100 protein-coding genes and 1 riboswitch (2 of these 101 running past the window's edge) are annotated in these 115343 nt (G+C 65.7%); of the genes, 36 read left to right on the top strand and 64 right to left on the bottom strand.

Features of this window, described 5'->3' with window-relative positions; all coding sequences use genetic code 11:
* From dnaG to dusB, 4 genes are all read right to left on the bottom strand, one after another.
* On the bottom strand, positions 1–899 hold the start of the coding sequence (dnaG, locus tag CXQ89_RS14875) for a DNA primase (protein ID WP_104161803.1). 1111 nt of this gene lie to the left of the window's left edge; the window shows 899 of its 2010 coding nt (coding positions 1–899); the start codon lies at positions 897–899; its stop codon lies beyond the left edge, outside the window.
* A 143-nt stretch (positions 900–1042) separates the two neighbouring features.
* A complete protein-coding gene (locus tag CXQ89_RS14870; protein WP_104161802.1) occupies positions 1043–6301 on the bottom strand; it encodes a thioester domain-containing protein in 5259 nt (1752 codons plus the stop codon).
* Between the two features lie 156 nt (positions 6302–6457).
* Positions 6458–7741, bottom strand: a complete 1284-nt coding sequence (locus CXQ89_RS14865) for a deoxyguanosinetriphosphate triphosphohydrolase (RefSeq protein ID WP_104161801.1) — start codon at positions 7739–7741, stop codon at positions 6458–6460.
* 6 nt (positions 7742–7747) lie between these two features.
* Positions 7748–8920, bottom strand: coding sequence for a tRNA dihydrouridine synthase DusB (gene dusB, locus CXQ89_RS14860; protein WP_104161800.1), 1173 nt, complete (start codon positions 8918–8920; stop codon positions 7748–7750).
* A gap of 231 nt (positions 8921–9151) precedes the next feature.
* Here dusB and CXQ89_RS14855 point away from each other — a divergent pair, with 231 nt between their 5' ends.
* Entirely contained in the window at positions 9152–10606 is a 1455-nt protein-coding gene (locus CXQ89_RS14855; protein ID WP_104161799.1) for a short-chain fatty acid transporter, read from the top strand.
* A 15-nt stretch (positions 10607–10621) separates the two neighbouring features.
* Here the strand turns inward: CXQ89_RS14855 and CXQ89_RS14850 are convergent, their stop codons facing one another.
* Positions 10622–11986 (bottom strand): YibE/F family protein, encoded by a 1365-nt coding sequence (locus tag CXQ89_RS14850; RefSeq protein WP_104161798.1) that lies wholly within the window; start codon positions 11984–11986, stop codon positions 10622–10624.
* 218 nt (positions 11987–12204) lie between these two features.
* On the opposite strand from CXQ89_RS14850, the gene CXQ89_RS14845 reads away from it, so the two are divergent.
* Positions 12205–12777 carry a TetR/AcrR family transcriptional regulator gene (locus CXQ89_RS14845; protein WP_104055328.1) on the top strand — a complete coding sequence of 191 codons (573 nt, stop codon included), beginning with the start codon at positions 12205–12207 and terminating at the stop codon, positions 12775–12777.
* A 233-nt stretch (positions 12778–13010) separates the two neighbouring features.
* On the opposite strand, the gene CXQ89_RS14840 is transcribed toward CXQ89_RS14845, so the two are convergent.
* Entirely contained in the window at positions 13011–13919 is a 909-nt protein-coding gene (locus tag CXQ89_RS14840) for a GNAT family N-acetyltransferase (RefSeq protein ID WP_104055327.1), read from the bottom strand.
* Complete coding sequence (locus CXQ89_RS14835) at positions 13919–15307, bottom strand: glycine--tRNA ligase (protein WP_104055326.1); 1389 nt, start codon at positions 15305–15307, stop codon at positions 13919–13921. The genes CXQ89_RS14840 and CXQ89_RS14835 overlap by 1 nt, the downstream gene beginning before the upstream one ends.
* 440 nt (positions 15308–15747) lie before the next feature.
* Between CXQ89_RS14835 and CXQ89_RS14830 the strand changes: the two genes are divergently transcribed.
* Together CXQ89_RS14830 and CXQ89_RS14825 are read left to right on the top strand one after the other, a co-directional pair.
* The gene (locus CXQ89_RS14830; RefSeq protein ID WP_104161797.1) at positions 15748–17130 is read left to right on the top strand and encodes a hypothetical protein; all 1383 of its coding nucleotides are present in this window, start codon (positions 15748–15750) and stop codon (positions 17128–17130) included.
* A 22-nt stretch (positions 17131–17152) separates the two neighbouring features.
* Positions 17153–19120 carry an LPXTG cell wall anchor domain-containing protein gene (locus CXQ89_RS14825; protein WP_104161796.1) on the top strand — a complete coding sequence of 656 codons (1968 nt, stop codon included), beginning with the start codon at positions 17153–17155 and terminating at the stop codon, positions 19118–19120.
* Between the two features lie 150 nt (positions 19121–19270).
* Here CXQ89_RS14825 and efeB read toward each other — a convergent pair whose 3' ends face one another.
* From efeB to CXQ89_RS14805, 4 genes are all read right to left on the bottom strand, one after another.
* A complete protein-coding gene (gene efeB, locus CXQ89_RS14820) occupies positions 19271–20542 on the bottom strand; it encodes an iron uptake transporter deferrochelatase/peroxidase subunit (RefSeq protein WP_104161795.1) in 1272 nt (423 codons plus the stop codon).
* Between the two features lie 12 nt (positions 20543–20554).
* Entirely contained in the window at positions 20555–21709 is a 1155-nt protein-coding gene (gene efeO, locus CXQ89_RS14815; RefSeq protein ID WP_104161794.1) for an iron uptake system protein EfeO, read from the bottom strand.
* Between the two features lie 32 nt (positions 21710–21741).
* Positions 21742–22590, bottom strand: coding sequence for an iron uptake transporter permease EfeU (gene efeU, locus CXQ89_RS14810; protein ID WP_104055321.1), 849 nt, complete (start codon positions 22588–22590; stop codon positions 21742–21744).
* A 162-nt stretch (positions 22591–22752) separates the two neighbouring features.
* Positions 22753–23724, bottom strand: a complete 972-nt coding sequence (locus CXQ89_RS14805) for a DMT family transporter (protein WP_104055320.1) — start codon at positions 23722–23724, stop codon at positions 22753–22755.
* Between the two features lie 70 nt (positions 23725–23794).
* On the opposite strand from CXQ89_RS14805, the gene CXQ89_RS14800 reads away from it, so the two are divergent.
* Positions 23795–24025 (top strand): RNA-binding S4 domain-containing protein, encoded by a 231-nt coding sequence (locus CXQ89_RS14800; RefSeq protein WP_104055319.1) that lies wholly within the window; start codon positions 23795–23797, stop codon positions 24023–24025.
* Between the two features lie 39 nt (positions 24026–24064).
* Here the strand turns inward: CXQ89_RS14800 and CXQ89_RS14795 are convergent, their stop codons facing one another.
* Positions 24065–24715 (bottom strand): alpha/beta hydrolase, encoded by a 651-nt coding sequence (locus CXQ89_RS14795; RefSeq protein ID WP_104161793.1) that lies wholly within the window; start codon positions 24713–24715, stop codon positions 24065–24067.
* A gap of 74 nt (positions 24716–24789) precedes the next feature.
* Here CXQ89_RS14795 and CXQ89_RS14790 point away from each other — a divergent pair, with 74 nt between their 5' ends.
* Positions 24790–25680: an SGNH/GDSL hydrolase family protein gene (locus CXQ89_RS14790; protein WP_374952989.1), complete on the top strand. Its 891-nt coding sequence runs from the start codon at positions 24790–24792 to the stop codon at positions 25678–25680.
* A 43-nt stretch (positions 25681–25723) separates the two neighbouring features.
* Here CXQ89_RS14790 and CXQ89_RS14785 read toward each other — a convergent pair whose 3' ends face one another.
* The 3 genes from CXQ89_RS14785 to CXQ89_RS14775 are packed head-to-tail and all read right to left on the bottom strand — an operon-like array spanning position 25724 to position 28697.
* Positions 25724–26158, bottom strand: a complete 435-nt coding sequence (locus CXQ89_RS14785) for an SRPBCC domain-containing protein (protein WP_104161792.1) — start codon at positions 26156–26158, stop codon at positions 25724–25726.
* A gap of 59 nt (positions 26159–26217) precedes the next feature.
* Positions 26218–27372 carry a homoserine O-acetyltransferase gene (locus CXQ89_RS14780; RefSeq protein WP_104161791.1) on the bottom strand — a complete coding sequence of 385 codons (1155 nt, stop codon included), beginning with the start codon at positions 27370–27372 and terminating at the stop codon, positions 26218–26220.
* A gap of 8 nt (positions 27373–27380) precedes the next feature.
* Positions 27381–28697 carry a bifunctional o-acetylhomoserine/o-acetylserine sulfhydrylase gene (locus CXQ89_RS14775; protein WP_104161790.1) on the bottom strand — a complete coding sequence of 439 codons (1317 nt, stop codon included), beginning with the start codon at positions 28695–28697 and terminating at the stop codon, positions 27381–27383.
* Positions 28698–28769: 72 nt separating this feature from the next.
* Positions 28770–28885: riboswitch (SAM riboswitch) on the bottom strand.
* 179 nt (positions 28886–29064) lie between these two features.
* On the opposite strand from CXQ89_RS14775, the gene CXQ89_RS14770 reads away from it, so the two are divergent.
* Together CXQ89_RS14770 and CXQ89_RS14765 are read left to right on the top strand one after the other, a co-directional pair.
* Complete coding sequence (locus CXQ89_RS14770; protein ID WP_104161932.1) at positions 29065–29715, top strand: VOC family protein; 651 nt, start codon at positions 29065–29067, stop codon at positions 29713–29715.
* 470 nt (positions 29716–30185) lie between these two features.
* Positions 30186–31160: a hypothetical protein gene (locus CXQ89_RS14765; RefSeq protein ID WP_104161789.1), complete on the top strand. Its 975-nt coding sequence runs from the start codon at positions 30186–30188 to the stop codon at positions 31158–31160.
* Positions 31161–31165: 5 nt separating this feature from the next.
* Here CXQ89_RS14765 and CXQ89_RS14760 read toward each other — a convergent pair whose 3' ends face one another.
* From CXQ89_RS14760 to CXQ89_RS14755, 3 genes are all read right to left on the bottom strand, one after another.
* A complete protein-coding gene (locus CXQ89_RS14760; RefSeq protein ID WP_104161788.1) occupies positions 31166–32959 on the bottom strand; it encodes a glycoside hydrolase family 2 protein in 1794 nt (597 codons plus the stop codon).
* Between the two features lie 73 nt (positions 32960–33032).
* The gene (locus CXQ89_RS18435) at positions 33033–33206 is read right to left on the bottom strand and encodes a hypothetical protein (RefSeq protein ID WP_181032378.1); all 174 of its coding nucleotides are present in this window, start codon (positions 33204–33206) and stop codon (positions 33033–33035) included.
* A 65-nt stretch (positions 33207–33271) separates the two neighbouring features.
* Entirely contained in the window at positions 33272–33631 is a 360-nt protein-coding gene (locus CXQ89_RS14755; protein ID WP_104161787.1) for a primase-like DNA-binding domain-containing protein, read from the bottom strand.
* A gap of 185 nt (positions 33632–33816) precedes the next feature.
* Between CXQ89_RS14755 and CXQ89_RS14750 the strand changes: the two genes are divergently transcribed.
* On the top strand, positions 33817–34524 hold the full coding sequence (locus CXQ89_RS14750; RefSeq protein WP_104161786.1) for a TetR/AcrR family transcriptional regulator C-terminal domain-containing protein: 708 nt from the start codon (positions 33817–33819) through the stop codon (positions 34522–34524).
* Positions 34525–34572: 48 nt separating this feature from the next.
* On the opposite strand, the gene CXQ89_RS14745 is transcribed toward CXQ89_RS14750, so the two are convergent.
* From CXQ89_RS14745 to CXQ89_RS14720, 6 genes are all read right to left on the bottom strand, one after another.
* Positions 34573–35361: a CPBP family intramembrane glutamic endopeptidase gene (locus tag CXQ89_RS14745; RefSeq protein ID WP_104161785.1), complete on the bottom strand. Its 789-nt coding sequence runs from the start codon at positions 35359–35361 to the stop codon at positions 34573–34575.
* Between the two features lie 55 nt (positions 35362–35416).
* Positions 35417–36691 (bottom strand): amidohydrolase family protein, encoded by a 1275-nt coding sequence (locus CXQ89_RS14740; protein WP_104161784.1) that lies wholly within the window; start codon positions 36689–36691, stop codon positions 35417–35419.
* On the bottom strand, positions 36688–38115 hold the full coding sequence (locus tag CXQ89_RS14735) for a formimidoylglutamate deiminase (RefSeq protein WP_258060117.1): 1428 nt from the start codon (positions 38113–38115) through the stop codon (positions 36688–36690). Before CXQ89_RS14735 ends, CXQ89_RS14740 begins: the two co-directional genes overlap by 4 nt.
* Complete coding sequence (locus CXQ89_RS14730; protein ID WP_258060116.1) at positions 38112–39431, bottom strand: allantoate amidohydrolase; 1320 nt, start codon at positions 39429–39431, stop codon at positions 38112–38114. The genes CXQ89_RS14735 and CXQ89_RS14730 overlap by 4 nt, the downstream gene beginning before the upstream one ends.
* Positions 39432–39435: 4 nt before the next feature.
* Positions 39436–41121 (bottom strand): urocanate hydratase, encoded by a 1686-nt coding sequence (hutU, locus tag CXQ89_RS14725; RefSeq protein ID WP_104161782.1) that lies wholly within the window; start codon positions 41119–41121, stop codon positions 39436–39438.
* Between the two features lie 76 nt (positions 41122–41197).
* On the bottom strand, positions 41198–42028 hold the full coding sequence (locus CXQ89_RS14720) for an IclR family transcriptional regulator (protein ID WP_104161781.1): 831 nt from the start codon (positions 42026–42028) through the stop codon (positions 41198–41200).
* 88 nt (positions 42029–42116) lie between these two features.
* Between CXQ89_RS14720 and hutH the strand changes: the two genes are divergently transcribed.
* Both hutH and CXQ89_RS14710 read left to right on the top strand, forming a co-directional pair.
* Positions 42117–43691, top strand: a complete 1575-nt coding sequence (gene hutH, locus CXQ89_RS14715) for a histidine ammonia-lyase (protein WP_104161780.1) — start codon at positions 42117–42119, stop codon at positions 43689–43691.
* Between the two features lie 4 nt (positions 43692–43695).
* Positions 43696–43992: an acylphosphatase gene (locus CXQ89_RS14710; protein ID WP_104055303.1), complete on the top strand. Its 297-nt coding sequence runs from the start codon at positions 43696–43698 to the stop codon at positions 43990–43992.
* Positions 43993–44218: 226 nt separating this feature from the next.
* Here the strand turns inward: CXQ89_RS14710 and CXQ89_RS18225 are convergent, their stop codons facing one another.
* From CXQ89_RS18225 to CXQ89_RS14645, 13 genes are all read right to left on the bottom strand, one after another.
* A complete protein-coding gene (locus tag CXQ89_RS18225; RefSeq protein WP_146067275.1) occupies positions 44219–45124 on the bottom strand; it encodes a hypothetical protein in 906 nt (301 codons plus the stop codon).
* Positions 45125–45346: 222 nt separating this feature from the next.
* Positions 45347–46456: an FAD-binding oxidoreductase gene (locus CXQ89_RS14700; protein WP_104161779.1), complete on the bottom strand. Its 1110-nt coding sequence runs from the start codon at positions 46454–46456 to the stop codon at positions 45347–45349.
* A gap of 17 nt (positions 46457–46473) precedes the next feature.
* Positions 46474–47376 (bottom strand): aminoglycoside phosphotransferase family protein, encoded by a 903-nt coding sequence (locus tag CXQ89_RS14695; protein ID WP_104161778.1) that lies wholly within the window; start codon positions 47374–47376, stop codon positions 46474–46476.
* Between the two features lie 194 nt (positions 47377–47570).
* Positions 47571–49088, bottom strand: coding sequence for an Asp-tRNA(Asn)/Glu-tRNA(Gln) amidotransferase subunit GatB (gene gatB, locus CXQ89_RS14690; RefSeq protein WP_104161777.1), 1518 nt, complete (start codon positions 49086–49088; stop codon positions 47571–47573).
* Positions 49088–50590, bottom strand: a complete 1503-nt coding sequence (gene gatA, locus CXQ89_RS14685; protein ID WP_104055299.1) for an Asp-tRNA(Asn)/Glu-tRNA(Gln) amidotransferase subunit GatA — start codon at positions 50588–50590, stop codon at positions 49088–49090. The genes gatB and gatA overlap by 1 nt, the downstream gene beginning before the upstream one ends.
* 8 nt (positions 50591–50598) lie before the next feature.
* Positions 50599–50895 (bottom strand): Asp-tRNA(Asn)/Glu-tRNA(Gln) amidotransferase subunit GatC, encoded by a 297-nt coding sequence (gatC, locus tag CXQ89_RS14680; RefSeq protein ID WP_104055298.1) that lies wholly within the window; start codon positions 50893–50895, stop codon positions 50599–50601.
* Between the two features lie 258 nt (positions 50896–51153).
* The gene (locus tag CXQ89_RS14675) at positions 51154–51648 is read right to left on the bottom strand and encodes a GNAT family N-acetyltransferase (RefSeq protein ID WP_104161776.1); all 495 of its coding nucleotides are present in this window, start codon (positions 51646–51648) and stop codon (positions 51154–51156) included.
* A 112-nt stretch (positions 51649–51760) separates the two neighbouring features.
* Complete coding sequence (locus CXQ89_RS14670) at positions 51761–52207, bottom strand: TraR/DksA C4-type zinc finger protein (RefSeq protein WP_104055296.1); 447 nt, start codon at positions 52205–52207, stop codon at positions 51761–51763.
* A gap of 143 nt (positions 52208–52350) precedes the next feature.
* A complete protein-coding gene (locus CXQ89_RS14665; protein WP_104161775.1) occupies positions 52351–52992 on the bottom strand; it encodes an ABC transporter ATP-binding protein in 642 nt (213 codons plus the stop codon).
* Positions 52982–53890 carry an ABC transporter ATP-binding protein gene (locus CXQ89_RS14660; RefSeq protein ID WP_104161774.1) on the bottom strand — a complete coding sequence of 303 codons (909 nt, stop codon included), beginning with the start codon at positions 53888–53890 and terminating at the stop codon, positions 52982–52984. The genes CXQ89_RS14665 and CXQ89_RS14660 overlap by 11 nt, the downstream gene beginning before the upstream one ends.
* Positions 53887–54768 (bottom strand): ABC transporter permease, encoded by an 882-nt coding sequence (locus CXQ89_RS14655; protein ID WP_104161773.1) that lies wholly within the window; start codon positions 54766–54768, stop codon positions 53887–53889. The genes CXQ89_RS14660 and CXQ89_RS14655 overlap by 4 nt, the downstream gene beginning before the upstream one ends.
* A complete protein-coding gene (locus CXQ89_RS14650) occupies positions 54761–55786 on the bottom strand; it encodes an ABC transporter permease (protein WP_258060115.1) in 1026 nt (341 codons plus the stop codon). The genes CXQ89_RS14655 and CXQ89_RS14650 overlap by 8 nt, the downstream gene beginning before the upstream one ends.
* 3 nt (positions 55787–55789) lie before the next feature.
* A complete protein-coding gene (locus tag CXQ89_RS14645) occupies positions 55790–57403 on the bottom strand; it encodes an ABC transporter substrate-binding protein (protein WP_104161772.1) in 1614 nt (537 codons plus the stop codon).
* Positions 57404–57599: 196 nt separating this feature from the next.
* On the opposite strand from CXQ89_RS14645, the gene CXQ89_RS14640 reads away from it, so the two are divergent.
* Entirely contained in the window at positions 57600–57932 is a 333-nt protein-coding gene (locus CXQ89_RS14640; RefSeq protein ID WP_104055291.1) for a helix-turn-helix transcriptional regulator, read from the top strand.
* A gap of 32 nt (positions 57933–57964) precedes the next feature.
* Positions 57965–58780, top strand: coding sequence for a bifunctional 2-polyprenyl-6-hydroxyphenol methylase/3-demethylubiquinol 3-O-methyltransferase UbiG (locus CXQ89_RS14635; protein ID WP_104161771.1), 816 nt, complete (start codon positions 57965–57967; stop codon positions 58778–58780).
* Positions 58781–58832: 52 nt separating this feature from the next.
* Here the strand turns inward: CXQ89_RS14635 and CXQ89_RS14630 are convergent, their stop codons facing one another.
* The 5 genes from CXQ89_RS14630 to CXQ89_RS18430 all read right to left on the bottom strand — a co-directional run bounded on the left by CXQ89_RS14630 (position 58833) and on the right by CXQ89_RS18430 (position 62799).
* Positions 58833–59645, bottom strand: coding sequence for an inositol monophosphatase family protein (locus tag CXQ89_RS14630; RefSeq protein ID WP_104161770.1), 813 nt, complete (start codon positions 59643–59645; stop codon positions 58833–58835).
* Complete coding sequence (gene ligA, locus CXQ89_RS14625) at positions 59642–61849, bottom strand: NAD-dependent DNA ligase LigA (RefSeq protein ID WP_104161769.1); 2208 nt, start codon at positions 61847–61849, stop codon at positions 59642–59644. The genes CXQ89_RS14630 and ligA overlap by 4 nt, the downstream gene beginning before the upstream one ends.
* A gap of 121 nt (positions 61850–61970) precedes the next feature.
* Positions 61971–62276, bottom strand: coding sequence for a pore-forming ESAT-6 family protein (locus CXQ89_RS14620; RefSeq protein WP_104161768.1), 306 nt, complete (start codon positions 62274–62276; stop codon positions 61971–61973).
* Between the two features lie 50 nt (positions 62277–62326).
* Positions 62327–62662, bottom strand: a complete 336-nt coding sequence (locus tag CXQ89_RS14615) for a hypothetical protein (protein ID WP_104055287.1) — start codon at positions 62660–62662, stop codon at positions 62327–62329.
* The gene (locus CXQ89_RS18430; protein ID WP_181032377.1) at positions 62662–62799 is read right to left on the bottom strand and encodes a hypothetical protein; all 138 of its coding nucleotides are present in this window, start codon (positions 62797–62799) and stop codon (positions 62662–62664) included. Before CXQ89_RS18430 ends, CXQ89_RS14615 begins: the two co-directional genes overlap by 1 nt.
* Before the next feature lie 220 nt (positions 62800–63019).
* On the opposite strand from CXQ89_RS18430, the gene CXQ89_RS14610 reads away from it, so the two are divergent.
* A complete protein-coding gene (locus CXQ89_RS14610) occupies positions 63020–65362 on the top strand; it encodes an FdhF/YdeP family oxidoreductase (protein ID WP_104161929.1) in 2343 nt (780 codons plus the stop codon).
* 110 nt (positions 65363–65472) lie between these two features.
* On the opposite strand, the gene CXQ89_RS14605 is transcribed toward CXQ89_RS14610, so the two are convergent.
* Positions 65473–65790, bottom strand: a complete 318-nt coding sequence (locus tag CXQ89_RS14605) for a DUF6457 domain-containing protein (RefSeq protein WP_104055286.1) — start codon at positions 65788–65790, stop codon at positions 65473–65475.
* Between the two features lie 176 nt (positions 65791–65966).
* On the opposite strand from CXQ89_RS14605, the gene CXQ89_RS14600 reads away from it, so the two are divergent.
* The 4 genes from CXQ89_RS14600 to eccCa are packed head-to-tail and all read left to right on the top strand — an operon-like array spanning position 65967 to position 72755.
* A complete protein-coding gene (locus tag CXQ89_RS14600; RefSeq protein ID WP_104055285.1) occupies positions 65967–66257 on the top strand; it encodes a hypothetical protein in 291 nt (96 codons plus the stop codon).
* 5 nt (positions 66258–66262) lie between these two features.
* Complete coding sequence (locus CXQ89_RS14595; protein ID WP_104161767.1) at positions 66263–67603, top strand: EsaB/YukD family protein; 1341 nt, start codon at positions 66263–66265, stop codon at positions 67601–67603.
* Complete coding sequence (locus tag CXQ89_RS18650; RefSeq protein ID WP_219815619.1) at positions 67600–68760, top strand: hypothetical protein; 1161 nt, start codon at positions 67600–67602, stop codon at positions 68758–68760. Before CXQ89_RS14595 ends, CXQ89_RS18650 begins: the two co-directional genes overlap by 4 nt.
* The gene (gene eccCa / locus CXQ89_RS14585) at positions 68757–72755 is read left to right on the top strand and encodes a type VII secretion protein EccCa (RefSeq protein WP_104161766.1); all 3999 of its coding nucleotides are present in this window, start codon (positions 68757–68759) and stop codon (positions 72753–72755) included. Before CXQ89_RS18650 ends, eccCa begins: the two co-directional genes overlap by 4 nt.
* 12 nt (positions 72756–72767) lie before the next feature.
* Here eccCa and CXQ89_RS14580 read toward each other — a convergent pair whose 3' ends face one another.
* The 8 genes from CXQ89_RS14580 to CXQ89_RS18420 form a co-directional block, all read right to left on the bottom strand.
* Positions 72768–73601 (bottom strand): PP2C family serine/threonine-protein phosphatase, encoded by an 834-nt coding sequence (locus CXQ89_RS14580; RefSeq protein WP_104161765.1) that lies wholly within the window; start codon positions 73599–73601, stop codon positions 72768–72770.
* 184 nt (positions 73602–73785) lie between these two features.
* A complete protein-coding gene (locus CXQ89_RS14575) occupies positions 73786–74967 on the bottom strand; it encodes an adenylate/guanylate cyclase domain-containing protein (protein WP_258060114.1) in 1182 nt (393 codons plus the stop codon).
* Positions 74960–75535 (bottom strand): PH domain-containing protein, encoded by a 576-nt coding sequence (locus CXQ89_RS14570; protein WP_104161764.1) that lies wholly within the window; start codon positions 75533–75535, stop codon positions 74960–74962. Before CXQ89_RS14570 ends, CXQ89_RS14575 begins: the two co-directional genes overlap by 8 nt.
* The gene (locus CXQ89_RS14565) at positions 75532–76416 is read right to left on the bottom strand and encodes a biotin--[acetyl-CoA-carboxylase] ligase (protein ID WP_104161928.1); all 885 of its coding nucleotides are present in this window, start codon (positions 76414–76416) and stop codon (positions 75532–75534) included. The genes CXQ89_RS14570 and CXQ89_RS14565 overlap by 4 nt, the downstream gene beginning before the upstream one ends.
* Before the next feature lie 77 nt (positions 76417–76493).
* The gene (locus CXQ89_RS14560) at positions 76494–77342 is read right to left on the bottom strand and encodes an NAD(P)-dependent oxidoreductase (protein WP_104055280.1); all 849 of its coding nucleotides are present in this window, start codon (positions 77340–77342) and stop codon (positions 76494–76496) included.
* A gap of 349 nt (positions 77343–77691) precedes the next feature.
* Positions 77692–78318, bottom strand: coding sequence for a hypothetical protein (locus tag CXQ89_RS18220; RefSeq protein WP_219815618.1), 627 nt, complete (start codon positions 78316–78318; stop codon positions 77692–77694).
* 527 nt (positions 78319–78845) lie between these two features.
* Positions 78846–79160, bottom strand: a complete 315-nt coding sequence (locus CXQ89_RS18425) for a hypothetical protein (RefSeq protein WP_181032376.1) — start codon at positions 79158–79160, stop codon at positions 78846–78848.
* Positions 79161–79410: 250 nt separating this feature from the next.
* Positions 79411–79554, bottom strand: coding sequence for a hypothetical protein (locus CXQ89_RS18420; protein WP_181032375.1), 144 nt, complete (start codon positions 79552–79554; stop codon positions 79411–79413).
* An 878-nt stretch (positions 79555–80432) separates the two neighbouring features.
* Here CXQ89_RS18420 and CXQ89_RS14545 point away from each other — a divergent pair.
* The 5 genes from CXQ89_RS14545 to CXQ89_RS14525 all read left to right on the top strand — a co-directional run bounded on the left by CXQ89_RS14545 (position 80433) and on the right by CXQ89_RS14525 (position 86434).
* Positions 80433–82028 (top strand): acyl-CoA carboxylase subunit beta, encoded by a 1596-nt coding sequence (locus CXQ89_RS14545; RefSeq protein WP_104161762.1) that lies wholly within the window; start codon positions 80433–80435, stop codon positions 82026–82028.
* Positions 82025–82285 carry an acyl-CoA carboxylase subunit epsilon gene (locus CXQ89_RS14540; RefSeq protein WP_258060113.1) on the top strand — a complete coding sequence of 87 codons (261 nt, stop codon included), beginning with the start codon at positions 82025–82027 and terminating at the stop codon, positions 82283–82285. Before CXQ89_RS14545 ends, CXQ89_RS14540 begins: the two co-directional genes overlap by 4 nt.
* 84 nt (positions 82286–82369) lie before the next feature.
* Entirely contained in the window at positions 82370–84094 is a 1725-nt protein-coding gene (locus tag CXQ89_RS14535; RefSeq protein WP_374952988.1) for a DUF885 domain-containing protein, read from the top strand.
* Between the two features lie 239 nt (positions 84095–84333).
* Positions 84334–85704, top strand: a complete 1371-nt coding sequence (locus CXQ89_RS14530) for a dicarboxylate/amino acid:cation symporter (RefSeq protein WP_104161761.1) — start codon at positions 84334–84336, stop codon at positions 85702–85704.
* Between the two features lie 94 nt (positions 85705–85798).
* Positions 85799–86434, top strand: a complete 636-nt coding sequence (locus tag CXQ89_RS14525) for a nucleoside triphosphate pyrophosphatase (protein ID WP_104161760.1) — start codon at positions 85799–85801, stop codon at positions 86432–86434.
* A 405-nt stretch (positions 86435–86839) separates the two neighbouring features.
* Here the strand turns inward: CXQ89_RS14525 and CXQ89_RS18945 are convergent, their stop codons facing one another.
* Positions 86840–87778: an endonuclease domain-containing protein gene (locus CXQ89_RS18945; RefSeq protein ID WP_258060111.1), complete on the bottom strand. Its 939-nt coding sequence runs from the start codon at positions 87776–87778 to the stop codon at positions 86840–86842.
* Between the two features lie 258 nt (positions 87779–88036).
* On the opposite strand from CXQ89_RS18945, the gene CXQ89_RS14515 reads away from it, so the two are divergent.
* On the top strand, positions 88037–89926 hold the full coding sequence (locus CXQ89_RS14515; RefSeq protein ID WP_104161759.1) for an acetyl/propionyl/methylcrotonyl-CoA carboxylase subunit alpha: 1890 nt from the start codon (positions 88037–88039) through the stop codon (positions 89924–89926).
* A 72-nt stretch (positions 89927–89998) separates the two neighbouring features.
* Here CXQ89_RS14515 and CXQ89_RS14510 read toward each other — a convergent pair whose 3' ends face one another.
* Entirely contained in the window at positions 89999–91411 is a 1413-nt protein-coding gene (locus CXQ89_RS14510; RefSeq protein ID WP_104055274.1) for an MFS transporter, read from the bottom strand.
* A gap of 695 nt (positions 91412–92106) precedes the next feature.
* Complete coding sequence (locus CXQ89_RS14505; protein WP_104161758.1) at positions 92107–93510, bottom strand: NAD(P)H-quinone dehydrogenase; 1404 nt, start codon at positions 93508–93510, stop codon at positions 92107–92109.
* Between the two features lie 105 nt (positions 93511–93615).
* Between CXQ89_RS14505 and CXQ89_RS14500 the strand changes: the two genes are divergently transcribed.
* Both CXQ89_RS14500 and CXQ89_RS14495 read left to right on the top strand, forming a co-directional pair.
* Positions 93616–94416: a purine-nucleoside phosphorylase gene (locus CXQ89_RS14500; protein WP_104161757.1), complete on the top strand. Its 801-nt coding sequence runs from the start codon at positions 93616–93618 to the stop codon at positions 94414–94416.
* A 43-nt stretch (positions 94417–94459) separates the two neighbouring features.
* The gene (locus CXQ89_RS14495) at positions 94460–96220 is read left to right on the top strand and encodes a phospho-sugar mutase (protein ID WP_104104493.1); all 1761 of its coding nucleotides are present in this window, start codon (positions 94460–94462) and stop codon (positions 96218–96220) included.
* 12 nt (positions 96221–96232) lie between these two features.
* On the opposite strand, the gene CXQ89_RS14490 is transcribed toward CXQ89_RS14495, so the two are convergent.
* From CXQ89_RS14490 to CXQ89_RS14480, 3 genes are all read right to left on the bottom strand, one after another.
* Positions 96233–97855 (bottom strand): EAL domain-containing protein, encoded by a 1623-nt coding sequence (locus CXQ89_RS14490; protein WP_308471689.1) that lies wholly within the window; start codon positions 97853–97855, stop codon positions 96233–96235.
* Entirely contained in the window at positions 97848–98198 is a 351-nt protein-coding gene (locus CXQ89_RS14485; RefSeq protein WP_146067273.1) for an STAS/SEC14 domain-containing protein, read from the bottom strand. Before CXQ89_RS14485 ends, CXQ89_RS14490 begins: the two co-directional genes overlap by 8 nt.
* A 247-nt stretch (positions 98199–98445) precedes the next feature.
* The gene (locus tag CXQ89_RS14480) at positions 98446–99477 is read right to left on the bottom strand and encodes a hypothetical protein (protein ID WP_181032374.1); all 1032 of its coding nucleotides are present in this window, start codon (positions 99475–99477) and stop codon (positions 98446–98448) included.
* Positions 99478–99929: 452 nt separating this feature from the next.
* Between CXQ89_RS14480 and deoC the strand changes: the two genes are divergently transcribed.
* The 3 genes from deoC (at position 99930) to CXQ89_RS18415 (ending at position 101227) form a co-directional block, all read left to right on the top strand.
* On the top strand, positions 99930–100604 hold the full coding sequence (gene deoC / locus CXQ89_RS14475; protein ID WP_258060110.1) for a deoxyribose-phosphate aldolase: 675 nt from the start codon (positions 99930–99932) through the stop codon (positions 100602–100604).
* 39 nt (positions 100605–100643) lie between these two features.
* A complete protein-coding gene (locus CXQ89_RS14470; protein WP_104161754.1) occupies positions 100644–100895 on the top strand; it encodes a hypothetical protein in 252 nt (83 codons plus the stop codon).
* 188 nt (positions 100896–101083) lie between these two features.
* Positions 101084–101227, top strand: a complete 144-nt coding sequence (locus tag CXQ89_RS18415) for a hypothetical protein (protein WP_181032373.1) — start codon at positions 101084–101086, stop codon at positions 101225–101227.
* A 45-nt stretch (positions 101228–101272) separates the two neighbouring features.
* Here the strand turns inward: CXQ89_RS18415 and mfd are convergent, their stop codons facing one another.
* A complete protein-coding gene (gene mfd / locus CXQ89_RS14465) occupies positions 101273–104890 on the bottom strand; it encodes a transcription-repair coupling factor (protein ID WP_104055266.1) in 3618 nt (1205 codons plus the stop codon).
* A gap of 211 nt (positions 104891–105101) precedes the next feature.
* Entirely contained in the window at positions 105102–106781 is a 1680-nt protein-coding gene (locus CXQ89_RS14460; protein ID WP_181032372.1) for a M20/M25/M40 family metallo-hydrolase, read from the bottom strand.
* A 367-nt stretch (positions 106782–107148) separates the two neighbouring features.
* On the opposite strand from CXQ89_RS14460, the gene CXQ89_RS14455 reads away from it, so the two are divergent.
* From CXQ89_RS14455 to nhaA, 4 genes are all read left to right on the top strand, one after another.
* Complete coding sequence (locus CXQ89_RS14455; protein ID WP_104161752.1) at positions 107149–107856, top strand: hypothetical protein; 708 nt, start codon at positions 107149–107151, stop codon at positions 107854–107856.
* Positions 107857–107977: 121 nt separating this feature from the next.
* Positions 107978–108475 (top strand): DUF2505 domain-containing protein, encoded by a 498-nt coding sequence (locus CXQ89_RS14450; protein WP_104161751.1) that lies wholly within the window; start codon positions 107978–107980, stop codon positions 108473–108475.
* 12 nt (positions 108476–108487) lie between these two features.
* Positions 108488–108721 carry an SCO4848 family membrane protein gene (locus CXQ89_RS14445; protein WP_307859344.1) on the top strand — a complete coding sequence of 78 codons (234 nt, stop codon included), beginning with the start codon at positions 108488–108490 and terminating at the stop codon, positions 108719–108721.
* An 85-nt stretch (positions 108722–108806) separates the two neighbouring features.
* Positions 108807–110192 carry a Na+/H+ antiporter NhaA gene (gene nhaA / locus CXQ89_RS14440; protein WP_104161750.1) on the top strand — a complete coding sequence of 462 codons (1386 nt, stop codon included), beginning with the start codon at positions 108807–108809 and terminating at the stop codon, positions 110190–110192.
* Here nhaA and CXQ89_RS14435 read toward each other — a convergent pair.
* From CXQ89_RS14435 to CXQ89_RS14415, 5 genes are all read right to left on the bottom strand, one after another.
* Entirely contained in the window at positions 110189–110419 is a 231-nt protein-coding gene (locus CXQ89_RS14435; RefSeq protein ID WP_104161749.1) for a hypothetical protein, read from the bottom strand. The two genes, nhaA and CXQ89_RS14435, sit on opposite strands and share 4 nt — an antisense overlap.
* A 370-nt stretch (positions 110420–110789) precedes the next feature.
* Entirely contained in the window at positions 110790–111707 is a 918-nt protein-coding gene (locus tag CXQ89_RS14430; RefSeq protein ID WP_104161748.1) for a hypothetical protein, read from the bottom strand.
* Entirely contained in the window at positions 111707–112456 is a 750-nt protein-coding gene (locus tag CXQ89_RS14425; protein WP_104161747.1) for a signal peptidase I, read from the bottom strand. Before CXQ89_RS14425 ends, CXQ89_RS14430 begins: the two co-directional genes overlap by 1 nt.
* A gap of 17 nt (positions 112457–112473) precedes the next feature.
* A complete protein-coding gene (locus tag CXQ89_RS14420) occupies positions 112474–113028 on the bottom strand; it encodes a hypothetical protein (protein ID WP_104161746.1) in 555 nt (184 codons plus the stop codon).
* Between the two features lie 88 nt (positions 113029–113116).
* The gene (locus tag CXQ89_RS14415) at positions 113117–113671 is read right to left on the bottom strand and encodes an alternate-type signal peptide domain-containing protein (protein ID WP_181032371.1); all 555 of its coding nucleotides are present in this window, start codon (positions 113669–113671) and stop codon (positions 113117–113119) included.
* Positions 113672–113955: 284 nt separating this feature from the next.
* Here CXQ89_RS14415 and CXQ89_RS14410 point away from each other — a divergent pair, with 284 nt between their 5' ends.
* From CXQ89_RS14410 to CXQ89_RS18410, 3 genes are all read left to right on the top strand, one after another.
* On the top strand, positions 113956–114531 hold the full coding sequence (locus tag CXQ89_RS14410) for a low molecular weight phosphatase family protein (protein WP_104161744.1): 576 nt from the start codon (positions 113956–113958) through the stop codon (positions 114529–114531).
* 128 nt (positions 114532–114659) lie between these two features.
* On the top strand, positions 114660–115058 hold the full coding sequence (locus CXQ89_RS14405; protein WP_181032370.1) for a VanZ family protein: 399 nt from the start codon (positions 114660–114662) through the stop codon (positions 115056–115058).
* 241 nt (positions 115059–115299) lie between these two features.
* On the top strand, positions 115300–115343 hold the beginning of the coding sequence (locus tag CXQ89_RS18410) for a hypothetical protein (protein WP_181032369.1). It continues 319 nt past the right edge of the window; 44 of the gene's 363 nt are visible here — the first part of the coding sequence; the start codon lies at positions 115300–115302; its stop codon lies off the right edge, out of view.

Raw genomic sequence — 115343 nt, 5'->3', positions numbered from 1 at the left:
TTGACGTGGTCCTCGCCAAAGGCGGTGCCGCAGGTGGCGACGGCGGTGGTGATCCCCGCGAGGTGGCAGGCCATAACGTCCGTATAGCCTTCGACGACGACGATCTGCCGGTCCTTGGCGATGGACCGCTTGGCCAGGTCAATGCCGTACAGGACCTGCGATTTCTTGTAGAGCGCGGTCTCGGGGGTGTTCAGGTATTTGGGTCCCTGGTCATCCTCGTAAAGCTTGCGGGCGCCGAACCCGATCACGGCTCCGGTCAGGTCGCGGATGGGCCAGATCAACCGGCCGCGGAACCGGTCGTAGAAGCGGGAGGCGTCGGACCCGGTGGAGAACATGCCGGTGCCGGCCAGTTCCTCTCGGGTGAAGCCCTTGTCCGTGAGGTGTTTGAGCAGGGTGTCCCAGCCCTGCTGTGCATAGCCCACGCCGAAGTGGGCTGCGGCTGCCGGGTCAAAGCCGCGTTCCTGCAGGAAGTCGCGGGCCGCCTGGGCTCCGGGGGTGCGCAGCTGCGCGGCGAAGAACTCTGCCGCGATCTTGTGGGCGTCCAGCAGCCGCTGGCGCTTGCCGACGTCTTCGCGGCGCGGTCCGGTTCCGCCGTCTTCATAGTGCAGCTCGTAGCCGAGCCGGGCGGCGAGCTTTTCCACTGTCTCCGAAAAGGTGCCGTGGTCCATCTTCTGGACAAAGGAAATGACGTCGCCGCTCTCGCCGCAGCCAAAGCAATGGTAGGTGCCTACCTGCGGCCGGACGTGGAAGGACGGGGAACGTTCGTCGTGGAAGGGGCACAGACCTTTGTAGGAACCGATGCCTGCGGACTTCAGTGTGACATAGCCGTCAATCACGGCCTTGATGTCGGTGCGGGAGCGTACTTCGTCAATGTCTTCGCGTTTAATCAGGCCGGCCATGATCCCAGTCTATTCTTCCTGTCCTAACCGCCGTGGCTGGTCACGCGCGGCACGCCCAGGGGTCCGGTGCAGAAAGGCTCCGCACAAAGAGGATCCCGCACAGCCAATGGCCGCGCGGGATCCTCTCTGACTGCTACTGCGGATTACTGCTGATGGCTGCTGTCATCCTCCGCACTGTTTGCCCTGCGGCGGCTGGCCGCCATTGCGATGCCACCGGCCAGGAGCAGTCCGGCTCCGGCGGCGAGGAAGCCGACGGTTCCGTTGGCGCCGGTGGAGGGCAGATCCGGACGGGCCGGCTTGACCGGGGCCGGGGTGGGTTTCGGCGTCGGAGCGACCACCGAACTGTAGGTGTTGGTCACGGTAGCTTCAGCCCCGCCGCCGGCAGGGATCATTACCGGATCCGGCAGATCCGCCGCCACGTTCACGGTACTGGTTGCTCCGCTAACAGGTTCGGTAACGGTGCACTCGGTGCCGGTGGGGAGGTCCTGGAACCCTGTGCTGACAGCACCCGTGGTTCCGGCCGGAATGGTCACCGTTTCATCCAGGACCGTGCCATCCGGTCCGCACATAACCCGCAGGACGACTTCACCCTGCGCGCCCGACGCATCACCGGTGATGACCTTGGTAACCGTCAACGTCCCCGGCGCCAGGGTGTAGGTGTTGGTAACCGTGGCCGCGACAGTCTGAGCACCGACCACTGTTACCGGCTCCGGCAGGACCGTCGAGACCAGGACGGTCTCACTGGCTCCGCTGGTCGGTTCCGTGACCGTGCACTCAGTGCCGGCGGGAAGGTCCTCAAACGTCGCGGGAACATCCCCGGTCGTTCCCGCCGGAATTGTCACCGTCTCGCTCAGCACGGATCCGTCCGGACCGCACAGAACCTGCAGGACAACCTCACCCTGCTGCCCGGCGGCATCCCCGGCTATGGACTTGGTAACCGTCAACGTGCCCGGTGCGAAGGTGTAGGTGTTGGTCACCGCGGCTTCGGATCCTCCCCCAGCCGGAATGGTCACCGGGTCCGGCAGTTCCGTCGAGACCAGGACCGTCTCGGTGGCACCGCTGGTGGGCTCCGTGACCGTGCATTCGGTGCCGGTCGGAAGGTCCTCAAACGTGGTGCTGTCCGGATCCGTTGAACCGGCCGGGATCGTCACTGTCGTATCCAGTACCGACCCGTCCGGGCCACACCGGACCTGAAGGACAATTTCTCCCTGCTGGCCTGCTGCTTCACCGGTGATGGTCTTGGAGACCGTCAACGTGCCCGGAGCGAAGGTGTAGGTGTTGGTCACCGTAGCTTCGGTTCCGTCGCCTGCCGGAATAGTCACCGGGTCCGGCAGTTCCGTCGAGACCAGGACGGTCTCGCTGGCTCCGCTGGTCGGTTCCGTGACCGTGCACTCGGTTCCCGCGGGAAGGTCCTCAAACGTGGTGGGAACATCCCCCGTGGACCCCTCAGGGATTGTCACCGTCTCGCTCAGCACGGATCCGTCCGGACCACACAGAACCTGCAGGACAACCTCGCCCTGCTCACCGGCAGCTTCACCGGCTATGGACTTGGTAACCGTCAACGTGCCCGGAGCGAAGGTGTACGTGTTGGTCACCGTAGCTTCAGCTCCGTCCGCTGCCGGAATGGTCACCGGGTCCGGCAGTTCCGTCGAGACCAGGACGGTCTCAGTGGCACCACTGGTCGGTTCCGTGACCGTGCACTCGGTTCCCGCGGGAAGGTCCTCAAACGTCGTGGGAACATCCCCCGTGGACCCCGCCGGAATCGTCACCGTCTCGCTCAGCACCGACCCGTCCGGACCGCACAGAACCTGCAGGACAACCTCACCCTGCTCACCGGCAGCTTCACCGGTGATGGACTTGGTAACCGTCAACGTGCCCGGAGCGAAGGTGTAAGTGTTGGTCACCGTAGCTTCGGCTCCGTCCGCTGCCGGAATAGTCACCGGGTCCGGCAGTTCCGTCGAGACCAGGACGGTCTCAGTGGCTCCGCTGGTCGGTTCCGTGACCGTGCACTCGGTGCCGGCGGGAAGGTCCTCAAACGTCGTGGGAACATCCCCCGTGGACCCGGCCGGAATAGTCACTGTCGTATCCAGCACCGACCCGTCCGGACCACACAGAACCTGCAGGATAACCTCGCCCTGCTCACCGGCAGCTTCACCGGTGATGGATTTGGTGACCGTCAACGTGCCCGGAGCGAAGGTGTACGTGTTGGTCACCGTAGCTTCGGCTCCGTCGCCTGCCGGAATGGTCACCGGGTCCGGCAGTTCCGTCGAGACCAGGACCGTCTCGGTGGCTCCGCTGGTCGGTTCCGTGACCGTGCACTCGGTTCCCGCGGGAAGGTCCTCAAACGTCGTGGGAACATCCCCCGTGGACCCCGCCGGAATCGTCACCGTCTCGCTCAGCACCGACCCGTCCGGACCGCACAGAACCTGCAGGACAACCTCACCCTGCTCACCGGCAGCTTCACCGGTGATGGACTTGGTAACCGTCAACGTGCCCGGAGCGAAGGTGTAGGTGTTGGTCACCGTAGCTTCGGAGCCCCCGGCGGCGGGAATGGTCACCGGGTCCGGCAGTTCCGTCGAGACCAGGACGGTCTCAGTGGCGCCGCTGGTCGGTTCCGTGACCGTGCACTCGGTTCCCGCGGGAAGGTCCTCAAACGTCGTGGGAACATCCCCCGTGGACCCCGCCGGAATCGTCACCGTCTCATCCAGCACCGACCCGTCCGGGCCGCACTGGACTTGCAGGACAACCTCACCCTGCTCACTGGCAGCTTCACCGGTGATGGACTTGGTAACCGTCAACGTGCCCGGAGCGAAGGTGTACGTGTTCGTGACCGTCGCGCTCTCCGTGCCACCGGGGGTGATGGTCACCGGTGTTGGGATCTCGCTGCTGACCTGGACAACTTCGGTAGCTCCGGTAACCGGTTCAGTAATGGCACAGGATGCGCCCGACGGAATGTTCAGGAACTGCGCCCCTACCTCCCCTGTTTCTCCGGCGGGGATCTGGGAGGTCTCCTCGAACACGGTTTCACCGCCCAGGGTGCACAGGACATCAATTTCCACGGCGTCCTGGTTTCCGGCAGCCTCCCCGGTAATCACCTTGGTGACGATCAGGATGCCGGGGTTTTCGGAATACGTGTCTGTCACTGTAGCCGTGGCAGTGGCGCCTGCGGTGATGGTTACGGAATCGGGCAGATCCACCACCACGCCTATTTCAGTAGTCTCGCCCGTGACGGGTTCGGTGACGGCACAGCTGGCACCTTCCGGAATCCCCGTCAGGGTGCCCGCCGGAACGGTTCCGGTGGTGCCGGCAGTGACAGTGAAGGTCTCCTCTGCGACAACTGCGCTCTCCAAAGTGCAGGTGACCTGCAGGGTGACATCGCCCTGCTGGCCCGCAGCCACCCCCGCGATGGCCTTGTTCACGACCAGGGCTCCGGGGTTGACCGTGTACGTGTCCGTAAAGGTCACCTCAACGCCGTCGCCGGCCGGGACGGTTACTGCTCCGCCTGCCGGGTCAACCACCGTGGTGACGCTGACCTCCGTGGTCGCGCCGTCCGCCGTCTCTGTGACCGTGCAGGTGGTCCCGGCGGGAAGGCCCGGGAATTCCTCAGTGGTGGTTTCGATGGTTCCGGCCGGGATCGTGATGGTTTGGTTCAGGCCGGAGGAGCAGGTCACCTGCAAAGTGACGGTGCCCTGCCGCCCCGCACCGGTGCCGGCGATGTCCTTGCGGACCGCCAGGGTTCCGGGAGTGAAGGTGTAGGTGTTCGTCAGTGCTGCTGTGACACTTCCTGCGGCCGGAATCGTCACGGTCCCTTCCCCGGCCACCTCGACTGACACGGAAGTGGTCTCCCCCGTGGCGGTTTCCGTCACGGTGCAGCTGGTGCCGGCGGCGAGGTTGGGGAATTCGGCTGCCTCCGGAGTGAGGGTTCCCGCCGGAATGGTGACAGTGGTGTCCAGTACGGTGGCACCGTCCAGGGTGCAGACCACGGAAATTATCACCTCGCCCTGGGCGCCGTCTGCCTCGCCGGTGTTGGTTTTGGTGACCACCAGCGTTCCCGGAGTGAAGGTGTAGGTGTCAGTGACGGTTGCCGTTGCCGTTGACCCCGAGGGGATGGTGACGGCGGTCGGCACAATGGTAGTGCTGACCTGCACGCTTTCATTGGTGCCGTTGGTGGGCTCGGTGATGGTGCAGGCGGTTCCCGCCGGAATGTCGGTGAAGGTCTCCGACGGCGTTCCGGTGGTTCCGGCGTCGATGTTGAAGGTGAACTGGTATCCCGGTCCGCAGTCGATACTGATGACCACCGCGTCCTGGCTGCCGGCGGCCGGACCCTCTATCGACTTGGTAACCGTCAAGGCTCCGACCTCGAAGAAGGTGGCCGTGGCACTGGCTGCGGAGCTCAGTTCCCGGGTGTCCGCGAGGATCAGCTTCTGGGCAGTGTCCACCCCGGAGGTGGCGCCGTCATAGAGGTACACACTGCCGGTGGGAACGGTCACCACCGCACGGGCACTAATGGCGGCCGGCCCGGTGCCTCCGTCCTCGCTCCGCACCCACACCTGCGTACCGCTGGCAACGGGGTTGGTGAGCGGCACGGTGCCTGCGGCATCTGCGAAGAGACCGAACCCGTCGTCGACCGTCACGGTGATTTGATCTGCTTCAGAGGTCACGGTGTAGGGTCCGGCGACACCGGTCACTGCGGCTTCGGCAGTGGCGGGAGTGATCGAAATATCCGGGGCGTCCGGTTCCTCCAGCGGCCCGGCCGCGATGGTGGCGTTCACGATCGAGGCAACGGTTGAATACAGATTGTTACCACCGCGGTCGACAACGTAGCCGTCCGTGAAGAACCAGATGGCTGCCTGCACGGCCGCGGCCTTGTCATTGTTGTTGACACCGGTAGGGAGATTCGTACTCGGATAATAGGTATTCAGGATCCGGTTCACATATCCGATATTGGGAACGTTGGACTCGTCCCAGGTGCCGTTTTCGTACCCGATGCCCACCCGTGTGGAGGTGCGCAGATCGATGCAGTACATCTGGGCCGTCGTGGTCCCGCCCACTTCCTGGGTATTAATGACCCCCGCGAAACCCACGGTCTCTGGCTCGTAGCCCGCCGGACGGGTGGTGGGATAGGCGTCAATGGGCCAGGTGTCCCCGAGTGGCGGCAGCGCCCCGGAGATGTTCCGTCGTCCTTCACCCAGGGACGTGATCACAATGTCGGTGCCGGCGTCCGAGGTGGGAGCTTCCCCGCGCGGCGGTTCCGGATCGACGGCGGCGTTGGCCGGAGCACTCAGCGGGGCTCCCACCAGCAGCAGCGCCAGGAGTATCCCCGCCCAGATCCGCATACGGGAAGGCTGCGGGGGCGACCCGCGGCGGCGGCGACGGACGTTGACGTGTGGCTGGTCGCTCATGAAGAGTCCCCCGTGAGAGTTGTCCGGTAGAGGTGCTCCTGCGGCCAGTGGTAACCGAAGGGGTGGATGTTACACCTCAGAGCCGAAACACTAACGAGACACACCGGGGTCCACCAGAGTTAACGGGCCTTTTTCATCCGGGACAACCAGATATTTTTACCAGAGCGCCGGAACCGGGCCCACCAGCCGCTCGTGCAGTGCCAACGCGGACCCGTCAGTGAGTGAAGCGACCTGGTCCACGACCACGCGAAGCCGGGCGCCGTCGTCGGCCGCTTCCCGCCAATCGGCAGCGAACATGGGCTCCAGGTGCCGATCCCCCGTGGCGGCCAGCTGGGCTACCAGGGCGGTGAGGATCTCGCGCTGGCGTTCATACAGCGGCTGGCGCTGGTCGGTGGTCATCACGAAGGTGGTGGCCAGTCCCTTCATGACGGCGATCTCCAGCTTGGTCTCTTCCGGAACCACCATCTCGGCGTTGTAGCGGGTCAGAGGATCGGTGCCGTAGATGAGGCGGGTGGCTTCCAGCGCGCTGTTGCAGAACCGGCCGATCAGCTGGCTGGTCATGTCCTTGAGCGCGGCCATGGACCTGCGGCTGCCGTCGGACTCGCGGACCCACACCGGATCAGTTTCGAGCCTCTTGAGAGCCTCCTCAATCGCCGCGCCCTCGGTACCGGGCAGGTACCACTGCTGGGTGTAACCGATGACCCGGGCGCGCTGGTCCGGATTGTCCAGCCACTTGAGCTGCACGTGGCCGGCCACTATGGCGTCCTCAACGTCATGCACGGAGTAGGAAATGTCATCAGCCAGGTCCATGACCTGTGCCTCGAGGCAGGAACGGCCGGCGGGGGCGCCGTCGCGCAGCCAGCTGAAGACAGGCATGTCATCTTCATAGACACCGAACTTGGTGGTCCGGTGGCCGTTCACCAGCGGCGCATCGGCGATGGACCACGGGTATTTGCAGGCCGCATCCAGGGAGGCCCGTGTCAGGTTAAGGCCGGCCGGGCTGCCGTCCGGTGCGATGATCTTGGGTTCCAGCCGGGTCAGCAGGCGCAGGGTCTGCGCATTGCCCTCGAACCCGCCGATGGCATGGGCAATGTCATTCAACGCCGTCTCGCCGTTGTGCCCGAACGGCGGATGGCCCAGGTCATGCGAGAGGCAGGCGGCGTCGACGACGTCGGGATCGCAGCCCAGCGCATTCCCGAGTTCGCGCCCCACCTGGGCCACCTCGAGGGAATGCGTCAGCCGGGTCCGGACAAAGTCATCAGTGTCCGGAGCCACCACCTGGGTTTTGGCGCCGAGCCGGCGCAGCGCCGAGGAGTGCAGCACCCGGGCACGGTCCCGGCCAAACTGGGTGCGGTTGGTGTTCTTGGCAGGCTCGGTGACCCAGCGTGCAAGGTCAACATCGGTATAGCCTGCGGTTTGGAAAGCCTGCGGAAAGGTCATGGGTGTTTAGCCGCCTGAGATGTTGAGTTCCGCTGCGGAGATGATGGACTTTTGCGCGGCGTTAAGCTCCCGCGATTCCAGCCAGTTCTCCGGCAGCGCTGTCTTTTTGGGTGAGCCGGCCCGGCCACGCGGACCCTCGGCGTCAACTCCGGGATACGGAGCCTCGGGATCCAGCTGGTCCAGCAGCTCGCGCAGCACGGCGAGGGTGGGCACGGTGGCGAGCTGGGCGCGGAGGTCTCCGCCCACCACGTAGCCCTTGAAGTACCAGGCCATGTGCTTGCGGATGTCCCGCAGCGCCATCATTTCCCCGCCGAAGGTCTCCACCAGCAGTTCGGCGTGCCGGTACACACTGTCGGAGACTTCCTTCAAGCCCGGGCGGTGCCGGGTGTCGCTGCCCTCGAACGCCGCCTGCAGGTCGCCGAAGAGCCACGGCCGGCCCTGGCAGCCGCGGCCGATGACGACGCCGTCGACGCCGGTCTGGCGCACCATGGCGATGGCGTCTTCCGCGGACCAGATGTCGCCGTTGCCCAACACCGGAACGTCCGGCAGGGCTTCGCGCAACTCCGCGATGGCGTTCCAGTCGGCTTTGCCGGAGTAGAACTGGGATGCGGTGCGGCCGTGGAGGGCGACGGCGGCAACCCCTGAGTCGCGGGCGATGCGGCCGGCTTCCAGGAACGTGAGGTGGTCCTCGTCGATGCCCTTGCGCATCTTGATGGTCAGCGGGATGTTGCCGCGGGAGGCTTCCTTCACCGCGGTCTGCACGATGGCGGTGAACAGGTCCAGCTTCCAGGGCAGGGCCGAGCCGCCGCCCTTGCGGGTGACCTTGGGCACCGGGCAACCGAAGTTCAGGTCAATGTGGTCGGCGCGGTCTTCCTCCACCAGGATCCGGACAGCTGCGCCGACGGTCACCGGGTCCACGCCGTACAGCTGGACGGAGCGGACCAATTCGTCGTCGTCGTGCTCAATGATGCGCAGGGACTCCGGCGAGCGCTCCACGAGGGCACGCGAGGTGACCATTTCGGAGACGTACAGGCCGCCGCCGTATTCGCGGCAGAGCCGCCGGAAGGCCTTGTTGGTAATGCCGGCCATGGGAGCCAGGATCACCGGCGTGTCCACGGTAATGGGGCCCAGCTGCAGCGGCGGCAGCTCGAGCTTGAGTTCTGGAGATGAAACAGTCACACCCCCATTCTCGCAAGCCGGTGCAAATCCTGCTGCGGGTTGTGGGGAACCTCCGGCAGCGTGTCGTGCGGACACCGCTGCAGACCGGCCCCCGACGCCGATTGACAGGCCCGGGGAGCACCCCCTAGCGTGCAGGTGGCCTGCATCACAATGATGGTTTTTCAGTACTGGGCAGGCCATCCATCCGTACCCCTTCGGTTTCACTGCCGCAACCAGAATGAGGTCTCTGTCATGTCTACCGCCACCACCCGCTCGGCCGGCTCCGAGAAAGGCCTGGCCAGAGTTGCCCAGGCCCTGGCCCGCTGGACCGAGAAGTGGTTTCCCGATGCGTACATCTTCGCCCTGGCCGGAGTGGTCATTGTTGCCCTGGCCGCCCTGCTCAACGGATCCACGCCGCAGGACGTGGCGGACTCCTTCGGCAACGGCTTTTGGGACCTGACCGCCTTCACCCTGCAAATGTCCATGGTGGTCCTGACCGGCTATGTCGTGGCCACCTCTCCCCCGGTGGCGAAGCTCATCGCCCGGCTGGCGCGGGTTCCGCAGACCGCCACCACCGCCGTCAGCTTTGTGGCGTTCCTGTCCATGTCCGTGTCCTTCCTGAACTGGGGCCTGAGCATTGTCTTCGGCGGGCTGCTGGCACGTGCCATTGCCCGGCGCACGGACCTTCGCGTCGATTACCGGGCGCTGGGCGCGGCCGCCTTCATGGGCCTCGGCGCCGTCTGGGCTTTGGGTTTGTCTTCCTCGGCCGCACAACTCCAGGCCACTGCGGCGTCGCTGCCTCCTGCCCTGCTGGAAGTCACCGGCGTCCTGGACTTCGGCAAGACCATTTTCACCTGGCAGTCGCTGCACACCTGCGCCATCCTTATTGTCCTGACCACGGTGATCGCGCATCTCTCAGCGCCCAAGGGCGAAGCCATCCGCACCGCTACGGAACTGGGCGTGGACCTGGATGACACGCCCGAGCCTGCCTCCACCCGGGAGCGTCCCGGAGAATGGCTGGAGTACAGCCCCATCCTGCCGATGCTCATGGGCTTGCTGACCGCCGGGTGGCTGGTCTCACAGTTCGTGACCAAACCGTTCCTCAGCGTGATCTCCAGCCTCAACGGCTATCTGCTGGTGTTCCTGATCCTGGGTCTGGTGCTGCACCGCACGCCGAGGAACTTCCTGCAGGCGGTCACCAAGGCAGTTCCCGCCACCGCCGGCATCCTGGTCCAGTTTCCGCTCTACGCCGCAATGGCTGCGATCCTCACAAAGGCCGAAGGCGGCAGCGGGACCACCCTCTCCGAGCACCTGGCCACGTTCTTCACCAACATTGGCGCCGGCGGAGCATTCGCCGTCGTCATTGCGCTCTATACCGTCATTCTGGGCATCTTTGTGCCCTCCGGCGGCGGCAAGTGGCTGGTGGAAGCTCCCTACGTGATGCAGTCCGCCACCGATGTGGAGATGAACCTTGGCTGGACGGTGCAGATTTACAACATTGCCGAGGCACTGCCCAACCTGATCAACCCGTTCTTCATGCTCCCGCTGCTGGCCGTACTGAAGCTGCGGGCACGGGATTTGGTGGGATTCACCTTCCTGCAGTTCATCATCCACTTGCCCGTGGTCCTGCTGCTGGTCTGGCTGCTGGGGATGACGTTCACGTTCGAGCCGCCGGTTATTCCGGCCCCGGCTCCGACGGCGCCGTAGGTTACGTCGGCAGGGTCAGGACCGGTTGCGCAGCGAGCGCCGCGTTGGCGGTGCATCGTCGGCGGGACTGGAAGGCGTCCCGCCGGCGTCGGGCGTTGCGTGCGCCGGAAGCGTCCCGCCGTCGTCGTGCGTTGCGTCCGTACCGTGCGGAATCCCCTTGATCCCCACCGCCTTGACCACCAGAACGGCGATGGCTGTGGTTACCGGGATCGCAACCACCAGCCCTACGGAGCCGACCAGCGTCCGGATTACTTCCTCGGCCAGTTCACCGCTGGTGATGCTGTCCAAGAAGGGCCGGTCGTAAAGCGAGACAAGGATCAGCACCGGAAGCGCCGCTCCTGCATAGGCGAAGGCAATGGTGTAGACGGTGGACGCAATGTGGTCCCGGCCCACCCGCATGGCCCCGGAGAAGAGCCGCTTGGCGCTCGCCCCGGGCGCCAGCTCGTACATCTCCCACACGGCAGAGGACTGCGTGATGGTGACGTCGTTCAGCACACCGAGACCGGAAATGATCAGCCCGCACAGGATGATGCCGGACACGGAGATGTTGTCCGAGGAGTTGATGAGCGTGTACGCGTTCTCGTCATCGACCCCCACCAGGTGTGCCGCATCGGTCGCCCAGGCCGCCAGGCAGGCCGTGATCGACAGTCCGAACAACGTCCCCAGGAGCGCAGTCGACGTCCGCGCCGTAAAGCCGTGCGCAAAGTACAGGACACCGAACATGATCACGCTTGAACCGATCAGCCCCAGCAGCAGCGGCGGCTTGCCCTCCACCAGCCCGGGCAGGATGAATCCGGCGAGCACCGCGTAGGCGCCGGCGAGCCCAACCAGGGCACGCAGCCCCCGCCAGCGAGCGACGGCGATCACCACCCCCGCGTAAAGCACTGTCAGCGCGGCCATGGGAATGGAACGGACAAAGTCCACGAAAACGTAGGGCGGTGCGCCGCCGCCCTGCGCCATGATGGCTTCAAGATTCAGGTAGCGGATGGTGTCGCCGGCTTCGATGGCGCCTCCCTTGGCGACCTCCGGGGGAACTTCCACCTGGATGGTGGAGCCCCCGGAGTTCGGAACCGTGTACGCCACCAGGCACTGCTGGGCTGTTCCGCCGGCATTAACCAGGGCCTGCGACGACGGACAGTTCTCCTCGCTGACGCGCTGGACCTTGCCGGTTTCGAAGGTGACGCCGTCTGCGGTGGCGTAGGGATCGGACACTGTGATGCCGGTGCGGTCCCCGGAAGGCCAGAGCAGGACCATGCCGATAACGGCCAGCAGCCCCAGCGGAACCAGGATCCAGGTCAGCAGGAGGTTGGCGCGGCGCCGGGCGGCCAGTGCTGCCGGGGACGGCGGCTCATCGGAGTGCGGGGAATGGCTGTGTCCCATGGGAGGGTCCTTCGGCTTTGGCACGGAGTTGCAACGGAGGTGGCGCGGGGTTGCAGCCCGGAGGACGGGCGCAGGAAACTCGGATCGGCATCATTGTCCCAAGTCCGGACGCTTTCTCCCAAGTTGGGTCTCCCCGGGCGGCCGGGTGCCGAAATGCCGCGGCCGGCCCGGACCTCTAAGATCGAAGCAGGCCATCACGAAGAAGAAGGAACGTTTCCATGCCACGCCAGTCAGGTACCAAGCGCGCAATCCTCGAGGCCGCGTTGGAGCTGGCGGCGGACAACGGCATCACCGGAACCACTATGGAGAACGTTGCCGAGCGGGCCGGAGTCGCCAAGGGCAGCGTCTATTACAACTTCACGTCCAAGGACCGGTTGTTCGAGGAGCTGCTGCTGGAGGGCGTGGGGGTGCTGACGGAAACTGTGCGCAGTGCCCGCTCCGCACTGACGGGGTGGCCGGCCCTGCAGGCCATGGTCCGCGCGCTGCTGGAAACGGTGGCCGACAACCGCGCCCTGGCCCGGCTGCTGGCCGCGGAGATCTTCCGGACCGACCGCGCCTGGCAGCCCTCCCTGGAACTGCTTCGCCGTGAAGTCCTGGGCGAGTTCATCATCCCCATCCGGGAGACCTCTCCCCCGGCGGAGATGGACGGCAGGCTGGAGCTGGTGGCCGGCAGCGTGTTTGGCGCAGCTTTGACCGGCGGCCTTGAATGGCTGGTGTTCAGCCCGGAGCGCTCGCTGGATGAGGTTACCGAATCGGTGCTGTACGGGCTCTCCGGCAGGCTGGCTGCCTAGGCTTGTTCTGCCCAGTGTGTTGATGGAACACCTGCATGCATCCCTAGTACAGATGCGGGGGCTAAACGTCGCTTATAAGCCCGTTATGTGTTCCAGGGACGCGGGCCACGGACCGGACACACTGCACGGCGCCGGCTCCCACACGCACAACGACGGCGGGCGCCGATCCCCGAAGGAACCGGCGCCCGCCGTCGTCGTTATGCCCCGGCAGAGGCAAAGACCACAGAGACTCTCTAGCTGCTGACGATCTCCGTAGCCGGGCCGACCTCGCGGGCCGCGCCCTTGTCCAACAGCGCCTGGATGATCCGGGCCACGGGAGCCATGGACTCGTCCACCTCCAGCTGCACCGGATACTGATAGGTCAGCATGGCCAGCAGCGATTCCAGTGCCGCTTCCTGCTCGGACCGTTCCAGCTTGGTGTCGTAGCCCAGGAACACGTCGGCGGGCTCATCGGTGCGGTTGTGCGTGTAACTCACGGCAAACGCAGCGATCTTTCCGCCCTTGGCCTTCGGCGCATCGCGCAGCACCACGGCGCCGGCGGCACCGGTGGCGTCATTGAGCAGCATCTGCTGGGCGCGGCCCAGCGTCATGTCCGCCCGGTCCCAGCCGTGCACGCTGTTGTAGAACTCGGCCACAGCCTGCGTCAGCTCCACCGAACCGGTGGCGGCTTCCTCCAGCTGGGGACCGGCGTCGTCGGAGAACACGGGCAGGCTGATCCGGCCCGGTTCCACCACGACAACCCGCGAACGCTGGATCCGCGAGAATCCGGCGGCTTCGGCAAACGCGGCACCGGAAGTGCCCGGCTCCACCTTCGCCCGCAGGGCGGTAACTCCCGACGGCGCCGTCTCGGCTTCCTTGCGCAGCATGGCCAGCAGGGTGGATCCGAGGCCGGAGCGCCGGTTTTCCCGCGCCACCTCCACGTAGACCCACAGCCGGTCCGGATGCAGCGAGGTTTCGTAGACGACGCCGGCGGCCACCGGAATCCCGTCATCCTCGGCCACGATGCAGCGGCTCCAGGGCTCATTGGAGGACGGCCGCAGCACAGCCCGGAACTGGCCGGACTGCACCGTTTCCGGATCGCCCCACAGCTGGTTCAGGGCCAGGTCGTCATCTTCGCGCCATTCGCGGAAAGTCAGTGCCATTACGCTCCGATCAGCCTCTGCGCGAGGTAACCCTCAACCTTGTCCAGGCTTACGCGTTCCTGGGCCATCGAGTCGCGTTCGCGCACGGTGACGGCCTGGTCTTCGAGGGTGTCGAAGTCCACGGTGATGCAGAACGGGGTGCCGATTTCGTCCTGGCGGCGGTAGCGGCGGCCAATGGCCCCGGCGTCGTCGAAGTCGATGTTCCAGTTCCGGCGCAGCTGCGCAGCGAGGTCCTTGGCCTTGGGAGAGAGGTCCTCGTTGCGGCTCAGCGGCAGCACGGCTGCCTTGACCGGCGCCAGGCGCGGGTCAAGCTTCAGGACGGTGCGCTTGTCGACGCCGCCCTTGGCGTTGGGGGCTTCGTCCTCGGTGTAGGAGTCCACCAGGAACGCCATGAAGGAACGGGTCAAGCCGGCGGCGGGCTCAATCACGTACGGGGTGAAGCGCTCGTTGGTGGCCTGGTTGAAGTAGCTCAGGTCCGTGCCGGAGTGCTTGGAGTGTGTGCCGAGGTCGAAGTCGGTGCGGTTGGCAATGCCTTCCAGCTCGCCCCACTCGGAACCCTGGAAGCCGAAGCGGTATTCGACGTCAGTGGTGCCCTTGGAGTAGTGGCTCAGCTTTTCCAGCGGGTGTTCGAACAGACGCAGGTTCTCCGGGTCGATGCCCAGGTTCACGTACCAGTTGAACCGGTTTTCGATCCAGTACTTGTGCCATTCCTCGTCCGTGCCCGGCTCGACGAAGAACTCCATTTCCATCTGCTCGAATTCACGGGTGCGGAAGATGAAGTTGCCCGGCGTGATTTCGTTGCGGAAGCTCTTGCCGATCTGGCCGATGCCGAACGGCGGCTTCTTCCGCGACGTGGTGAGCACGTTGTTGAAGTTCACGAAGATGCCCTGGGCAGTTTCGGGGCGCAGGTAGTGCATGCCTTCTTCATTGGCCACCGGGCCAAGGAAGGTCTTCAGCAGGCCGGAGAATTCCTGCGGCTCGGTCCACTGACCCTTGGTGCCGCAGTTGGCGCAGGCAATGTCCGCCAGGCCGTTCTCGGGGGCGTGGCCCTTCTTTTCCTCGTAGGCCTCTTCGAGGTGGTCGGCGCGGTAGCGCTTGTGGCAGCTCAGGCATTCAACCAGCGGATCGGAGAAGACCTCAACGTGGCCGGAAGCCTCCCAGACCTGGCGCGGGAGGATGACGGCGGAATCCAGCCCGACGACGTCGTCGCGCCCGCGGACCATGTGCTGCCACCACTGCTTCTTGATGTTTTCCTTGAGTTCGACACCCAGGGGGCCGTAATCCCATGCAGAGCGGGACCCGCCGTAAATCTCACCCGACTGGAAGACGAACCCCCGGCGCTTGGCGAGGGAGATGATCGGATCCAGTTTGGATTTGGTCGAAGCCATGGAATGGTACCGCCGTTCTTTCGTGTCTGCGCAGGCCGCTGGGTGCGGTCCGCTTATGGTCCCGTCCGCAGTGTGCACCGGCAGGTTGCGCGGCGAGGGACTGCAAAGGGCAAAAACCTACAACTACCAGCTTAAGGTCACTGCACCCAAAGCCCGGCACGCGGCACGGTGGGCACAGTGTGCTGTGAGGGGCAGATCACGGAAACGTGACGGGAACCATAAATTAGCCTCCGGTAATAATTAGGTCACATATTTGTTGCGTAACCCCCTACCTTCATACGATTCAGGAGCCTGGCTTAGGATTCCCTTACCTAAGCCGGCACACTTCCACTCCACCGAACAAGAAGCCGGACGGTACGTTCCGGCTGGATTAGGTTGCCTTGAAAAACCAACAAAAGAGCCACCGTGACCCTGCCGTCGGGAGGCGGACATGGCGCCTAATGGCGGGCGCCCTCGCGGCAGCGGCACTCGCGGCCGGAGGCCTGGCCGCCTTCTCCGTCACCGCCGCGCCGGCTGAGGCGATGGACCACACCGCGCCAGAGCACACCACGCCGGATATGACCGTGTCGGAGCCCACCACCCCAACGGATCCGGGGCACGAGCACGGCGGCGACCCGCAGTACTCCACCGCCTATCTCGAGCGGAACTGGAAGCCCACCGCCTATGACACATGCTCGGCGGAACTTCACGCCGAGTACACCGCGCTCGGTCCGGACGGAAAGATCTATCCGACCTGGCACCCGGCACAGGTCATTGATCCGACCACGGGCAGCATGTGCACGTTCGGGCACGAGCACGGCGCGGACCCGGCCACCTCGGACATCTACGACTGGGTGGTGGATTACCTGACTCCGGCAGAGGCCGATGGGAAGACCGGCATACCGTTCGGCTACGCCAGCGAGGCGCTGATGATGTACGGCGCCGAGCATGAAGGCATGGCCATGCGCCACGAAGACAATGCCGGCCACAAAATCTTCCTGCAAAACAACGTTGAACTCATCGACGAGAACCGCGAATGGGTACTGGACGCTCAGGGAGCGGTTGTCACCTGCGATTTCCTCATCAAACAGCATCAGGGCAGCTGGTCCCCTGATGCCACGTCGAACAATGCCCATGAAGCCATATACGCGTCCAAGTGCTCTGACGGCACCGAAATCATTTCGACGACGCTGAGCAAGTTCGGCAATTCCAACGAATTCCACAAGAACTGCGGCGCACTTGAAGCAGTGGCCACCATGGGCAGCAAGCTGCCGGCGGGCTACGGCGGATCCCGGCAAATCCCCGATGCCGCGTGCGTTGCGGAGCATGCCACCGGCGAGGCCGCCTCGCTTTGGGGAATCTATGAGCTGTGGAAGGGCGAAAACCGGATCACAGCAGCTGACGGCACTCTGCTGGCGCATTTCGACCCGTGGTTCGGCGTGCGAAACCCCAGCCGCTACTACGATCCGGCGAACAGCGACGCCGCGCAGAACAAAAACGGCATCTCACGCCCGGTGGACCTGGCCTGGGGAGAAAACGCCGCCGCCGGGTTCCCCTGGAGCACCGTGAATTCGCTGGCACCGCTTGACTGGCAGGATCCGGCCTCTCCGTTCGACGGCGCGCAGCGCGACTTCTATCTGAACCAGAACTCAGTCACCCCCGGAACCCCGTCCGCCGTGTACACCGACCCCTACGGAACGGGCGGCTCCGAAACTGCGTTCACCGGCAGCATCCGGCAGCACCTCGTCGCAGGAACCGCCACAGGTGCAGTGTCCCTGAGCACGCAGAAGTTCGACACTGCAGCCGACTTTGGAAAGAACAACGGCGTTCACGCCCCCAACTAAGCCCGGAACGAGCCAAATTAACATGTTGTATGAAAATTCATCACCGCGGCGCCGCCTCCTGGCGGGCGCCGCAGCGCTGGCCGTTGGCGTTGGTTCGCTGACCGTTGCCTGGCCGCTGGCCGCAGCCGCCGAAGAAACGGATCCGCTGCTGGCGGGCAAGAGCGTCTGGCAGGGCGAGGCCAACGGCACCCTGGGGTTTAGCGTGAGCAGCTCCTCCTGCGACGTCAACGGTGACGGGATGGATGACACCATCCTGGGCGACTGGGGCTGGGACCGCCCCGGCTACGTCAACACCGGCGCCGCCTATGTTGCTCTCGGCACCGGAACGCCGTCAGGCGGCGACGTTGCTGATCCTGACGCTTCAGGCACCATCCGCATCGACGGGCCCTCCGTCACCGTTCCGGCCGGCGCATGGGTTGGCTGGGCTGTGTCCTGTCTGGGCGACACCAACGGCGACGGCATTGACGATTTTGTCCTGGGGGCGGGCAGCCGCGGCTACCAGCAGGCCACCGTGATCTTCGGTGCGCGGGACTTCTCCCCCGTGGATCTGGACTTCCTCGGCACGCGGGGATTCGTCATTGAGGATTCCGGCGCAGCTGACAAGACCGCAGCGGACAACTCCACCGATAACTTCGGTTACTCCGTGGCAGCAGTGGGCGACGTCGACGGCGACGGACTGGACGATATTGCGGTTGGCGACATTCTGGCCGACTACAACGGCCGGACCAACAGCGGTCGGGTTTGGATCGTCAAGGGACAAACCTCCGTGCGCACGGTCAACGTCCAGACGGATGCCGGCCGCGTAATCCGCACCATTGACGGTGCAGCCGCCCAGGACCGCCTGGGTACGGTCAGCGGTGCGGGGGACGTGAACGGTGACGGAGCCGCAGACCTGCTGGTGTCCGCCTACACCGCTGCTCCCTGGGGTGCGGAAGTCTCATCCTCCGGTGCCGCCTACGCCCTGTGGGGCGGCCGGACCGGTGGCCTGGACCTCGCCGCGATGACCGATGACGGCTTTATGATCTATGGCCCGCAGCGCCAGCGGGACCGGCTGGGCGCATCCATTGCCGGTGTCGGCGACATCAACAATGACGGGTTCGCCGACATTGCGGTGGGAGCCGACGGCGTGTCCCGGCCGGATGCGCCCCGTAACGGCGGAGCTGCCGTGATCTTCGGCTCGGCGTCGTCTGCCCCTGTCATGACGGCTCCGGAAGCCTCCGCCGCCACCGTCTTCAGCTGCAGCTCAGGCTCGGCGGATGCCACGTGCACCGACGGCGAGACGCAGGAACGCGGCTACTGGATTGAGGGAGCCGCCGACGGAGGCCGGACCGGCGCTTCCGTGGCGGGCATCCCGGACCTCAACGGCGACGGAACACCTGAGGTGCTTCTGGGCTCGGCCGCAAACGGTGAACTCTGGGCGGTGAACGGCCTGCCGAACGGCTCAGGCCGCCTTGGCCTGGCCGGGCTGCCTGCTGAGTCAGGACAGCTGCTGGGAGCAGACGGCGGAACGTCTGTCGGCGTGGCCGGAGATTTCAACAGTGACGACAGCCCGGATGTGGTGGCAGGCGGAGGGAACGCGGTTTCGCTCTACCTCCTCTCGGCGGCCCCGGCAGCACCGGCACCTGAACCGACGACAGATCCGGCACCGGCGCCCACCGACGAACCGACGCCGGAACCGTCAGCTGAACCTACGGCTCCCGCTCCGGAACCGTCTGCTGAACCTACTGCGGCCCCGTCACCGGGCACCGGCAGCACTCCAGCCCCGGGGGGTTCAGCAGAAGAACCGGCTGACACGGGGACACCGGGTTCAGACTCTGACGGGAGCACGGAGGAGCCGGATGGAGCCGCAGCCGAGGCAACGCCGGACACCGGTTCGAAGGCTCCGCTGGCGGAAACCGGCGTGGGCAAGAGCCTGCCCTGGATCGGCGGAGCGGCAGTTCTGCTCCTGGCCGCCGGAACCTGGCTCCTCATGAAGAGGCGCAGGGCGTAACAACCCACTACAGGAACAAATAAGCAGACCGTCCGGCGGAATCCGCCGGACGGTCTGCTTGCATGTGGGGCACTGACTGCTTACATATGGGGCACTTACCGTGCCGATGGCCATTCAGTTCAACCCCATCAGCTGAACCTCAAAACCACATCAGCTGAACAACGGCTGCCCGATGTACTCCCCTGCCTGAATCCCCGGCGGGACCGCAAACAACCCGCTGCCGGTATGCCGCAGGTATTCCGCCATGAGGTCATTCTTGGCCATGGCCGACTGCATCGGGACGTAATGCGAGCGCGGATCCACCAGATAGGCCACGAAAAACTGTCCGGCGTCGAACCGGCCCAGGTCATCCGTGCCGTCGGCATAGTTGTAACCGCGGCGCAGCATGTGCACTCCGCCGTTGTGGTCCGGATGGGCCAGCGCCAGGTGTGACCCTGCGTCGATCAGCGGCCCGTTTCTGCCCGGAAGCGAAAAATCCGGTGCTGTAAATTCGTCCCCTCCGGACAGCGGGGCACCCTTTCGCTTGGTGCGCCCCACCACCAGTTCCTGCTCGCGCAGGGTGGTCCGGTCCCAGGTCTCCACGTGCATTCGGATCCGGCGCATCACCGCGTAGGTGCCGCCGTCGAGCCATGCTTCAGCAGCCGGGCTGCCTCCCACCCACACGTGTTTGTCCAGCAGATCCCGATCCTGCGCCATGATGTTGGCGGTGCCGTCCTTGAAACCAAACAGGTTGCGCGGCGTCACCTGGCCCGTCGAGGTGGAGGCAGTCCGCCCAAAGCCGAGCTGCGACCACCGCACCCGCGCCCGCCCGAAGGCAATCCGGGAGAGGTTCCGCACCGCATGCACCGCCACCTGGGGATCGTCGGCGCAGGCCTGGACCATCAGGTCCCCGCCGGTCCGGTTCGGCTCAAGGGCATCCCCGGAAAAGAGCGGAAGGTCGATCAGCGCAGCGGGCAGGCGGGAGCGGACTCCGTAACGGTCCTCGCCGTCCTTCTCGAACAGCGTCCGGCCGAACCCGAAGGTAATTGTCAGGTGCGCCGCGTGCAGATCCTGTGCTTCGCCGGTGTCTTCGGGCGGTGCGTCGTAGGCACCGCCCGAAGCTCCGGTGGCACCGACGTCGCGGCCCGCCGTCATGGCTTCCGCGGCTTCGGTCCAGTCCCGCAGCAGCGAAATGACCGATTGCCGCGTGGACGCCGTCAGATCAAAGGCCGCGGTGTGCATGTGGTCCTGGGCCTCCGTGGTGATGCCCGCCTGATGCGCGCCGTAAAGGGGCACGACGTCGTTGACCGGCGAACTGCGCTCCCTTCCCGCTGCGAACGCCCCGGCAGCACCGGCGGCAAGTCCGATGCCTCCGGCTCCGGCCGCAGTGAACAATCCCCTGCGGCTCAGGCCTCCCCCGCCGCGCGATTCTTGCGGACACATGTGTTCGCCGCCCTACTTAACGACCGCTGCCGTCAGTTTGGACAGGGGCTCGCTGAGCGAGTCCACGGCCGCACTGAGTTCCTGGATCTGCTCGTCCGTCAGCTCGGTGTAGAGCTTGAAACCGTCGTCCACCCGGTACTGGTCCAGCAGTTCCTGGAGCGCTGCAAAGTTCTCCTCGAGCGCTGCGTCGAGGTCGCCGTCGTTCTCGGCCAGCAGCGGCTTCAGATCCTCGTAGGCAATCCGGGCGCCGTCCACGTTGGCCTGGAAATCCCAAAGGTCGGTATGGGAGAAGAACTCCTCTTCACCGGTCACCTTGCCGGTGGCCACTTCATCCAACAGCTCTTTGGCGCCGTTGGCCAGCTTGTCCGCCGTAAAGGTCAGTTCCTGGGTGCGGCTGAACAGCTCCTCCGTGTCCGCCACCATCTTGTCCGCAATGTAGCTGCGCTCTTCCGCGGTCATCTTGGTGTAATCAACGGGGGCCCAGAGGTCCTTTTCGGCCCGGTGCCAGCCGGTGAATTCATCGCCCTCTTCAAGATCGGCTTCCCGTGCGTCCAGGATCGGGTCCAGGTCTCCGAAGGATTCCGCCACGGGTTCGATGCGCTCCCAGTGCATGCGGACCTGCGGGTAGAGGGCGCGCGCCGTCTCTTCCTCGCCGGCTGCAAATGCGGCTGCGAACTCCCGGGTACCTTCCACGAGCTGGGCCGCCTGGTCCTTGACGTATGCCGCGTACAGGTTGACGGCGGTGTCCTGCAGTTCGGCGCGGTCGGCGCTGATTTCCTGTCCCGCCGGTGCTTCCGTGACGGTGAAGGCGGAACGGATGCCATCCCCCACCATCCCGGGCTTGCACGCAGTGAAGTACTTGCCTTCGGGTGCCATGACCACCAGATCGCGGGTGAGGCCGGGGCCGATGTTTTCCACTTCACCGACGATCCGCAGCCCGTCCTCTGCCAGGAGATAGAACTCGGTGACTTCATCGCCGTCGTTGGTGACATCGAAGCGGATGGTTCCGCCGGGGGCGGTATCCGTTGCGACCGAGCAGTCATCGGCGGTGCTGCTCACGGCGATGCCGCCGCCGTCACCGGCAGCAGTGTTATCGGTGCAGCCGCTGAGTGCCAGGGCGGCAACGGCCAGCAGCACGGCCGGCGCAAGTGAGGGGTGTGCCTTCATGGTTATTCCTTAGGGTGCTGTCGGCAGCGGAATCAGGCTGCCGTCACGGGCCGGGACGCGGTCGTGTCCCGGCGGGAACCGCTGCGGTGAACGCTGCGGAAGTAAAGCCACATCACCGGGATGACGTACAGCGTCCATGCCGTTGCTTCAAGCCAGGTGGTGGCGGGAGAGAAGTTGAAGACGCCCTTGAGCAGCGTGGCCAGCCAGCCGCTGGGAGCGATGATGTGCGAAACATCGAAGGCCAGGGAGTTCAGCCCGGGCAGCACGCGTGCTTCCTGCAGGTCATGGACGCCATAGGCCAGGACGCCGCCGGCAACGATGATGAGGGCTGCTCCGGTCCAGGTGAAGAAGCGGCTGAGGTTGATGCGCAGGGCACCCTTGTGCAGGAGCATGCCCAGGGCAACCGCCACGGCAAGGCCAAGGAAGGCGCCGAGGATCGGCTCCCAGGTTTGCCCGGTGGCGCGGGCTGCCGCCCAAATGAACAGTGCGGTTTCCAGTCCTTCACGGCCAACGGCCAGCGCCGCCACCAGGACCAGCCCCCAGGCTTTGCCGTCTGATGCGCGGTCCACCTGGGTCCGCAGTTCGGTGCCGAGCGACCGTGAGGCTTTGGCCATCCAGAAGACCATCCAGGTCACAAATCCCACGGCCACGATGGACAGGCTGCCGCCGATGATTTCCTGTGCCTCAAACGTCAGCCCCCGGGGTCCGAAGGTCAGAAGCGCACCGAAGCCCAGGGACACCGCCACGGCGACGGCGATCCCGGCGTAGATGCGGGGAATCAGCGCCGTACGGCCGCTCTTCTTTAGATAGGCGAGGAGCAGGACAACAATGAGGACAGCCTCAAGTCCTTCACGGAGTCCGATGAGGAAATTACCGGTCATTGCGCACCTTGGTCAGGGCCAGCGCAGCCGTCTGTCCAACCGCTGCGGAGGCAAAATAATTACGCAACGGAAGTGTGCGCTATTAGACCTTAGCTTAGGCTTGGCTAAGTTACGCTTTTATTTCGAAGGGGCCCCGCAGGGTGCACCTGGCACGCCGCAGCGTCACCGCCGGCGCAGCACTCCGGGCATGTTCCAGGGCAGCGTGGCGACCACAATGGCGGCCAGCGTCAGCGCGGTACCCAGCACCGTGGCCGCGACGACGACGGAGCCCGGCGCCGGCAGGAAGATGTCCAGCAGCAGCGAACCCACCAACTGCCCGCCGATCATGCCCAGGCTGGTCAGCAGCACGCCCAGACTGCGCACCAGCAGGGCGCTCAGCCCAATGAAAACGCAGCCCAGCGGACCGCCCAGATACAGGTACCACTCCCCCGGCAGCGGATTTCCGAAACCGGACACGGCCACCTTTATCAGCCAGCAGACCAGCAGGACGGCAGCACCGGAGATGAAGTTCACCAGGGTTGCGGTGATCGGTGTTCCGTAATGCATGCCCGTGGTGCCGTTCATGGCCTGCTGGAAACTCATCAGCATGCCCGCGGTCAGAGGCAGCAGCACCGGCAGCAGCAGGTCACCGGCCGAGGATGTTCCGCTGAGCTTGGGGCTCACGGCCCACGCGACGGCGGCGATGGTCAGCACAGCGCCAACCACCCGCATCACCGTCAGGGCTTTCTTTCCCGCCGGTCCAATGCCCAGGCGGTCCACCACCAGCCCGGTCATGGTTTGGCCGGCGACGGCGGCAACGGTAAACACGGCAACGCCCAGGACTGCCACGGTGAGGGTTTGGGACAGCACGAAATAGCCGCCAATGGCTCCGGCCAGCACGTAATAGCGCGGAAAACGGCGCTCGCGCAGGGCCGGAAGGAGCTGGGCGGCACCGGCGCGCCCCCGCGGCAGCAGCGCCGAAATCAGGATCATGACCACCAGCCCCACGGAGAAGCTGATGAGGGCTGCAGCCAGCCCGTCGTCGATCCTTTCGCGCAGCGCACCGTTGACGCGCGCCTGCGCGGGAATGGCCGTCCCGGCCAGGACAGCAAGGGGAAGACCGATCAGCGGATTGATTCGCACAGCGTTTGGCACGGACTTACCCTACGGCAGGGCGGGCGCAAGGCCGGAATCGGCCCCGGACAATTTCCGGCAGAATGGACATATGAGTAATACCGATCCCCAAGACCTTCCCATCCGCGACGAAATGATCCGCCTGGGCCAGCTGCTCAAGCTTGCCAGCCTGGCCGAAGACGGCATCCAGGCCAAGCAGCTGATTGAAGACGGCCTGGTGAAGGTCAACGGCGAGATCGAGGAGCGCCGGGGCCGCCAGCTGCACCCCGGCGACGTCATCTCCGTCAACGGCGAAGCCATCCGGATCGTCACCGAAGACTAACCCGTCTCCGGCGGGCCGGCCGGCCCGCTCCGGTGCGGATCAGCCCTTGAGCACCAGGTGGGTGAGGAACTCCTTCACATGCCCCAGTTCCTGCATGTTGATGCCGTGTCCCATGTTCGAATAAAGGATCTTGGTCAGCGCTGTGTGCTCGTTCAGCCAGGCGTGGGTGAATTCGATGCGCGGCGCGTCAATCACCGGATCCGCCTGGTCCCGGCCCCAGAAGAACGGCACACCGCCGGCGGTGAGCTCGTCGTCGTGGAAGAACGGATTTCCCTCAGCGGGAACCACAAAGCCGGAGAGCCCGACGACGGCGGCAAAGTCCGCGGGCCGGTGGCGCAGCAGCGTGCTGGCCACGGCCATGCCCATGGAAAAGCCCAGCAGGGAAACACTGCTGTGCACGTCCTTGACGCTGTCCAGCCAGCCGGCGACGTCGTCGACCGCGTCCACCACGCGCTCCACGGAAAAGTCCGCGTCGTTCATCAGCGGAAACCAGGTGTAGCCGGGGCCAAGGGCCTGCGGTGCGCGGACCGAGGCGATGGTGAACTCTGAGGGCAGATAATCCGCCAGTCCCATCAGGTCTTCCTCATTGGCGAGGTAACCGTGGAAAAGGACCAGCAGCGGCGTACCGGCCCGTTCGCCTTCCGGCTTGGACCAAAGGACAGTGGGATTCCAGGGAGCAGTTTTAGGCATGATATTCATTCTGGCACGGCCTGTTCGCGAACCTACGGTCGCGTAGCCAGCCCTCTCCTTGACAGGATGAACTGGTGACTTCTCCTTCGATCCCCGAAACCTCGTCCACGCCGGCAGCCGGAACGTCCGGCCCTGCCCCGGAACCCGCTGCAGGCGGGGAATCCGCGGTTCATCCCTGGACCCGTTATGTGGCCATCGGGGACTCCTTTACCGAGGGAATCGGCGATCCCAATCCCCGGAGCCCCGGCGGGCACCGCGGCTGGGCGGACCGGGTGGCCGAGGAACTGGCACGCACCCGCGACGGCTTCGCCTACGCCAACCTGGCCATTCGGGGGCGGCTGCTGAACAAGATTATTGAGGAACAGCTGGAGCCGGCGATCGAGCTGCATCCGGATTTGATCACCATCTGCGCCGGCGGAAATGACGTCATCCGCCCCGGCGGCGACCCCGACAAGCTGGCCGAGAAGATGGACGCTGCGGTAGGCCGGCTCGTCTCCAGCGGCGCCACGGTGGTGCTCTTCACCGGGCCGGATCTGGGTGCCACGCCGGTGATCGGCAGTGTTCGCGGCCGCGTGGCCGTCTACAACGAGAACCTCCGGACCGTTGCCGCCAGGCATGACGCCGTGATCGCTGACATGTGGGCACTGCGCCAGCTGAGCAACCGGGAGATGTGGGCGCCGGACCGGCTGCATTTCTCACCGCTGGGCCATCACACGATCGCCGCAATGGTGCTGGAAACTCTCGCCGTTCCGCACACGCTGGAGCCCCTGGAGCCCAGGCCCATGCCGGTGAAGAACTGGCGTACGGCCCGCACCGAGGACCTGACCTGGGCCCGTGAGTACTTCATGCCGTGGGTGGTCCGGCGGGTGCGCCACCAGTCCTCCGGCGACGGCATTTCCGCCAAGCGTCCCGACGCCGGACCCATGTTTGGCGGTCCCGGCATGCCTCCGGGTTCGGCAGACTAAGCGGACGCCCGACCTGCCAGGCACTTTGGGCGAGCCGGCTCATTCAGCCTGCCAAGCCCCTTTCGGCCAGCGAAATCAGGTTCGCCAAATGGTCGGCCCATTCTTCGGTGTGGGTGCGGGCCACGTCGGCGCCCCCTGCCAGACCGCCCAGTCCGCTTTCGGTAACCACGACGTCGGTGTAGTCCGTTTCCGGGTCCGGTCCCGGTGAGGCGGCCAGCTGAATGCTCACCACCGTGTGCGCATTCCAGTCGGGCATTCTCCAGCGGAAGGACAGCAGCCGGTCCCGCGCCACCGCCAACACTGTGCCCGAAGCGCGCTGCTCGCCGTCGTCGTCGGCCGCCCGTTCCGCAAGCGGCGACCCGGGGCTGGCCGTGAACTCCATTGCCGGCCACCACGCCGCACGGTTGTCCACCAGCGTGTGCCAGAGCTGCGCCGGGGAACACTGTGCCTGCGCCGCCACGCGAATCGAATCACCCATGGGGTTGTTTCTTCCACGTTCAGGCGGCCTTCGCAAGGGTAGGCGCCCCCCCGCCGCCGCTAGGGCGCTCCGAAGAACCGGTCCCGCAGCGGAACGCCGATCTGCTCAACGTCGGTGAGGAACCCGTCGTGGCCGATCGGCGCACTGATCATGTGCACCCCGGTCTTCCCGGGCAGAGCCGCTGCCAGTTCGTATGAGTGCTGCGGAAGGTAGAGCCGGTCCGAATCCACGGCGGCTATGAAGAATTCGGCACCAGCGCTGGCCAGCGCCTGGCGCACCGATCCGCGGCCGCGGGCCACATCGTGGCTCATCAGGGCCTCGGTCAGCAGCAGGTAGCTGTTGGCGTCGAACCGGTCTGCGAGCTTCCGCGCCTGATGGTCCAGGTAGCTCTCCACCGCATAACGCCCGCGTGCCGCCGGCAGCGCGGACCCCAGCGGGTCCTCCTCCAGCTGGGCTCCATTACCAAAGCGGTACTCCAGCTCAGCTTCGGAGCGGTAGGTAATGTGGGCGATCCGGCGGGCGAGGCCGAGACCGGCAACGGGAGCCCTGCCGTTGTAATAGTCGCCGCCGTTGAAGTCCGGATCCAGCCGGATGGCTTCCAGCTGCGCCTGGCCAAAGGCAATTTGCTCCGCGGAACTGGCAGCGGTGCAGGCAATGACGGCGCAGCGCTGCACCCGGGCGGGTTCGGTGGCGGCCCATTCCAGGGCACGGGCGCCGCCCAGGGAACCGCCGAGCACGGTGTGCCAGACGCGGATTCCCAGCTGGTCGGCCAGGCGTGCCTCGGCGCGGACCGAGTCCCGGATCGTGACAAAGGGAAACCGCGACCCCCACGGGAGCCCCTGCGGATCCGGCGACGAGGGTCCGGTGGATCCGTAGCAGCCGCCGAGCATGTTGATGCAGACGACAAAGTACCGGTCAGTGTCCACCGTCTTGCCCGGACCCACCAGTGCGTCCCACCAGCCGTCCTCGTCGCTGCTGCCCCGGGCCACGTGGGTGCTGCCGGTGAGGGCGTGGGCCACCAGCACGGCATTGTCCGCATCCGCGTTCAGGGTCCCCCACGTCTCGTAGGCAAGGGAAACGTCCGGCAGGTAGCCTCCGGTTTCCAGGTGCAGGCTGCCGATGCGCGCATGCCGCAGCACCCCGTCCCCGGCGGAGTGCTGCGGCGCGGTGCGGCCGGCGGTTCCGGCAGCGTTTGAGGTAGAAGGAAGTGTCACGCTGCCCGCTACGCTCCCTTGGCTGCCCGGAACCCGGCGTCGAGGTCCGCAATAATGTCGTCAATGTGCTCAATGCCCACTGAAAGCCGGACCAGCCCGGGGCTGACTCCCGCTGCCAGCTGCGCTTCGGCCCCCAGCTGGCTGTGGGTGGTCGACGCCGGATGAATGACCAGGGAGCGCACGTCACCCACGTTCGCCACATGGGAGTGCAGGTCCAGGGCATCCACAAACCGCTTGCCGGCGTCGATGCCGCCGTTGATCTCGAAGGAGACAATGGCGCCCGTTCCGCGCGGCCCGTAATGGCGTCCGCGCTCGAACCACGGGCTGGATTCCAGGCCCGCATAGGCGACGGAGACGACGTCGTCGTGCCCTTCCAGCCAGTTGGCCACCGCGACGGCGTTGCTCACGTGCCGCTCCATGCGCAGGCTCAGGGTTTCCAGGCCCTGGGCAATGAGGAACGCGTTGAACGGGGACACGGAGGAGCCAAGATCGCGCAGCAGCTGGACCCGCGCCTTGAGGATGTAGGCGAGGTTGGCGCCCAGAATGCCGCCGGCGCCCAGGTCACGGGCATAGACGAGACCGTTGTAGCTCTCATCCGGGGTGTTGAAGCCGGGGAATTTCTCCGGATCGGCACCGAAGTCAAAGTTGCCCGAATCCACGATGACGCCGGCAATGGCGGTACCGTGCCCGCCGAGGTACTTGGTGGCCGAGTGCACCACAATGTCCGCACCCCACTCGATGGGCCGGATCAGGTACGGGGTGGAGAGCGTGTTGTCCACGATCAGGGGAATACCGGCCTCATGCGCCACTGCGCTGATGCCCTCGATGTCCAGTACGTCCTGGCGGGGGTTGGAGACCACCTCACCGAAGAAGGCCTTGGTGTTGGGCTGCACCGCCGCCCGCCACTGCTCCAGATTGTCCGGATCGGCCACGAACGTTGTGGTGATGCCGAACTTTTTCAGCGTGTGCTTGAACAGGTTGTACGTGCCGCCGTAGAGGCTGGGGCTGGCCACAATGTGGTCTCCGGCTTCGGCCACGTTGAGGATGGCGAAGGTTTCCGCGGCCTGCCCGGAGGCGAGCAGCAGTGCCCCGATTCCGCCTTCGAGGGAGGCGATCCGGTTTTCCACCGCTTCCTGGGTGGGGTTGCCGATGCGGGTGTAGATGGGGGCAAGCTCAGCCAGGGCGAACCGGTTGGCCGCTGCTTCCGCACTGGGAAAGACAAAGGACGATGTCTGGTAAATAGGCAGGGCGCGGGCACCGGTAACGGCGTCGGGCTCCTGGCCTGCATGGATGGAACGGGTTTCGAAGGACCAGTTTTCTGACACTGCTTAGCTCCCATAACCTAAGGGCCGCACAGAGACTTTTGGGCCGGAACAAGGTAACCGGCAGCCACGTGGGACCCGCGCTTGCCCTGCATCCGTTGAGACAGGGCCAGGTCTTCACCCGGGGCACCCCACCGCGGTTGGAGGGTTGCCGGCCAGCAAGCCGGGGCTATCTGCTGGCACTCATGACCTATCCCCTATGAAAACGGATAAGTCCGGCGCCTGCAAGGAGTGTGACGGATCATTTCCCGGGCGTCGGCGGCACGGATGGGCGCGTACCTTTTCCCGGCGGCTGCAGGGAAAGCGTCTTTGGCCCGCCTTAGGTCGCCCTAAGTCGAGACGCTGGTCACAACGTGCCATTATGGGCCGCATGCGCTTGGACCATGTATCTTATGCCAGTGAATCCGACGGTCTTTTGGCCACGACAGAGAGGATCGCAGACGCTCTGGGAGCGGACTTCGTCAAGGGCGGCGTCCATCCGCGTTTTGGTACGCGGAACATGATCCTTCCCCTGGCCAACCATCAGTACGTCGAGGTGGTGGAGGCCCTGAACCACCCGGCCTCGGACAAGGCTCCCTTCGGCCAGGCAGTGCGCCAGCGCTCGGAGTGCGGCGGCGGCTGGATGGGCTGGTGCGTGGCCGTGGATGACCTCGCCCCCTTTGAAGAACGGCTTGGACGGCTCTCCGTTCCGGGCAACCGGAAGTTCCCCGACGGCCAGGAACTGACCTGGCGGCAGATCGGCATCAATGGCCTGATCGCCGACCCCCAGGTGCCGTACATGCTGCGCTGGGATGACGGAACCGAGGAACTGCACCCCTCGGCCGCCCTGCCCGGCATGCCCGGTGCCGTGAAGCTGGACTCGCTGACCATCGCCGGCTCCGCTGACCGTGTGGCGCAGTGGCTGGGCACCCCGGCCGAGGAACCGCTGGAGAACGTGGGTGTCACGTGGATTTCCCCCAAGGGCACGCCCGGCATCATGTCCGTCACGTTCAACACGGCCAAGGGCCTCGTCGAGATCTAGTTCTGCTGCCGTTCTGGGCATCCGCGCACCTTCTGGGCGGGCCTGACTCCTGATCCGCTGCCGCTTTGGGCATCCGCGCACCTTTCGGGAATTCACTGCCGGTCCGCACCGGCAGCAGAATCCCAATCCGGATGCGCCTGCCCAAAGTGGTCGCCTTTCCCGCTGGCGGCAGAACCAATTGGGTACATGCTGCCGCTTTGGGCATCCGCGCACCTTTCGGGCGGGCCTGACTCCTGATCCGCTGCCGTTTTGGGCATCCGCGCACCTTTTGGGCGGACCGGACCCCTGATCCGCTGCCGCTTGGGGCATCCGCGCACCTTACGGGGAATTACTGCCGGTCCGCACCGGCAGCAGATTCCCAATCCGGATGCGCCTGCCCAAAGTGGTCGCCTTTCCCCAGGGCGGGGTGTTTATCCACAGATCGCTCCCGGTTCATCTCGTGAAGCAAGTCTAGGATTCACGCTGGTCTCATGGATCCGGAGTTTCTTTATGCAGCCGACGCCGATAGCGACGGCTCCGGCAGACGTTCCCTAGCCCGGAGATGTCAGGCGGGCGAGCTGGTCCGGGTGCGGGCCGGGGTCTACGTCGAAGCCGCCCAGTGGCAGAAGATGCCGCAGTGGGACCGCGACCGTGCCTCGATTACCGCTGCCGTGGATCAGGCACAGGCACCACGGATCCTGATCCAGCAGTCGGCCGCCGTCATCTGGGGTTTACCGGTCATCGGCAGAACCTCTGAAATCCTGCTGCTGGCACCGGGCACTTCGCATGGAAGGCGCCGCGGCAGTCTCCGCTGGACACCTCGGAGATTACTCGAACCGACCACGGCACGGGACGGCCTTGCCCTCACCTCACGTGCTCAAACAGTCCTCGACATGGCCGCTCGGCTTCGCTTCGAGCGTGCCGTTCCCGCCATGGACCACGTCCTGCGTCCGGATGCGGCACGCAGCCTTCCCGCTTTGGAGAAGGAGGCCCTGCTGATCCTTTGCGAAAACCTTCCGGACGAGGCCAAACGCACCAGGGCGAGAAGGGTGATCTCCTTCGCGGACAGCCGTTCCGAATCCCCCGGCGAGTCCTATTCCCGTGCCGTTTTGCATCTGTACGGATTTCCGCCTCCGGACCTCCAATATGAGTTCCGGTCTGCCGGAGGACAATTCATTGGAAGAACCGACTTTTTCTGGAAGGACTACGCGCTGGTCGGTGAATTCGACGGCGCGGTGAAGTATGGAACCGCGGGATCCAGCCGAAGCCCCGGCGCCAGCCAACAGGTCGGCACGGCTTCCCGGGAAGCCCTCATCCTCGAGAAGAGGCGGGAAGATGCGATTCGGGCGACCGGCGTTGGCTTTGTCCGCTGGTCCTGGGCCGACCTCATCAAACCCCGGAACGATCCGGACGGGCTGGTGAGCATGTTGCTTCGAGCTGGGCTGCCCAGGCAACGCCGCCGCTGAAACGGTCAGGAACCCACGGCCGCGCGGACCAGCGCGGCATTGGTCTCCCGCACCGTGCCGGCATCTATCTTCACCACGCGCCGGTCATAGGTGAGCAGCCCGTTCACTTCGTCCTCCACATCGGTCAGCTGCGTGTACACGGTCGCAGCCAGGCCCTGAGCCACCGCCGGTTCGATCTGCTGACGGTGCAGCTTGATCCACGCCCGCCGCAGGGCCTCCGGCGTCTTGAATTTCCGGTAGCCGAACTCCTTCTCGTTGAAGGTGTGGCCCGGAACGCGCAGGCTGTAGCCGCCGTATTCGGACAGGACGACGGCGCGCCCGTCCCGCAGCCAGCCCTTCCGGAGCACAAACGGCACAAAGTACACGTGCACGCTCTTGAGGTCTCCCCCGCCCTGGTCATGCCAGCCGCTGGCATGGTCGATGCTGCGGGTCGGATCCAGCGAGCCCAGCAGGTCGGTGACGGCGTTCGCGTCAAACTGGCCCCAGCCCTCGTTGAACGGAACCCACACTGCCAGCGAGGTGCTGTTACGCAGCAGGTTCACGGTGCCGCGCAGCTCCGTCAGGAACTCCTCCCGGCCCGCTTCATCAGCACGCCCGAACGCAGCGTGGTCACTGTCATCACGGTGGGGCAGCCCCACAGCCGGAGCCGTCACCACTGAGTGCCGATAGGAACGGCCGCCGCTGACCAGGTCCTGCCACACCAGCATGCCGAGGCGGTCGCAGTGGTAGTACCACCGCAGCGGTTCCACCTTGATGTGCTTGCGCAGCATGGTGAACCCCAGATCCTTGGCGGTTTGGATGTCATACGCCAGAGCGGTATCCGACGGCGCCGTGTACAGCCCGTCCGGCCAGTACCCCTGATCCAGCAGCCCGGCATGGAAGTACGGTGTGCCGTTGAGCAGGAGCCGGGTATGACCGGATGCATCCGGTCCCGTTCCAAAGGTCCGCAGCCCGGTATAGCTGCTCACACTGTCGATCTCCCGGCCGCCCGACAGCAACCGCACGTCCAGGTCATACAGGAACGGATCGTCGGGGGTCCACAGATGCGGATCCGGCACCGGGATGTTCACGGCTTCCCCGGGAACGACGACGGCGTCCGCCACAGTGCGTCCGCCGGCGGACACAGTGATCGCCGCAGACACGTCGCGCCCGTCGTCGCCGGTCTCGTCCAGCAGCACGGTCACCGTGACGGAGTCCAGATCCGGCACCAGGACCAGCTGCGAGATGCTCGTCCCCGGCACGGACTCCAGCCACACCGTTTGCCAGATGCCGGACTGCGCCGTGTACCAGATGCCGCCGCGGTCCAGGGTCTGCTTGCCGCGGCTGTGGTAGCCCGTGTCGCTGATGTCCCGGACCCGGACCACGATTTCCTGCTCGCCACCGGGCACCAGCGCGTCCGTGACATCCAGGGAAAACGGCAGGTAGCCGCCGTCGTGCCCGCCCACTTCCGTGCCGTTCACCGTAACCGTGCAGCTTTGGTCCACCGCGCCGAAATGCAGCAGCACGCGCTCGCCGGCAAAACCCTCGCGCAGCCGGACCATGCGCCGGTACCAAAGGAACTGCTGGGGCTGGAGTTGGCGGCCGACACCGGACAGCGGTGCCTCGGGCGAGAACGGGACGAGGATCTGCCCGTCCCAGCCGCCCTCGGCCGGCGCCTGCTCCCGGCGGACCGAGGTGATGGCGTACTCCCAATACCCGTTGAGGTTCAGGCAACTGTCGCGGACAAGCTGCGGACGGGGATATTCCTGCAGAACGGATTCGGGATCCAGGTCCGCTCCCCACGGGGTCGTCAGTGTCACAGGCGGGTGTGCTCCTTGGTCGGCGTTCCGGGCGGGCATCACCGGCGGCGTTGTCCAACTCCTGCGGCACCCTTCAGCGCGCGCGGCCTGAACGCTGCCTCGCCGCAATGATGTCCCGTGCAGTCGCGCGCAGTTCATCGGAGCCGATACCGTGATCCGTGCCCCAATGCCGCTGGATGCCCAGGTCCAGTTGCCCCGCGACAAGTTCGACACCGATCAGCGTAGCTTCTTCAGCTACGTCCTGCACGGCCGGCTTCAGTGCCTCAACGATAGTGCTGCAGTGTCTCTCCACGGGTACGGGGTGAGCGGGCATCACGCCGGAAGTGCCCCCAGCACACTGTTGGGACCCGGAGCCTTATCAGTCTCCAGAATGTACTGGATGGGGATTTGCCCTGTGACCATGATGCCTTTGACCACTTTTTCCCTGCGCTGAAGCCTGACCTCGATTCCTTCATCCCGCAGTACCTTCGAGAAGAGCTGAATGGACAGCGGATTTGTACTGTTTTGTTCACACCAGATGATGAACATGCCGTAGAGGTCGGCAACGGGCAGGACTGCACTGTCATCGAGGTCCCGTACGGTGCATACAGCAAGGAACTGACGGACCCGGTCCTCGGCTGTCTTGGCGTTCCCGGTACGGTCAGCGGGGGTTGTGCCTGTCATTGCAGTCATGCGCTTCTCCTGATCGATCGGTGCGAGTGGCCACTACCGGCCATGCAAACTCTGATCTCTCCGAAAACCATGTCGGCTGCTCTACACTGTAGACTGTAGCCGTAGGCCTACGCAGAAGCAACCATTATCATTAGTGCAGAGCGAGCGATGTTCGCTCCCCAAGACGATCAGGACGGACCCACCCCATGACGGAAGCCCCGGAAACACCAGCCACATCAGGTTCCCGAAAAGCTCGCCTGAGCAGGGAACTCGTGCTGGGGACGGCCCTTGACCTGGTGGATGCCAACGGACTGGAAGCTCTCAGCATGCGTCGGCTGGCACAGGAACTTCACTGCGATCCGATGAGCCTCTACCGTTACGCGGAAAACCGTGCAGCCCTGCTGGCCGGGGTCGAAGAACTGGTCTTCAATAAACTGACGATTTGTCTGGATGAGTTGGACTGGCAGGCTCAGCTGCGACGCATCGCCCATGACGTCCGGGTGCTGGCCCTGCAGCACCCCAACACGGTCCCGCTGCTGGTCACCAGGCCCTTGTCCACTCCCCTGGGCCTGCGCCCCCGGGGAACACTGCGGCCGCTTGAGCGGATTTTGGCGCTCCTCATGAAAGCCGGATTTTCCCCCGAGGATGCCCTGCACATCTATCGTGCCTTTTACTCGTTCCTCTACGGACACATCCTGAACGAGCTGCAGGAGCTCATCGCCGATCCCGAAGAAGATGAAGCCATTCTGCGTCTTGGCCTGCACCGGCTGCCCCCGAAGGAATTCCCCCGACTCAGGTCCCTTGCACCGATTCTTGCGGACTATGACGGCGAAGTTGAGTTGGATCAGGGGTTGAGTATCCTGCTCTCCGGACTCGCTGAACAACTGGGCGGCGGGCCTGTGCTTCACAGCTGAGCGCCGGTGACCGGCACCATGAAACGCAGAAGGGCAGGCGCGCCGGCATCAGCTGCCGATCCCGATGGCGGGACCAAACAGGGCAAAACCCACAAACCCGGTGATGTCCACCAGGGCATGGGCGATCACCAGCGGCATCACGCGGCGGGTCTTGACATACGCGTAGCCGAAGATCAGCCCCATCAAAAAGTTTCCAATGCCCGGCCCAATCCCCTGGTACAGGTGATAGCTGGCACGGATCAGGGCGCTGGTCAGGATGATCGCCGGCGTCCCCCAGCCCAGCTGCCGCAGCCGCAGGAACAGGTATCCCACCACAATGACTTCCTCGAGCACTGCGTGCCGCACGGCCGAGAGGATCAGCACGGGCAGTGTCCACCAGTACGTGTCCAGTGCGGCGGGCACCAGCGCGGTGGTGATGCCCAGCGCCCGGCCGGCCGCGTACACGCCCAGGGTCCCCACACAGATCACCGCAGCCAGGCCCGCGCCCAGTCCGAAATCGCGCAGCGGTTTCTCGAAGGTGAACCCGATGCGCCGGAACGCCGATTTGCCGGGTTCGGTAAGCAAAAACAGCACCAGGGCCACGGGCAGCAGCGAGAAGAAAATCCCCAGCAGCTGATAGGTCAGGTCAAACCAGGGGTTCTCGTCCAGGACCGGGTTCAGCGTGGTCGTCTGCCCGGCCAGCGGTCCCTCGGTTGCCTTTTCCAGGAGTTCGACAACGGCGTAAACCCCCGAGCGGCCCAGGGACAGTCCCAGCACAATCAGGATTTCGAAGACGAGCATCTTCCGTGCCCGCGGATCAAGCGACTCGGCGGGGACGGAGGGGAAGGCAGCACGCATGCCTTCCATTGTGCAGGATGTGCAAGGAACCACACGGTTCCCGACCGCGGATCGGCTACCGGGCAGGCAACCCCAACTGTTGTCCAGCCCGCCACACGGCACCGGTCAGCGGCATGCCGGGCCGGTAGGCCAGATGCGCAGCCGAGGGAGCGTTGAGCAGCTGCAGGTCCGCACGGTGCCCGACGGTGAGCGACCCCACCGCCCGCTGCCCGTCCCGATCCTCCCCGGTGTGCACGCGCAGGGCCAGCGCGCCGCCGAACGTCGCAGCCCGCAGTGCTTCCTGAACCGTGAGGCCCATCTGCAGCACCGCCGTCGCCACACAGAAGTTCATGGAACTGGTGTAGGACGTGCCGGGGTTGCAGTTGGACGCCAGCGCCACCTGGACTCCGGCATCGAGCAGTTTCCGGGCCGGAGCCAGCGGCGCCCGGGTGGACAGGTCGCAGGCGGGCAGGCAGGTGGCCACGGTTCCTGCCACCCGGGCGCCGGCTGCATCCGTTCCGTCCGCGTTCCATTCCTTCCAGGTGCCGGCGAGGGCGTCGATGTCGTCGTCGGTCAGGTGGTTCACGTGGTCCACGCTGGCCGCGCCAAACTCCACGGCCAGGCGCACACCGGCGCCGTGGCCCAGCTGGTTGCCGTGCACCCGCAGCCCCAGGCCGGCGTCGCGGCAGGCTTTCAGCACCCGCCGCGACTGGTCCTCCGTGAAGGCGCCCTCTTCGCAAAAGACGTCGGCCCACTGCACATACGGCAGCACCGCTTCGAGCATCTCGGTGCACACCAGATCCGTGTATTCGTCCGCGTCGGAGCCGGCCGGCACCAGATGTGCACCAAGGTAGGTCACCTGGTTCGCCACGGTGGAGGCAATGCGGGCGTGCCGCCGCTCTTCCTCCACGTTCAGCCCGTACCCGGTTTTGGTCTCAAGATAGGTGGTGCCGCCGGCCGCCGCCTCGGCAACGCGTGCCAGCAGCAGCCGGGTCAGGTCATAATCCGAGGCAGCCCGGGTGGCGTCGGTGGTGACAGCTATGCCGCCGGCAGCGTAGGACTCCCCCGACATCCGGGCTTCGAACTCCGCGCCGCGGTCCCCGGCAAAGACCAGATGGGTATGCGAATCCACCCAGCCCGGCAGTCCCGCCCGCCCGCCGGCGTTGACCATCTCATCAGCGGCAGGCGCGTCGGACGCCGCACCGATCCAGCTGATCCGTTCGCCCTCAAACACCACAGCCGCATCCTGCAGCACTGATCCGGTGCCGCGGGTTTCATCTTGGGTGGAAAGCTCGCCAATGTTGGTGATCAATGTGGATGCCGGGGCACTGCGTGCGGTTGAGGCGCTCATGGGTCTTCCGTCGTGGTGGCTGGCATGGTGGAGGCGGACATGGTGGTGGTGGCTGGCAGCGGCGGGGTTTTCCGGTCCACGGCGACGACGGCGGCCGACAGCAGGGCCGCCGGATCGCCCAGTACGGCATGCCGGCCGTGACGGGCCAGGATGCGTCCGCCGACGACCACGGTGTGCACATCCGACGCTGTGGCGGAAAGAGCCAGCTGCCCGGGGCGCGAGCCGGCCGTCCGGACGGTTTCGGGATCCACTGACATTAGATCGCAGCTGTTCCCCGGGGCCAACCCGGGAGCCGGCCGCCCCTGGGCGTCCGTTCCGGCAGCCGATGCCGCCGCATGCAGGTCCGCCGGGCTAAACCGGCCGCGTTCCCCGGAGCGGAGGCGTTCGCCGTATTCCAGCGCGCGCATCTCCAGCCAGGGATCGACGACGGCGTGCTGGTCAGTGCCCAGCGCTATCCGGGCGCCGGCGGCCCGCAGTTGTGCGGCCGGGCCGATGCCGTCAGCCAGATCCGCCTCCGTGGTGGGGCACATCACCACAGTTGCGCCGGCGGCTCCCAGAACGCCGATGTCTTCTTCACTCAGGTGGGTGGCGTGAACCGCTGAGAGCCGCCGGGTCACCAGGCCGTGCTTGGCCAGCAGCAGGGCCGGCGTGAGTCCGGTCGCTTCCCGGCAGGCCGCATTCTCGGCGGGCTGTTCGGAGAGATGGATGTGCAGCGGCAGGTCTGCGGGGAGTTTCCGGGCGATCAGCTCCAGCTCCTCCTCCGGCACCCCGCGCACAGAGTGCAGGGCCGCTCCCACGCTGACCTGCGCCGGATCGAACTCCTCGGCAAACGCAGCGCGCAGGGAGGCCAGCCGCTGCAGCCAGGCGGCGCCGTCGCGGTCCCCGAAGCGGAGCTGTCCCTGCGTGAGCGGGGCACCAAATCCGCCGGCCAGGTAGCAGGTGTCCAGCAGCGTCAGACGGATGCCGGCGGCAACGGCGGCCCGCGCCAGCGCCCGTTCCATGGCGTGTTCCTGCGGATAGGCGCTGCCGTCCGGCTGATGGTGGACGTAGTGGAACTCGGCCACGGAGGTCCATCCGGTGACCACCATTTCCGCGAACACCGCGGTGGCAAGCTGCTCGTACAGTTCCGGAGTCAGGGCGGCGGCTACTTCGTACATCTGCTCGCGCCAGGTCCAGAAGCTGCCGGTGCCGGCGGCGTGGGTGCGTCCGCGCAGGATCCGGTGGAAGGCATGGGAGTGCGCGTTGGATGCCGCCGGGAACGTCACGCCGGGCAGCCGGCAGTCACCTTCCCGTGCCGGCACGCCGGTTTCGGTTCCCCTCACCGTGCCCGCGGGATCAATCTCCACCCGGACACCGGCGGCAACCGCGCCGTTCACCCAGGCTTGCTCGCACCAAAAGGACTCCTGCCGCTCCGGGATGCTCACAGCAGGTCCTGCAGGGCATCGGCGAGCGCGGCAACGCCGAGCTCGGCGTCGGCATCCTCCACATACTCCTCCGGCGAGTGGCTGATCCCCGAGGGATTGCGGACAAACAGCATGCCGGTGGGCACCAGGGCCGCCAGCACTCCGGCGTCGTGCCCGGCGCCGGTCGCCAGGACGGGGGCGCCGGGCACGGTTCGAGCCACTGATTGTTCGAGTGAGCGCTGAAGGGCGGCGTCAAAATGGACGGTGCCGGAATAGGATTCCTCGGTCAGGCGGACTGTGCAGCCCTCCATCGCGGCGATCTTCTGGGCCTGGCCGTGGATCTTCTCCACCAGGGCAGCGGTAACGGCGTCCTCGGGGTGGCGGACATCCAGCCAGAGGTCCACCCGGGAGGCGATGACGTTGGCGCCGCCTGGAACCGGTTCCAGCCGGCCGACCGTGGCGCGGGCCCCCTGCCGGGCTGCTGCGGTTTGCCGCACGGCCACGATCAGCTGGGCTGCTGCGACCATGGGATCGGCGCGGTCCGCCATCAGGGTGGTTCCGGCGTGGTTTCCCTGCCCGGCGATGGTGAGCCGCCACCGGCCGTGGCCCAGCACGGATCCGCCCACGGCCACGGCCGGACCGCGCCCGGCCGCATCCATGAACTCCTCAGTGTTCAGGCCGCGCCCCTGCTCCACATGCAGTTCCACAAAGTCGCCGATGCGGCTCAGCACCGCCTCATCGCGTCCCATCAGCTCCGGGTCCAGTCCGTTGGCGCGGGCGACGTCGGCAAAGGTGTTGCCGTCCGCGTCCCGCAGGGACAGAGCTTTAGCCGGGTCGATCGCTCCGGTCAGCAGCCGGGAGCCGAGGCAGGCGACGCCGAAGCGGGATCCTTCCTCCTCCGGGAACACCGCGACGGCGAGGGCCCGGTTGCGGACGAGGCTGCCTTCCTTTTCGCGCGCCTGCAGGAGATCCACTGCCGCCAGGGCACCGGCCACGCCAAGGGGTCCGTCGAAGGCACCGCCCCCTGGCACGGAATCCAGGTGGGAGCCGGTGACCAGCGCGCCGCGGCGTTCCGGTACGCCGGACGTCCCGTCGATCCCCCCTGCAGAATCCCCCGGCAGGTCCCACCAGGCCCACAGAATGCCGTTGGCATCCGTTTCCACGGCCAGCCCGCGCCGAAGCGCTTCGGCGGTGAACCATTCGCGCAGGTCTCTTTCCGCGGCGGAGTACACCGGGCGGGAGTATCCGCCGCGGCGCTCATCGCGTCCGGTGTCCTCAATGGCGGTCATCAGAGCTTTAAGGGGCGAAGCAACGGGCGAAGCAGGTGACAGGTCCATGGATCTACTCTGCCATCGGGATACGGACACCGCGCTCGGCGGCGACGTCGGAGGCGCGCTCATATCCGGCGTCGACGTGGCGGATGACGCCGGTGCCCGGATCATTGGTCAGGAGCCGCTCCAGCTTTCGGGCGGCCAGCTCGGTTCCGTCGGCCACCGACACCTGGCCGGCATGGATGGAGCGGCCGATGCCCACGCCGCCGCCGTGGTGGATGGAAACCCAGGTGGCACCTGAGGCGGTGTTCAGCATCGCGTTGAGCAGGGGCCAGTCCGCGACGGCGTCGGAGCCGTCGGCCATGGCTTCGGTCTCCCGGTACGGTGAGGCCACCGAGCCGGAATCCAGATGGTCGCGGCCAATGACAATCGGTGCGCTGACCCTGCCCTCCGCGACGAGCGAGTTGAACAGCAGCCCGGCCTTGGCCCGGTCGCCGTAGCCCAGCCAGCAGATGCGGGCCGGCAGGCCTTCAAACTCAACATGCTCCGCCGCGGCGTCGAGCCAGCGGTGCAGGCGCATGTTCTCCGGAAAGAGGTCCTTCATGGCCGCATCCGTGACCGCAATGTCCTTCGGATCGCCGGAAAGCGCCACCCAGCGGAAGGGGCCCATGCCTTCACAGAAAAGCGGCCGGATGTAGGCGGGAACAAACCCCGGGAACTCGAACGCCCGCTCGTAGCCGCCCTGGCGTGCTTCGTCGCGGATGGAGTTGCCGTAGTCAAAGACCTCGGCCCCGGCGTCCTGGAAGCCCACCATGGCCGCCACCTGGCGGGCCATGGATTCGCGGGCCTTCTTCGTGAAACCTTCGGGGTCGGCGGTGGACTCGGCGGCCCAGCGCTCCAGAGGAATGCCGGCCGGCAGGTAACTCAGCGGGTCGTGGGCTGAGGTCTGGTCCGTGACAATGTCCACGCTGATGTCCCCGGCGAGCTGGCGGCGCAGCAGTTCCTCGAAGACCTCGGCGGCGTTGCCCACCAGTCCCACCGACAGCGCCCGCTTCTCGGCCTTGGCGGCCATGACCTTGGCGACGGCGCTGTCCAGGTCCGTTTCGACCTCCTGCAGGTAGCGTTTGCCCTCGCGGCGGCGCAGGCGGGATTCGTCGACGTCGACAATCAGCACCGCGCCCCCGTTCAGCGTCACGGCCAGCGGCTGCGCACCGCCCATGCCGCCGCAGCCGCCGGTGAGGGTCAGCGTGCCGGCGAGGGTGGCGTTTTCATCGTGAAAGAGCGTCCGGGCAACGGCGCCGAAGGTCTCGTAGGTGCCCTGGAGGATGCCCTGTGTGCCGATGTAGATCCAGGATCCGGCCGTCATCTGGCCGTACATCATCAGTCCTTCGGCCTCCAGCCGGCGGAACTCGGGCCAGGTGGCCCAGTCCCCCACCAGATTTGAGTTGGCCAGCAACACCCGCGGCGCCCACTCGTGGGTCCGGAAGACGCCCACGGGTTTGCCGGACTGGACCAGCAGGGTCTCGTCGTCGGCCAGCGTGGACAGGGTGCGGACGATCGCGTCGTACGCCTCCCAGCTGCGCGCAGCCCGGCCGGTTCCGCCATAGACGACCAGATCCTCCGGCCGCTCGGCAACTTCCGGGTCCAGGTTGTTCATGAGCATCCGAAGGGGCGCTTCCGTTTGCCAGCTCTTAGCTGTCAGGGAAGTGCCGCGGGGGGACCGGATGCTGCGGGAAGGATCGGAAATGGTAGCCATGACCAGACGGTAGCTGAGGGTTCCGGTCCGCCCGCAGAGGATTTTCGGGGCGTCTGGGATCCCAGACAACAGGTGATCAGAAAGGCTGCAGCGGCGCCGGAGGCTGGGACGTCTGGGCGCCCAGCCGGCGGGAGATTTCGGCGGCACACCGGGAGACACCGGTCAGCTGATCGGCCGCAAAGGCAGGGATCCCCTGCAGGGCGGCGGGACCCGCTGAATCGGCTGACAACCGGTTTGGCGCTGTGAGCGTGACGCTGGCAACCGCTCGGCCGGAGCGGTCCAGGACGGGCACGGCGATTGAGGAAAAGCCTTCCGTTACTTCGTTTTCCTCCCAGGCATAACCGCGTTCGCGCACCTGCGCCAGGAGGCCGGTCAGGGCGGCACCTCCGATGCGGCCGGAGCGCAGAGTCTCTGAATCCGGGTAGAGTGCCCGCAGTTGCGCGTCCGTCATTTGGGCCAGCATGGCCCGCCCGCTGGCGGTGCGGTGGGCCGGAAGCCTGATGCCGGCGTCGGTCACCAGGGGCAGCTGCTTCGGTGCCCGTTCCTCAATCACGTAAATCACGTCGGTGCCCTGCAGGACTGCCAGGTGCGCGGTCAGGCATGCCTGGGTTACCAGCTTTCGCAGCGGAAACCGGCCAATGCGCTGCAGCGGTGCCTGCCGCGCGTAGCCGGTGCCGAGCTCATGGGCTGTCGCACCGAGGGCGTATTTGCGCTCCTCCGGCAAATGGACGGCAAACCCGTCGGCAACCAGGGCGGCAAGCAGGTGGTAGGTGGTGGACCGCGGCAGGGAGAGGTCCCGGGAAACGGCGGTGGCGCTGACGGGGCCGGCCTGCGTTCCCAAATACCGCAGGATCGACAGGACTTGTGCAGCAGCGGGAACCTGAACCCGGAAATAGCTCTCTGGCATGTGCAGAGTCTAGTGCAGTGTCTGGAATCCCAGACAGGGAATCGGCGTCCCGCTAGGACCCCTGCCGTTCCCATGCTCAGATAAGGAGATGGAAACCCTGCAGAACCCCCGTACAACCGTCGAGCTGGGAACCGGCGCCCTGGCGGCGGAGGACATCGTTGCCGTAGCCCGGCACGGCGCAGCCGTCACGCTGGCGGCCGAGGCATTCACCGCTATGACAGCCTCACGCACGGTCATCGAGGAACTCGCTGCCGACGATAAGCCCCACTACGGGGTTTCGACCGGCTTCGGGGCCCTCGCGGTGAAGCAGATCGTCCCCGAACAGCGCCGGCAACTGCAGCGTTCACTGATCCGCAGCCATGCGGCGTCGTCGGGTGCGGAAGTGGACACGGAGGTGGTGAGGGCGCTGATGCTGAACCGGCTGTCCACCCTCGCCACCGGCCGCACCGGCGTCCGCCCCAAGGTGGCCCTCGCGTATGCAGGGCTGCTCAATGCCGGCATTACTCCGGTGGTGGGCGAGTACGGTTCACTGGGCTGCTCAGGGGACCTGGCTCCCCTCTCCCACTGTGCGCTGGCCCTGATGGGCGAAGGCGAGGTCCGGACCGCTGACGGCGAGCGGGTGCCGGCCGCAGCGGCCCTGTCGGCAGCCGGGCTGGAACCGCTGGAGCTGCAGGAGAAGGAGGGCCTGGCCCTGATCAACGGCACCGACGGCATGCTGGGTATGCTCACGCTGGCCATCGCTGACCTGCACCTGCTGCTGTCCACCGCGGACCTGGCAGCAGCTATGAGCGTTGAAGGGCTGCTGGGCAGCGACGCGGTGTTTGCCGCGGATCTGCAGGCACTGCGGCCGCAGCCCGGACAGGCGGAATCCGCCGCGAACATCCGGGCCGTTCTGGCCGGATCGGCTCTGATCGAGGAACAAAAAACCGGCGGCTTCACCCGCGTGCAGGACGCCTACTCACTGCGCTGCGTTCCCTCCGTCCACGGCGCTGCCCGGTCCACCCTGCAGCATGCCGAGAATGTTGCAGAATGTGAGCGAGCCTCGGCCATCGACAATCCGGTGGTGACCCTCGACGGGCGGCTGGAATCCAACGGCAATTTCCACGGTGCACCTGTGGGCTACGTGCTGGACTTCCTCGGCGTCGCCGTCGCCGACATTGCCTCCATGAGCGAACGGCGCACCGACCGTTTCCTGGACCGCTCCCGCAGCCACGGCCTCAACGCGTTCCTCGCCTTTGACCCGGGAGTCGATTCCGGGCACATGATTGCCCAGTACACGCAGGCCGGGATCGTTTCCGAGCTGAAGCGGCTGGCCGTTCCGGCGTCGGTGGATTCCATTCCCTCATCGGCAATGCAGGAAGACCATGTCTCCATGGGCTGGGCGGCGGGACTGAAACTGCGCCGCGCAATTGACGGACTGACGCGGGTCCTGGCCATCGAGGTGCTGACCGCAGCACGGGCACTGGACATGCGCGACGGCGGTGTTTCCACCTCCCGCAGTGCGCCGGCGGTTACCGCGGTGCGGGCGGCCCTGCGTGAAGTGGTGCCGGGGCCGGGTCCGGACCGGTACCTGGCGCCGGAGATCGAAGCCTGCAGGGTGGCCGTTGCGGACGGTTCCCTGCTCGCTGCTGCTGACTCCGTGCTGGACACGCCGTTACTCTAAGCCCATGACACCTACGGATACTCCCGTCCCTGCCCGGCGGCTCACGGCCCGGATCACCGGAGAGGTCCAGGCGGTGGGGTTCCGCTACCGGACCCTGCAGCAGGCAATCCGCCTCGGACTCACCGGCCTTGCCGCCAACCGCAGCGACGGATCAGTCCTGGTGGTCGCAGAGGGAGCCGGCCCGGCCTTGGAGGAGCTGTTGCAGTGGCTGAATTCTCCGGCTGCTCCCGGAACAGTGAGCGCTGTGCAGGACTCCTGGTCCGAAGCGACGGGCGAATTCAGGACCTTCGGAACTGAGTGACCGCCATGGCGGGGTGGACAGCAGTTTGGACAAAGAAAAGCGCCGGCAGACCTTGGGTTGGTTGGGGGGAACAACCCTGGTCTGCCGGCGCCGGATAGGTCACTACTCTATCCATTCATCACTCGCACCCTTATGAGGTACTAACTACGTTAACCCCTCTGACTGGGCACGAACTGGAGGAAAGCTGGCAACTCCCTGAACGTCGGAAGATCCGCAATTGCGCAGGTCAGGAGGCTTTTTGCCGTGTCAGTGCCTCATGCACTTTTCGTACTGCCTGGGGAACGGGATTGCTGGACGCCAGCACCAGTGCAGGCCGCTGGCCCATGGCCGGTGAGGCACAGGCAGGGGATGCTGCGTTGGCGGAGACTCCCGGAGCGGTCTTCTTCTTCGGCTGCACGGCACCGGATCGCGGCTGCTGCTTCTTGGCTGCCCCGTTGCCCGAACCCTTGACGGAACCCTTGACGGCACCCTTGGCCGGAGTCTTAGCAGGAGTCCTGGACCCTGCCGGTGTCTTGCCGGGCACCTTGCCGGCAGTGTTCTTTACTGCGCTTGGCTTGGCCGCGGTTTTAGCGGAAGGCTTCTTGGCTGCGGCAGGCTTCGCCGCAGGTGTCTTGACCGCTGACTTCGCGGCGGAAGGCTTCTTGGCTGCGGCAGGCTTTGCCACAGGCGCGGCGGCAGCAGTCTTCGCGGCAGGTGCCTGATCCTTCTTGGTCGGACGATCCGTCCGGTTTGCTTCAGCCGGAGCGGCAGTCAAAGCAACCGCTGCTGCGTTCGCAGCCGCACGCGCCGCGGCCACGGCTTCGATCATCGACACAGCCGGCCCAACGGTGCGGGCGGCGGGATCATAGGCCCGGCCGGTCGGAGGCGCCGGACGCAGTGCGGCGAGGAGCTCGTCCGCTGCGGAGCGGGTGGTGTCAATGAAGGCCAGTGCGGCGGTATCCTCGGGCGCGGTTTCGCTGCGCCGAATGGCCGAGTTTTTAACGGCCCGGTAGATGGCAGCGATCACTATAATCAGGGCTGCACCCGTTGCGTACATGAGGATCAGCGAAAAGGCCAGAGATGTTGTTCCGCCGGAAAAGAATCCAAACCCCGTTACGGCCAAAATCAGCCAGGCTCCGGAGATAACGGTCACTATTGTTCGGATTTTGACATAGAGCGAACTCTGCTGCGCGCCAACCAGCTGTGGCGGCAAAATATCTGACACTGGGACAGACCTTTCAAGCAAAAAGGTGGATCTAAAAAGAAGAGAAAGCCAACTTGGCTTTATCCTTCAACTGTAGGCACCCGGGCACGCGAATATGACCATACACACTCACTTGCACCGATTCGTTACGCAGCAGTGATGAGACTTTGGTCACAGTCCGGCGCGGGTGGGACTCAGTGCCTCGATGACGGCCTTTTTCGGCTGTTCCCCCTGCAGCATTGCGGCCGCGATTTCCGCCATTCCGGATGAGGTTTGAAAGCCGTAACCACCCTGTCCGGCCAGCCAAAAGAACCCGGGAACAACGTCGTCGTACCCCACCACGGGAAGCCCGTCAGCCGCCTGGGTGCGCAGCCCGGTCCAGGACCTCACAACCCCCGTGATTCCCAGGGTCGTCACGGAATTAACAAGGTCAACCAGCGCGGCAACGTCCTCGGCGTGCGGGCGGGCGTCCATGGGCTCGCTGGGAACACTCTCCGAGGGAGACACCAGAACCCGCTTTCCGTCCGCGCGGTAGTAAAAGGTCTCATCCGCGTCGGCCACCATGGGTGCATCCGCAGGCAGGGGGTGCTCGACGTCGACGATGGCGGCCGTGCGGCGGTACGGCTGCAGGCCGCGCTTCCGGACTGAGTAAAGGGCGGCCAGCTCATCAGCCCAGGCCCCGGCGGCGTTGACCACCACGCGGGAAGTGATGCGCTGTTCCCCCGCCTCCGTGACCCAGCGGCCGGATTGCTCTCCTCCGGCCTCATAGCGCGCACTCCGGACCGGGGACCCTGTCAGGATGCGTCCGCCCCGGTCTAGGATCCGCCGGCGGTGGTATTCCATCAGCGCGTCGGTGTCACACCCCACGGACGTGGTGTCCAGCCCTGCCGCGGGAAAGTGCTCTGGCTTCAGTTCAGGAGCCAGCGCCATCATCTGCGCCGGCGTAACGGGATGCATGTGGCCGCTGGCGCGGTCCCGTACGGTTTCCTCGCTGCCGACCAGCAGGAAACTGCGTGCCGTGAGGACAGGCTTCGGCAAATGGACCTCAAGCGCCCGGATGAGGGCCAGGGTTCGTACGGTCAGTTCCTGGATGACTGCGGGCCCGTAGCTGGGTATGAGCTGGCGGGCGGAGCGGGAGGAGGTGTGGAACCCCAGTGTCGGTTCGGCTTCCACCACCAGCACGCCGGTTCGCCCTGCCAGTGCCGAGGCCAGGGACAGCCCGGCTATTCCGCCGCCGACCACCAAAATGTCACAGTCCACCGAGTCTCCCCTGTTCTTCATTGCTTTTCCGGCTGCCTTCAAACCCAGTCCCGCTCATCGGTCAGAATTTCCATCAGGGTTTCCGACCCCATGAGATACATTCCCGGATGATCGTCGGAATTGGCCAGCAGGTTTGAGGCCATGCACACCGCCCAGCCCTGCGCCCTGCCCCAAACGTGCGGATCGGCGTCGTACCGGCTGCCCAGTGCGGCACGGAAGACGCTGCGCCCGTGTTGGTCAAAGACCAGCCAGGCGGCCGCGAGGTCTGTGGCAGGGTCTCCGGCCGTCAGATCTCCAAAATCGATGACGGCCTGCAGCCCGCCGTCCGGAGCGCCCACGAGGTTGGCCGGATGCAGGTCACCGTGCAGCCAGAGGTTCGGACCGGGCCAGCCCGGCAGCGTGAGGCTGGCCTCCCACAGCTCCCGGACCCGGGCGGCGTGGGGAACCATGCCGCTGGCGAGGCGGCCCAGAACCGCGTTGTTGCGGGTGGCCAGCGGCACGCCCCGGACCGGGTTCCGGGGGTAATCCGGCGGGGCAGGCCGGTGGAAGGCGTTGAGGAAACCGGCCAGCGGAGCAGCCAGTGCAACGTTGCGGTCCCGGGGCTGCAGCGAAACCTCGGCGCCTTCAAACCAGCGCGTGATGTTCCAGGGAAAGGGAAATGCCTCGGAAGGGCGGCCGGCAAAGACAGGGGCTGATGTTGCCACGGGAAGATCAGCGGTGAGACTCGGGAGCCACTGCTGCTCGTTGGCCGTCAGCTGCACAGCTGCCTCACGCCGGGGAAGCCTCACAGCGTGGTCTGGGCCGAGCCGGAAGATGTGGTTGTCCCAGCCGTTGGCGACCAGCTGCAGCGGCTGCTCCGCCGCCGCGGGGTGCTGCTGCCGGAGGAGCTGACGCACGAGGTCCGCATCTGCGTGGATCTCTGCTGCGGGATGATCGGCCATGCCAGAACCCTACAGTCAGCACCGGGCGGGCGTCTCCCTGTTTCGCGGCCGGGTCATAAACGCTGCCCTGGTCGGCGCCGATGGCGTGTTAAACACTGCCGGCCCCGGGGTGTCCCGGGGCCGGCAGTGTTTATGCGGTGTTTATCGTTTATGCGGTGTTTATGGTTTATGCGGTGTTTACTCGGTGGTCCGAGTTAGCCCTGAACGCCGAGGCGTTCCAGGATCAGCTCACGCACGCGGCCGGCGTCGGCCTGTCCGCGGGTGGCCTTCATGACGCCGCCAACAATCGCACCAACGGCCTGGACCTTGCCGCCGCGGATCTTGTCCGCAACGTCGGGCTGGGCCGCCAGGGCGGCGTCGATGGCTTCAAGCAGGGGGCCGTCGTCGGACACCACGGCCAGGCCGCGCGCCTCAATGACTTCCTCCGGGGTGCCTTCGCCGGCGAGGACGCCGTCGAGCACCTGGCGGGCCAGCTTGTCGTTGATCTTGCCGGCCTGGATCAGGCGGTCCAGTTCAACGATCAGCTCAGGCGACACGCCAACCTCGGTGGGGTCGACTTCGGCTTCCTTGGCCCGGCGGGACACTTCGCCCATCCACCACTTGCGGGCGACCTGTGCGGAGGCACCGGCAGCAATGGTTTCCTCGATGGAGTCCATGACACCGGCGTTGACCACGTCGCGGAACTCAGCGTCCGAGTAACCCCAGTCGGCCTGCAGGCGCTTGCGGCGCTCGGCGGGCGGCTCGGGCAGGCGGGAACGCAGCTCCTCGATCCATTCCGTGGTGGTAACCACGGGAACCAGGTCAGGCTCCGGGAAGTAGCGGTAGTCATCGGCGTCGGACTTGGGCCGGCCCGACGTCGTGGAGCGCGTGTCCTCGTGCCAGTGCCGGGTTTCCTGGACAATCTTGTTGCCGGATTCCAGGACAGCGGCGTGGCGCTGGATCTCGAAGCGGACGGCGCGTTCGACGGCGCGCAGCGAGTTCACGTTCTTGGTTTCCGAGCGCGTGCCGAACTTTTCCTGGCCGTACGGGCGCAGCGAAACGTTGGCGTCGCAGCGGACGTTGCCGCGTTCCATCTTGGCGTCGGAGACACCCAGGTTCTTCACGATCTCGCGGACCGCGGCCACGTAGGCCTTGGCCAGCTCGGGTGCGCGGGAACCGGCACCTTCGATGGGCTTGGTGACAATTTCCACCAGCGGAACACCTGAACGGTTGTAGTCCACCAGGGAGAAGTCGGCGCCCTGGATGCGGCCGGCGGCCCCGCCCATGTGGGTGAGCTTGCCGGCGTCCTCTTCCATGTGTGCGCGTTCGATTTCGACGCGGAACACGGTGCCGTCTTCGAGCTCAATGTCCAGGTAGCCGTCGTACGCAATGGGATCTTCGTACTGGGAGGTCTGGAAGTTCTTCGGGGTGTCCGGGTAGAAGTACTGCTTCCGGGCGAAGGTGCAGGATTCGGCGATCTTGCAGTTCAGCGCCAGGCCGATCAGGATCGAGTACTCCACGGCGGTCTTGTTGACCACCGGCAGCACGCCGGGCATGCCGAGGCACACGGGGGTGACGTTGGTGTTCGGCTCGTCGCCGAAGACGTTGGGCGCATCGGAGAACATCTTGGTGTTGGTGCTGAGCTCCACGTGGACCTCAAAACCGAGCACCGGATCGTACTTCTCCATGGCCTCTTCGAAGGACAGGGTGTCGTCCTGGATGTGCACAGACATTACTTCACTCCTCCGAGTACGGGTGCAGAGGCCAGCAGCGGGCCGCCCCACTTCTTTTCCAGCATGCCCTCAAGCGCTGCGCCGGCGCGGTAGAGGCGGGCATCTTCCCGGACCGGAGCCAGGAACTGGATGCCCACGGGCAGTCCGTCGGCCAGGCCGCCGGGGATGGAGATGCCCGGAACGCCGGCCATGTTGGCCGGAATGGTGGCAACGTCGTTCAGGTACATGGCCAGCGGATCGTCCAGCTTCTCCCCCAGCTTGAACGCCGTGTTGGGCGAGGTCGGGGAAATCAGCACGTCGGCCTGGGTAAACGCGGCGTTGAAGTCGCGCTGGATCAGCGTGCGCACCTTCTGGGCCGAGCCGTAGTAGGCGTCGTAGTACCCGGCGGACAGGGCGTAGGTGCCCAGGATGATGCGGCGCTTGACCTCGTCGCCGAAGCCGGCGGCGCGGGTGGCGCCCATGACGCGCTCAATGGTCATGGGACCGTCGGCGGGCAGGGCACGCAGGCCGTACCGGACGCCGTCGTACTTGGCCAGGTTCGAGGAAGCCTCGGACGGCATGATCAGGTAGTAGGCGCCCAGGGCGTACTTGAAGTTGGGGCAGGAGACCTCGACGATTTCCGCGCCGGCATCCTTGAGCAGTTCCAGGGATTCGGAGAAGCGGGCCAGGACGCCTGCTTCGTAGCCTTCACCCTGCAGCTCCTTGATGACACCGATGCGCATGCCGGCAACATTGCCGTTGCGGGCGGCTTCCACGAGGTTGCCCACGGGGTCCGGCAGCGAGGTGGAGTCGCGGGGATCGTGTCCGCCGATGACTTCCTGCAGCAGGGCGGCGTCCAGGACGGTGCGCGATACCGGGCCGATCTGGTCCAGCGAGGAAGCCATGGCAATGGCGCCGTAGCGCGAAACCCCGCCGTAGGTGGGCTTCACGCCCACGGAACCGGTGACGGCGGCAGGCTGGCGGATGGATCCGCCGGTGTCGGTGCCCAGTGCCAGGGGTGCTTCGAAGGCTGCCACGGCTGCTGCGGAGCCGCCGCCGGAACCGCCGGGAATGCGGTCCAGGTCCCACGGGTTGCGGGTGGGGCCATACGCGGAGTGCTCGGTGGAGGAACCCATGGCGAATTCGTCCAGGTTGGTCTTGCCCAGCATCGGCATGCGTGCGGCACGGATGCGGGTGATCACCGTGGCGTCGTACGGGCTCATCCAGCCCTCGAGCATCTTGGAGCCGGCCGTGGTGGGCTGGCCCTTGGTGACGATGAGGTCCTTGATGGCGATGGGCACGCCGGCGAGGGTGTGCAGGGTTTCGCCGGCGGCGCGGGCCTTGTCGACGTCGGCCGCAACCTGCAGCGCTTCGTCGGTGTTCACATGGAGGAAGGCGTTGACGGCGCCGTCCACCTCGGAGATCCGGTCCAGGTGGGCCTGTGTAACTTCGACGGCGGATACCTCGCCGGCGGCGAGCTTGTCTGCCAGGACGGCAGCGCTCGAAGTAATCAGTTCATTCATGGAAGTCTTTACTCCTCATCCAGGATGGCAGGGACCTTGAAACGGCCGGCCGCATTGTCGGGAGCACCGGAGAGCGCTTCTTCATTGGTCAGCGTCTGCCCTACAACATCCTCGCGGAACACATTGAACAGCGGGATGGGGTGGGAGGTAGCCGGGATGTCCTCACCGGCAACTTCGCTTACGGATTTGATCGAATCAACAATGACATCCAGTTCGCCGGCCATCTTGGCCAGTTCATCCTCGGTCATCTCAATGTGGGCCAGATGCGCCAGGTGCGCCACAGCCTCACGATTGATCTCAGACATGAGTCTCCCATGCGTCTTTTTTCGGATAAAAGGTATCCGTCCCAGTCTACGGCGTTTGGTGCTGCGGTTTTCCGTGGTCCGCGGGTGCAGCCTGAATCGCTGAACTCCCCTCCTGGCCAATCCGTAGAACAGATAACGGGCTCAAATCGACGACGGAAGCCCGTTGTCTGTTCTACGGACGCCGCGTGTTCAGGACCTCGCCGCGTGAAGAACCTCCGCGCTCCCAGGGGCTCGGCGTTGGGTCGCCCGCTGCCGGCGTCAGAGCGCCAGGCGGAAGACCCAGAGGAGGATGTCCTCATCGGGCACGGTCCAGTCACGCTCTGGCACGCGCTCAAACCCCATGGACTTGTACAGGGCGTGGGCGTTGGTCATCGGGGTCATGCTGGTCAGGCTGACGGCGTGGATGCCGTCGAGGCTTCGGGCATACTCGATGACGGCGGCCACCAGGGCGCGGCCGACACCGCCGCGTTGGAGGGCCGGATCCACTGCGAGCATGCGGAATTCCAGCTCGCCCTCAATCGCAATGTCGGTGTACGGCTGCCCGGCGAAGGTGATTGCGGTGGACGCTGCTACCTTGCCGTCCAGTTCGGCCACCCAGAGCAGCGCGTTGGCCGCACGGTCCTCAACGTTCTCCAGGTCCTTGACGTAGGGGTTGTCTGCTTCGATAAACCCGGCGCTCAAATAGGCATCGCGGGTGATCCGGCGGATGTCGTCAAAGTCTGCCTCGGTGGCCTGCCGGACGGTGATGCTCATGCGCGTTACGAATCCTTACGTGGTTCTTGATTTCCACCGTAGATTCTAGCTCCACAGATCACCGGCCCTTCTCCGGCGGTGAGGCCGGACACGGCTGTTTGGCGGCAGCCGGTCAGCGGCGCCGGGCAGCCGCGGCGCAGGTAACGCAAAAGCGTGCTTCAGGCCGAATCTCCAGGCGCTCGGAAGGGATCGGATTGCCGCACATTTCACACACCCCGTAGGCGCCTTCGTCCAGCCGGACCCGTGCATCCAGCAGCTCAATCAGCGACTCTTCGCCGGCGGCGAGCAGTGCCATTTCATTGTTGCGTTCAACGGAGACGGTGGAGCCCTCGGGGTCATGTTCGTCGTCGGCCGGTGTGTCCTTGGCAGCCAGGGTCACTTCGCGGATGTCCGCCACGACGGCGGCAATCTTTTCCCGGGCCTGGCCGATGCGCTCGTCCAGCAGCTCGGCGAAATGGGCTGTGTCCAAATCGGCAGGGGTGGGACGCTTGGGCGCCGGGACTCGCGCAGCTGCGGCAGTGGATGTCTTCCGGGGGGCAGCAGTTGTCTTACGGGTCATGGATTCCTCCTGGTCCGAAAATGCCAAGCAAGTGTTCCTAATTATCCGCGCCTTGCCCGGAAAGTCCCGCCCCTGCGACGGCCTCTCCCCTCAGGGCTTAAAGCCGCGCGGAACCGGCACAGCAAACGCACAGCAACGGGTACTTACGAAAGGTGCGTGATGCTCCCGCACCAGGCATCCAGCAGCTCGCGGTCATGACTCAGTGCCAGGACCCCAAGGCCGCGGGCAGTGACCTCCTCGCCGATAATCCGGACCACCGCGGCAGTGGTGGCGGCATCAAGCATGGCGGTTGCCTCGTCGCAGATGAGGTAATCAGGTCCGGCGGCCAAGGAACGGGCAAGGCAGGCCCGCTGGAGCTGACCGTCGGACACCTCATGCGGATACCGGTCCAGCAGGTCGCCGGTCAGCTGGACCCTGGCAGCGAACTGCCGCACGCCCGCGTCCATTTCCCTGCGCCGGCCGGAACCGCGGCCACCGCCCATCATCCCCTCGGCGATCACTGCGCGCAGCGTCATGCGGGGGCTGCAGGACCGCCGTGGAGACTGGAACAGCATGGCGACTGCGCCGTCACCCGCCGCCTGGACAGTCGCACCGTTGCAGGTCACGTGCCCGGTCGACGGCGGCATCAGACCGGCCAGCACCCGGGCCAGCGTCGTTTTGCCGCTGCCCGAGGGCCCGGCCAGACCAACTTGGCTGCCCGCCCCGATGCTCAGGCTCACGTTCCGCAGCACCGTCCTGCCGCCGTAGGAGAACCCCACGTTCACCGCACTCAGCTCACCGGGCATGGTCCGCCTCCAGTTCTGCGGCGGCCCGCAGCCGGTCCGCGTACGTATAGTCCGGCGGCAGATTTGTCAGTTCCGGGGGCAGGCCCGGCATCGGATGCAGCCCGTTGGCGGGAAGGGCCGCGAGCAGATCCATGGTGTAGGGCTCGGCCGGCGCAGTGAGGATCCGCGCCGCCGGACCGGTCTCAATGATCCGCCCCGCGTACATAACGGAGAGTTCGTCGGCGGTGCGGGACTCGGCGAGCGCCTGCAGGTCATGGGTGATCAGGACGACGGCGGTGCCGGCGTCCGCTGTGGCGCGAAGCAGTCCCAGGGTGAGCTGTGCCAGATGCGGGTCCAGGCCGGAGATCGGTTCGTCCGCCACCAGCACATCCGGGTCCCCGGCAAGGGCGAAGGCAAGGGCTGCACGCTGCAGCATGCCGCCGCTCAGCTCATGCGGAAACGCGTCCATCGCCGCCGGGTCCAAATTGACCCGGGCCAGCAGCTCCTGTGCGGTGGCCTTTCCCCGAAGCTCGCGAAGTGTTTCCCGCAGCTGTGCTCCCACCCGGCGGACCGGGGTGAGATAGGTGGCGGCGGACTGCGGCACGTAGCCGATCTCCCGCCCCCGCAGCCCGGCTGTCCGGGCGGCCGCGGCACGCCCCGCACCGGTCAGCGCTGTCACCCGTCCGTCACGGTCAACGTATTCCAGTTGTCCCCCGGCCAGCGTGCCCGCCGGCAGCATGCCGAGGATTGCAGTGGCCAGGGTTGTCTTTCCGCAGCCGGACTCCCCCACGACGGCATGAACCCTGCCGCGGCAAGCGGTGAAGTCAACATCGGTTGCCGCGTGCACCCACCCCGCCTTCCCGCGGATGTTCACCGGTATCCGGACAGTGTGTCCTTTGGCCCTAATGGCAACACTCATGACCGGCCTCCTGTTTTGGCTACGAGCCCGGCCCCGCAGGCAGCGATTGCCAGGGTGGTGCAGACGAGAAGCAGCGCGGGGAACGCCAGCGCCCACCATCCGCCGAGCATCACTTCCGCCTGCGCCTCCTGCAGCAGTGTGCCCAGGGAGGCCCGGTCCGGGGACAGGCCAAGGCCCAGGAAGGAAAGGGTGGATTCGTGCCAGATGGCATGCGGCAGGAGCATCACGGTAGCCACCGTCCCCTGTCCCAGAGCCGCGGGGAGGAAATGCCGCCAAAGCACCTGGGCCCGCGTCCCGCCAAGGAGATAGGACGCTTCCACATACTCAAGGCCGCGCAGGGACAAAACTTCTGCGCGGACGATCCTTGCAACCTGTGTCCAGTGCGTCAGGGCGATCGAGGCAATGATGGCCGTCACCGATCCCCTGAACATGGCCACGATCACCACTCCCAGCAGCAGATGCGGAACAGCATTGACTGCATCGATGCACCGCATGATGATCCGGTCCGCGCGGCCGCCCAGCGCCGCCGACACCGCACCCACCAGCATTCCCAGGACCATCGCCAGCACTGCACAGAGCACGGCGATCAGCAGCGAGACCCGCAGCCCGGAAGCCAGGCGGACAAACAGGTCGCGGCCGGCATGGTCTGTTCCGAACAGATGGGCGGACGACGGCGGCAGGCGGGCTGAGCTGAAATCGGTCAGCTTCTGGTCGGTGCCCGCCAGCATCGGAACCAGCACGGCATAGGCAACGATTCCGGCCAGCACGGCCGCACCCAGAAAGGCACCCGCCCGTTTTCCGGCGCGGCGGCGCTCCGGGGGAACCACCTCGCGCAGAACGGGGGCGCCTCCGGGACTGGAAATTCTGGGACTAGACATCGGCGGTCACCCTCGGATCGAGCAGCACGTACAGGAGGTCCGCAAGCAGGGATGCTGCCAGAACGGCGACGGTGGTCAGCACTGTGAGCGTGGCCAGCAGGGCAAAGTCCAGTGCCTGCGCTGAGGACACCACGGCGGCGGCCAGTCCCGGCCAGGAGAACACCGTCTCGATCAGCACGGCGCCAACGATCACTTCCGGAAGCCGCGATCCGAGCACGGCGATGAACGGCGCCAGCGCTGCGGGCAGCACATGTTTGCGGACCACGGTCCTCTCGGCCAGCCCGCGGAGCCGGGCCCCGCGCACGGCATCGGACCCCAGAATCCCTGCCGCGGAGGCACGCAGGGAGAGCAGCAGCCACGGCAGCTGCGACAGTGCTGTGGCCAGGACGGGCAGCACCATGTGCCGTGCCACCTGACCGGCGCTGAGCTCGGCGCCGGGATCCGTCAGTCCTCCGCCGGGGAACCACCCGGTGGCAACAACGAAGACTCCCAGCAGTCCCAGCGATATGACAAACGGAGGCAGTCCCTGGAGGACGGTCGCCGCGGCACCCACGGCCCGGTCCAGCAGTCCGCCCGGACGGTGTGCGCACCGCACTGCTGCCAGGAGTGAAGAGACCACGGCAAGGAACAATCCGGTTCCGGCGACCAGCAGAGTCCAGGGCAGGCGCTCGGACAGCACCGCCGTCACCGGCTGCCGGAACACCCGTGAATAGCCCAAGTCACCGGTCAACGCCGAACCGATCCACTGCCACCACGCGGAGAACCAGGAGGTCTCCAGGTTGAGGGCCTCAGTGAGCTGCCGCCGCTGTTCAACCGACGCCTGCACATACCGGTCCCCCAGGTAGGCAGCCAGCGGATCGAAGGGCGAGATGCCGGCCAGCAGGAAAACCAGCAGGCTTACACCCAGGACCACGGGCACCGCGAGGACACACCGGCGGAAGATGATGATTCGCAGATCCGCGCGCCGGTGCCTGCGGCGCTCCCGCCGGCCGGGCAGCAACGGTGCTTCCGCGGGCACCGGCTACTCCCGCGTCCAGTCGCGCAGGCTCCACCAGAAGCCCCACCCGACGTCGTGGGCATGCGGTTCCAGGACGGTCTGGACGTTTTCCCAGCCCATATCCCGCTGTATGTAGTTGTGGTTGACGAAGGCCAGCATGACGTAGCCGGGTTGCTGGATGTACAGGTCCTGGACGGCCCGGTAGTGGGCTGTCCGTTCTGCGGGATCCGCACTTGTCCGGGCTGCCTCCAAGTGGGCGTCCATTTCAGCGCTGCCGGTGTTGCCCGGATTGGCAAAGGGTGAACCTGTTCCCGGGACTGCCGTATGCAGGGTCTCGAACAGCTGCGAGTCCAGGTCATAGGGTTTGTCGCCGCCGCCCAGGAGGATTCCGACGTCGTTGCGCCGTTCCTCGATGACGTTCCAGTCCGTGCCGAGAAGCGTGACGTCCACGCCGAGCTTGGACATGTCCGAGGCAAACGCCAGCGACAGGTCCCGCCGGAGGGTGTCACTGGCGTTGTACGCCAGTTCAAAGGCCGCCCGTACACCGTCTCTGGTCCGCACTCCGTCCTCACCCGCGACCCAGCCGGCATCGTCAAGGAGCGCTTTGGCACCTTCGGGGTCAAACGGAAAGACGGCCTCCGGATCGAAGGCGTTCCCGTAGACGGCTGCCACCGGGGTGTGGGCGGGAACGCCGCGGCCGTCCAGTACGTGGTCCACCATGCCCGCGCGGTCAACCGCCAGGTTCATGGCCAGAACCGCTTGGGGGTCGCTGGCGAAGGCGTTGCCGGAGGGCAGGGACAGTCCCCGCCAATCAGCTGTGCCCACGGCTTCATGGGAATACCCGGTCTTATCCTCGTAAGCTGCGGCCAGCCGCGGCGGCAGGACGGTTCCGTCAATCTCTCCCGACTGAAGCCGCTGGGCCCGCGAGTTGTCATCGGGCACGCGGATGATCGTCACCGTTTTCACTTCGGGGGCACCGTTCCAGTAGTCCTCATTGGCGCTCAGGACCAGCTCATCGGGGCGCAGCGACGTGAGCGTATAGGGGCCCGTCCCCACCGGGTCGGTGTTCAGGGATGATTCGGCGGCGAGCCCCGGCGTCAACCGCTCCGACGGCGCAATGCCCAGCAGCAATCGGCTGGCGAATCCCGAGTAAGGATATTTCAGGGTGAAGGTGACGGTTCCGTCCGGTCCGGCGGCGACGTCCTGAAGCATGTCGTAGGAAGGGGCCAGTTCGGAGGCCGAGGCCGGGTCGATGACGGCCTTATACGTGGCAGCAACATCCTCGGCGTCCAGCGCGGTGCCGTCGGTGAACTCCACGCCGTCGCGGAGACGGACAGTCCATCGGGTGCCTTCGGCGTTGCTCTGCGGCATCTCTGTTGCCAGCCAGGGGACGAGGTCCGGCAGGGATGAGGAGCCGTCCGTGGGCGCGAGCCGCAGGAGCCCGTCATAGATTTGCGACTGTCCGCTGTCTCCATGGCCTCCCACGGGATTGAACCGGCCAAGTTCATTTGCATCGGCAAGCACCAGGGCTGCACTGTCCGGGGACTCCTCCGGGGCCGCTACGCAGCCGGCCACTACTAGCAGCAGCAGGGCTGCTGCTGCTACCCGGGGCAGGTCCCGACACCGGATTTCTGACATGTGGGCTCCTGACGACGTATGCATGCCTGTGCACATAACGATGAATCAATACCTACCCCGCCACCATCCTCTCCGCCCAAAAACACTCTGAAACTTGTCTTTGCGTTACCTTCCCCGGGGCGCTGACCCCGTTGTGCGGCGTGGCGGCGCTCTGCAAGGATTCAGAGGTATGCGAGGTGTGCGAGGATTTCGAGGTATGAGACCCCTTCCGCCCGGTGCCGTCATCGACGCTGTAGCTGACGTGCCCGGCACCGTGGATGTGCCGGGATGGGCCGCCCGTTTTGACCTGATTTCCGATCCGACCCGGCTTAAGCTGCTGCTGTGCCTGCACTTCAGTCCGGATATCTCGGTGACCCGGCTGGCCGCCGCCGCCGGGGTGTCACAGACCGTGGTCAGCCAATCACTGCGCCCGCTGCGGGACCGGGGGTGGGCGGTAGTGGACAAAGTAGGCCGTGAGCACCGCTACCGGCTGGTGGACGAATCGCTGCATACCCTCCTCCACACCATCGGCGCCCCGCATGCGCACTGATCGCACGCCAAGTGATACTGCAGGAAACTGCGGTGCAGACAGCATTTCTTTGCACACCGAAGAACCGGGGATTTGCAGTGGTTGACGCGCACTACGACGAGCCGCGTCTGGTGGCCCTCTACGACGAGGACAACGCCGGCCGATGGGACGTCGATTTTTACGCAGGAATGCTGGGCACGCTCAGCGAGCAGTTAGGTCCGCTGAGGATTGCCGACGTCGGCTGCGGCACAGGCAGCTTTGCCGTGGAGCTGGCGCGCGCCGGTCATACCGTCACAGGTATTGATCCGGCTCCGGGAATGCTGGCTGCGGCCCGTTCGCGCGACGGCGCCGAGCTGGTCACCTGGCTGGAGGGGACAGCGGTCGATCTGCCCGCTGGCCCCTTCGACGCCGCGGTCATGACCGGCCATGCGTTTCAATGCCTGCTCACCGAAGGTGAGATCCTGTCAACGCTGGAGGCGGTGCGCTCCCGGTTGACGCCCGGCGGAACCTTCTTCTTTGAGTCCCGGAACCCGGCAGCCAGGGCCTGGCTGGAGTGGGACAGCAGCAGTGCGGGGCCGGAGCTGCAGGAATCCTCGGCCGGGACGCTGGAAGTTGAATGGGAGCTGATTGCCGCGGTGGAGGAGCCCGACGGCGTTGTGGTCACCTTCGAGGACCGCACCCGTTTCTTGGCCGACGGCGCGCACTTTGCCAGCCGCAGCACCCTCAAATTCACTCCCGCGGGTGTGCTGGCCCGGCTGTTGGAGAAAGCCGGATTCAGCGCGGTGGACTGGTACGGCGATTGGAACGGCGGGGCGCTGGAGCCCGCGTCCAGCCGGGAAATCATCGTGGCGGCGCGCACGCCTTCCTGAGGCAGCTGCCCGGCCGGAGGCCGGTTCCAACGGGTACCGCTGAGCCCCGGTGTCAGGACACGACTGCGGCGCCGGCGGCGGTCACTGCCTGAAGCCGCTCGGCATCGCTGCCCGGAGTCCCCGGCCTGCGCACCGGAGCTCCGGCTTCTTCGGCAATCAGCGCACCGGCGGCATAGTCATATTCGTTAAGCCCGCGCTCCAGGTAGGCGTCCAGGGTTCCGTCCGCCACCATGCACAGGTCCAGGGCAGCGGATCCGAGCCGGCGGACATCGGCATACCCTGCCGCCAATTCCGCGAGCGCCGCGTACTGCTCGTCGCGCACTCCCCCGTCATAGGAGAATCCTGTGCCCAGCAGCTTGCCCACCCGCTCCGGATCCGGGCCCGTCAGTCGCCGGACGCTGCCGTGCTCGGCCAGCCAGGCGCCGTGCCCGCGGGCGGCCGAATAGACCCGCACCAGCGCCGGAGCGTGGACGACGCCGGCCAGCCAGACGCCGTCGTCGTTCACTGCCGCCACAGAGGTGGCGTAGTAGACGATGTTGCGGATGAAGTTGGTGGTGCCGTCAAGCGGATCGATGGACCAGCGGATGCCCGAGGCGTTGTCCGGCACGCTGGCGTCCAGCTCTTCACCTGTGACCGCATCCTGCGGACGGCGGCGGGCCAGGACCTCGCGGACGGCACGCTCGGCGGCCGTGTCGAACTCCGTGACCCAGTCACCGGCGGCACTCTTGTTCACGGCGTTCAGGCCGTCTGCGGTGCGGCGGGCAAGCACTGCTGCACCGGCCGCCGCAGCCTCCCTTGCCACATCCAAAAGCTCCAGCGGATCATCTCCGGGAACGGCAGCACGGTCCGGAAGCGGCGGCGTCATGCCGTGCCCTCTTCCTGCCGTGTGTCCTCCTCCGACAGGGTGCCGTCCAGCAGCGCGCGGAAGCCGTCTTCATCCAGCACCGGCACACCGAGGGACTCCGCCTTGTCCAGCTTGGTGCCCGCGTTCTCTCCCGCCACCAGATAGTCGGTTTTCTTGGAGACCGACCCGGAGGCCTTTCCTCCGCGGGTGATGATGGCTTCCTTTGCCTCGTCACGGCTGAAGTTCGGCAGGGTTCCGGTGACCACGATGGTCATGCCTTCAAGGGTGCGGGGCATCGTTTCGTCACGTTCGTCGGCCATCCGCACGCCGGCGGCGGCCCAGCGGTCCACGATCTCGCGGTGCCAGTCCTCGGCGAACCACTCGGTCAGGGCCGCCGCGATGGTGGGGCCCACGCCGTCGACATGGGCCAGCTGCTCTTCCGAGGCGGCGCGGATGGCGTCCATGGAGCCAAACGCGGTGGCCAGCGCGCGGGCCGCCGTCGGGCCCACATGCCGAATCGACAGAGCCACCAGCACCCGCCACAGCGGCTGGGTCTTGGCCTTCTCCAGCTCGGTAAAGAGCTTGCGGGTGGTGGCGGTGGGTTCGGAGGGCTTCTTGGCCGTTCCCTTGGAATAGAAGTACGGAACCAGTTCGGTGCCGTCCACCACGCCCTTCACCCGCTTGGGGCGTTCAATCCGCACATCGGCCAGATCCTCGACCTTGAGGTCAAACAGGCCGGCCTCACTGGTCAGCGGCGGGATCTGGGGCTCGGTGGGCTGCGTCAGGGCAATGGCCGCCTCCCAGCCGAGTGCTTCAATATCGAAAGCACCGCGGCCGGCCAGATGGAACACACGCTCGCGCAGCTGAGAAGGGCAGGACTTGGCGTTGGGGCAGCGGATATCCACGTCCCCTTCCTTCGCCGGTTTCAGTTCCGTGCCGCAGGAAGGGCAGTGCGTGGGCATCACGAAGTCCCGTTCGCTGCCGTCACGAAGGGCGACGACGGGACCCACGATTTCCGGAATCACGTCACCGGCCTTGCGCAGCACCACGGTGTCGCCGATCTTCACGCCCTTCGCCTTGACCACGTCCTGGTTGTGCAGCGTCGCCATTTCCACGGTCGAGCCGGAAACGGAGACCGGCGTCATCATCCCGTAGGGCGTGACGCGGCCGGTGCGGCCCACGTTCACCCGGATGTCCAGGAGCTTGGTGTTCACTTCCTCCGGCGGGTACTTGTAGGCAACGGACCAGCGCGGAACCCGCGAGGTGTGGCCGAGGGCGCGCTGCAGGGCAAAATCGTCCACCTTGACCACAATGCCGTCGATCTCGTGCGAGAGGTCGTGGCGGTGCTCCCCGTTCACGGCGATGTAGTTGAGCACCTCGTCGTAGCTGTCCAGGACCTTGTAATACGGCGACGTCGGCAGCCCCCACTGCTTCAGCAGTTCGTAGGTTTCGGACTGGCTGGCTGCCGCCAATCCCTCACGGGCGCCGATGCCGTGCACATACATGCTCAGCGGGCGCCGGGCAGTGACTTCGGGGTCCTTCTGCCTCAGCGATCCGGCGGCGGCGTTGCGCGGGTTCGCGAACGGCGCCTTTCCGGCTTCAACCATGGACTCGTTCAGGCGGGCAAACTCCTTGGAGGGGATGAAGACCTCCCCGCGGATTTCCATTTCCGCGGGGATGTCCTCTCCCGTGAGCACCCGTGGGATGGATTTGATCGTGAGCACGTTGTGCGTAATGTCCTCACCGGTGGTGCCGTCGCCGCGGGTGGCCGCCCGGACAAGCTCCCCGTTGAGGTAGAGAAGGTTCACGGCCAGGCCGTCAATCTTGAGCTCCGTCAGCCACTTGATCTTGGCGTCAGGGGCAATGTTCGCCACGGACGCTTCGGCCTTGCGGACCCAGGCGTCCAGTTCATCCAGCGAGAAAACATCCTCCAGGCTGTACATGCGCTGAAGATGCTCCACCGGAGTGAACGCCGCTGAGATCTCCCCGCCGACTTCCTGGGTGGGCGAATCATTGGTGACCAGTTCCGGATGCAGCGCTTCAAGTTCCTCGAGCCGCCGGTACAGTTCGTCGAACTCCGCATCGGAGACGAGCGGAGCGTCTTCGTTGTAGTACGCGAAACGGTATTTGCGCACCTGGTCCGCAAGATCCTGGTATTCCTCACGCAGGTTGTCGCTGGGCGGGGTGTCAGTGCTGACCGATTCGACGGCGGCTGCGGTGTCCATGGTTTCCGGGGATGTCTTGGCTGTGCTCACCTAATCAATCTTGCCCCATTCCACGCCGCCGGGGCAGTCCTGCCTTCCCGGCCGCTGCCCCGCCGCGCGTCCCCCGTCCCGCGGCCGCCCGTCAGCCGATGTTTTGCACGGCTCCCTTGGCCCGTGCACCGGCGCTGGATGCTGTCTGATCGTTCAGGTTCAGGGTCTGCTTCACCAGCCTGATAATGGTGCGGGTTTCATTGGCCGCATTGCGGAAGCGGTTCTCCACGGCCTGGTACTCCTCCGAAACACCGTCGGCGGAGAAGTCGGACATGGCCGAGTTGACCGCTTTTTCCCGCTCGCCGATCAGCGATTCGAGCCGGGCAACAATGGACTGGATATCCCCCTGCACGGCGGCGGAGGTATCGGTGTCATAACTCAAACGATCCTGGGACATGGCAAATCCTTTCGAAAACTATCAGTTACCTGCTGGGAATTAGGGTGACGTCAGCGGGAGGAACCGAAGCGGGCAGCATCAAAGCTTGCCGCTCCCTGCTGCTGCTGGGCATTATCCGCAGATTCCTGGTCTCCCATCTGGAAGGACCGGTCCATTTCCGACTGTCCCAGCAGGATGGCGGCGAGGGACCCGTTCAATTCATTGGCCACTTCATCCGTGCGTGCCTTGAATTCGTCGAACTTCACCCGGCCCGAACCGTTGAATTTGCCCTCCAGCGGAGCCACTGCCTGCACCAGTGAGCGCACCAGCTGTCCCAGATCCTCGTGTGAAGACCCCGTTTGCTGTGTCAGCGTTCCCAGCGTTTGTGAACCCATATCGAATTTCATCACTGCCTGCTTTCGGCGCGTACCGCGCCCTCGTCCGTTCCGGTTTCCTCCGGCACCGGATCCGCCGCACCCTTTTCGGGGCTGCCCGTCCGCCTGCCTGTGGCACCATCCAACGTTGAGGCATCCCAAAAAGCCATGCACTGATCCGCACCTGTGGATAACCGCGTAGTGTCGGCAGGAGCCCGGGATGTCCGCCTTTTGGAGCCGGTCCGGAAAAGAAGATCTCGGCGGCGCGTCGGCGGAAACCTTGCTATGCGATACCGCACCTGCTAGGCCTATTTGTACGGATGAGGCGTTTCGGCCGGGAAGGACCGGGTTCGAAACTGCATAGGGCAGGACGGCGAAGGGATGTACGGAATGGCCCGGAAGGAACCCCGCGTTGAAAACGTGGATGAGAAGGACATACAAGTTACGTCTCCGAAAGAATGGGCAGCAGGAATTCCTGCCGTCTATCACTCGCTGAAACCTGCCGTGCAGCACATGGGCGCCAAGCGGGCGTTGGAAGCCACGTTCAAGATGAACCAGAAGGACGGCTTCGACTGCCCCAGCTGCGCCTGGCCGGACCCGTCGCACCGCAGCAAGTTCGAATACTGCGAAGAGGGCGTCAAGGCCGTCACATGGGAGGCCTCCCCCGTCATCATTCCCTCCGAATTCTGGGCTGAGCACAGCATTACCGAGCTTCGCGGCCGTACGGAATACTGGCTGGGCATGCAGGGCCGGCTGACGGAACCGGTCTACAAACCGGCCGGTGAAGACCACTACCGCGTGATCAGCTGGGATGAGGCCTTCCGCATCGTGGCAGACAAGCTCAACGGGCTGGATTCACCGCACGAGGCCGCTTTCTACACCAGCGGCCGCACCTCCAACGAGGCCGCCTTCCTGTATCAGCTGCTGGTGCGCGGCTTTGGCACCAACAACCTGCCCGACTGCTCCAACATGTGCCACGAGTCCTCCGGCTGGGCCATGGGTCAGACCATCGGCATCGGCAAGGCCACGGTCACCTACGATGATTTCGGCAAGGCGGACCTGATCATCCTGATGGGCCAGAACCCGGGAACCAACCATCCGCGCATGCTGACCGCCCTGGAGGAATGCAAGCGCAACGGCGGCAGCATCGTTGCCGTGAACCCCCTCCCCGAGGCCGGTATGCGCCGGTATAAGAACCCGCAGAAAGTCCGCGGCATTGCCGGCAAGGGAACGGAACTGGCCGATCAGTTCCTCCAGATCCGTCTGGGCGGGGACATGGCGCTGCTGCAGGCCATCTCCAAGCGGGTCCTCGAAGCCGAGGAGAAGAACCCGGGCACTGTCCTGGACCATGACTTCCTGGAAAAGCACTGCGAAGGCCTGGCCGACCTGAAAGAGCACTTGGTGCACCTGGATGACCAGACCGTAGTAGAGGCAACCGGCCTGCCGATCGAAGAAATCAACGAACTCGCCGACCGGTATCTGCGGGCGGAGAAGGTCATCATCACCTGGGCCATGGGCATCACCCAGCAAAAGAAGGCCGTGCCCACGATCAAGGAAATCATCAACCTCCTGCTGCTGCGCGGGAACATCGGCAAGCCCGGAGCCGGAGCTGCACCCATCCGCGGGCACAGCAATGTCCAGGGCGACCGCACCATGGGCATCTGGGAGCAGATGCCGCCGGCCTTCCTGGATGCTCTGGGCAAGGAGTTCAACTTCGATCCCCCGCGCGACCACGGCGTCGACGCCGTGGAAACCTTCTACAAGATGCAGGAGGGACACATCAAGGTCTTCGTGGCCCTGGGCGGAAACCTCATCTCGGCAATCTCCGACACGCAGTTTGCCGAGGCTGCCATGCAGAAGACCGAGATGACGGTGCAGATTTCCATCAAGCTGAACCGCTCCCACCTGATCACCGGCGAGGAAGCGCTGATCCTGCCCACCAAGGGACGCACGGAACAGGACATCCAGGAAAGCGGTCCGCAGTTCGTATCGGTGGAGGACACCGTCTGTGTGGTGCACGCTTCGCGCGGAAACCTGACCCCGGTGTCGCAGAATCTATTGTCCGAACCCGCCATCGTTTCCCGCCTCGGAGCGCTGGTGGTCGGTGATCGGATCGACGCCGACTGGGAGGGCTACGAGAAGAACTATGACCTGATCCGCGACCACATCGGCCGCGTCGTCGACGGCTGCGACAACTACAACGAGAGGATCCGCCACGAGGGCGGCTTTGTCCTGCCCAACGGACCGCGTGATTCACGGACCTTCCCCACACCCACCGGCAAGGCGGTCCTTACGGTCAATGACCTGGAAGCCGTTGAACGCCCCGAGGGCACCCTGATCCTGCAGTCACTGCGCTCCCACGATCAGTGGAACACCACCATCTACGGGCACAATGACCGCTACCGGGGTATCCGCGGGGGCCGGCATGTGCTGTTCATGAATGCTCAGGACATCACGGAGCTGGGCCTGGCTGACGGGCAGTACGTCGATATCCACGGAATACACCACGACGGCGTAGAGCGGGTCCTGCGCAAGTTCCGCGTGGTCTCGTATCCCACACCGCAGGGCTGCGTTGCCGCCTACTACCCCGAGGCCAACGTCCTGGTCCCGATGGACCATGTGGCCGAAGGCAGCAACACGCCTGTGTCCAAGACTGTCCTCGTGCGCGTTGAGCCCAACCTCGACCCGGCACACGAACAGGCCGAAGACTTCAAGACCCGGGCTCCGGCCTAGGTACCGGTCCCGGTCCCGGAGGCGCACAAGGGGCTAAGAACCTCCGCACTCCGCAAAAAGGCGGGAGCTTCTCCACCGGAGAAGCTCCCGCCTTTTCCTCTACCCGCCTGTTACTGGGCGGAGTCCTTCCACCCCTCGCCCTCCGGTCCTTCCAAACCTGTGGCCGCGAGCTGGAAGGCAGTATCGGCAGCTGTTTGGACTGCTTCCTCCGCTGCCTTTCGACCGCTGGTCTTGGACAGGCCGGCGGCGTACCCCACGAGGAATGTGCTGATGAGACCGGCGTGCGGGCCCACATTCTCGGATGATTCCTCGGCCAGGTCCACCAGCATTTTGTGATCCACTTCCAGGTCCAGGATTTGCAGCGCCTGCGTCAGGCGGCGGCTCCATTCGCTGAGGTTGCGCTCTTCAGGGCCGGGGTTGGTGCTCATGAGATCTCCTTCGGTGCGGGATGGTCCAACAAGACTTAGCACCGGGTACAGGATTGCACAACGTTAGTCTCCGGCAGCCGTCCACAGGGTTGTCCCCAGCTTGGCCCTGACCGCACCGAAATCATGTCCGCGGTGCAAGGATGTAGCCAACGTGTCCAAAGGGCGAGGGGACCTTCATGGCCAGCGACTACGACAATCAGCTCATCGAGTCCGTCACCGTGCGCCGGCAGCGGCTGCTGACGGCCCTGCTCTTTGGGGAGAACCCGAACGAGCGCCGCTGGATGGACAGCGTCCGGCTCTTCCTCCTTAGCGTCGCGGCGGCCGCAGTCATTGCCGCGGTTTGTGTGGGGTATTCCTTTGTCAGCAACCTGCTGGCCGAAAACCGTGCCAAGCAGGAGGATCAAACCCAGCGCCAGGGCAATGCCCTGTCCCAGCCGTTTACCGAGTACACCCGGTCCGGGGCCTGAACGCGATGGCCCATGCCTTTACCCGTGTCACCCTGATCGGCTCACGGAAACACGTTGACCTGCTCCTGCCCTCCGACGAGCCGGTGGGGCTTCTCCTCCCCCAGGTCCTGAACCTGCTGGAGGACGTGCCCGCCGCGCAGGTGGCGGCCAAGGTACTCGTCGCCGGTGACGGCACGGAACTCCGCGCCGGACAGTCCTTGAACCAGGCCCGGGTCCTTGACGGTTCATCGCTGTTGCTGTGCAACGCCGCGGAAGCTCCGCCGGCCGCCGTCGTCTATGACATCACCGATCTGGTGGTGGATGAAACCCGTGCTGTGGGCGGCCGGTGGAACAGCCGTTTCAGTGCTCTCACCGCCGGGACCTTCATGGCGGCAGGCATCTGGGCCGGCGCCGAAATCCTGCTGGCGGCACTGGCTCCGGAATCCGCCTGGTGGATGCTGCTGGCCCTGTCACTGCTCGGGCTGGCCGCCGGCACAAGCGCGGGGCAGCTGCAGCCGCGCAGCACCCTTGGCACCACCCTGCTCGGAGCGGGGTGGCTTGCCGGTCTGGGCGGCGCCCTCCATGTTTACGACGGCGATCCGGCGCGGCTTCCCGCCGCTGCCCTGATCGTGGCCGGGCTCTCGGTCCTGGGGCTGGCAGGTCTGGGAACCTTCTCAGCCCAGCCGCGCGCCTTTTTCAGCGCTGCCGCAACGCTGGTCCTGGCCGCAGGAGTGTGGTCCGCTGCCGGTGCGCTCACCGGGGACGCCGTCCGGGCCGCCGCCTTGGCTGCGCTGGCCGGTACCGTCATCCTGGGGCTGCTGCCCAAGCTGGCACTCGCGTCGTCCGGTCTTGCCACACTGGATGACCAGCGGGCGAAGGGCGGTTCCATCGCCCGCACCGATGCCCGGGACGCGGTGGCCGCCGCACACCGCGGGCTGACCCTGGGCACCGTCATCACAGCGCTGTGCCTGGCTCCCGGACTGTGGCTGCTGGGCACGGACACCCGGGACCAGAACTGGACGCTGCCGCTGTTGCTGGCCCTGACCCTGACCCTGTTCCTGCGCACCCGGTCCTTTCCCCTGGCCCCGCAGCGAATTGCGCTCTACCTCGCCGTCGCCGTCGGACTCGGCGCCGCAGTACCGGCTGCGCTGCGGATCTTGCCCGGCCAGCCCTGGGCTGTGGGGGTGGCCGTGCTCCTGATCGCGGCCACCGCGGCAGTCTCGCTAACGTCCACGCTCCCCGACCATGCCCAGGCGCGGTTCCGTCTGCTGGCCAAGCGGATGGAAACCTTATCCATCCTGGCCTCCGTTCCTCTGACCGCCGGCATGTTTGGTCTGTTTAGCCAGCTGGCCGGGAGCTTCTCATGAACGTTCCCCGCCCTGCCGAATCCGCGCTGCGCCGCGTGCTCACCGGTTCGGCCGATCTTTTCCGCGGTGATGACTACCCGCGCCGGCTCGCAGAAGCAGCAGCCGGTTCCCAGCTGCCGGTCACCACGGGCCGCCGCATCGCCGTCGTAGGATCCCGCGGCGGGGCGGGAAGAACCACCGCGGCGGCACTGCTGGCCAGGATTTACGCGGCCATGCGGGCCGACGCCGTGGCCGCCGTCGACAATGCACCGGAAAGCGGAACGCTGGGTTTTCGCCTCGGCGTGCCGGACGCTCCGTCGCTGGAAGCCGTTGCTGCCCGGCTGGACGCCGATCCCCCTGCCACACTGGCGCAGCTGGCGGGCCTGCTGGCGGTTGCGGGGCCGGCCAATCTGCTGGTTACCGGACGCCGGAGCCCCCATGCCCGGGCAGGTGCGGGCGTGGGGATTTCGGTTGCCGGCAACACCGCGGCCGGGACGACGGCGCCGGCATGGACACCGGCCGGTCCCCTTGCCCGGAATCTCTCCGGCGGCCAGGATGACGGCGGGGTGTTCGACGGCGTTTCCTCCGGTGCACCCGGCATTTCGTCCCGAGGCGTTTCCGAAGGAACCGGACCGGTTCCTACCGACGCCGCAGCATCTTTACTGTCCCGGACGGTTTCCCGCTACTGCCCCATCACGGTCTTCGACTGCGGCGCAGGGCTCAGAGCTCCGGCGGCCCGCTGGGCCCTGGAAAGCTCCCATCTGGCTCTCTTTGTCACTCCGGCCAGCGCCGCGGGAGTGGCGGACGCCGTCGAATACTCCGCGGGTTGGCACCTCGATCCGCTCCTCGGCTCCGTCCCCCTCCTGGTGTTGGTGGTCCAGTGCACCAGGGACGGCGCCTTGTCCGCGTCCCGGCAGGCCGCCGGCCTCCGCCGTGCCGGCATCGACGCTGCCCATGTGAGCTATGACCGGCATCTGGCAGCGGGAACCGCCGTAAGTCCGGCCCTGCTGGCCCGCCGGACCCGCCTTGAAGCGGTGTCCCTGACGTCGCGGGTCCTGTCCGTTGCCGTGTCCGGCCCGGGACCCGGCCCGCGACGGTCCGGATCTGCCGGATCTGCGGGATCTGCCGGAGCTGCCGGATCTGCGGGATCTGCACAGGCGAGGAGGACTCCGGCATGAGTACCAGAATCCTGCACCGGCCCGCACGGACCACCGCTCCGGCACGGACCATGGAGGCGTTCTCCCTGGATGCCCCGCCTCCCGTGGAAGGCGGCAAAACCGGCCTGAACATGATGTCCCTGGTTCCCCTGCTGGGTGCCGGCGTCTCGATGACCGTCATGATGCTCTTCCGCGGCTCGCCCCTGGCGGCCGTGGGAGCACTGATGATGATCGTTACGATCATTGCCTCTGTCCTGATGATGCTCAGCCAGCGCGGCAGGCAGGGAAAACACCGCCGGGAGCAACGGGAGAACTATCTGGAATACCTGGAACGCTGCCGCACCACGCTGCGCTCGGACGAGCAGGCCGCTCTTGCCGTGGCCCGGACCTCCAGCCCGCCGCCGGATGCACTGTTTGACATCATCAGGGATACCAAACGGCTCTGGGAACGCCGCCGGCACAACGAGGATTTCCTCCAGGTCCGGATTGGCACCGGCTCCCGGCACAACCGGGACATCACCATTCAAAGCTCCGGCTCGGCCCTGGCCCAGGCAGACACCTTCATGACCACCGAAGTGGAGATCCTCAAACAGCGCTACGAATCCAGTCCCGAACTGCCGCTGACCGTTCCGCTGGACTGCGCCGGAAACGTCTCAGTGGTGGGGTCCCGCCGGTTTGTTGCCCGGGTAGCCAGGCTCCTGCTCACCGAAGGCGCGGCGTTCCATTCACCCGAGGACCTGCACCTTGCCCTCATCGCACCGCCTGACCGGCGGGACGACTGGGAGTGGGCCACCTGGCTCCCCCATCTCGCGGACCAGAGTTCCAGCCATGCCACCGGACCCGTCCGCCGGCTGGCTCCCACTGCGGAAGACCTCAGCGACGTAATCAGCGAAGACCTGCACCGGCGCTCCACCCTGGCAGCCGAGTCCCGTAAGAACTTCCTGCGCGGCGGCGTGGGCACCGCGTTGCCACGGCTCCTGGTGCTCAGCGACTCCTACGGTCTGCTCCCGTCGGAACTGCAGGTGCCGGACCAGGAAGCCTCGGCCGGTTCCCTGGGCATCACCACGGTGTTCCTGGTCGCGGAGCGCAATCAGGAACCGGGAGAAGTCTCGGTGCGGATCAGCGAAGACCGCGACGGTCCGGACGGGGCGTTCATCGTGGAAAACTACCGGGGGGACGCGGTGCTTCCCGCCATCGAACGTGGCCGCCTGGACGATCTTCCGCTGCCCCTGGCGGAGGCCCTGGCCCGTGAGCTCGCCCCGCTTCGGCTCTCGCCGGATTCCCTGGAGCATGACAGCAGTGAAACCGCCCAGGGGTTCCTGGAAATGCTGGGGCTTTCACCCCAGCTGGACGAAGCGGACATCCGGCGGCTGTGGAAGCCCCGCGGCGAGGTGGACTTCCTGCGGGTTCCGCTGGGACCCGATGACCGCGGGAGGCCGGCCCTGCTGGATTTGAAGGAGTCCGCGCAGTTTGGTCACGGGCCCCACGGCCTGTGTGTGGGTGCCACCGGTTCCGGCAAGTCCGAGATGCTGCGGAGCATGGTGGTGGGCCTGCTGGCGACGCACTCGCCCGAAGTCCTGGCCATGGTGCTCGTCGATTACAAGGGCGGTGCCACGTTTGCCCCGTTCGCAGGTGCCCCGCAGGTGGCCGGTGTCATCACCAACCTCTCCGATGACGTCAGCCTGATCGAGCGCGTGTACGCCAGCCTTGCGGGCGAAATCCAGCGCCGGCAGGAAGTCCTCAAAGCGGCCGGCAACCTTGCCAACATCACGGACTATCAGCTGTACCGGCAGGAATTGAAGTTACAGGGACGGGAGCCGGCCCCGCTGCCGCACCTGGTGGTGATCATTGACGAATTCGGCGAGCTCCTCACCGCCCGGCCGGACTTCATTGAGCTCTTCCTGTCCATTGGCCGCATCGGCCGCTCCATCGGCGTGCACCTGCTGCTCTCAAGCCAGCGGATCGAGGCCGGCAAACTCCGCGGCCTGGACACCTATCTGTCCTACCGGATTGGGCTAAGGACCCTTTCGGAGGGCGAATCCCGCACGGTGCTGGACACCCCCGACGCCTTCCATCTGCCCCCGGTGCCCGGCTTCGGATACCTGAAGGTGGACACCACCACGTACACCCGTTTCAAGGCCGGTTATGTGTCCGGCCCCTTGGAAGCCGCGCAGGAAACCGCGCAGGACGACGCCGGCCAGCTGCCCCGGGTCCTGCCGGTCCCCCGTTATGCCGCGTCCCTCGAGGCGCAGCCCGCGGCCGACGACGCGCGCCCGGCATCGACGTCGGCCTCCAAACGCACCACCGGACCCACCGTCCTGTCTACGCTCATGGACACTCTTTCCATGTTCCCGCGGGCGGTGGACCCCATCTGGCTGCCGCCGCTGCCCCGCGGCATTGCGCTGGACCAGGCCGCCGGCGGACTGTCCTCCGAGAAAAGCCTGCGGCTTGCCTGCGGCGGATCCCTGCGGATCCCCGTGGGCCTGCTGGATGACCCGGCCAGACAGTGGCAGGGCGTGTGGGAGCTGGATCTGGCAGCCAACGGCGGAAATGCTGCCATTGTGGGCGGCCCCCAAACCGGGAAAAGCACGGCGCTGCGCACCATCGTTGCGGCACTGTCACTGACCCACAGTCCGGCGGAGGTGGGTATTTACGGCATCGACCTGCTCGGCAGCGCCCTGCTGCCGTTGGAAGGGCTCCCCCATGTGGGCGGGGTGGCCGTCCGCACCAACCGGGAGGTCATCCGCCGGACAGTGGATGAGCTCCTGGCCATGCTCGCCCACCGCGAACACCTCTTTGAGAAATACCAGGTGGATTCGCTGCCCACTCTCCGCAGGCGGTGCGCCGACGGCGGGATCCCGGAGCTTCCCAGCGCCGACATCGTCCTGGTTTTGGACGGCTACGGGCAGCTCAGCGACGAATTCGAGGACATCGAAAAACCTGTTCACGCACTGATCAGCCGCGGCGCAGGCTACGGCATTCACGTCATCGCCACGTGCTCACGGATGAATGAAATCCGGATCTCCCAGCAAAGCTTCTTCGGCAACCGGATTGAACTGCGGCTGGCCGATCCCGGGGAGTCCGCCCACGGACGCAAGATGGCCGAAGCCGTCAGCCCCGGAAGCCCCGGGCGGTCGCTGACGGACCGCAAACTGCAGGGACATTTCGCCCTCCCGCGCATCGATGCCGGGACAGATGACGGTTCCGCCGCGAGCAGCCTGCAGGATTTGGTGGCTGCCGTAGCGGCGGTCACCCGCGAGCGGGCCATGCAGGTCCGGATTCTGCCCGCCGCTGTTTCCGCTGAAACAGCCCCCACCCCCGAAGCAGCGGCCGCCGTACCGCTGGGTCTCCGCGAGACCGACCTCGGCACTGAGATCCTTGACCTGCACGGCAGGGAACGGCATTTGCTCATCATGGGTGATGACGCTTCCGGCAAAACCAACGTCCTGCGGTCCGTCATCCGCCGCCTGACGTCCCAGCATCAGCCCGAGGACATCGTCTTTGCGGTCTTCGATCCCCGCCGCAGCCTCACCGGAGAGGTCCCCGGCGAATCGCTGGGCGGTTATGCCACCAGCGCGGCCCTGGCGGAAAAGCTCGCAGCGGCCGTCGCCGGGGAGCTGGAGAAACGGACCTCGGCTGCCCCGGCGGAGCTGGCCGGCCTGCCGCGCATCGTGCTGGTCATTGATGACTACGATGTGCTGACCGCGGGCGGTTCCTCGCCGCTGAGCCGGTTGACCCCGTTCCTGCCGCTGGCCCCTGAAATCGGGCTGCACGCCGTCCTGTCGCGCCGGGTCCGCGGGGCGAGCCGGGGAATGTATGAACCCTTCTTCACGTCCCTGCGCGATTCCGGCAGTGCCGCGCTGATCCTCTCCGGCGACCGGGCGGAAGGAACCCTGATTAACGGGGTGCGCGCCCGGACCCTGCCGCCGGGCCGGGCGCAGCTGATCCAGCCGGGCAAGCCTGTTCAGGTGCTTCAGCTGTTCCTGAACGAGGAGTCCAGCCGGGTCCCCGGGTAAGGACGGCCGGGTTTACGATTCCGTCGCTACAGCGGCCGGCTGCGGTTCCGCTGCGCTGGACCCGCCTGCGGCGGCCTGTCCGGTGCGTTCGTTGGCCGTCTCGACATCCACCACCAGCACCGTAATGTTGTCCCGTCCGCCGGACCGCAGCGCCGCCTGAACCATGGCGGCGCAGGCATCCTGCGGGTTGGCCACGGAGGACAGAATCTGCTGCAGCTGCCCGTCGCTGACTTCCCCGGTCAATCCGTCGGAGCAGACCAGCAGGCGGTCGCCCGGTTCCACCGGGATCAGCCAGTAGTCTGCCTGCGTGTCGCTGCCTGTTCCCAGTGCGCGTGTCACGACATGGCGGCGCGGATGAATGAGCGCTTCATCGGGCGTAATCTGGCCCATGTCCACCAGTTCCTGGACCTCACTGTGATCCACGGTGATCTGTTCCAGCGCTCCGCCGGTCAGCCGATAGGTGCGGGAGTCTCCCACATTGAAGACCAGCCAGCACGGAACGCCGTCCCCGGAGACCAGGACCGCTCCGGTCACCGTGGTGCCGGCACGGCCCCCGGTGGCCTCGCGGATTCGGGTGTCGGCTTCGCGCAGAAGTGCCCGCAGCTCGTCGGCTCCCACCTCCGGAAGGTGTTCACCCACAAACGCCGCTTCGCCCAGGGTGCGGACGCAGATGCTGCTCGCCACTTCCCCGGCTTCGTGTCCGCCCATGCCGTCGGCAACAGCGAACACGGGATCCGCGGCGATCAGCGAATCCTCGTTCTGTTCCCGGCGTAAACCGCGGTCTGAGGCGTAGCCAAAGACTGCACGGAGTTCCAAACCCGGGGATGTCGTTTCGTCGGAGTTCATTCACGCCCTATCCGGAAGCTGCCCGCTGTGTGGACCACAGCAGTGACACATATTACGCCTTGTCACATCACCCTAGCGGAATCTGCTGGGTGGCGGCCCGATGCCGGCTGCCAACATTCCGTGCCGTCCCTGCAAGTGCCGCACTTTTCCGGTGCAGCCCCGTTCAGGCCAGTCAAGGTTCAGGCTAGTCCAGGATCAGGCCCGGTCCGGTCCCGCGGGCCAGGGTCACCGGATGGATTTCACCGAATCCGCGCACGTTGCGGGGCTGGTGCGGAATGAGGATAAACCGGTCATTGTTCCGCAGAGCGGCTGCAGTGGAGGCATCCGTCAGCACCGTTCCGGGCTCGGCCAGGGACGTCAGACGCGATGCCAGGTTCACGGTGGGGCCGTAAATGTCGCCCAGCCGGGACAGCACCCTCCCCCACACCAGCGAGACGCGCGCGGCGGGCAGCAGCTCATCCTCGGTGAAGGCCTTGGCCAGCGCCAGCGAAATCTCGGCTCCGGCTTCGGGGGTTTCGGCGTTGAAGAGCACTTCGTCACCGATGGTTTTCACCAGCCGGCCGCCGCCCACCGAAATGATCTCAGCGCATTTGTGCTCAAAGCGCTGGACCATCTGGGCAAGGGTCTTTTCGTTCATCTGCCGTGACAGGGAGGTGTAGGACACCAGATCCGCGAAGCCGACGGCGCGGGCCAGCGGCAGCGGGTTATCGTCCGAAGCGGAGCCGTCATGGCTGGCCAGACCGGCCTCGGCGCGCAGCGCCAGCCGCTGGACGGCGGAGTTCATCTGCCGCTTCCAGGCGTACACCAGGGTCTTTTCCAGCGGTTCGATCAGGGCCGGCAGTGCGGCCACGAGTGCCTTGCGGGCCTCGGCGTCGGGAATCCCGCGCTGGACCACCATTTCCTCAACGAGCGCCTCGATCTGCCACACCACCATGCGGTCCGTCATCTGGCCGATGGAGCGCATGATCGAAATAGCTGCCTCTTCGGTCAGCTGCTCGTCGCGGACGAGTTCAATGACCGTGGTCAAGGCCTCGCGGTCCTGCTCAGTGAAGAACACGGCGTCGTCGTCGAGGTTGGGAAAGCCCATCGCGCGCCACAGCTTGCGGGCGGACAGGAGAGAGACACCGGCTTCAGCGGCAGCCTCACGCCGTTTGAGGGTTCGCGGCCCGCCGATCAGCTGGGCTTCGAGCTTCCGCACGTCCTCGCGGTCAATGACAGCAGAGTTGGTTGTGCCTGCCGCCTCGCCGGAGCCGCGCTCCGCGTCCGGCTTTGCCGCATCTTCGGGCTGGACTCGGGGGCGGACAGCGGGCATGGACAGGGTCATGGGTTCGGGATCCGCACCGATGTCGCGGCCTTCCTCACTCATCGCCCCTCCCTTCGTAGTCGTATTCCCCATCTCCATCAATATCTACACCATCAAACATGGCGGTCATGGGCAGCTGGCCTATGGCAGCAAGCACGATGGCCTTGAACTTGTGCACTTCCGGGACATGTTCGTAATGCACCGTCTGGCCGTAGCCCACATCCACCACCAGCGTTCCGGAGCGCTGTATGCGGTCCGGAACGGTCTGCCAGGCCTCCAGCTGAAAGACCGAGGCGAGCGACAATTCGCGCTCCCGCCGCCGCAGCACGCCCTGCCGGTGAATCAGGCGCTGATTGGTCACGATGTACCGCGAAAACGCCCAGCGCAGCACGGGCGGCACACAAAACCGGGCCAGCAGGACCGCCGCAATGACGACGACGGCGGGCTGCAGGTAGCCGCGCCAGTCGGCAACCTGCCCGGGCAGGGCGTCCCGGTCAAGGTAGCCGTAGCCGAAACCGGCCGCCGCACACACCACCACGGCCAGGACCACGGGCCAGGCCAGCTGGCGGGCGTGCGGCCTGCTGGCCACGATGATCCGCTCCCCCGGCGCCAGATTCAGCCGGATGCTCACGCCTGAACGGCGCGCAGGTGCACCACGTCGCCGGCAACGACTGAATGCCGCTCACCGGCTTCGTCCACCAGGACCAGTGATCCGTACGCGTCCAGGGCCACGGCCCGGCCCGTCAGGGACTTGCCGCCGGGAAGTTCGGCACGGACCTCCTGGCCCAGGGTTGCCATGCGGGCACTGATCTTTTCCAGCAGCGAGGTGCCGTCCGCCCACGGGCGGGAGGCATCGCCGTCGACCGCCCGGAACTGGGCATATTTGTCCGCCAGCTCCCGGATGTAGTCCTCCAGCAGGATGTTGCGGTCAGTGGTGGAGGCATACTCCATGAGCAGCGACGTTGCGCTGGGCACCGGCAGGTCCTCGTCGGTGAGGGAGACGTTCATGCCGGCCCCCACCACGACGGCGGGAGCGGCACCGGAGGAGTCCATCACCAGCTGCGCCAGGACGCCGGCAAGCTTCCGCCCGTCCACCATGACATCATTGGGCCATTTCAGCCGTGCCTCAACGCCGGTGCGCCGGGCCACTGACTCGGCCAGGGCCAGGGCTGCCAGCAGCGAAAGCCACCCGTAGGACTGCGTGGGCAGCGGACGGCCGTCGGCGTTGACCGGGCGGAGCAGGACGCTGACAAACAGCGACGAGCGCGGCGGAGCCTCCCATGTGCGGCCCAGCCTGCCTCTGCCTGCCGTCTGCATCTCCGCCGTCAGGACGGAAAGATCGGGGACGTCGGAGGGGCGAAGACGCGCCCGCTCTGCCAAGTCAGTGTTCGTGGAACCGGTTTCCGCCACCACTTCCAGCTGCGCCAGGGGTCCCTGCGGCGCCACGAGTGCAGCCCGGAGGCGCTCCTGGTCGAGCCCGGGTCTTTCCATGCTGGAGTAACGCAGTTGCATGCCTTCGATCTTACGCGGGCCTGCCGACATTGCCCTGCGGCCGGATCCGGCCGCAGGGTTCGGTGTCCTTCGTTGACCTAGAGGAAGAAGTCCTGCATGAGCTTGTCCTCGGGCGCGCCGAGTGAATACGGACGGAAATCAGTGATGCCCTCTTCGCGCAGCACCTGCTCATCCGTGTAGAAGTTGCCGGTTGCTTCGCGGCTGGGCCGGGTCAGCACGGCGTGGGCTGCGTCGGCCATGATGTCGGAGCTGCGCGAGGCCGCTGCCATGGTCTCGCCGCCGAGGTTGCGGATGGCGGCGGTGTCAATGGCGGTGACAGGCCAGAGCGAGTTTACCGCGACGCCGTCGTCCTTGAGTTCCTCCGCGAGTCCGAGCGTGGTCAGCGACATGCCGTACTTGGCCATCGTGTAGGCCAGATAAGATCCGGCCCACTTGGGATCCAGGTTCAGCGGGGGCGAGAGCGTGAGGATGTGGGGGTTCTCCGAGCGGCGCAGGGCATCCAGGGAGAACTTGGAGAGCATGAACGTGCCGCGGGTGTTGATGTCGGCCATCAAGTCATAGCTCTTCATGGTCATGTCATCGGTGCCGCGCAGGTCGATTGCGGAGGCATTGTTGACGACAATGTCGATGCCCCCGAAGGCCTCCACCGTTTCGGCCACGGCACGGGCGACGTCGTCGTCGTTCCGCACGTCGCCAATGATCGGCAGGGCCTTGCCGCCGGCCGCGTTCAGCTGCTCGGCGGCGGTGTAGACAGTGCCCTGCAGCTTGGGGTGCGGCTCGGCAGTTTTAGCCATGATGGCGATGTTGGCGCCGTCGGCCGCTGCGCGCAGGGCGATGGCCAGGCCGATGCCGCGGCTGCCGCCGGACATCAGGATGGTGCGCCCGGCGAGGGAACGGGTCGTGGATTCAGGTGTGAGAGAAGTCATGGCAACAGGCTAATGCACGCGGGCCCATTATGTTACTCGCCAGTAACATCCAGTTTCGGCTCGGTTCGCGGTACTCGCGGCACGGGAGTTCCGCGGTCGCGTTTCGCCAGGCGATGTTCAGCGCGCCGGCCTGCATCCATCTGACGCCGCTTCACCAGGATCCTTCGTGCAGCTCCCGGGGAATGCCGGAATCCTTCGTGCAGATCCGGGGCTTATATCGGCCCAAAAGGGGGTTTTAGGCCCGTTATCTGCACGAAGGATCCCAACCTCCCCTGGTCCGGCGATATATCCCGACGGCGCCGGGATGCCCTGAACACGGCATCCATGGACACTCATCCGTAGCTGGGAATCACCCCTGCACGAGGTACAGCACAAACAGCACCACAGCGGTTGCCAGCACCAGCCTCAGCAGGAAATAAGCCTGCGGATACCTGCGGGCCAGGCGCAGCCACAGGCCGGATTCTCCGGCGGGCCAGGAACGGGACTCGCAGCGGATGACCGTCAACGTGAAGAAGATCGCTCCGGCCACACCGCACACGGCAGTCAATGCGCCCACCAGGTCCGCGTTGCCGGTCAAGCCACCGCCCAGCAGGACACCCAGAGCCAGTCCGAGAGAGCTTCCCCGACCCACGAAATCCAGATACCGGGCCATACCCGGGAGGAAGACAGCACGGAAGCGGTGGGGCGCCTCCCGGCGGAGCAGCCGTCGGAAGGCTGCCCCCTGCAACCGTTCGGTGCGGACCAAGTCCTGGAGCGTGGTGGCGGCTGCCACCTCTTCGGCCACCTCCGGCAGCAGGTCGGCCGCCGGTATCCGCTGCATCGGCGAAAGAGCCGGCCGGCTGACCAGCTGCAGCAGAGCCTTCTGCGACGCCGCGCGTTCGGATTCAAGCGGCCGCGAAAGGAGACCGCGCCGGGTTCGCCGGAGGAATTCGGCATCCCGGCGGCGAACGGGGGGCGCAGAACGATCGGGCAGCACCGAACGGGCAGACTGCCCAGAACGAATAGAGCGCACAGATTTCACCGACCGGACAGAACGGACAGTCCGGGCAGCCCCTCCGCCACCCGGCACTGACGCCCACCCGAGCTCCTGCATCCGGGCATCGACCAGCTCCAGATAAGCGTCCCTGACCGCCGGAACCCCGGCATAGTCCCAGCAAGCCCGAGCCAGGATCCAGATACCAAAACCGGCAGTCACCAAGGCAGCTGCTTGCAGCATCACCCATAAGTCCGTTTCCATCACGGCGTCCAGCACCTCCCCAAATGGACCGGCAGCACCTGCAGGTCGGGAGAGATCCTTTCACAGCCCCCCCTACTGTTACGGCTGCACCGTCATCTGAGGACGGACGGGAGACGTTCGCCCGCGGACACCGGGCCAACGGCACCGGCGCGACTTCGTAGGATCCCTACAGGATCCCTACACCGGGGGCCGGTTACTCGTCAGTACATCGTCGGGCGCAGTACCCTCTTCCACTGTTCAGCAGCTGCACGCCGCTGATGCAGTTGCTACCCGTGACTGCCGCGCGGGCGCAGGGCCAGAGTCAGAGCGCCGGCGCAGGCAAGAAGCGCACCGATGCCCAGGACCAGGATGCCCGTGGAGGACACACTGCGGTTGATGCCGGTGTCCGCGAGTGCAGTTTGGGTGGGGCATGCCCCTGACGTTGAACCGGGACCGGCTGTTCCTGGTGCGGCAGCGCTCGGATCAGCACCTGTTGGCCCCTGCACAGTTCCGTCGGGGGCCGTCTGCACAGTTCCGTCGGGGACCGTCTGCACAGTTCCGTCGGGGGCCGTCTGCACAGTTCCGTCGGGGACCGTCTGCACGGTTCCGTCGGGGGCGGTCAGCGCAGCCGCCGAGGGGCAGACGCAGCTGGCCGGAGCAGGCGCCGCACCGGTGGCCGGCGGTGTCCCCGGCGAGGTCTCTGTTCCGGTGGGTCCGGGAGTGGGCTCACCGGTTGTGGAAGTGGGAGAAGGGGTCGGCGCACCCGTTGTCGACGTCGGGGTCGGCGCACCCGTTGTCGACGTCGGGGTCGGCTCATCGGTTGTCGGGGTCGGGGTCGGAGAAGGGGTCGGCTCATCGGTTGTCGGGGTCGGGGTCGGGGTTGTCGGGGTAGGGGTCGGAGTGGGAGTCGGGGTGGGAGTCGGCGTCGGGGTGGGAGTCGGCGTCGGGGTGGGAGTCGGAGTCGGGGTGGGAGTCGGTGGACACGGTTGTCCGCACCCGAGGGCAATGACCTGGTTGTAGTAAGCGGGATCCGACTGCCAAACGGCGCTTCCCGGGTAGTCGCCGAAGGCGGGGATGACATCTTTGGGATGGGAGTCGTGCCCCTGCTTGAACACGGCGGCAGGATCCACCGTCACGGGAACATATGGATTTTTTTCCGATGATGTGGCGTGGCACAGCGTGATTTTTTCGCCCGGGGGCGAATCCACGGCCGGAAGGCTCCCTGCCTGTGCGGGCCGGCGAGGCCCAGGACGACCAGCAGGAGAGCAAGGGACAGACCGGCGAAGGACGAGGCTCGTGACGGTCCACGCGACGGGCCGGCGGACCGTTGGCGGGTGAACTGAGATCTTCTCATTGGTGATGCTCCTAGCTGTAGGGCGCACTGTGTACCCCATGCCGGCGGAGCAGATCGCTGCGGGCAGCCCCCGGCGGAAGAAAACGTCGGCAGCAGGTTGCTCCGAGACTGCTTTCGTTCCACTCCCGGGAGACCGGCCTGCCCGCGGATTCCGACGGCAGAGTGCTCCTGACGAGTAGCGCTTTTCGCTATTGGCCGGATAGATACTACGCGTCTCCACAACGCCAAAACAGAGTATTTCCTCGGACCGACCCACGTAGTCCAGCAATTTTTCCGAGTATCTGACCAGTCACCCGGTTGAACTCCGGATACGCCGCAAAGCCCCCGCTACGCTCGCCCCGCGCACACCAGGCCAAGGGCAACGGTGCGAAATTGTAGGATCCCTACACCGGGGACCGGTGAATGACCTCACTAGACTGGATAAATCGCCGTGCGCGTTGTGCATTTCCTACTTAACGCAGAAATGCCGCACCGATACCGCACGGCAAAAGCCCCAACCACTGCGCACTCCGGAGACCAGATGAGCATCGACCAGGACCTTGATCTGCAGACCACAGCCGGCAAGATCGCAGAGTACCGCCGCCGCCAGGAGCAGGCGCAAATGCCGTCCGGTCCGGCCGCCGTGGAGAAGCAGCACGCCCGGGGCAAACACACCGCCCGCGAGCGCGTCGAGATGCTCGTTGATGCCGGGTCCTTCGTCGAATTCGATGCCCTCGCCGTACACCGGTCCACCGCGTTCGGCATGGAAAAGAAGAAGCCGCTGGGCGACGGCCTGGTGTCGGGTTACGCCACCGTGGACGGCCGGCCCATCGCCGTCTACAGCCAGGACTTCACCGTGTACGGCGGATCGCTGAGCCAGGTCAACGGCGAGAAGATCGTCAAGGTCCAGGAACACGCTCTGCGAAACGGCTGCCCCGTCGTCGGCATCCTGGACGGCGGCGGCGCCCGCATCCAGGAAGGCGTTGCCTCACTCGCCATGTTTGCGGACATCTTCCGCAACAACGTCCATGCCTCCGGCGTGGTCCCGCAGATCTCCCTCATCATGGGCCCGTCCGCCGGCGGGGCTGCCTACTCCCCCGCACTGACCGACTTTGTGGTCATGGTGGACAAGACCAGCCACATGTTCATCACCGGGCCCGACGTCATCAAGACCGTCACCGGCGAGGACGTGGACATGGAAACCCTCGGCGGCGCCCGGCAGCACAACACCAACACCGGCACCTCCGCGTACCTGGCCTCCGACGAAGAGGACGCCATTGAGTTTGTCCGCGAGCTGCTGGACTTCCTGCCGTCCAACAACCTTGCCGAGGCTCCGCTGGCAGCGTTCGCTTCGGACATGGAACTGAACGACGGCGATCTTGCCCTGGATGAGCTGATCCCGGATTCCGCCAACCAGCCCTACGACATGCGCGCCGTCATTGAGCAGGTGCTCGACGACGGCCACTTCCTGGAGATGCAGGCCCTCTACGCGCCCAACGTGATGATCGGCTACGGCCGCGTCGAAGGACACACGGTGGGCATCGTGGCGAATCAGCCGATGCAGTTCGCCGGCACCCTGGACATCGCCGCCTCCGAAAAGGCCGCCCGTTTTGTCCGCCACTGCGACGCCTTCAACATCCCCATCCTCACCTTCGTGGACGTGCCGGGCTTCCTGCCGGGCAAAGACCAGGAGTTCCAGGGCATCATCCGCCGCGGCGCCAAGCTGCTCTACGCCTACGCCGAGGCTACGGTTCCCAAACTCACTGTCATCACCCGCAAGGCGTACGGCGGCGCGTACATCGTGATGGGTTCCAAGAAGCTCGGTGCGGACCTGAACCTCGCCTGGCCCACGGCCCAGATTGGCGTCATGGGCGCCCAGGGCGCGGTGAACATCCTCTACCGCGGCCAGCTCAAGCAGGCGGCCGACGCCGGTGAAAGCGTTGAGCAGGCACGCGCGGATTACATCGCCCAGTATGAGGAGGAACTGCTCAACCCGTACCAGGCCGCCGAGCTCGGGTACGTTGACGCCGTCGTCGCCCCTTCCGAAACCCGCCTCCAGCTGATCCGCGGGCTGCGCGCCCTGCGGGACAAGCGCGCGTCGCTGCCCGCCAAGAAGCACGGGAACATCCCGCTGTGACCGCCTGGGATATGCCGGACACCTGGGGCCGGGAACCGCAGAGCGCACCGCCGCAGCCTCCCCTGTTCTCCGTGCTGTCGGGAAACCCGTCCGAGGAGGAACTCGCGGCGCTGGCCGCCGTCGTGATGGGCCTGGGCGCAGACGACGGCGCGGCGCGCCCTGCGCCGGAGTCCGCCCGCCGCACCTGGCACCGGCGGCGGATGCTCAGCCTCGCACCCAAACCCGGCCCCGGCTCCTGGCGGCGCAGCTTCCGCTAACCGGCGGCCCGCGGGGCAACTGTTTGCGTTACGTTGGGATTTCATTCATCCGGGGATGTCCGAGGGACGCGTTAGGCTTCACCTGTGACCCAACAGACTCCTTCATCAGATCCCCTGTCCTTCGCTGGCTCGCGCACCCGCCAGCCGACCGCCATCGACGCCGTTGCCGATGCCTTCACCGAGACGCTGCTGCAGCTGGATCCGTCCCTGGCCACCTCGCTGGGCATCCCCGGCCACGAAACCGAGTACGCGGACTATTCGCCCGCCGGCCTGGAATCCGTTGCCGAAGCCATCCGGGAGACGCTGGAACGCCTGGACGGCCTGCAGCCCAGCGACGACGTTGACCGGGTAACCCTTGACGCCATGCACGAGCGCCTGGGCCTGGAACTGGAAATCCATGAGTCCGGATGGAACCTCTCGGACCTGAACAACATCGCGTCCCCGGCCCAGGAAATCCGGTCGATCTTCGACCTCATGCCCGCTGCCACCGTTGAGGACTGGCAGCACATTGCCGGCCGCCTGCACAACGTTGCTGACGCTGTCTCCGGCTACATCACCTCCCTGCGTGCCGGGAGCGAGCGCGGCCTGCTGCCGGCCCGCCGCCAGGTGCTGATTGTCATGGAACAGACCACCAAGTACGCCGAAGACGGCGGCTTCTTTGACAGTTACGTCACCGGTGCCGCGCTGGCCGACGGCGGCGACCTTCCCGAGAGCCTCACCGCTGCTCTGCGCACCGGTGCCGAGTCCGCCCGCGCCGCCTACCGCAACCTGGCCGCGTTCCTGGAAAACGAGCTGCTGCCCAAGGCTCCGGAAAAGGACGCCGTCGGCCGGGAGCGCTATGCCCTGATGTCCCGCCGCTTCCTGGGTTCCGCTGTGGACCTGGAAGAGACGTACGAGTGGGGCGTGGCCGAACTGGACCGCATCATTGCCGAGCAGGAAGCCGTGGCCGAGCAGATTAAGCCCGGCGCCACCGTTGAAGAGGCCATGCGCCTGCTCGATGAGGATCCCGACCGCCAGCTGCACGGCACCGATGAACTGCAGGCCTGGATGCAGGGTCTGGCGGACCGCGCCGTACAGGACCTCGCCGGCACCCACTTCCAGATTGACGGACCCATGCGCGAGATCGAGTGCATGATTGCCCCCACCCAGGAAGGCGGCATCTACTACACCGGTCCCAGCGACGACTTTTCCCGCCCGGGCCGCATGTGGTGGTCCGTCCCCGCCGGTGAAGACACCTTCACCACATGGAAGGAAACCACCACCGTCTACCACGAGGGTGTTCCCGGACATCACCTCCAAATCGCGACGGCGACGGCGGCCCGCGGACTGCTGAACAACTGGCGCCGCAACATCTGCTGGGTCTCCGGACACGGTGAAGGCTGGGCCCTGTACGCCGAGCGGCTCATGGACGAGCTGGGCTACCTCAGCGATCCCGGCGACAAGATGGGCATGCTGGACGCCCAGCGCATGCGGGCCGCCCGCGTGGTCTTCGACATCGGCGTGCACCTGGAACTGGAAATCCCCGAACGCTGGGGCTCCGGAACCTGGACCTCCGAAAAGGGATACGAGTTCCTGAAGCAGAACATCGCCATCTCCGAGGGACAGCTGAACTTCGAGTTCACCCGCTACCTCGGCTGGCCAGGACAGGCCCCCGCCTACAAGCTGGGCCAGCGGCTCTGGGAGCAGATCCGCGACGAGGTGCGCAGCCGGGAAGGCGAGGACTTCGACCAGAAGCGCTTCCACACCCGCGCCCTGGAGCTCGGGTCGGTCGGGCTGGACACACTGCGCCGGGCGCTGCTGGAGGCGTAACCCCCGCCACTTTCAGAGCGACATTCATCACACCAAGAGCCGGAATATCCCCCGGGATGGGCAGCACACCGCCATGTCCCGGGGGTTTTCCCTTTATCCGCCGCGGAGCGTTCCGATTCTGCGGCGTAACATTTCGCAACGAGCAATCTCCTCTGATAAAGACTGCCTACTAGCATCTTTAGGTGACCACACAGACCCCCTCCCCCAAGACTTCCTCCGGCCGCAGGCTGCCCCGCTGGATGACTGCGTTCGGACCGCAGATCATCATCGCCCTCATTGCGGGCCTGCTGCTGGGCCTGCTGGCCAAGAACATGGGCACCGTCGGCGACGGCGAGCCCAACTGGCTGACGACCACGCTGACCACCATCGGCACGAGTTACGTCTCGCTGCTGAAGGCCGCCGTCGTCCCCCTGATCTTCACCGCCGTCGTCAGTTCCATTGCGAACCTGCGCGAGGTGTCCAATGCCGCCCGCCTGGCCTGGCAGACGCTGCTCTGGTTCGCGATCACGGCACTTATCGCCGTGGTGATCGGCATCCTGCTGGGCGTGATCATGCAGCCCGGCGCCAACGCCGACGCCGAGCCGCCCGCCGAATACCAGGGCGGCACCGGAAGCTGGATGGGCTTCCTGACCGGCCTGATTCCGGCCAACTTCCTGGGCCTGACCGCCAGCACCTCGATCGCCGAGTCCGGCGCCGCCTCCACCGCCATGAACTTCAACGTGCTGCAGGTGCTGGTCATCGCGATCGCCGTCGGCATTGCCGCGCTGAAGGTCGGCAAGCCCGCTGCCCCGTTCCTGGCACTGAACGCCTCTGCACTGGCCGTCATCCAGAAGGTCCTGTGGTGGATCATCCGCTTGGCTCCGCTGGGCACCGTGGGCCTGATCGGCCGTGCCGTGGCCACCTACGGCTGGGACACCATCGGTTCACTGGGCATGTTCGCCATTGCCATCTACGTTGGCCTGGCCATCGTGCTGTTCGTGGTCTACCCCGTGCTCATCAAGGCCCACGGCCTGTCCATCCGCCAGTGGTTCTCCGGCGCCTGGCCCGCCATCCAGCTGGCCTTCGTTTCCCGCTCCTCCGTGGGAACCCTGCCGCTGACCCAGCGTGTCACCGAGCGGAACCTCGGCGTACCCCGGGCCTACGCCTCCTTCGCCGTGCCGCTGGGCGCCACCACCAAGATGGACGGCTGCGCCTCGATCTACCCGGCCATCTCCGCGATCTTCGTGGCGCAGTTCTTCGGCATTGAACTGGGCTTCACCGACTACCTGCTGATCGCCCTGGTGTCCGTGCTGGGTTCTGCCGCGACCGCCGGAACCACCGGCGCCGTCGTCATGCTGACCCTGACCCTGTCCACCCTGGGCCTGCCGCTGGCCGGCGTGGGCCTGCTGCTGGCCATCGACCCGATCCTGGACATGGGCCGCACCGCCGTGAACGTGGCCGGACAGACCGTGGTTCCCGCGATCGTCGCCAAGCGCAACGGCCTCCTGGACCTGCCGATGTACAACGCCAAGCGCAACGGTGATCCGTTTGCCGACGACTCCGGAGAGGTTGCCGCCGAGGTGACCGGCGCCGTCGAGGCCACGGTGCCCGCCACCGCCCAGGCGCGTTGATGTACTGATTGTTGTCGCTGTGAGGGCCGCTCCGGATTTCGGGGCGGCCTTCTTGCGTTCCGGCCGCCGGCACCGTCCCCGTTAGGCTTGAGGGGTGACTGACCTGAACCTGATCCTCGCTTCCGCCTCCCCCGCCCGCACCAAGCTGCTGACCAACGCGGGAATTGCCCATTCCGTGCTCGTGTCCGACGTCGACGAAGACGCCGTCACCGCCCGCTACGGCACACCGGACCCGCACGACACCGCGCTGCTGCTCGCCCGCGCCAAAGCCGAAGCCGTTGCTGCCCTGCCCGAGGCCGAGGGATCCCTGGTGATCGGCTGCGACTCGGTCTTCGAGTTCGAGGGCGAAGCCCACGGCAAGCCCTGGGAACCCGAAGTGGCCCGCGAGCGCATCCGCCGGATGAGCGGCAAAGTCGGCGTGCTGCACACCGGACACTGGCTCGTGGACTGCCGTGACACGGACGACGACGGCGGCTCCGGTGCTACGCTCGGCGGCGTCAGCTCCGCCTCGGTGTACTTCGCCAAGCTCACCGACGAGGAGATCGACGCCTACGTCGCCACGGGCGAGCCCCTGCAGGTGGCCGGGTCCTTCACGATCGACTCCCTGGGCGGAGCATTCATCGAGAAGGTCGACGGCGATCCGCATGCCGTCGTCGGCCTTTCCGTCTCGATGCTGCGCGAGCTGCTCGCCAGCGCCGGCGTCAAGATCACGGACCTCTGGGACCGGTAGGGTTCTTTCCCTGCTTCGGCGGGTTCCTGACTGTCCGTTGTACAGATAATGGGGCCGTCCCGAGTCCACGCCCGTCCGTAGAACAGATAACGGGCTCATTCCGGGTTCCCGCCCGCCCGTAGAACAGATAACGGGCTCATTCCGGGTCCGGAAGCCCGTTACCTGTTCTACGAATGACCCGTGACGGATGACCGGTTCACGAAGGGCGCCAACAGGCCGGGGATATCCGAGGCCCTGCCCGTCGGTAGAGCAGATAACGGTCTCCTCCTCAGTTCCGACCCATCCCTAGAACACATAACGGTCTCCTCCCGGGTCCTGAGCCCGTCGGTAGAACAGATAACGGGCTCATTCCGGGTCCAGAAGCCCGTTACCTGTTCTATGAATGACCCGTGACGGATGACCGGTTCACGAAGGGCGCCAACCGGCCAAGGTCAATCCACGGCGCACCTTTGCCCAGACGTAGCGCTGGCCCCGGGCTAGATCCGTTTTGCTGATTTTGACCTGCACCCAACCGAGTTCAGCCGTCTTTAGGTCGCGGTAATGGTCGCGAGCCTGCTGCTCAGGGGCGAGGTGGTGCGCGCCGTCGTACTCGAGACAGGTCCGGAATTCCCGGCAGCCGAGGTCGGCCCAAACGTGCGGCTCACCGCTGTCATCGCAGATAGCCACGTTGGGTACAAACTCGGGCATTTGTGGATCGTTCGACAGCATGAGCCGCAGCACGGTTTCGGGCGGTGAGTCCACACCAACACGAAGGCGTTCCAGCGCGGCGCGGCACTTGCGAACGTGCGCAACACGGTGCTTGCCCTCAATAAACGCCCGCAGTTCTTGCAAGGGAACGAGCGGCAGCCGTGGCGGACCAAAGTTCCGATGATGCTCACTCACAATCTGGTCCCCCATCACAATGAGTTCTTCCAACGAAAGCAGCCCCGCAACGTCCAACCAGGTTCGGGCTATGCCGGTCACAGCCAAGCCCGAAATGATGCTCTTTTCCTCGGGGCTCAGCTCCAGACGGTGTCCCACAACATTTCGCCGCCGTGATTGTCCCTTGCCGAAGCCGCGGCTCAGGTGCAGCACATGTTCTTCCGCCAGCCTCCGCGGCAGCACCAGACCGTGAAGCCTTGCAGCCGTGGCATGGCTGATAACGGCATCGGGCAACAGATCAAGATACGGCCTGCAGCTGTTGACGAGATTCGTCGCCGAGCCTCGCGGAACCCGAATGGAGCGGCTGGGAGTGCGGAGGTCAGAGGCACGCAGCCGTTCGGTTCCCACCCCCAGCATTTTGGCTTCGACGACGGTAAAAGGCTGACCCTCCAGCGGTCGTGGGAGCGGCTTCGGCAGTCTCATTTAAACCATCAACCATGCCGGGCCGGACTTACGGCATCTGGTTGACGGCACTGGGTACAGCCTCGGGGCTGCTTCCGGCTGTGCAGGGAAACAGGCAGGGACGCAGTTAGCCCTGCCCCGCCCGCCCGACGAACGGCACTGGATTGTAGGGTCCCCACAACGAAACCGGGTGTCCCACGCAGAAACAGCACGCAATATGGCTGGAAACCACAAAATCGCGCTAGGCTCCGAACAGATCAAAAGGAGCCAGTGCATTCAATGAGCCAGTTCAACCCCGCACCCGCCGGCAGCCTGCAGGAAACCCCGCAGGGCACCCTGCAGGACCCGCAGGACGCCACCCAGACCACGCAGATCAGCACCCGCAGCATCACCAAGATCCTGATCGCCAACCGCGGCGAAATCGCCGTCCGGGTTATCCGGGCCGCCCGCGATGAAGGCCTGGCTTCGGTTGCCGTCTACGCCGACCCCGACCGGGACGCCCTGCATGTCCGCCTCGCCGACGAGGCTTACTCCCTGGGCGGCAGCACCGCCGCGGAGTCCTACCTGGACATGGGCAAGATCCTCGACGCCGCCCGCAAGTCCGGCGCCGACGCCATCCACCCCGGGTACGGCTTCCTCTCCGAAAACGCCGAGTTTGCCCAGCGCGTCATCGACGCCGGACTGACCTGGATCGGTCCCTCCCCGCACGCCATCTCCCAGCTCGGTGACAAGGTCCAGGCCCGCCACATCGCGGCCAAGGTTGGCGCCCCGCTCGTGCCGGGCACCGCCGATCCGGTGAAGAACGCCCAGGAGGTCCTGGACTTCGCCGATGAACACGGCCTGCCGCTGGCCATCAAGGCAGCCTTCGGCGGCGGCGGCCGCGGCATCAAGGTGGCCCGCACCCGCGAAGAAATCCCCGAAATGTTCGACTCCGCCGTCCGTGAAGCCACCGCAGCGTTCGGCCGCGGCGAGTGCTTCATCGAGCGCTTCCTGGACGCCCCGCGCCACGTGGAAACCCAGTGCCTGGCCGATGCGCACGGCAACGTCGTCGTCGTCTCCACCCGCGACTGCTCACTGCAGCGCCGCAACCAGAAGCTGGTCGAGGAAGCCCCCGCTCCGTTCCTGACCGAAGAGCAGAACCAGCGCCTGTACAACGCTTCCAAGGCCATTCTGCGCGAGGCCGGCTACCAGGGCGCCGGCACCTGCGAGTTCCTGGTCGGCACCGACGGCACCATTTCCTTCCTTGAGGTCAACACGCGCCTGCAGGTGGAGCACCCGGTGTCCGAGGAAGTCACCGGCCTGGACCTGGTCCGTGAGCAGTTCCGGCTGGCCCGCGGCGAGGAGCTCGGCTACGGCGATCCCGAGATCCGCGGCCACGCCTTCGAATTCCGCATCAACGGCGAAGATCCGGGCCGCAGCTTCATGCCCGCCCCGGGCACCGTGGACACGCTCAAGCTGCCCACCGGCCCCGGCGTGCGCGTGGATTCGGGCATCGAAGCCGGCGAAACCGTGAGCGGCAACTTCGACTCCATGCTCGCCAAGCTGGTCATCACCGGCGCCACCCGCGAGCAGGCCCTCCAGCGTGCCCGCCGTGCCCTGGCCGAAATGGAAATCACCGGCATGCCCACCGTGCTGCCGTTCCACGCCGCCGTGGTTGCGCATCCGGATTTCGCTCCGGCAGCCGGCCCGTTCAAGGTCCACACCCGCTGGATCGAGACCGACTTCGTCAACAACATCCCCTCGTGGTCCGGTGAGCAGAATTCACGGAACGACGACGGCGGCCGGCAGCGCGTCACGGTGGAGGTCGGCGGCAAGCGGCTCGACGTCGTGCTCCCGGCCGGACTCGGCGGCAACGGCAGCGCGTCCAACGGCACGGGCAATCGCACAGCCGGCGCCAACGGCAAGGCCCGCAAATCCTCGCGCAGCCGCGGCGGAGCCAACCCGGCCGCCACCGGCGACGACCTGACGTCCCCCATGCAGGGCACCATCGTCAAGGTGGCCGTCGAGGACGGTGCGGTGGTCGCTGAAGGTGATCTCGTCGTCGTACTCGAAGCCATGAAGATGGAGCAGCCGCTCACCGCGCACAAGTCCGGCACCGTGTCGGGGCTGAGCGCACTGCCCGGTGCGACGGTGTCCGCCGGTGCTGTGATCGCGTCGATCCTGGACTGACCCCGGCAACAACAACAAAACGGCTCGGCCCCCTTTACCGGGGACCGAGCCGTTGTCGTTAAGGCTGCAGCGTCAGCTGGAGTGGTTCGTGTAGTCCACGTCCTTGGTGTCCTTGGTGACGAACAGCGCGATCAGCGTCAGCACCGCCATCGAGGACAGGTAGACACCTACCAGCCACGGGCTGCCGTCGGCTGCCTGCCACAGTGCCACCGCGATGAACGGAGCCACTGCCGCGCCCAGGATGGAGGAGACGTTGTACGCGATCGCCGACCCGGTGTACCGCACGTTGGTGGGGAACAGCTCGGGCAGCATGGCGCCCATCGGCCCGAACGTCAGACCCATCAGCGTGAAGCCGATGATCAGCAGGGCCATGACACCGACGGTTCCGCCGCCCAGCAGCGGGGAGAAGGTGAACCCGAAGAGCAGGATTCCCGTGGTCACCACCAACAGCGTCTTGCGGCGGCCGAACTTCTCGGCCAGCGGACCGGAGACGAGCGTGAAGATTCCAAAGAACACGACGCCGATGATCAGCATGATCAGGAAGTCATTGCGGGCGTAGCCCAGGCCGGCAGCGAAGGTGTCCGGATCGAAGGCCTTCCCTGCCTTCTCAGCGGTGGCGCGGGCAGCCTCCTCGCTCTTGGCGGCGGTGCCGTAGGAGAGCGTGAAGGTGGTCATCAGGTAGAACAGCACGTACGTGGCCAGCATGATGAACGTGCCGGCAATCATCTCGCGCCAGCTGTACTTGAACGCGCGGCTCAGCGGCATCTTGCTGACTTCACCGGAATCGACAACCTTCTGGAAGGCCGGGGTCTCCACCAGTTTCAGCCGGACATACAGGCCGATGATCACCATGACAGCGCTGGCGAGGAAGGGAACGCGCCAGCCCCAGTCGTCGAACTGGTCGCTGGTCAGCTGGAAGCTCAGCAGCAGGAACAGGCCGTTGGCCAGGATGAAGCCGATCGGAGCGCCGAGCTGCGGGAAGGTTCCCCACACGGCACGCTTGTCGGCCGGTGCGTTCTCCGTAGCCAGCAGTGCGGCTCCGGACCATTCGCCGCCGAGGGCCAGGCCCTGGGCGAAACGCAGAACCACCAGCAGTGCCGGGCCCAGGATCGTCCAGCCCGGAGTGAGGGCCGTGGGCAGGCAGCCGATCAGGAAGGTGGCAATTCCCATGGTCAGCAGCGAGGCCACCAGGGTTCCCTTGCGTCCCACCTTGTCGCCGAAGTGGCCGAAAACAATGGATCCCAACGGGCGGGCAATGAAGGCCACGCCGAAAACCGCGAACGAACTCAGCAGGGCCGTCACGCCCTCCGCATTCGGAAAGAACAGGCGCGGGAAAACGAGAACCGCAGCGGTCGCGTAGACGTAGAAGTCATAAAACTCGATGGACGTTCCGACGAGGCTGGCGACAATCACCCGGCCCTTGGTGTTGGCCTTTGCCGGCGCCGGTGCCGGCGTAGGTGTCGCGGAGGGATCGGTAGTAGACATTGGAGGTCTTTCTCAGTGGGAGTGAGGTTATTTGCATAATGCTATGAGCCACATCCCAGCATTCGGACATCGTGTCCACTATATGGACACAGTGCGTCATTCGTGGACATCTTCCAAGGCCGACGACGACGTCAGCCCCGTCTGCACGGCCTGCATCCTCTGCCGCTCGGGGAGAATCTTCGTACCGGGTCATTCATAGAACAGATAACGGGCTTCTGGAACCGACATGGCCCCGTTATCTGTTCAGCGGACGGGTCTGGACTCGGAATGGCCCCGTTATCTGTTCAACGGACGGGCTTCTGGAACCGACATAGCCCCGATATCTGTTCAGCGGACGAGCGTGGGCCCCGATGGCCATGGCCGGCCGGTACACCTCTAAACGGGTCATTCATAGAACAGATAACGGGCTTCTGGAACCGACATGGCCCCGTTATCTGTTCAACGGACGAGAGGGGGCCCCGGAATGGCCCCTTTATCTGTTCAGCGGACGGGCGAAGCGGCTCCACCCAGCAGGGCATGCACACTCGAAGGACAGAGGACAGAGGACGAACGCCAGAGCCAGACAGCAGCAGCTCCGCCCGGGCAGCAAAAAGCCCGCATCCGGAGCGGAACAAATCCACCGCGGACGCGGGCTTAGCAGGACGGGAAACCGCCCCAAACAGGAAACCCTGACGGCCTTGCCGCCGGACGGGAAACTACATGTGCACGTGCAGGCGACGGGCAGCCTCGGAGATGGAACCGGTCAGCGACGGGTACACCGTGAAGGTGTTGGCCAGGTCATCGACGTGCAGCTTCTGGGTGACCGCGATGGCGATCGGGAAGATCAGCTCCGAAGCGCGCGGGCCCACCACAACGCCGCCGATGACGGTGCCGGAGCCCTTGCGCGAAATGATCTTCACGAAGCCTTCCTTGACCTCCATCATCTTGGCCCGTGCGTTGGTGTGCAGGGAGAGCTTGATGACGTCGCCCTGGTAGCGGCCTTCGGCAATGTCCTGTTCGGACACGCCCACGGAGGCAATCTCCGGGGAGGTGAAGATGTTCGAGGCGACGTTCTTGAGCTTCAGGGGCTTTACGCCGTCGCCCATCAGGTGCGCAATGGCGATCCGGCCCTGCATTGCGGCCACGGAGGCAAGGTTGAACACTCCGGTGCAGTCGCCGGCGGCGTAGACGTTGGAGGCGGTGGTGCGGGAAACGCCGTCGACCTTGATCTGTCCGCGGTCATCGAGCTGCACGCCGGCCTCTTCCAGACCGATGCCTGCCGTGTTGGGGATGGCGCCCACGGCCACGAGGCAGTGGCTGCCTTCCACGGTGCGGCCGTCGTCGAGCGTAACCAGTACGCCGCTGCCGGTGTTCTTCACGGACTCGGCGCGCGAGCGGTTCAGCACGGTCATGCCGCGGGCCTGGAACACGTCCTCGAGCACGACGGCGGCATCCGCGTCTTCGCCGGGCAGGACCCGGTCGCGGCTGGAGATCAGCGTGACCTTGGTGCCCAGGCCGTTGTAGGCGGATGCGAATTCCGCGCCGGTGACGCCCGAGCCAATGACGATCAGGTGCTCGGGGATCTCGGTGAGGTTGTAGACCTGCTTCCAGGTGAAGATGCGTTCGCCGTCGGGCATGGAGGATTCCAGCTCGCGCGGGCTGGCGCCAACCGAAATCAGCAGCGCCTCAGCCTCAACAGTCTGCGTGCCGTCCTTCGTGACAACCTCAAGGGTCTTGTTGTCCAGCAGCCGGCCCTTGCCGGTAATGACCTTCACCCCCACCCGCTCAAGGGTTCGGTGAATGTCATTGGACTGTTCCTTGGCCAGGGCCAGGAGCCGGTTGTTGACCATCTTCAGGTCCGCCACCGCGGGCTGCCCGGTGGAGCCAAAGTCCACGCCCAGGGAAGAGGCCGAGGCGAAGCGCGTCATCACGTCGGCGGTGGCAATCAGGGTTTTGGAAGGCACGACGTCGGTCAGCACGGCTGAGCCGCCCAATCCGTCCTGCTCCACAATGGTGACGTCCGCCCCGAGGGACGCGGCTACCATGGCGGCTTCGTATCCTCCCGGGCCGCCGCCGAGGATCGCAATTTTTCGGGCAGTAAAATCAAGTTGGGTCGTCACAGTTGTCCATTCTGTCCCATCCCCGCCGCCCGCTCAAACGCCGGAAGCTTCGCCTCAAGCTCAGCCACCATGCGGCGCACGCATAAGTCACGGTAGGTTGGACCAGTGAGCAACGATCCTTTTGAACTAGCCCAGCAGGCCGCCAAGTACATTGCCGAGGAAACCGGCGTGCCCAACCATGACATTGCCCTGGTCCTCGGCAGCGGCTGGGGTGAGGCCGCCGAACTGATCGGCGAGACCACTGCCACCCTCAACGCAACGGATATCCCGGGCTTTTCCGCCCCCGCTGTGCAGGGGCACGTGGGGACCATTCGGTCCGTGCTGACGCCGTCGGGCAAGCGCGCGCTGGTTCTCGGCGCACGCACCCATTACTACGAGGGCAAGGGCGTCCGCGCCGTCGTCCACGGCGTCCGCACCGCAGCTGCGACCGGCGCCAAGGTGATGGTTCTCACCAACGGCTGTGGCGGCCTGAACCCCGATTGGAAGCCCGGTACCCCGGTTCTGATCAGCGACCACATCAATCTCACCGCCACCTCCCCGCTGGAAGGCGCCACCTTCGTGGACCTGACGGACCTCTACTCCTCCCGCCTGCGCGAGCTGGCCCGCACCGTGGACCCGTCCCTGGATGAAGGCGTCTACGCCCAGTTCACCGGTCCGCATTACGAAACGCCCGCCGAAGTCCGGTACGCCAAGACCATCGGCGCAGACCTTGTGGGCATGTCCACCGCGCTCGAAGCCATCGCCGCCCGGCACGCCGGCATGGAGGTGTTCGGCATCTCGCTGGTCACCAACCTGGCCGCCGGCATCAGCCCGGAGCCGCTCAGCCACACCGAGGTCCTGGAAGCCGGAGCCGCTGCAGGCCCCCGGATTTCCCGGCTGCTGGCTGACATCATCGGCAAGCTCTAACGGCCGCCGCTTCATTCCTATCCCCGATCCGCAGGTACATCCCATGACGTTGAACCCCACCGAGCTGAACGAGCTCGTGACCGCCGCCAAGAGCTGGGCGGATGAAGACCCCGATTCCGGAACAGCGGCCGAGCTGCGGGGGCTGCTCGCGGAGCTGTCCGCCGATGCTTCCGCAGCAGCAGCTGCCGCGGAAGAGCTGGCGGACCGGTTTGCCGGCACGCTGGAATTCGGCACGGCCGGCCTGCGCGCTGCATTGGGCGCCGGACCCCGCCGGATGAACCGTGCGGTGGTGCGCCGCACGGCCGCCGGCATCGCCTCGTTCCTGCAGGACACGGCTGGTGACAAGTACACCCCCAGTGCCGTGATCGGCTACGACGCCCGGCACAAGTCACGCGCCTTCGCGCTGGAGACGGCGGCCGTGTTCAGTGCCGCCGGCATCGAAACCTTCCTGCTCCCCTGCACGCTTCCGACGCCGGTGCTCGCCTACGCGGTCCGCGCCCTGGACACCGACGCCGGTGTGATGGTCACCGCCAGCCACAATCCGGCGGCGGACAACGGCTACAAGGTGTACCTCGGCGGGCGGACGGTGAAGGGCCCGGGCAAGGGTGCGCAGATTGTCTCGCCGTACGACGCCGAAATTGCCGCCCGCATCGACTACAGCGTGCCGCTGAAGAGCATTGAGATTGCCCCGGAAGGCTGGACCGACGTGTCCGAGTCCATCGTGGCGGACTACATCAACGCCGTGGACCGGCTGGCATCGCGCGAACGGTTCCCGGAACGGGATCTGAAGATTGTCCTGACCTCGCTGCACGGCGTGGGCGGCGAAACCATGAAGTCCGTGCTGAAGGACGCCGGTTTCCGCAAGGTCATTCCGGTGGCTGCCCAGGCTCTGCCGGACCCGGACTTCCCCACCGTGGCCTTCCCCAACCCGGAGGAACCCGGCGCGCTGGACCTGGCACTGGAAACCGCCGTCGAGCACAACGCCGACCTGGTCATCGCCAATGATCCCGACGCCGACCGCGTTGCCGTGGCGGCTCTCAACCCGGCCGACGGCGAGTGGCGGATGCTGCGCGGCGATGAAGTGGGCGCCCTGCTGGGCCGGCATCTGACCCGCCGCATCACCTCCGGGCACTGGAAGGTCCGCGGGGAGAAGACGCGCAAGGGCGTCGTTTTCGCGAACTCGATTGTCTCCTCACGCCTGCTGGCGCGCGTTGCCGAAGCTGCCGGCTTTGCCCACGTTGAGACCCTCACCGGCTTCAAGTGGATCTCCCGTGTGCCCCACCTGACCTACGGCTATGAGGAAGCCCTGGGCTACTGTGTGGCGCCGGGCCTGGTCCGCGACAAGGACGGCATTTCCGCCGGACTCCTGGTGGCCGAAATGGCTGCTGCCCTGAAGATGCAGGGGCGGACGTTCTTCGATGAACTCGATGACCTGGCCCTGGAGCACGGGCTGCACCTGACCGACCAGCTCTCCGTCCGGGTGTCCGATCTGGGCCTGCTGGGCGAGATGATGGCGCGGCTGCGTGCCCAGGCTCCCGTGTCCCTGGGCGGCTCCCCCGTGGAATCCGCCGTGGACCTGGCCGAGGGAAGCGCCGAGCTGCCGCCCACCGACGGATTGAAGTACCTCACGGCTGACGGCACCCGGGTGATCATCCGCCCCTCCGGCACCGAGCCCAAGCTCAAGTGCTACCTCGAGGTGATTGTTCCGGTGGAATCCGCAGCGGACCTTCCGGCGGCCCGCGAACAGGGCCGCGCCCGGCTTGATGCGGTGCTCGCCGACGTGAACGCCGCTCTGGGACTGTAACGCCGGCAGGAGTTACCCGGGAAGAACGACGACGGCCTGCGGGAGGGTGCGCCCCTCCCGCAGCAGGTCGGTGACCTGGACCGCGGGAAGCGGCCTGCTGAAGTAGTAGCCCTGCCCGCAGCAGCAACCCATCTCCTGCAGCTGCCGTGCCTGCTTGGCGGTTTCAATGCCTTCAAAGACGGCATCCATGCCGGCGGCACGGATCAGGTTGTGGACCGCCGCCACGAACCTCAGCTGGCCGTCGTCGTCGGCCATGTCCGAAATCAGTGAACGGTCCACCTTGACCGTGTCCACCGGCAGCCGGTGCAGGTAGCTGATGGAGGAATAGCCGGTGCCGAAGTCGTCGATTTCCAGGCCAACCCCCAGCGCCTGCAGGGAGCGCAGCGAGTAGGTCTCCACGTCACCGCCCAAGAGAAGAGCGCTTTCGGTAATCTCGAGGACTAGTTCCCCCGGCTTCGCTCCCGTTGTGCGCAGGCAGCCGCGCACAAAGTCCACCAGATCCATGCTCTGCAGTTCCGACGCCGCCAGATTGACCCGGAGCAGGAATTTCGCATTCGCGGGCAGCAGCCGGCGCCACTGCGCAAGCTGGTGCAGCGCGGTGTGCAGCACCCAGCGGCCGACCCCGACAATCAGCCCCGTCTCTTCGGCCAGCGGGATGAAGTCATCCGGCATCACCAAACCGCGGCTGGGATGGTTCCACCGCACCAGCGCTTCAACGCCCTGCAGCCGGCCACTCTGCAGCTCCACCACGGGCTGGTATTCCAGGAACAGCTCACCGTTCGAAACGGCCTGGCGAAGCTCGCGCGCTGTTTGGCGGCGCAGCTGCCTGCGGTACAGCATCACCGGCTCAAACACCTTGACCCGCCGGTGAACGTCCTCCTTGGCCGCATACATGGCGGTGTCCGCACGCAGCATAATGGCGCTGGCGTCTTCCCGGGGCTCCGCCAGATGGATCCCGATGCTGGCCCCGGTCCAGGCGTCGATGTCCTCCAACGGGATGCGCCGCTTGAGGGAGTCCATGATTTTCAGCGCTGTGCTGCGTGCCTGCTGGACGGTGGAGACCGGCACCAGCACGGCAAACTCATCCCCGCCCAGGCGTGCCACAACGCTGCCGGGGCCGGCCGCCTCCACCAGCCGTGCGGCAATCTCGATCAGCACCAGGTCCCCGGCATCATGCCCCAGACTGTCATTGACCTCCTTGAAACCGTCCAGGTCAAGCAGGAGGACGGCCGGCCCCGGCTGGCCGTCCCTGCGGTTGGCGACCGCAGCAGTCAGCGCCTCGTGCAGGGATGAGCGATTGCCGATCCCTGTGAGCGGATCGGTCATCGCCATCTTCTGCATGGTCAGGTGTGCCTCGCGCAGCTCGCGGGTGCGTGTTTCCACCCGCTCTTCAAAGGCGGCGTAGACCTCGTTGAGTTCATCGGCCAGCAGGTTGATGCCCGTGATGACGGCGTCCACCTGGTCCCGGGCCTTGGAGACGGGGATGTGCGTGCTGAGATCACCGGACGCTATTCGGATGATGCCTTCGACAACTTGGCTCAGGCGGTCGTCTTCTCCCGGCGGACGGCGGGCGTCTTGCGGCGTTTCCGGTGCGATGTCCGGCGCAGCCGGTTTCCCGCGCCGGGCATCAGGCAACGCTTTTCCTCCTCAGCCAGCCCAGGGCTTCCTGTTCAGACGAGAAGTAGCGGGTGGGGCAGGGCTGAACGGATCCGCCCAGGAGGAAGTTGGCGATGACACGGTCCACGGGCGTCATGCCAAGAACCGCGACGGCGGCCAGCGACTGAGCGCTGCTGAACACAGTGCGCGCACTCCTGGTGACAGCTTCAACGCCGGTCAGAACCAGCAGCATCGGCATCTTCCTGATGCCGGCCAGCCGCCCCACTTCGTCATTCGCCGCTGCGGCCATGGTTCCGGTGACTACTTCGCCGGGCGGAAGGATCAGCAGGATGTGTCCTTCGGGCGCCATGGAAACGTCCACCTTCGGCCCCTTGTCCGGCGCCGGAGCACATCCGCACTCGTAAACCACCGTGCCCGTACCCGTGCCTGAAGAACGCTCATCCGGACAGTCGTTCCAGACTGTTCTTTCGACTCTTTCGACCGATCTTTGCTGTGTCATGCTTCCCCCCAGAAGCGCCGGAAAGTCGCTGCGCGATGCCGCTGCAGTGTCGTGCTCCGCGCCTACTCCCGAAATTGATGCTTGCTAGCCCCGCACGTGCTTTTTCCGATCAGTGGCTGCCGGCATTAATGCTGTCAATGATGCTGCGGACCTCCAGTGCCCGACGGTGTGCGCCGCGCGCAATGAAGACTTTCTCAGAATGAACCGCTGCAGCCAAGGCTTCATCATTCCGCCCGAGGTGATGCAAAGCAAGGGCTGCAACGTATTCCACTTCCGCAATCTCGTGCTCAGGCAGCAGCTCCCGCTGGTCTAGTATTTGCTGGACTATGACCGCGGCTTCCTCAGCACCGTTGTTGAAAACGAGCCACTGTGCACGGGCAGTGGAAAGCTCCAGTTCCATGAGCGGAGTTCCGCCGGTAACGGAACTGGCCAACTCCGCCCGTTCAATGCATTCGAGGGTTTCCTGGTCCGCTATGCCTGCCGAGAGGCGCGCCAGTGCGGACGCTTTGTTGAAAAACGCCCAGATATTTACATCATTATCCGGGGCAAGGTTCTCGGCGGCCAGTTTATGGAATCTAATCCCGTTCTCGCCGTCGCCGTTCAGGAACGCAACGTTGCCGACCGCCCAGTACGCCTTCCCCGCAATAACTTGTTCATCATGTTGACCGGCCAAGTTGGCCATTCTTAGTGCGTGCCCCCATGCCTCGGTGGCTTTGCCGCTCTCGGTGAGAGCAGCAACAAGACCATGCAGCATCTCCAGTTCTTCGTCCGGGTCCATTGCATCCGGAAGATCTATAGCGGCTGCTTCCTGGGCGACAACAAGTGACTCGCCTATGTGCCCCAAGCTCTCCAACGCCCTCGAATACAGAGCTCTAGCGCGGGCAATCATGGCCTGATCCCCTTGCAGTGCCGAGCTTTCCGACAGTTTCTTGGTGCTCGCTGCGAATTCCTGAATCAAGCCCAGCTCCATTTGGCATTCCGCGAGCAGGAGCGTCATGCGCCAGTAGCCGGTAATGTCCTTTTTGGTGAGGGCTTCATCTGCTGCCGCAGTTGCATGGCCTAAAGCGGCCTTGTACTCGCGCCGGTCCCAATGCAGGCGTGCCCGGTACTCGTTCAGCATTTGATCAACAGAGTTGTCCAATTCCCACTGCACCTAACTCGCTCATTCAAGACTTGTTTCGACTACAGTACTCCAGGCTCACCCATGGGAGCGTTCCCGCCATAGAACCTGAGTGTCCGGAATCCTACACTCTGCGTGCTGAAAAAAGACTGCAGATTTTACCTCCAAACTATCGATTTATTCGTTTGCTTGAGCGAGACTTTACTTTGTCGTTATTTACTACTTGGAGGACTCAATGAAAAAAATGGCATCCGCGATGCTTCTTGCCGCCACAATCGCTGTCTTTGGTGCAGCTGCGCCCGCTTCGGCAGCAACACTCGACCTCGTATCGTCGGTAGCAAACCCCCTGGGGACGATTTTTCCCATCGTTTTTCCGTAGGTAACAAATGGCCGGGTCAGCGTCGAAGACGTTTACCCGGCCATCATCTTTTCCGGAGCCCAAACCGCCCCCTGCCTGTGGCAAGATGGTTGCCATGCCTACAGCCATTGCACAGTACATCGACCACACGCTCCTCAAACCCGAGGCCAGCCGTGAGGACATCCTTAAGGTCTGCGCCGAAGCAGCCGAATACGGCTTCAAGTCCGTCTGCGTCAACCCGCTGTGGGTCGGCACCGTACGCAACGCGCTCAAGGGCAGCGGCGTCCTGACCTGCTCCGTGATCGGTTTCCCCCTGGGTGCCACCACCACCGAGGTGAAGGTGTTCGAAGCCCGTGGCGCACTGCAGGACGGCGCTGACGAGATTGACATGGTCATCGACATCGCCGCCGCCCGCCGCGGAGACCGGGACGCCCTAGTCCGTGACATTGCCGCCGTGGCCGACGAGGTTCACACCGGCAACGGCATCCTGAAGGTCATCATTGAAACGGCACTGCTCACCGACGAGCAGAAGGTCCTTGCCTGCGAGGCAGCAGTGGAAGCCGGAGCGGATTTCGTGAAAACGTCCACCGGATTCAACGGCGGCGGAGCCACCGTGGAGGACGTTGCCCTCATGCGCAAGACCGTTGGACCGGACCTCGGGGTCAAGGCTTCGGGAGGTGTCCGTTCGCGCGAAGATGCGCAGGCAATGATCGACGCCGGTGCCACGCGTATCGGAGCGAGCTCCGGTATCGCTATTGTTAAGGGTGGGAACGCCGCGTCGGACTACTGATCCGCCGGCTACTGAAATCTTTTTGAAACGGAGAACACCATGGCAGGAACACGGTCCAAGCAGCCCACGCACTCGGGTGAAGGGCACCTTGTCAGCAACCTCGTCACCTTTATCATCTTCCTGGCGATCTTTGCCGTTGGCCTTTACTCGCTGAGCTGGCTGAGCCTGGACAACGTCTGGCCGATGGTGATCTGCCTGGCTCTGGGTACGCTGGCGTACTTCGTGCCGTTCGTGACGGGCCGTTCGGATACGGCCAAGGAACTGGCCGAAGGCCGGGCTGCCGGCAAGTAGCAGCAACCTCTTCAAAAAACGTTTTGCACGCAGCCGGTCCGGCTGCGTGCAAACGTGTTTAACGGGCGGTACACCAGCCCCGGGCCATCATTAGGCCCCGTTCCAAGTGATTAACGCGTACTTCCGGCAGGCATCCACGTACTCACTACGCTAAGAAACCGGTAAGCCGGTCTCCTATATTCGAGTCCATGAGCACCACTATGACGCGCCGGGAATGGCGCCAGGACCGTGCCCGTCAGCAGCGCACCATGCGCATCGGCTACGGGATTGTCATTGCCACCGCAGTAATGTGCGTGGCCGTTTTCATTGTGGCGCTTACCCAGCCGGTCTAACCGGGCGGTGGCCGGGACGCCCCGTCCGACGCCCCGGCCACCGGTTCACTCCTTGAAAACCGCGTCCACCACCTGCTGCGCCCAGGCCAGGATTTCGGCATCCACCAAATCCCGTCCGCCAATCCGGGCGGTCTTGGGCTTGGGCACCAGCACCGCATTCAGGGCCGGCTTCACCGAGGCCCCGGGGTACATCCGCTGCAGCCTCATCACGCGGGACTCGGGCAGGTCCGCCGGAGCAAACTTGATGAAGTTGCCCTGCAGCGCCACATCGGTCAGCCCGGCCTCGCGGGCGCCCACCCGGAAGCGGGCCACGTCGATGAGGTTCTGCACGGCCTGCGGGGGCTCGCCGTAGCGGTCCACCAGCTCGGCCAGCACCTCGTCGATCGCCTCGTACGTCACCGCTGAGGCCAGCTTGCGGTAAGCCTCCAGCCGCAGCCGCTCCCCCGGCACATACTCGTGCGGCAGGTGCGCGTTCACCGGCAGCTCGATCTTCATTTCCGCGGCCTTCTCCTCGGCCTCGCCGCGGTAATCGGCCACGGCCTCGCCCACCAGCCGGATGTACAGGTCAAAGCCCACCCCGGCGATGTGGCCGGACTGTTCCCCGCCGAGCAGGTTGCCGGCGCCGCGGATTTCCAGGTCCTTCATGGCCAGCTGCATGCCGGCGCCGAGCTCGTTGTGCGTGGCCACGGCCTTGAGCCGCTCCAGCGCCACCTCGCCCAGCGGCTTCTCCGACGGATACAGGAAGTACGCATACGCGCGTTCCCGACCTCGGCCCACACGCCCGCGCAGCTGGTGCAGCTGGGACAAACCAAAGTGGTCCGCCCGGTCCACAATCAGCGTGTTGGCGTTGGAAATGTCCAGCCCGGTCTCAATGATCGTGGTGCACACCAGCACGTCAAAACGCTTCTCCCAGAAGTCCACGATGATCTGCTCGAGCTTGGATTCGCTCATCTGTCCGTGCGCGACGGCGATGCGCGCCTCCGGGACCAGCTCCTGCAGGTGTGCGGCAGTCCGGTCGATGGAGGACACCCGGTTGTGCACAAAGAACACCTGGCCTTCGCGCATCAGCTCGCGGCGGATGGCCGCTGAAGCCTGCCGGTCCGTGTACGGGCCCACATAGGTCAGCACCGGATGCCGCTCCTCCGGCGGAGTGGCGAGGGTGGAAGTTTCCCGGATCCCGGTCAGCGACATTTCCAGGGTGCGCGGAATCGGCGTCGCACTCATCGCCAGGACGTCCACGTTGGTGCGCATCTTCTTCAGGGCTTCCTTGTGCTCCACGCCGAAACGCTGTTCCTCGTCCACGATCACCAGGCCGAGGTCCTTGAACTGGACCTCCTGGGACAGCAGCCGGTGCGTGCCGATCACCACGTCCACCGAGCCGTTCTTCACGCCCTCGATGGTTTCCTTGGCCTGCTTGGCCGTCTGGAAGCGGGACAGGGATTCCACCCGCACGGGGAAGCCGGAGAAGCGTTCACCGAAGGTTTCCATGTGCTGCTGGGCCAGCAGCGTGGTGGGCACCAGCACCGCCACCTGCTTGCCGTCCTGCACGGCCTTGAACGCGGCGCGCACCGCAATCTCGGTTTTGCCGTAGCCGACGTCGCCGGAGACCAGGCGGTCCATCGGGACTTCCTTCTCCATGTCCGCCTTGACCTCGTTGATGGTGGTCAGCTGGTCCGGGGTTTCCACGTACGGGAACGCCTCTTCCAGCTCGCGCTGCCACGGGGTGTCCTTCGCGAAAGCATGCCCCTTGGACGCCATCCGGGCCGAGTAGAGCCGGATCAGCTCGCCGGCAATCTCCTTGACCGCCTTGCGCGCCCGGGACTTGGTCTTGGCCCAGTCCGAGCCGCCCATCTTGGACAGCACCGGGGTTTCCCCGCCCACGTAGCGGGTGATCTGGTCCAGCTGGTCCGTGGGCACAAACAGCCGGTCGCCGGGGCCGCCGCGCTTGGCCGGCGCGTATTCGAGCACCAGGTACTCGCGCACGGTCTTGTTCTGCCCGGCGCCGGTGGCCCGCTGGATCAGCTCCACAAACTTGCCCACACCGTGCTGCTCGTGCACCACAAAGTCGCCCTCGTGCAGCTGCAGGGGGTCGACGGCGTTGCGCCGCTTGGAGGGCATCTTGCGCATGTCGCGGGTGGAGTAGGCGCTGGCCCGGCCAAGCAGATCAGCCTCGGTCAGCAGCCCGGTCTTCAGCCCGTCAAAGACGTAGCCGCGCCCGGCGCTGGCGGTGGTGATGGAGATGATGCCCGGCACCGGTTCGGTGTCCAGGGATTCGGTCAGGGAGGCCGGAATGTCATTGTCACGGAACAGTTCGGCCAGACGCGAGGCGGGGCCGGGGCCTTCGGTGACGACGACAACGCGCCAGGCGTCCCGCACGCGGGAGCCGATGAACTCCATCATCTCCGCCACGTCGCCCTGGTAGCCGCGCGGTTCGCGGGCGTTGATGGTGAGGGTGTCGATGTCCAGGACGGTTTCATCGTCCGGGTTGAAGGAGGTGATGGACCACCAGCCCACCGAGTTGGCCAGGGCGGCGGAGCGGGTGTCGGCCAGGGAGCGGAAGCTCGCGGCCTCCAGATCCGCGCTGATGCCGGCGGACAGATCCAAAGGTGCGGCGCCGCCGTCGGACGCTGTGGCCCACGCGGCGGCGAGGAATTCCTCGTTGGTGGCCGCCAGATCATGGGCGCGGGCGCGGACCTTTTCGGGTTCGATCACCACGGACAATGACCCGGCGGGCAGCTGGCCCATCAGCGGCACCATTTCATCCACCAGCACCGGAGCCAGGGATTCCATGCCCTCGACGGCGATGCCGCCGGCGATCTTCTCCAGCATGTCCGCGGCGGCGGGCATCTGGGACTGCAGCTTCGCGGCGCGGCGCATCACTGACGGGGTGATCAGGATTTCGCGGCAGGGCGGAGCGTACAGCTCGGTGGGGTGGGTGATGTGCGGGCCGGTGAGGGTGCGCTGGTCGGCGACGGCGAACCAGCGCATCGAGTCCACCTCGTCGCCGAAGAAATCGATGCGGATCGGATGGTCCTCGGTGGGCGGGAAGACGTCCAGGATGCCGCCGCGGACGGCAAACTCGCCGCGGTGCGAGACCATGTCCACCCGGGCGTAGGCGGCTTCGGAGAGCGCCTTGACGACGTCGTTGAAGGGCCGCTCCTCCCCCACCTTCAGCGCCACCGGCTGCAGGTCGCCGAGCCCGCCGACCAGCGGCTGGACGACGGCGCGCACCGGCGCCACGATCACCTGAATGGGATGGCCCTCGGGATGGGCAAGGCGGCGCAGCACGGACAGGCGCCGGCCCACGGTGTCCGAGCGCGGCGACAGGCGTTCGTGCGGCAGGGTCTCCCAGGACGGAAACTCCTCGATGCCCGCCAGCGGCAGGTAGGAGCGCAGCGCTGCGGCCAGGTCCTCGGCTTCGCGGCCGGTGGCCGTCACGGCGAGCACCACCGGAGGTGCGGAAGCAGCGTTGGCGGTTCCGGCGTCGTTGGCTGCTTCGGCGAGCCCGTCCACCATTTCCGCCAGCAGCGCCGCACGCATGCCCTGCGGCGCGCCGATCTGCAGGTCATCGCTGCGGCGCTCGGGGGTGCGCGAGGCGAGGGTTCGCACCCGTGCGTAGGACGGGTCTTCGGCCAGGGCGGCGCGCAGTCCGTTCAGGCTCATGGGGAGGGGCTCCTTGACGTGAGGCAACGCAAATAACCCGAAGTTCACTGAGGAACCCCGGGGCTTTTCTTCCAGACTACCCGCATGGAAGGGCCGGGGCGGGCCCCGTCCGCTCCCGGCGGATAGGCGGGCGTCCGCTGCGTAAACACACAACCGCCGCCCGTCACATGACGGGCGGCGGTTGTGTGCGGATGTGCGGGTCAGCGCCTGATTACTTCAGCGCCTCATCGCCCCGGAACTGCAGGTCGACGTCGGCCGGTGCCAGCCGCTTCGACCGGACGTCGCCACCGCCGCGCAGGTCCGCGTCCGTCCGCGCGAAGGTCAGCACGGCATGGGCCACGGCGTCGGACATCTGGTCCAGTCCGCGGCGGTTGATGTTGCCGAGGTCATCGCATTTCTGGTGGTAGCAGGGGTCGTACGCTTCCCCCGCCGTGCCGCCAAACACGGCCGCTTCCTCCTCGGTCTTGACGCCTTCGGCACCGCTGAACAGCCCGCCGGCCGGAATATCGTTGAGGATGAACGCCGAGTAGTCGGAGCGTCCGCTGAACTCAGTGGGAGCCGAGGCCAGCTTCTGCCCGGCAAAGTACTCCTCGAAGATCCTCTCGATCTCGTCGGATCCCGTCGGCCGCGGAGCGTCACTCTCCGGGAACGCAGAGCCGTCGCCGTCGTACACAAAACGGACCAGGTTCGGCGACCCCAGCATGTCGAAGTTCAGGTTCGCGAGGGTGCCGTCCAGCCCGTCCTGATCCAGCTGCTCGACGTAGTGGTTGGAGCCCTGCAGCCCGTCCTCTTCTCCGCCCCAGAAGGCAAAGCGGACCCGGTTCTGCAGCGGGTGCCGCTTGGTGGTCTCGGCGAGCTGGATGGCGGTTTCCAGGATCGCCGCGCTGCCGCTGCCGTTGTCATTGATTCCCGGTCCCACCGGCACGGAGTCCAGATGGGCGCCGACGACGACGGTACGGTCCGCGTTTCCGCGGGGTGTGTCAGCCAGAATGTTAAACGAGTTGGTGGTCTGCACTCCGGCGTCAATGTTGAGCCGCAGTTCCACTCCGTCAGTGCCGGCCAGCGCTTCGCCAATGGCAAAGGTGGTGCCAACCACGGGGATGGTTGACGGCTCACCCAGGGTGCCGTTGACCAGCCCAAAGCGGTCATCGTTGGCCACCTCGTCCCCCTGGTTGAAGATGACGACGCCGGAGGCACCCGCCGCTGCCGCATTCGCCGCTTTGATCCCGAAGGAGCATTCGCCGCGCTGCATCAGCGCAATGCTGCCGGCGGCGAATCCGCTAAAGTCCTCAGCCTCGCAGCCGGAGGTGGTAACCCGGTCCCCGGAGAGGTTGATGTCCACAGCACTGACGGGTGCCGTGACATCCCCCGCGCCGGAGTAGGTCATGGTGGTGAAGTCGGTTCCGGCTGTGTAGACCGTGGCCGTTGGTGCGGTCTGTTCCAGGGCTTCGCTGGTCACCGCAAACTGGTCGTAGGAGAAATCCTGGCGCACGGGCTTGTAGCCGGCCCGGCGCAGCTGGTCCTCGATGTACTGCCCGGACGCCTCGTAGCCTGGAGTGCCGGAAGCCCGGTTGCCGTCATTGGCATCGGCGGCGTCCTGCAGCCCCTCCAGATGGTCGAAGACGTTGTGGAGGGTGACGGCGGCACGCAGCTTGGCGCTCTCATCCTTCACGGGCTTGACTGGTTTCCCCGGCTTTCCCGGCTTTCCCGGCTTCCCCGGCTTGCCCGGATGGTGTCCCTTGCCGCCGCTGTCCGTGACGGCGGCCGTGCCGTCATTGGTGACGGTGGCGCGGGCTCCGCCGGATTCGGCAAACACCGGGCCTGCGGTTCCGGCGGTAAGTACAACAGCGGCTGCGAGCGCAGTTCCGCGGAGGATACGTGGTGTTTTCATGCTTCCCCTCATAGGTGCGAGTGATGACAGATCCGGCGGCGCGATGGCACCGGCCGGACTTCGGGCGCCTCCCCCCGGGGTGCCGTGCGGCTGACGGTAGGACACTGCAGCCCGGCGGGACAGTGAAGACCGCCAATTAGGTGAAGTTGCAGCGAAAAGCCCCGTGCCGCCGTCGTCTCTGTTTCGCCCCATCCGGCCACACGCTAGGTTGAAGGGTTTTACCCAAGCCGGAAACCCGGCCCGGAAGCCCCGAGCCGGGCCGCCCGGAGCCCAATCCGGCGGGGTGTTCTGGATTTTCGTTCCGCCCACTGCCACGCTGGGATGGCACGGGCATACGCCAGATCCCTCCGCACGTAAGGATTGCCCCATGGCACGCAAAGCCCAGCTCCTCTTCGGCGCACTGCTCCTGTCCGTCTTCGCTCTGGCCGGCTGCAGCAATGCCGGCGAGGACTCGGAGTCGCCGGCCACCGCCACGGAAACCACGCTGAGTTCGGAATCGGCGTCGGCCGCCGCGTGCGACAGCCAGTCCCCCGGCAGCGAAGCCCAGGCCAGCTGCGAGGCGCAGGGCGTACCGGGCGCCACCGAGAGCCCGGACCGCTGCGGCACCACCACCCCCAGCCCCATTGCCAGCGGCATTATCCAGGGAACGTTCGGCTCCTACTGCGAGAACGCCATCGCCACCACGTACGACACGTCTGCGGTGCCGGACGGCGCGGACACGACCATCACCATCGATGAGACGGATGCGGCCACGACGCTGGAGATGATCGCCCGCGGCTTCGCGCCCAACACCGAGTTCAGTGCCACGCTGCATGAGCGGCTGTGCGGCGCGTCCCCCTCGGACGCCGGAGAGGAATACGACGACACCCGGAACGAGGACTCCGACGATCTGGACCTGGACTTCACCACCGATGAGAACGGCGGCTCCACCGCCAGCGTCACCGTGCCGTGGGTCCTGCCCGACGACGGCATCGGCCGCTCGCTGCTGATCACCCTCGACGACGACGAGACGCCGAGCCCGAGCGCGACCGACGATGACGACCGCGCCGTCGCCTGCGTGAGCCTGGAGCGGTAGCCGGGGCGACGGGCACGTTTCGGAGCTGAAGGCCCGCGCGGATTAGGATGATTCCGGGCCGGTTGTACTGTGCGAACGCGCACGGAGCGCCGGCAAACCGACATCCCTATCTGGAGGACCCATGGCTTTGAACGCCTCGACCACCCTGCCCTACGACGCCCGGACAGTCACCGACACGTTCACCAACGAGGACTTCCTGCGCAGCGTCAGCGAACATGTGGGCGGATCCCTGGTCTCCGCCACCGTGGAGGGCGACACCGCCGGAGCGTTTGTCCTGACCGCCGTGCGCACCCTGCCCACGGACCGGCTGCCGGACATCGCCAAGAAGTTTGTCGGCGCCACGCTGACCGTCACCCAGAAGGAGCACTGGGCCGCCCCGGGGACCGACGGTTCCCGCGAGGCCTCCGTGGACCTCTCCGTGGGCGGCGTGCCGCTGAAGGTCAATGCCGTCCAGCGCCTGGTTCCGGTGGCCGAGGGCACCCGGGTGGACGTGGACGGCAAGGTCAGCTCCTCCATCCCGTTCCTGGGCGACAAGATCGCCAAGCAGGCTGAACCGATGATCGGCAAGGCACTGACCATCCAGGCCGGCCAGGCCGGCAAATGGATCGAAAGCCGCTAGGGCCGGGCAACCGTGGATAACAGCATTACCCTGCCCACCGCGCTGGCGGTCATCCTCATCATTGCCGGTCTGTGGAGTCTGATCGTCTGGCCGCCGTACCTGATCGAGGCATACAAGAGCCCCAAGGCCCGCGACGAAAAGGGTGCACCCACCCGGTACCTGACGGTGAACCTGATGAAGGTCACCACCTCCATGGTTTTCGGCCTGGTCACCATCATCGTGGGCTTCCGCGCCCTCATGGGCTGACAGCGGTGGGTTAACACCCCCAGTTGGTGCCAGAATGCGGAGACCCCGTCTTTTCTGACGGAGGATTTCTCTGCTGAGGAGTTCCATGGCACCGGATTCACAGAACCACCCCGCCGGCCGCCCTGTGCCGCCCGCACGTCCGGGCGGCACGGTGCTGGCCCGCTCCAGCTATCCGGAGTTCCTGCGCATCGCGGCGGTCCTGCGCAAGGAAACCGTGGGCGGCGTGCTGCTGCTGATCGCCACGATGGCCGCACTGATCTGGGCCAACTCCCCGGCGTCGGACTCCTACTTTGCGCTCCGCGACTTCGAGTTCGGCTACGAACCGTGGCACCTGAAACTGAGCGTGGGCGCCTGGGCCGCCGACGGCCTGCTGGCCGTGTTCTTCTTCCTGGTGGGGCTGGAACTCAAGTACGAATTCGTCGCCGGAGACCTGCGCCAGATCAGCAAGGCCATTGTGCCCGTGGCAGCCGCGGCAGGCGGCGTCATCGTTCCCGCCCTGATCTACGCCGGAATCAACTTTGCCACCGACTCCGGCGGGATGCGCGGCTGGGCGATTCCCACCGCCACCGACATTGCGTTTGCGCTGGCCGTGCTGGCCGTGATCAGCTCGCACCTGCCCTCGGCACTGCGGATTTTTCTGCTCACCCTGGCCGTGGTGGATGACCTGATTGCCATCACCATCATTGCGTTCTTCTACTCCGAAGACGTGCACCTGCTCTACCTGCTGATCATGCTCGCCCCGCTGGCCCTGTTCCTGTACCTGGCGCAGACCAAACGGCGGTTCTTCGGCACCCATCCGGTAGCCGCCTGGCTGATCCTGCTGCCCGTGGGGGTGGCGGTGTGGGCGCTGATGCACGCCTCCGGAGTGCACGCCACGGTTGCCGGCGTACTGCTGGGCTTCTGCATTCCGGTGCTGCGCCGCGGCCCGGACGGCACACCGGTGCAGCCGGAACCGGGCAAACCGGGGCTGGCGGAAATCTTCGAGCACCGGTTCCGTCCGGTCTCCACCGGTTTTGCGGTGCCGGTGTTTGCGTTCTTCTCCGCGGGCGTGGCGATCGGCGGGTTCAGCGGCCTGGGTGCGTCGCTCACCGATCCGGTGGCGCTGGGCATCCTGGCGGGGCTGGTGCTCGGTAAACCTCTGGGCATTCTGGCCACCACCTGGGTGGTCACCGCCGCCACCCGCGCCCGGCTGGATTCCAGCGTGAAATGGATCGACCTGCTCGGCATCGGCATCCTGGCCGGGATCGGCTTCACCGTGTCCCTGCTGGTCAACGACCTCAGTTTCGACCCAGGCAGCGAGCACAATGACCACGCGAAGGTGGCCATCCTCGCCGCGTCAGTCACCGCCGCACTGCTGGCCGCCGTCCTGCTGCGGATCCGCAACCGGCACTACCGGCTGGTGCAGGAAGAGGAGACGGCCGACGCGGACCAGGACGGTATTCCGGATGTTTACGACGACGACGGCGTCTAACCGCAGTCGTAGTTTCCGTTCACAATCGTGTAGTACTTCATGGACTTCAGAGTGACAGGTGCCGATGGCTTGATCAGCTCGTGGTCCTCAACTTTGACCACTGTATTGGAGGGAGCGGTGACGAGCGCCGTCTTCACGGTGACATGCAAGACTACGCCGTTGGCAGATTTGCCCAGAGCTTCGTCCAATCCGGCAAGGGTATACGGAACAATCGACGAACGATTCATTGGAACGGCATACGAGACTGTCTTCTTTGGATTCGCACTCGGAATGTCGAAGGTAACGATAGTTCGGGCTTCAGGCTCAGCTGCTCCGGCTTCGACAGTCCATTGAATCTCGTTCGGCAGAATGATCCTGTGTACACATTTCAGTGAAGTGACCGCAGGCAAGTTATAGGCAACGGAACCGGTAATCTGAACATCGCTCTGCTGACTCCAATAGGCGTAAGCGGCTGTACCGCCTACGCCGAGGACCACAGTCAGAAGGAACGCTACCGCTGCAGTGCGAAAACCCGGCTGAGCGCGGAGTCTGCTGACCCATCCGAGTCGCTCGGACTGTGGATCTACTTCTCCACCCTGCGCAGCCCCCAGCTGCTTCTTACTCATTTGCTGACCTATTCCGTAAACGAAAAACCACCGCAGCGCTGAAAAGTACTGACATCGCTATCAGGAGCGTACCGGAGAGTGACCGGATGATAGGTTCCACGGTGCTCTGGAAACCTGCCGGGATGATTCCGGTCTGGGGAGCCGGCTCCCCAGATCCTATGGCATGCGGAGGACCTGCGTAAGCCGAACGTCCCGGGAGTGTTGCCGGATAGATGCTGCTGGGTCCAGTTGCCGGACGGGAACCCGCTGTTCCTGACAAGGCCCTCAGTTCCGACGAGGACTCTCCCGCTGCCGTCGGGTCGGGGTTCCCGGGAGTTGTTGTTGATCCGGCAGGACGCTGGTCCGACCCAACCAGAGCAGTACAAGCTTGACGGGGCGCTGCATCCTTGGATTCCAGGAGAAAGACCACGTCGAAGGCCGCGGAACGGTTCATCGTGTCATTGGCTGCATTGCTTGAGAGGTCAAACACCAAACCGAGCTCAAGCACCTGCCCGGGCTCCATGGCCCACACCTCGGAGACGTCGGTGCAGCTTCCCTGCTCTCCGAGAGCCGACCGCAGGGAAAAGTCCGGTTTCAGTACCGCTGTCAGGCCGAGCTGATTGTTGAGCTGCGGATCCGAGCGCACCATGATGGCCGCCGAGGACAACCAGGCTGGCTCGTCGCTGTTGTTGCGGATCCAAATAACGGCATCTGTGGAGGCACCTGGAACATATTGAAGTGATTCGTTGAAGATGGGACCCGCTATTGACGGCGAATACGTTGCCCCGTCGAGGCTGAATTCCAGATAGTCGTTGGCCGCGAGGGCGCTGGGCGCTCCTGCAATGGAAACCGCTGCAGCCACAGCGCCCAAGGCGGATACGCCGACCAAACGCGGACCCCATCCCAGATTGGATGCTGCGAATCGGATCATTAGACGGTGGCGTGCTTACGGGTTTGGACACGGTGCCGGTGGCCCTGCTCGGCCCGGGGCTCGCTGTGCTCGCAGCCGTCGCAGTCCGTCAGGATGGGATCATCGAAACTGTGCTGCTCCGACTCGCCTTCAACCGGGCCGACGTCAGGGAAAACAAAGGGATCGTCGTCGGTGCTGTGGTTGTCGTCGCCGGCCTCGCCATCGTTGCGCTTCTTGGCCAGTGCACCGCGGACCAGGACAACCACGCCGTATCCCATCAGAGCAACAGCGCCCCACTGGGCCATGGCGCCTCGGTCTGAGTTACCCAGGCCGTTGGCCACGAATCCCACGTAGGGAACGGCGTAAAAGAGCTTGCCTTTGACCTGGACTTCGCGCACGAGCAGTTCGTCCTCGACGTCGTTGTTGTCGCCCTTGGTGATGAACACAATCTCCCCGCTTTGTTCGGCAGTGACGGACGTGATGCGGTGCGTGATGACTGCGGGGGAACCCGACTCGATCTGGTAGGTAATGATGTCCCCCACCTTCAGTTCCTCGAAGGGAACGGGCTTGACCACCAGGAAGGTGCCGGGAGCGTACTTCGGAGCCATGGAGCTGGTGAGAACACTGTAGGTCTGGGATCCGGTAAGCATCGGAACAACCACCAGTGCGAGGGCGGCCAGAGCGGCAAGGCAGAGAGCAACATAGCTGGCACCGGTGCCGATGAAGCTCAGGGGGCTGGCTTTGACTTCCGCTTTCCTGCGACCGCTCATGGTATTCCTATCCTCGATTACTTTTGGGTTGGCGGGATCTGCGCCACATTGAGGGCGATGGGGATGTCGATTGACTGGCCGAGATAGCCTGCCGGGGTACCGCTCTTCAGCTCCACCTTGAAGCAGACGCTCTGCGTCGCACCGATGGCCAGTGGAGGCATCACAGGTATCCGTGGTGCTGCGTCATAAGTGGCTGCAGAGATGGCCGAGCACTGCACGCCTGCTGCCAGGACTGTCTTTACGGTCAGGTTGCCACCAAAGTTATCTACCGGGACCAGGCCGGTCAGGCTGGGCTGAATTCGAACGGCGGAGCTGGCGTTCACATTGTTCTTGACCGTCAGGGAGGTGTAGGCGGCGCCGCCGCGGGCCAGCTCTCCGATATTGAGCGGAACCTGCGTTCCCCTCATATCGTTCCCGTTCACCAGAATGCTGAAGTCCGCAGCCTGAATGGTTGCGGCGGGTGCACTGACTGCTGCGTTCCATAGTGCGTAACTTCCCTGGACGGTCATGAGGCCGAGCACCACGGCGGCGATAATCAGGCCTGCCGCTTTCAGTGCTCGAAGACTCTTCACGGAATTTATCTCCAGGGGGAACAGGCTGTGCGCGGAGCGTGTGCACCGCGCACAGCCAAGGGTTAGAACAAGGTGGCGTTAGCCGGTGTTACTTGACCGGTGCGACGGTCGGAGCCACCTGATCGAGCTTGAAGGAGATGTCTTCGAACGTGGCGGAAGCATTGACGCTGCTCTGTGCCTGCGCCGCGAGCCGATCGTTGAAGGTGAACTTGGCCGTAGCGACGACGTCACCGGAATCGGCAGGCTTCAGGATGTCCGGAACTTCTACGAGAGTGTTCCCGACGACCTTCTTCAGGCTGGGCGGGACGACAGTCACGTCTGCGGGATTGAATCCGCCGTTCTTGAAGGCCGGCTGCGTCATAGTGAGCCTGGCGGTCATCAGGTCACCGGTCAGCTTGACGTTCAGCTTCTGGGTATAGGTCAGGACGTCGCCCGGCACTACTCTATAGTCAGCCAACTTGATTTCGGTGCCGGCAGCGTTGGTCCATTTGCCTTCGCCGCCCACAACCTGGGTCAGCTGCAAGTCACCGGCGACGATTGAGCCGCCGGCTGTGGTCTCTGAGTCGTTCCAGATGGCGAGGGTTCCGCCGCCGCCGAGGAGGAGTGCTGCGCCTACGCCGATTGCCAGTGCGCCTTTAGCCATCTTGTTCATTGTGTTCCCCTTGTTCGTTGTGCTTGAGACTGCTTCGGCCCAGGAAGGTTTTCCTTGCCGCTGGGTATTACTTTGCCGCCCCGTCCTCAAGAAACAGCGCGTCCTTCCCGCAGGGTTGATGCAACGTTTGGCCAAAGCTCAAGGGCCACACAAGGTAACCTCAACATCAGCGCAATGAACCTGGATTTGTCCGCAAACGCCCGTTTTAGCGCTCCCAAGCATCCGCAATATCCGCAACAGCAACCCCAAAGACGCGCAATTCGAAGCCCGAGGACATGAGCATTAACACCCCGTTCCGCATCCTGACCGTCTGCACCGGCAACATCTGCCGCTCCCCCATGGCCGAGCGCCTGCTCCAGGCAGGTTTCGATGCCATGGCCCCCGGCGAGTTCACCGTCACCAGCGCCGGCACCGGCGCCCTGGTGGGTTCGGGCATCGAACCGCACGTGGCCGGTTTCGTGAACGTCTTCGGCGGGGACTCCACCAACTTCACTTCCCGCCAGCTCAGCGCCGACATCCTCGCCGGCCAGGACCTGGTGCTCGCCCTGAGCCGGGCGCACCGCAGCAAGATCGTGGAACTGGCCCCGGGACTGCTGCGCCGCACCTTTACCCTGCGCGAGCTGGCACGGCTCCTGCCGCACATTGACGGACAGGCCGACGTCGGCACCTCCGAACGCTGGACGGCCGCCATGGGCCGTGCGCTGCGTCTGCGCACCGCCAACCCGGGCGGGCCGGAGGAGGACGACGTCGTTGACCCGTACCGCCGCAGCGAGGAGACCTACCAGCAGATGGTGCACGAACTCACCCCCGCCGTGAACGCCCTGCTGGCCTGGGAACGCCGGTACCGGTGACGGACACCGAACCTGCCCGGCAGCCGCCGCCCCCGCCCCCGCCCGGGCCTCCCACGACCGAGACGCCGCCAACGCCCGCGACGCCGAAACCCGCGTCCCGGCGGGTCCGGCAGCGGCGGACGCTGGCAGTGCTTTTCCTCCTCTATATAGGGGTGCTGGCGCTGGTGGTGTTTTGGCCCTCCCCCGTGGATGAGGGTTCCGCCGGTACGCTCAAGATGATCCTGCGCAAACTGCACGGCATCGGCGTGCCCGGCTGGATCAACTACGGCTTTGTGGAAACCATCGCCAACGTGGTGATGTTCATTCCCTTCGGCGTGATCGGCGCCGCCTGGCTGGACAAGGACCGCACCTGGCTGGCCGCCGCCGTCGGCATTGCCGCCTCCTGCACCATCGAGGCGGCGCAGGCCCTGCTGCTGCCCAACCGCTACGCGACGATTTATGACGTCACCGCCAACTCCCTCGGCGCGGCCCTGGGCTGCATTGCCGTATACGCCTGGCGCTCCCGCACCCGTCCGCCTCTACCCTAAATGCGGCCATAAAGGAACGCCACCCGGCGCCGGCGGCCGCACCGCCCGGGAATCTTTCCCCGATCTTGCGCCTTCGCGGGGGACGTTCCTGAGCTAAGGCTGGCATTGTCATATAGATCAAGCAGCCTTATGAATCACCCAGACCCGCCGCACACCACAGCGGCCCCCAGAGCGGAGGAACACCCATGGCTCCGAAAGCATCGGATTCATCCTCCCCCTCGCCGCCGGCAGGAGTCTGTTCATGATGACCACCGCCGAGCACGCCCCGGATCTGCTGCACCGCGA

Source organism: Arthrobacter sp. ZGTC212 (genome assembly GCF_002929255.1).
GTDB classification, from domain to species: Bacteria; Actinomycetota; Actinomycetes; order Actinomycetales; family Micrococcaceae; genus Arthrobacter_B; species Arthrobacter_B sunyaminii.
This window is presented reverse-complemented; position numbering and strand designations above follow the sequence as displayed.

Coding starts and splice junctions, on each gene's coding strand:
- CXQ89_RS14800 (WP_104055319.1), top strand. CDS start 23,795: ATGAGTAATACCGATCCCCAAGACCTTCCCATCCGCGACGAAATGATC.
- efeU (WP_104055321.1), bottom strand. CDS start 22,590: ATGACCGGTAATTTCCTCATCGGACTCCGTGAAGGACTTGAGGCTGTC.
- CXQ89_RS14425 (WP_104161747.1), bottom strand. CDS start 112,456: ATGAGCGGTCGCAGGAAAGCGGAAGTCAAAGCCAGCCCCCTGAGCTTC.
- CXQ89_RS14495 (WP_104104493.1), top strand. CDS start 94,460: ATGACGTTGAACCCCACCGAGCTGAACGAGCTCGTGACCGCCGCCAAG.
- CXQ89_RS14615 (WP_104055287.1), bottom strand. CDS start 62,662: ATGAAATTCGATATGGGTTCACAAACGCTGGGAACGCTGACACAGCAA.
- CXQ89_RS18945 (WP_258060111.1), bottom strand. CDS start 87,778: ATGAGACTGCCGAAGCCGCTCCCACGACCGCTGGAGGGTCAGCCTTTT.
- gatB (WP_104161777.1), bottom strand. CDS start 49,088: ATGTCTGTGCACATCCAGGACGACACCCTGTCCTTCGAAGAGGCCATG.
- CXQ89_RS14830 (WP_104161797.1), top strand. CDS start 15,748: ATGGCGGGCGCCCTCGCGGCAGCGGCACTCGCGGCCGGAGGCCTGGCC.
- CXQ89_RS14530 (WP_104161761.1), top strand. CDS start 84,334: ATGACTGCGTTCGGACCGCAGATCATCATCGCCCTCATTGCGGGCCTG.
- CXQ89_RS14620 (WP_104161768.1), bottom strand. CDS start 62,276: ATGTCCCAGGATCGTTTGAGTTATGACACCGATACCTCCGCCGCCGTG.
- CXQ89_RS14645 (WP_104161772.1), bottom strand. CDS start 57,403: ATGTCAGAAATCCGGTGTCGGGACCTGCCCCGGGTAGCAGCAGCAGCC.
- CXQ89_RS14410 (WP_104161744.1), top strand. CDS start 113,956: ATGAGCATTAACACCCCGTTCCGCATCCTGACCGTCTGCACCGGCAAC.
- CXQ89_RS14565 (WP_104161928.1), bottom strand. CDS start 76,416: ATGCAACTGCGTTACTCCAGCATGGAAAGACCCGGGCTCGACCAGGAG.
- CXQ89_RS18650 (WP_219815619.1), top strand. CDS start 67,600: ATGAACGTTCCCCGCCCTGCCGAATCCGCGCTGCGCCGCGTGCTCACC.
- CXQ89_RS14765 (WP_104161789.1), top strand. CDS start 30,186: ATGGATCCGGAGTTTCTTTATGCAGCCGACGCCGATAGCGACGGCTCC.
- CXQ89_RS14730 (WP_258060116.1), bottom strand. CDS start 39,431: ATGGACCTGTCACCTGCTTCGCCCGTTGCTTCGCCCCTTAAAGCTCTG.
- CXQ89_RS14740 (WP_104161784.1), bottom strand. CDS start 36,691: ATGAGCGCCTCAACCGCACGCAGTGCCCCGGCATCCACATTGATCACC.
- deoC (WP_258060110.1), top strand. CDS start 99,930: ATGCCTACAGCCATTGCACAGTACATCGACCACACGCTCCTCAAACCC.
- gatC (WP_104055298.1), bottom strand. CDS start 50,895: ATGTCTGAGATCAATCGTGAGGCTGTGGCGCACCTGGCGCATCTGGCC.
- CXQ89_RS14655 (WP_104161773.1), bottom strand. CDS start 54,768: ATGTCTAGTCCCAGAATTTCCAGTCCCGGAGGCGCCCCCGTTCTGCGC.
- CXQ89_RS14450 (WP_104161751.1), top strand. CDS start 107,978: ATGGCTTTGAACGCCTCGACCACCCTGCCCTACGACGCCCGGACAGTC.
- CXQ89_RS14415 (WP_181032371.1), bottom strand. CDS start 113,671: ATGGCTAAAGGCGCACTGGCAATCGGCGTAGGCGCAGCACTCCTCCTC.
- efeO (WP_104161794.1), bottom strand. CDS start 21,709: ATGAAGGCACACCCCTCACTTGCGCCGGCCGTGCTGCTGGCCGTTGCC.
- CXQ89_RS14870 (WP_104161802.1), bottom strand. CDS start 6,301: ATGAGCGACCAGCCACACGTCAACGTCCGTCGCCGCCGCCGCGGGTCG.
- CXQ89_RS14700 (WP_104161779.1), bottom strand. CDS start 46,456: ATGAAGAACAGGGGAGACTCGGTGGACTGTGACATTTTGGTGGTCGGC.
- ligA (WP_104161769.1), bottom strand. CDS start 61,849: ATGGACACCGCAGCCGCCGTCGAATCGGTCAGCACTGACACCCCGCCC.
- CXQ89_RS14695 (WP_104161778.1), bottom strand. CDS start 47,376: ATGGCCGATCATCCCGCAGCAGAGATCCACGCAGATGCGGACCTCGTG.
- CXQ89_RS14770 (WP_104161932.1), top strand. CDS start 29,065: ATGCGCTTGGACCATGTATCTTATGCCAGTGAATCCGACGGTCTTTTG.
- CXQ89_RS14835 (WP_104055326.1), bottom strand. CDS start 15,307: ATGGCTTCGACCAAATCCAAACTGGATCCGATCATCTCCCTCGCCAAG.
- CXQ89_RS14460 (WP_181032372.1), bottom strand. CDS start 106,781: ATGAAAACACCACGTATCCTCCGCGGAACTGCGCTCGCAGCCGCTGTT.
- CXQ89_RS14670 (WP_104055296.1), bottom strand. CDS start 52,207: ATGACCCGTAAGACAACTGCTGCCCCCCGGAAGACATCCACTGCCGCA.
- CXQ89_RS14665 (WP_104161775.1), bottom strand. CDS start 52,992: ATGCCCGGTGAGCTGAGTGCGGTGAACGTGGGGTTCTCCTACGGCGGC.
- hutH (WP_104161780.1), top strand. CDS start 42,117: ATGGAAACCCTGCAGAACCCCCGTACAACCGTCGAGCTGGGAACCGGC.
- CXQ89_RS14435 (WP_104161749.1), bottom strand. CDS start 110,419: ATGAATCGTTCGTCGATTGTTCCGTATACCCTTGCCGGATTGGACGAA.
- CXQ89_RS14515 (WP_104161759.1), top strand. CDS start 88,037: ATGAGCCAGTTCAACCCCGCACCCGCCGGCAGCCTGCAGGAAACCCCG.
- CXQ89_RS14825 (WP_104161796.1), top strand. CDS start 17,153: ATGTTGTATGAAAATTCATCACCGCGGCGCCGCCTCCTGGCGGGCGCC.
- CXQ89_RS14545 (WP_104161762.1), top strand. CDS start 80,433: ATGAGCATCGACCAGGACCTTGATCTGCAGACCACAGCCGGCAAGATC.
- CXQ89_RS14610 (WP_104161929.1), top strand. CDS start 63,020: ATGGCCCGGAAGGAACCCCGCGTTGAAAACGTGGATGAGAAGGACATA.
- CXQ89_RS14510 (WP_104055274.1), bottom strand. CDS start 91,411: ATGTCTACTACCGATCCCTCCGCGACACCTACGCCGGCACCGGCGCCG.
- CXQ89_RS14755 (WP_104161787.1), bottom strand. CDS start 33,631: ATGACTGCAATGACAGGCACAACCCCCGCTGACCGTACCGGGAACGCC.
- CXQ89_RS14850 (WP_104161798.1), bottom strand. CDS start 11,986: ATGGGACACAGCCATTCCCCGCACTCCGATGAGCCGCCGTCCCCGGCA.
- CXQ89_RS14630 (WP_104161770.1), bottom strand. CDS start 59,645: ATGACGCCGCCGCTTCCGGACCGTGCTGCCGTTCCCGGAGATGATCCG.
- gatA (WP_104055299.1), bottom strand. CDS start 50,590: ATGAATGAACTGATTACTTCGAGCGCTGCCGTCCTGGCAGACAAGCTC.
- CXQ89_RS14455 (WP_104161752.1), top strand. CDS start 107,149: ATGGCACGCAAAGCCCAGCTCCTCTTCGGCGCACTGCTCCTGTCCGTC.
- CXQ89_RS18430 (WP_181032377.1), bottom strand. CDS start 62,799: ATGGCTTTTTGGGATGCCTCAACGTTGGATGGTGCCACAGGCAGGCGG.
- CXQ89_RS14580 (WP_104161765.1), bottom strand. CDS start 73,601: ATGAACTCCGACGAAACGACATCCCCGGGTTTGGAACTCCGTGCAGTC.
- mfd (WP_104055266.1), bottom strand. CDS start 104,890: ATGAGCCTGAACGGACTGCGCGCCGCCCTGGCCGAAGACCCGTCCTAC.
- CXQ89_RS18415 (WP_181032373.1), top strand. CDS start 101,084: ATGAGCACCACTATGACGCGCCGGGAATGGCGCCAGGACCGTGCCCGT.
- CXQ89_RS14845 (WP_104055328.1), top strand. CDS start 12,205: ATGCCACGCCAGTCAGGTACCAAGCGCGCAATCCTCGAGGCCGCGTTG.
- CXQ89_RS14855 (WP_104161799.1), top strand. CDS start 9,152: ATGTCTACCGCCACCACCCGCTCGGCCGGCTCCGAGAAAGGCCTGGCC.
- CXQ89_RS14470 (WP_104161754.1), top strand. CDS start 100,644: ATGGCAGGAACACGGTCCAAGCAGCCCACGCACTCGGGTGAAGGGCAC.
- CXQ89_RS14710 (WP_104055303.1), top strand. CDS start 43,696: ATGACACCTACGGATACTCCCGTCCCTGCCCGGCGGCTCACGGCCCGG.
- CXQ89_RS14660 (WP_104161774.1), bottom strand. CDS start 53,890: ATGAGTGTTGCCATTAGGGCCAAAGGACACACTGTCCGGATACCGGTG.
- hutU (WP_104161782.1), bottom strand. CDS start 41,121: ATGGCTACCATTTCCGATCCTTCCCGCAGCATCCGGTCCCCCCGCGGC.
- eccCa (WP_104161766.1), top strand. CDS start 68,757: ATGAGTACCAGAATCCTGCACCGGCCCGCACGGACCACCGCTCCGGCA.
- CXQ89_RS14750 (WP_104161786.1), top strand. CDS start 33,817: ATGACGGAAGCCCCGGAAACACCAGCCACATCAGGTTCCCGAAAAGCT.
- CXQ89_RS14745 (WP_104161785.1), bottom strand. CDS start 35,361: ATGCGTGCTGCCTTCCCCTCCGTCCCCGCCGAGTCGCTTGATCCGCGG.
- CXQ89_RS14605 (WP_104055286.1), bottom strand. CDS start 65,790: ATGAGCACCAACCCCGGCCCTGAAGAGCGCAACCTCAGCGAATGGAGC.
- CXQ89_RS14785 (WP_104161792.1), bottom strand. CDS start 26,158: ATGGGTGATTCGATTCGCGTGGCGGCGCAGGCACAGTGTTCCCCGGCG.
- CXQ89_RS14575 (WP_258060114.1), bottom strand. CDS start 74,967: ATGAGTGAGGAAGGCCGCGACATCGGTGCGGATCCCGAACCCATGACC.
- CXQ89_RS14675 (WP_104161776.1), bottom strand. CDS start 51,648: ATGAGCATCACCGTCCGGCAGGCCACCGAGGCAGACTTTGACGACATC.
- nhaA (WP_104161750.1), top strand. CDS start 108,807: ATGGCACCGGATTCACAGAACCACCCCGCCGGCCGCCCTGTGCCGCCC.
- efeB (WP_104161795.1), bottom strand. CDS start 20,542: ATGTGTCCGCAAGAATCGCGCGGCGGGGGAGGCCTGAGCCGCAGGGGA.
- CXQ89_RS14865 (WP_104161801.1), bottom strand. CDS start 7,741: ATGACCTTTCCGCAGGCTTTCCAAACCGCAGGCTATACCGATGTTGAC.
- CXQ89_RS14795 (WP_104161793.1), bottom strand. CDS start 24,715: ATGCCTAAAACTGCTCCCTGGAATCCCACTGTCCTTTGGTCCAAGCCG.
- CXQ89_RS14430 (WP_104161748.1), bottom strand. CDS start 111,707: ATGATCCGATTCGCAGCATCCAATCTGGGATGGGGTCCGCGTTTGGTC.
- CXQ89_RS14595 (WP_104161767.1), top strand. CDS start 66,263: ATGGCCCATGCCTTTACCCGTGTCACCCTGATCGGCTCACGGAAACAC.
- CXQ89_RS14720 (WP_104161781.1), bottom strand. CDS start 42,028: ATGCCAGAGAGCTATTTCCGGGTTCAGGTTCCCGCTGCTGCACAAGTC.
- CXQ89_RS14840 (WP_104055327.1), bottom strand. CDS start 13,919: ATGGCACTGACTTTCCGCGAATGGCGCGAAGATGACGACCTGGCCCTG.
- CXQ89_RS14560 (WP_104055280.1), bottom strand. CDS start 77,342: ATGACTTCTCTCACACCTGAATCCACGACCCGTTCCCTCGCCGGGCGC.
- CXQ89_RS14640 (WP_104055291.1), top strand. CDS start 57,600: ATGAGACCCCTTCCGCCCGGTGCCGTCATCGACGCTGTAGCTGACGTG.
- CXQ89_RS14600 (WP_104055285.1), top strand. CDS start 65,967: ATGGCCAGCGACTACGACAATCAGCTCATCGAGTCCGTCACCGTGCGC.